Here is a 115,343-nt window from a genome sequence, read left to right as displayed (position 1 = left end):
GGCCAGGCCAGTCCACGCGCGGCAGCGAAGGCGGGCGTGGGCGGGCCCGAGATGGAGATGAGGTGGCCACCCGGCTTGAGGATCTGCAGCGAGCGCTCCAGTTCCTCCTTGCCCAGGCTGTTGAGCACCACATCGTAGTCGCGCAGTTGCGTGGCGAAATCCTGCTGCCTGTAGTCGATGACCACATCCGCACCCAGCGCCTTCACCCATGCCACGTTGGGCGTACTGGTGGTGGTGGCAACGAACGCGCCAAGGTGTTTGGCCAGCTGGATCGCCACGGTGCCGACGCCGCCAGAGCCGGCCTGGATGAAGACCTTCTGCCCAGGCTTCAGCTGGGCGGTTTCGACCAGGGCCTGCCACGCGGTCAGCGCGACCAGAGGTAGCGAGGCGGCCTCCACCATGGTGAGGTTATTGGGCTTGAGTGCCACGGCGGCGGCGTTGACGGCGATGAACTCGGCGAACGTCCCGATGCGGTCATCGTCGGGACGTGCGTACACCTCATCGCCCGGTTTGAACTGGGAAACGCCGGCGCCCACACGCTCCACCGTGCCGGCCAGGTCGTTGCCCAGGATCAGCGGCAGGCGATACGGCAGGATCACCTTGAATTCGCCACGCCGGATCTTGGGGTCCAGCGCGTTGACGCTGGCCGCGTGCACGCGGATGAGCACATCGCCGTCGCGCAGCGCTGGCGTTGGCACGTCATCGATGTGCCCCGTTTCGTTCTTGCCATACCGATCGATGAGGAAGGCTTTCATGGGCGATAGCGCTCCGCTGCCTGCGCCTGGCGGATGTCCGAGAGCAGGCCCTGGCGCGATGCCTCCAGCGTGTCCCAGCGTGCGGCCACGTGCAAGGGCGGAATGGTCACGGTCTCGCGGCGATCGAAGCCGACCAGGGCGGCATCCACCAGCTCGCCGACATCCATCACCTCCGGCAACGTGTTGATGTCGATGCCGGCACGCTCCCAGATCTCGGTGCGGGTGGCTGCGGGCAGCACGGCCTGCACGTAGACGCCCTTGGGCGACAGCTCCAGGCTGAGCCCCTGCGACAGGAACAGGACGAAGGCCTTGCTCGCACCGTAGACGGACATGCCGAACTCGGGGGCCAGGCCCACCACCGAGCCGATGTTGACGATTGCGCCTTCGCCGGCGTTGGCCAGCCGCGGGGCGATGGCTGCGGCCAGGCGCGTCAGGGCGGTGGTGTTGAGGGTGACCAGGTGTTCGATGCTGTCGGCCGATTGGTCGGTGAAGCCGCCGGACTGGGCCATGCCCGCATTGTTGATCAGGATGCCGATGCGGGCATCGTCGCGCAGGCGGGTTTCCACGGTGGCCAGATCGGCGCGCTGGGTGAGGTCGGCCGGCAGGACGTCCACAGCGACGCCGGTATCCTTTCGCAGGCGGGCGGCCAATGTTTCCAGGCGCGCCGTGTCGCGCGCGACCAGCACCAGGTCGTGGCCGCGGCGGGCGAAGCGTTCGGCGTAGACGGTGCCGATGCCGCTGGAGGCCCCGGTGATGAGGACGGTGGGAAGCAGGCTCATGGGGTGTCTCTTGGAATGGGGGGGCGAACGGGGATGTGCGGCAGGGAGCTGTCGGCGGGTTACTGCGCCGTGGTATCGGTCAACGCGGGATAGTCGGTGTAGCCCGCTGCGCCGCCGCCGTACAACGTGGCGGGGTTCAACGCGTTCAAGGGCGCGCCGGTCTTCAGGCGTTCAACCAGATCGGGATTGCTGATGAAGGCGCGGCCAAACGTGACGAGGTCCGCCTTGCCGTCGGCGAGGTGTGCGTTGGCCAGGTCCGCGTCGTAGCCGTTGTTGGCCAGATAGGTCCCCTTGAAACGGGCGCGCAGCCCATCGAAGTCGAAGGGCGCCACGTCACGCGGGCCGCCGGTCGCGCCCTCGACCACGTGCAGGTAGACGATGCCCAGCGCGCTGAGCTGGTCGACGATGTAGTCGTACTGCGGCTGCGGGTCGCTGACCGTGGCGATGGCATTGGCCGGCGAGACCGGGGAAATGCGCACGCCGGTGCGGTCCGCGCCGATCTCCGCGGCCACGGCGGCGGTGACCTCCAGCAGCAGGCGCGCGCGGTTCTCGATGGAGCCGCCGTAGGCATCGGTGCGCTGGTTGGCGCCGTCCTTGATGAACTGTTCGAGCAGGTAGCCGTTGGCACCGTGGATCTCCACGCCGTCAAAACCGGCGGCGATGGCATTGGCGGCGGCCTGGCGGAAGTCGTTGACGAGGGCGGGCAGCTCGTCGATCTCCAATGCGCGTGGTTCGGAGACGTCGACAAAGCCGTTGTGGACGAAGGTCTTGGTTTGCGCTCGGATGGCCGAGGCGGACACGGGCGCGGCGTTGCCCGGCTGCAGATCCACATGCGAGATGCGGCCCACGTGCCACAGCTGCACGAAGATGCGCCCGCCACGGGCATGCACGGCATCGGTGACCGCGCGCCAGCCGTCGATCTGGTCCCGGGTGTAGAGCCCCGGCGTGTCCTGGTAGCCCTGGGCCTGGGCCGAGATCTGGGTGGCCTCGGTGATGATCAGGCCGGCCGAGGCGCGCTGGGCGTAGTAGGTGGCCGCAAGCGGGCTCGGCACCAGGCCGGCACCGGCGCGGTTGCGCGTCAGTGGTGCCATCACGATGCGGTTGGCCAGGGTCAGTGGGCCGAGGGAGTAGGACTGGAAGAGCGGGGAGAGGGTCATGGTGGGTGCGGGGTCGTGATTGTCGAGAAGGGGAGGCCTGCCCGGCGGGGGGGGGGGGGGGCTGACCGTACGCCGCAAGGATGATGACCGTCATCTTAGATGTCAACGGTTTGATGATGGATGTCATCTATCGTGGTAAAGTACGCTCCACCAAGGCAAAGCGTGAAGAGAGACCGGGTCATGAAGGTCACCAAGGCACAGGCGCAGGCCAACCGGGCGCACATCGTCGACACCGCATCCACGCTCTTCCGGGAGCGGGGCTACGACGGCGTGGGCGTGGCAGATCTGATGGCGGCCGCCGGCTTCACCCACGGCGGCTTCTACAAGCACTTTGGGTCGAAGGCGGACCTGATGGCCGAGGCGGCGAGCTGCGGCCTGGCGAAATCGGCCGACGCCGCGGCCGGCACGGACCGGGAGGGCTTTGTGCGCTATTACCTCTCCCGCGAGCACCGGGACGCGCCAGGCCAGGGCTGCACCATGGCAGCGCTGTGCACCGACGCGGCGCGTCAGCCGGCGGCGGTCAAGGCCGCCTTTGCGGCCGGTATCGAGGCGCAGCTGGCGGCCGCTTCCACCCCGGAAGAGCAGGCCGACACCGCCACCGCCGAACAGGCGCGCGCGCGGCGGATCGCGTTGATGGCGCAGACCGTTGGGGCCATGGTGTTGTCCCGCTCCTGCCCGGACGATTCGGCGCTGGCGGACGAACTCCTGGATGTCTGCCGGGCGGATGTGCTGGCGCGGATGTCAGGGGCGTCCACGCCCTGACGCGGGCCGATGCGCCGTGCGGAGCGAGCAGCGCGTAGCAGGCAGGCCGGCAGATGATCGTGCCGGGCGAGATCGAACCCATGAGGTAATGCTTTCGTACACGCTCACACCGGTGCCTCACGTGGATCGTCGCATCAACGAAACTCTCCGCTCGATCCTTCGGCGGTGGCAGGGCATGGAACAGTTGCTCGGTGAGGCCTTTGGTGAATTTCCAGACTGAACCGATGCTTCAAGTATCTCTTCAGGGATGCATCAGCGAAGGCTTGGGCATTTATCAGCGCCTTGCCCCGCCTGATCCGGTCGCAATTATGCTGTCTCTCCTGGCTCGACATGGTGGCCTGCATCCGGTGCTGGAAGTAAGCTGCCCACACTCCCGTCAGCCGAGTGTGGGCTATGGATACTCTCAGCCAAGCGCGGTGCAGTGCCAACGCCCCTTTGAGCAGGCACTTTGTTGCTGGGGTTGGCCGCGTGCTTCGCGCCGTCGGACCCCCATCGCGACAACGTCGTGCGGGAAGTGACCGCCGCTGACCTTCAGCGCGAGCAGGACCATGCTGCTGCCATTTCTGACGCCGCACTCCCACGCGGTGCGGCACCGATGATGGCCTGGGACGGCTACGCGGCCTTGCAAGCAGGGCCCGACCACACGCCCGGGGAACTCCTCAAACAAAACCGGCGTGACGCGCCGAGTTGCGTGACGGTCGTGAGCTTTGCCATGGAGCGCAGCGATGCTTGAAAACCGCCCTGCAGTCAGCGAATTTTGACGCGGTCTTGGCGCCTGCTTTGGGTACTTTCCCGTCATTGTTCCAGAGGAGAAGGGCAATGGCCGCTACCGTAAAAACCCCATCAGGCCCCAAGGTCTTGAGGATCGAAGCGATGCCGCTGGACTTCGGCGAGGCCGCCGTCGTGATCGAACTGGACGCCGAGCCGCCCAAGCGCTGGTTCAAGGCACTTAAACGGGAGATGACCTATTCAGAAGGCTTGGAGACGGCGTCGGCGAAGTTCGACGGCTGCTTTGTTTACCTCGTGGGGCTGGACACGTCCCTCGGGAGCGCTGTTCGCTGTGCGAGCCGATTGCTTGCCTCGGTGCAGGAGGGCCTTGAAGAGAAGGACACCGCGTTCCCGGAGGCGCCCGATCGGGGCGCTGACGGCGCTCGTCAATCGGCGGTTTCCCTGCATACGCCGCTTCCGGCGAGACGGATTAATGACGCCCCGATGGAGATGAGCAGCAGCGTGTGATTGGGCGCGTGGCCGACCGCAGCGCATGCTCACGCCGGGAAGGACGACGCTGAGGCGTCATCCGAGCGGGACCAGAATGCGACGTCCAAGGGAAGCACAGGACGGTGAGAATGGACGTCGAGGCCGAGGCCAGGACGTCCGCGAGCGGCTACCGGATTGCGATGGCCAGCGCCCGGTCAAACACGGGCAAGCGTGGGTTGAGCTGGATGTCCGGTGCCAACGGTGGCTGCGCGGTACGCCTGGAAGGCTCGCCAATCGCCGAGAGCCGCGCGTTGCTGACGGCGTGATGCGAGCCGCACTGCCCGCAGCGGAACAGCGCGCCACCGGGAAGCTCCATCAGGGAGCCGAAGGTTGACGTGGTGGTCGTGCTGCAATGGCCGCAGGCGACGGTCAGCGCGAGGATCCGCTCTACCGAGCCGGAAGAGGCATAGCTCGCTTCAAAGGAGCGGATGACAAAGGATGCTGAGGTGGGCATCGTTGCTCCTGAACAGGGGGGGGTGATCAGAGCATCTCCGGAAACCCGTGACGGGATTGTCGTGACGGGCGGCAGCGTTGGTCCGTCAACGCTGCGGTGCCGTTTGGAGCTGACACCAGTGGCTGGCCGGGAGCGCCAAGACGGCGGATTCAACCCACTGGCACCGGCTTCACTGGCCGTCTATCGCATAAGCGGCGTGCACCAGGGCCAGGTGGCTCAGGCCCTGTGGTGTGTTGCCGAGCCCCTGTTCCTGCTGGGGATCCCACATCTCCGGCATCAGGCCCACGTCGTTCTGGACGCGGGCCAGCAGCGCACCGAACAAGCGATTGGCTTCTTCCTTCTCGCCCAGCAGGCCGTAGGCCTCCACCATCCAGAACGCGCAGCTGATGAACGTGCCTTCGCAGTCCTGCATGCCGCTGTAGCGCCACAGCAGATCGCCGCTGTCATCGGACAGTTCGCGCCGCATGGCCTCTCGCGTTGAGATGAAGCGCTCCCGACGCACGTCGCCCAGGCCGAAGCGCGAGGCCAGCATCAGGCTCGCATCCAGACGATCGCTGCCGGCGTGCATCACGTAGCTCTGCTTTGCCTCATCCCAGCAGTGCGCGTCCACCCAGTCGAGGATGCGGTCCTTCTCGCGCTGCCAGCGCGGCAGACGGGCGGTGGTGATGTGACCGGCCTCAGCCAGCTCACAGGCCCGCCGCAGCGCCATCCAGCATTCCACCTTGGACATTGTGTAGTGCTGCGCGTCGCCCAGTTCCCAGAAGCCGCTGTCCTTGCGCATCCAGTTGTCGGCGCATTCGTCGGCCAGTTCAAAGAGCAGGCGGGCGGTGGTGGGATCCAGGATGTGGCCTGCCTCGATCATCCGGCTGGCCATTTCCAGCACGTCACCGTAGGCGCAGGTCTGCAATTGCTCGGCGGCGGCGTTGCCCACGCGGACCGGTTGGCTGTTGCGGTAGCCCGGCACGTCGATGCAGCGCTCTTTTTCGACCCGTTCGCCGCGCAGCGTGTAGCAAGGCGCGAGCCCGGGGCGGTGGCGGCCGATCGTGGTCATCAGCCAGCTGAAGCCGGCCTTGGCATCGGGCAGGGCACCGACGCGCAGGAAAGCCTTGATGACGTATGCGGCATCCCGCACCCAGGCGTAGCGATAGTCCCAGTTCTTGTCGCCCCTGATGCGTTCCGGCAGGGAGGCGCTCACCGCGGCGGCGATGGCGCCGGTCGGCGCAAACCACAGGAATTTGAGTGCCAGGGCCGAGCGGATGACCTCGGCGTGGCGGCTGGCGTCGCAGTGAAGGTCGTCCACCCACTGGCGCCATTCCCGATCCGAGCGGTCGATACGGGTATCGATATCGGCCAAGGGCGGCACCGGGAGCACTTCGTCCTGGGAGGCCAGCAGCGCGATGATGTCCCGGTCGCCGGTGCGTAGCGTCAGGCTGCCGCGGAGTTCCCGGTCGTCACAGGTGTCGATCTCCACGCGTTCGGAGTAGCGCAGCATCGTCATGACCGGGCCGGCGTGATGCACGCAGCCGTTCGGGGTGTCGCTCATCCAGGGCGTGCAGGTTCCGGCGCGCGTGCCGGGCTGGTAGAGCAGGTCGAAGGTGACCTCTCCCTCCAGGCCCTCCAGGCGGCGGGCCAGCTCGGACCAGGGCAGCCGCCCGGCGGGGCCGCTGTTGAGCGACTCGGTCACGCGGGCCAGGCCGGTGGCGGTGCGGACGTCGGTCTCCAAGACATTGCTGTTGTCGCGGTAGCGCCGCTGCACCTGCTGGACGTCGCGGGCTTGCAATACGAAGCGACCGCCGGCCGGGGCATCGAGCAGGCGGTCGAGCAAGGGCGGTGCGTCCATGCAGGGGGCGCACCACCAGTCGATGCTGCCGTCAGGGGCGATGAGCGCGCTGGAGCGCCCATCGCCAATGGCAGCGTAAGCGTGGATGGGCGCGTACCCGTCCGCGTCGCGCGTGGCAGGCACGCGCGTGGACTTGCGGGAGCCTGGGGTCACGGCAGCAGCATGCCGCCGGTGGCGCCGATCACCTCACCGGTGATGTAGCTCGATTCCTGGGTGGCCAGCAGCACGTAGGCCGGGGCCATTTCCACCGGCTGGCCGGCGCGCTTGAGCGGGGTCTGCGAGCCGAATTCCGGGATGGCCTCGGGCGGCTGGCCGCCAGCAGGCTGCAGCGGGGTCCAGACCGGGCCCGGGGCGACCGCATTGACCCGGATGCCGCGCTCGGCCACCTGCTGGGCCAGCGCCTTGGTGAAATTCACGATGGCGGCCTTGGTGGGCGCGTAGTCCAGCAGGTTGGGCGAGGGCTGGTAGGCCTGGATGGACGCGGTGTTGATGATGGTGGCGCCCGCCGGCAGGTGCGGGAGGGCAGCCTTGCACACCCAGAACAACGCGTGCACGTTGGTGCGGAAGGTGGCGTCGAATTGCTCGGTGGTGAGGTCGTCGATCTTCTCCACGGCCACCTGCTTGCCGGCGATGTTGGCCAGCACGTCCAGCCCACCCAACGCGTTGACCGCCTGCGCCACGAGGTCGCGGCAGAACTGCTCGTCCTGGAGGTCCCCGGGGATGGCAACGGCCTTGCGGCCTTCGGCTTCAATCAGCGCCACCACGTCGGCGGCATCTTTTTCTTCCTCGGGCAGGTAGTTGAGCGCTACGTCGGCACCCTCGCGCGCGAAGGCAATTGCCACGGCGCGACCGATGCCGGAATCGGCACCGGTCACCAGCGCCTTGCGGCCCTTCATGCGGCCCAAGCCCACATAGCTCTTCTCGCCATGGTCGGCCGCCGGGTTGAGCGCATGAACGGTGCCGGGCGGGGTCTGTACCTGCGCCGGGTAGGTCGGCTGCGGGAACTGGGTCAGCGGGTTCTGCATGTCGTATTGGTTGCGGGACATCATTGGAATCCTTGGGGGGAGGAGGGGGATCGAGGCCTTACAGGGTGACCGCGCCGCCGGAAACGGTGAGCAGTGCGCCGGAGGTGTAGCTGGCGCTGTCGGCGGCGAGCATCACGTAGGCCGACGCGAGCTCGGCCGGTTGGCCGGGGCGACCGAAGGGCGTCTGGCTGCCGAACTGCTCGACTTCTTCCGCGGCCATGCCGGCGGGAATGAAGGGGGTCCAGATGGGGCCCGGCAACACCGCGTTGACCCGGATGCCCTTCTCGGCGAGCAGACCGGCCAGGCCGATGGTGAGATTGGCGACCGCGCCTTTGGTGGCGGAGTAGGGCAGGATGTTGGGGGTCGGCTTCTTCGAGTTGACCGAGGCGGTGTTGATCACCGAACCGCCGTCCTGCAGGTGCGGCACGCACAGGCGGGTCAGGTTGAACACGGCATGCACATTGGTATCGAACGTCTTTCGCCAGTCGTCCAGGGTGATGTCGTCGAAGGATTCGTAGTAGCGCTGATACGCGGCGTTGTTGACCAGGATGTCCAGGCCGCCAAGTTCGCGGGTGACCTGCTGGATGAGTGCTTCGGCCTGGGCGTCATCACTGATGTCGCAGGGGCACAGCACTGCTTTCTGGCCTGCTTCCTCGATCAGCGCCGCAATGCTGGCCGCGTCCTTCTCTTCACCCTTTAGGAATGCGATCGCCACATCCGCGCCTTCGCGGGCGTAAGCGATGGCCACTGCTGCACCAATGCCGCTGTCTCCGCCGGTGATCAGGGCTTTCTTGCCCTGCAACAGGCCGTGGCCTACGTAGCTTTTCTCACCGTGATCCGGGCGCGGATCGAGCTTGTCGGTTTTGCCAGGGAATGACTGCTGCTGGGGCTTGAACGGCGGTTTTGGATATTTGGGCACGGGCATCGGCTGAGCCTTCATGGGATCGAAGAAGCTCCAGTGTGCGGATGCACGAGTAAACGTCGCGGCCCAGTGGCGTCGATGGGATGTGCAGGGTCTGCACCCGACGGAATGCTCGGTCGGGGCTTGGCAGGGCGGGGTTGAGCCCGTTGCTCCGAGCGGTTACGTGCACGAGCATTGCCATCGTCACTGATGTCCAAGTGACCTGCACTGGAGGGAATTGAAAAGAAGTTCACTCCGGCCTTGGGTTCGGCCTTACTGTTTGCGGCCTCGGTGATCGGCGTCATTCTTTGTGGCGTCGTCTTTCCCAAGGCCTTGTCGGCCACCGCAGACGCGGTGATCAGTCCGTGGATGCTCAACGGGCTGCTGCTGCCGGGCATCGCCGCTGTCGTGAGTGCGCCCTTTGGCTGGAGAGGCTGTATCAACTGGCGTGCCAGTCGAAAACAGCCCTTGGGGATGCGACTGCGTATCGGCGCTCCAGGGGGGCGTTGCTTCGTCGAGCGCGGTGTACCCGAAGGGCACACCTGATGGGTCCTTCAGGTCGCGCTGGCCGCGTCGCCAGGGGACGCCCTGTATTCTTCACAATTGCCGCTCGGGAAGCGTTCCATGTATTCGGCAAAACGGGCGCCCGAGATCGCCTGCCGTGTTCCGCATTTGGGGCACGTGAGCGCCGCCCCTCCGCCGTCGAACGCTTCCAGGCTGGGTGGCGCGGTGGCCCTGAAGATGTGTCGGCACGTGCTGCACTGGACCCGGACGAACTCGATCTCAGGTAAGGCATGCTGAGCGGTTTTCGTTGGGCTGCAGCACACTTCAAAGAGGTAGAACAGGCCAGTGTCTGGCATGGGTGTGTCCTTGACGACTACGGGTCACGGTGGAGCGAAGGACCGTCTGCTCGGCGCATGGTCTCACAGGGCTGGATGCTGAATGCGCGCCGCCCCCGAGCGCGGCGCAAGGGGCGTCATTGCGCCGGTCCCCCGCCTGGCCGGGCAACGGGTTGTAAAATGGTCCACCGTGAACGCGTGGCCGAGGCTCATCGCAATGCCCTATACGAACAGCGACGCACTAGAGCGGCTGCGCGATCAGATCCCGTCCTTCCGGTGCATCGTCGGCTGCCACGACTGCTGTGGCCCGGTCACCGTGTCGAGCGAGGAGATGGCGCGCCTGCCGGTGAAAAGCGAGGCCGAGCACGACGCTGCGCTGGCCGAACTCAGTTGCCCCTACCTGGGCAAGCAGGGCTGCGAGATCTACGCCGAGCGCCCGCTGATCTGTCGCTTGTTCGGGACCACCCCGCGTCTGCGCTGCCCCAATGGCCAGCGGCCGGTCTATATGATCGATGAGGCGGTGGAGGAGGAGATCCATCATTATCTTCGCAGCACGCGGCAGGTGCTGCTGTAGCCTGGCGGGCTTGAAAAGAAGGGCGCCACGTGGCGCCCTTCTGCAGTTCAGTGATATTGACCTACTGCGGCTTGATATGGCCGAGCAGAGAACTCACCAGGCGTACTTCACCCCCAACAAACCGCCATAGCTGCGGTAGTCCTGTGCGCCACGCCCGGCGCTGATCTCGCCCCAGGCGGTCAGGCTGCGGCTGAGCTGCAGCTGCACGCCGGCCTTGGCCTCGTACACATCGCGCGGCGCCGCTCCTTCCAGGCGGATGTCATCCAGCCACACGGCGTTGGCGCCGCCATGGCTGCGCAGCCAGTTCACGGCTGCGAACGGCTGCACGCGGTTGATGCCCTCCAGCGTGGTGTGACCGAACAGGCGCACCCCGACGCGGGTGCGCACGCCAACGGCATTGGCCTCGCGCACGTCGGTGCCGTTGGCCTCCACGTGATGGCCGCCGTCCATGCGGTAGTCGCTCCAGATCACCTGTGCCTGCGGCTCCAGGTACATGGCGCTGGCGCTGCCGCGATGCACGTTGAAGGCATAGCCGGTTTCCACCGATGCGCTGGTGCTGCGGCTGTCGTAACGCTCGGCGCGCAGGGCGTCGCCCTGGGTGGTGTTGCGGAAGCGCGCGATCTGCGCCCAGCTGTCCACGTACAGGCCTCCGTCGTTGGCGGCATCGCGCAGCCAGCTGCCGTAGACACCGGCGGCACGGCCCTTGACCCGGCCTTCGGCGGTATAGCCGGTAACCTGCGAACGTACGCGCGCGGTCGCTTCGCCGGTGCCCACCATCACGCCGGCCACGCCGCGGTCGTCGCGGCCCCAGCGGGTGAGGTCGGCACCCACCTGCAGCAGGTGCTGGCGGCCCTGACGGGCGAGCTGGTCATCGATGCGGCCACGGGTGTGGTCGGAGGTCACGCGGGCCCAGACGCCGCCCATCGTGTCGCCGTTCTTCTGGCGCTCGGCCAGGTTCGGCTCGCCCACACGCTCGTGCATCGTGAGGTCGAACATGCCGACGGCAGCGGCCTGGTTCGCGAGGTAGACGCCGCCTTCCGGGCGCTCGACCGGCGTGGGCACTTCGGGGTCCAGGCAGGCCGGGTTCTGCGGGTTGGCCAGGCACTCGTCGATGGGAGCCACCGGCAACTGCGAGCGCAGGTACCAGTCGCCATCGGTCGGATCGGTGCGGCCGCCCTGGTGGAGGAAGTACTCGTAGGCACCGCCCACGGCACGGCCCTGCAGCTGGTATTTGCCGGCGGAGACGCCATCCACCTGGACCAGCTGGATGCCGTCGTGGGTGAGCGCGCCGCGACCGCCGATGTTGTTCACCGCGATGCGCGCGGTGCCAGAGGTGTCGCCACGCACGTGCAGCCGGTCGGTGGGCGAGGTGTCATCGCCCAGCGCGGTGTTCATCGCCAGCAAGGCGTTGTCTGCATGGAAGTCGCCGTCCACGGTGACGGTCTTGTACTGGCCGTCGGTATGGTCGAAGGCGACCGTGGCGTTGCTGATGGACAGGCTGCCGATCTGCGAATCACCGGTCACGTCCCAGCGGCTGCCGTTGGCCAGCGAGAGATCGCCCACGGCATCGGTGGCGCCCTTCCAGTAGCTGTCGTGGTCGAGAGAGAGGGTGGAGGTGCGGTCGAGGGAGCCGTTGCCGTCGCTGTCGATCGCACCATCGGAGAAGCGAATGTCTCCGAGGGCCACTACGTTGCGTTCGAAGGAAACGGTGTTGGCGCGGTCCGAGCGGAACTCGGCCAGACGACCGTTGCCGCCTTCGATGCGGGTGCCATTGCTGGCGCGCAGGGTGGCCGCATCCAAGCCGAGGCCCGCCGACGCGGCGGCGTTGAGCGTACCGCCTTGCAGATCGATGACGCCGCCGTTCAGCGCGCGCGCGGCGTAGGCGCCAGCGCCTTCGGTGGTGACGGTCGTGCCCGAGGCCTGCAGGGAAGCTCCATCGACGGCATCCAGTCCGTGCGATGCCACGCCGCGGGTCGCCACAGCGGTGCTGCTCAATGTAGCCGTGCTGCCGGACCCCGAAGCCACCACGCCGCGTGCGGCATTGCCCTCGGTGAGAATGTGGACGCCGTCCAGGATCAACGCGTTGTTGCCGCCGTATGCTGCGGCACCCTTGGAGTTCTCACCGGTGGTGTGCACGCTGCCGCCTCTCATGCGCAACAACGAGCCATCACCTTCGACATCGACCCCATCGCCCCAGTAACCTGTGGTGGCGACGTCGGTGTTCTGCAGGCTGATCTGGCCGCCGGACGAGGCGACCACGCCGGCCGCGCCAAACGGAAGCCCACTGGCGTCGGCGGTGCGGTTGCCCGCGGTTTCGATACGCGCGTTGCTGACATTGGCGGTGCTGCCGCCCGCGGCCCAGATGCCGCGACTGCGGTCGCCGGCGGTGGTGATGCGGCCGCCGTCGATGGTTGCACTGGCGGTGTCGCTCAGCAGTACCCCGTGGGAATTTTCGGTGGTTGTCTGAATATTGGACCCGGCGACGTTCACCCGGGTACCGGCATTTCGCGCGGTGATGCCATTGGAATCGTTGGCGGTGAGGCTGGAGCTGATGATGTTCAACTCTGCTCCCGCCAGCGCGGCGGCACCATGGGCCCGGTTGCCCCCGACGACGGTGCTGTTGCTCAAGGTCACCACGGCATCGGCGCCGCGCGCGAACGCGCCGATGGAGCCAAGGCCGGAGGTGTTGATGGACAGGTTGTCGGCGTTGATCGTGCCTCCGGTGGAATAAAGGCCGTAGGCTTCCTGGCCGGTCGTGCTGACTTGGCCGCCTGCGAGGGTGATACGGCTCTCGGCGCTGTCCACGACGACACCGTGGGAGTTCAGCCCGGTGGTGGCGACGTTGGTGGAGGTGGTGTCGATGCGGCCCGCGCTGGTGGCATACAGGCCGTACGACCTTGCGCCGATGGTGCTGATGGAGGTGTCACGCACATCCACATGTGCACCATTGTCGGCGGAGACGCCATGGCTGTTGAGCCGGTCCGCGCGACCCGAACGAATGGTGGTGCCTTCAATGACCGCGTGGCCGCCCAACGTGGCGACAACGCCGGAGGACAAGGAATTGATGGTGCTTTCGCGGAGGTTCAACCGCGCGCCGGAGCCGCCGGCGAAGGCGGCCGGGCCATTGCTGTTGACGGTCACGCCGACGGCGTTGATGGAGCCGCTCGCGCCGGCCGTGCTGCTGCCGGCGAGCAGACCGACCGAGCCGCCCATGTTGGTGATGACGGTGCCCTGGCCAGCGCTGTCGCGGCCCAGGTTGACCACGCCATGGTCGGTCGCACGTACGCCATCGGCGTAGATCGCCGCCGTACTGATGCGGCCGCCGTTGAAGGTGACTTCACTGCCGGCGCCGGTGGCCTGCACGCCGCGCCCGTTGTTGCCGGTGGAGCTGAAGGTGACGCCTTCGGCCACAATCTGGCCGCCAGACACGGCGTTCAGGCCAGGCGACACGTAGCCCGACGTGGAGATGGTGCTGTTGTTCAGTTCGATGCGACTGCCGACGCCATCGGCGATGGCGCCGGAGGCCTGCTCGCCGCTGGTGGTCAGGGTCATGTCCGAGGCGATGATCGTGCCGCCGTTGATGGCGCTGACGGCATGGCCGAGATAGCCGGGATCACCCACGACGGTGTCACTGGTTGCATCGACATGGATGCCGTCGGCAACGATCGGCAACGCGGTGGCGGCGTTTGTTGCCGTCATCGCAAGTACCGAAGCGATGGCTAAAGACAGGACCCGCTGTACGGAGACGTCAGACTTCATCGTGTGCAACCTCGTAGTGTCGGCATTGACATGCCAGGAAGGGCGAGGTCGCAACGGTAGGCAGGGGGTCAATCGGACAACATGCAATTAGTTGTAAATGCGGTGACGGTCACAAAAATATTCATTGGCGATTCACATCCGTTTTCAATTAGGCCGGGATTGATCTTCGGCGTATATCGATGCGATAGGCTCTTTATATGTTCACCTCGGCCCCGCGGGCGTCATGAAATTCCAAGGCTCAACGCTTCAGCCGCCTGTCGCCGCAGTGATCGTCTTCCCATGGAGCCTCCCGCGCTGGCGACTTACAGCGACGCCGGTTGAACGATGTAGCGTTCCCAGTAGCCGGCAAGCTGGGCCCTCTTGCGCTCGCCGAGTTCGCTGCCGAGGGCCTGCTGTATCCCGGCCGCCTCTGCGCCACGCCCGGTACGGTGCAGCTCCCGTGCCGTTTCGAGCAGGGCCCGTTGGCGCACGGTGAGGTTGCCGAAGGGATCGAAGTAGGAATCCAGGCGCGCGACGTCGGTCACCCCGGTCCAGGTGAAGCGCGCGTCGCCCGCGTCTGCGGCGATGGCGCGATAGCGGTCCACCGCCATGGCGGGGGTAATGCGTGCTTCGAGCAGGTCCAGGCGTGTTTCCATCAGCCGGGCCTCGGGCGAGTCCTGTTCCGCCTTGAGTGCCTGCACGGTGTCGCGGACGAACGCGCGATCGATGTTGCCAGTGGCGGATTGGACGCCCAGAAGGTTGAAGCTGGCGACCGCCACCCGATAGTCACGGCGCTCCTGCTGGCGCACCTGCGCCTCGGTGGGCTTGCCGAGGCTGGACGGCTGGACGATGCGCAGGTCGGCGGCATCGGCGAGGATCGCTTCGATATCGCGCTTGTGGAACTCCCCGACCACCACTACCACCGTGCCGCCAGGATGCGCCTTCGCTGCTGCGGTCACCCGCTGGGCCTGCAGGTAGGTGCGATAGAGATACAGCCTGCGCGGCAGATCATCGGTTGCGCGCTTGGCCGGGGTCGCGGCCCACTGCGCGATGCGCGCCACGTTGCTGGCGTCGTCGGCGTGGAAGATATCCCGGGTGAGATGGCTCGGGGACGGGAACGAAAGGAACTGCTGGAATCCGCTGGCCGGGCGCAGTTCCGGCGCTGCGCCCAGGTCCAGGCCGAACCCGAGCCGGGCGTCCTCCACCGGCGGCTCCCAGTCGATGGGGCACAGGTCGATCCCGTTGCGCCGGGCGAAGGGGACCACGAGGTCCTGGACCTCGTAGGTGAACTCGTAATAGTCGTTGCGCGCGAAAGCCTCGGGCGAGCGCTCGATGCAGATCGCGTCGGGCTTGGCATGCGCCAGGAAAGCGGCAAGCAGGGCCGGCCGATCATTGCGGGCCACGAGCTGGGCCGCGTGGTCCACGCCCAGTACGATGACGGTTGTCTTTCCGTCCACTGGCCTGGATGCAGCTCCAGCCGCGCCAGACATGAGCAGCAACGCCAAGGAGAAAAACAGACGCTTCACACGCGCTCCTTCAATTCCATGTGAGTTCCAATCTAGCGCGCACGAGGCGCTGGCTTCCTGTGCCATTGGTTGTAGTCACGTGGGCCACGTCGACAGGCAACGACGTGGCTACAGAAGCCAGAGTGCGGCGAGCAACGCCGGCGGCATCACCAGGATGCCCAGGCGCAGGAAGGTCAGCGCACTCACGTCTTCGCCTTCGCGACGAAGCGCCACCAGCCAGAGCATGGTGGCGAGCGAGCCGGTCACCGACAGGTTGGGGCCGAGGTCCACGCCGATCAGCAGGGCGGCGCGGGTCTGCGTCGGCAGGTCGGCCATCTGGCCCAGCGAGCCGGCGACCAGGCCGATCGGCAGGTTGTTGGCCAGGTTGCTCAGCACGGCGGCCGCGCCACCGGCCAGCCAGCTGGCTTCACCGGGCGAGGTGCGTGCAAAGGCTTCCAGTGCGTCGGCCGCGAGGCGAATCACTCCGGTCTGCGCCACCGCCTCGACCAGCACGAACAGCCCGGCAACCAACGGCAGCACGCCCCAGGAGACATGCCGCAGGATCGCCAGCGGGCTGCGGCGCTGGCGCAGACGGATGATGGCCAGGGTGGCGGCACCGGCGCAGAAGGTGGTCAGGCCCAGCGGCCCGTTCATCGCCGAGGTGACCAACAGCACGCTGCCGGTGACACCGACGCCGATCGCGCACAGGCGTCCGCCATCGGACAGGGGCCGTTGGTCGGCCACGGCCGCCAGTGGCGGGGCGATCTGGCGCCGATGCGCCAGGCGCAGCACCAGGTAGGTGACCCCGATGGCGGCCAGCGAGGGCAGGGTGAACTGCCGCAGCCATGCGGCCAGGGAGGGCATGTGATCGCCGAAGACCACCAGGTTGGCGGGATTGGAAATGGGCAGCACGAAGCTGGCGGCGTTGGCCACGAAGGCGCAGACGAACAGATACGGCAGCGGGTTGGCGCGGGCGGCCTTGCAGGCGGCATAGACCGCCGGCGTGAGCACCACGGCGGTGGCGTCGTTGGACAGGAAGACCGTGACCAGCGTGCCCACCAGGAACACCAGGTCGAACAGGCGTTGTCCCGAGCCCTTGGCGTGCTTCACCGCGTACGCGGCCAGCCAGTCGAACAGCCCTTCCTGCCGTGCCAGTTCGGCCAGCACCATCATGCCGATCAGGAAGAGGTAGACGTCGGCCCCTTCGGCCACGGCGGCGATGGCTGCGTTCCATGGCAGCAGGCCGGTGACGGTCAGCAGCGCGGCCGCGCCCAGTGCCCAGGCGTATTCGGGAACGCGCCACGGGCGAAAGATGACACCGCAGGTGGCGACGGCGGTGACCGTCCAGATGATCAGGGACGTGGTTGGAATGTGCATCAATGGCTCGGGAAACACTCAAAGGCTGGCGTTGGACGCCGGTGTCGCGGGTTCGGCGGTGGTATCGCTGGCCTGGGGCCGGGTCTCGGGCATGGCCATGGCCAGGACGAAGGCCAGGGCAGCGATGGCCGCCAGGGTCAGGAACGCGACATCATACCCAGCGAACTGCACGATCAACCCGGCCAACCCCGGACTGAGGGCGGCGCCCAGCCCGAATGCGGTGGACACCGCGCCCAGGGTGACGTTGAAGCGACCGGTGCCCTGGGTCAGGTCACTGACGATGACGGGGAGCAGGGCACCGAAGATGCCGGCACCAATGCCGTCGAGCAGCTGCACGCCCAGCAGCCAGGCGGGCGCGTCGGACAAGGGATAGAGCACGCCGCGGATCGGCAGGATGAGGAACGCTGCCAGCAGCAGCGGCCTGCGTCCCCAGGCGTCGGCCCGGTGTCCGACCAGCAGCGCGGCCGGCACCATGACCAGCTGTGCCGCCACGATGCAGGCGGCGGTGAGCGTGGTGGCCAGCGCCGGGCTGGTCTGGGACAGTTTCTGGCCCACCAGCGGAAGCATCGCCGCATTGGCCAGGTGGAACAGCGCACAGCAGGCCGCCAGGGTCATCAACGTTCGGTTGTGCAGCAGCCGCAGGACCGAGACGGGCGCTGGCGCGTCCTGGCGGGGGGAGGGCAACCCGCGCGCGCGCTCGTGGTCGATGGCCGCCGCCGGAATCATCAGCACCGCCGCGATGCTGGCCAGCGTCATCGCCGCCATCAGGTAGAACACCATGACCGGCCCGCCCACATACGCCAGCCCGCCGGCCAGCACCGCGGCAACCGCGTTGCCTGCATGATTGAAGGTTTCGTTACGCCCCATGCGCCGTGCGAATACCCGCGGGCCGCCGATCCCCAGCGATATGGCCGCGATGGCCGGGGCGAAGACCGTGCCGGCGACCGCGCTCACCGCCTGGGTGATGGCGACGAGGGTGAACGACGTGGTCCATGGCAGCACCAGACAGCTGACGGTGACCAGCATCGCGGCGATCACGATCGTTGCCCGCTTGGCGCTCACCCGGTCGATCAATGCCCCTGCGGGCGTCTGCGCGACCAGGGCGGTGAGCCCGGCCACGGTCATGACCGCGCCGATGCTGGCCGGTTCCCACTTGTGCACCGCCAGCAGGTAGATCGCCAGGTAGGGCCCCAGTCCGTCGCGCACATCGGCAAGGAAGACGTTGACCGCGTCGAGCGCGCGATCCGGCGCGCGGGACGACTGCAGGGCGGGCGGCGATGGATTCACGTGCGCAGGTTTGATCGCGGGGTCGGCACGTTATGCGCGCGCGTCCGTGACGGCTGTGTGGCGCGGGGGAGTGTGCTCGCTGGCGACCGTTGTTCAGCGTTTGTGCACCGGCTGGATGGTCGCCATGCCGCCCTGTGGGCGTGGCGCCGAGGCGCTGCACCCGGCAAACAGACCCAGCGCATTCTCCCGGCGATTTGCTGTTGCAGGTTGGGCGGAAGGTGGTGGTCTGTGCAGGTAACGTTCAACGCAGCTCCGCCCATGGCTGCCGATCTCACGCAGCACGATCAGCGCATCATTCTTCGTGGCAGCCGCGCGCGCACCGCGTTGCTGGTGCTGGCAAGGGATTGCGCGGGCACGTCAATGGCGAACCGGACGCACAGCGCCCCACCCGCCGCTGACAATGAAATCGAGCACGCCCACCACCAGCAGCGACGCACCTACCAACGGGAACAGCACCCCGCCAACGCACAGCAGCACGAACACGATGGCCACCGTTCGCCGTTGCCTGGGCAATGCAGGCACGCCCATGCTGCCGATCGGCCGCCGCTTCCACCACATCACCGCGCCGCTGATGCACAGCATGAGGATCGCGGCGCAGGCGGTGAGCAGGAACAGGCGATTGACCGTGCCGTATTCCTGCCCCAGGTGCACGTTGATCCCCCATTCCAGCCCACGCCCCAGCGCGCCGTAATCGGCGTAGCCCATGTCCAGCAGCACGCGGCCGCTGTACTGGTCCAGGTGCACCACGCGCTGGCCTGCGAGGTCCTCGGGGTAGACCGAGGCGGTATACACGCCCATCGGACCGCGCGGCAGCGCCACGCTGTAACCGGGTACCAGGCCGAGGCCGTTGAAGCGTTGCAGCGCCGCGTCGATGCCGATGCTGCCGGGTTGGGCGGAGAGATCGCCCAGTGCGCCTCCGCCGTGCCCCTCGTGCCCGGCGTGGCTATCGGCGGGAGCGTGTTGGGCGTGGGGCAGGGAGGACACCGGCAGTTGCGCCTGCTGCAGCGACCAGGTGGGCGTGCTGGCGTCGGCCAGCCGCTGATGCGACATCGGCACCTGCACGCGCACGCCGGCCGGATAGCCGTAGTCCTGCCCGTTGGCCCACGCGTTGACCTGCTTGCCCCACACCACCGACCAAGGCATGCCGGTGACCGCGAGGAACAGCAGCACCAGCCCTACCCAGACGCCGGTCACCGCATGCAGGTCGCGCCAGAACAGGCGCTGGCCCGGCCGCCCACGCACCGTGCTGACGCCGCCTTTCCGCCCGCGCGGCCACCACAGGTAGACACCGGTCAACACCAGCAGGATGGCCCAGCCGGCGGCGATCTCGATCAGCGCACGGGCATAGTCGCCGAGCAGGTCCAGACTGTGCAGGCGGCGTACGACGCCGGCGAACGTGCCCTTGTCCGGCAGGTGCCCGAGGATGCGCGCCGAGGCGGGGTCGACGTAGTAGACCTCGCGCCGCCCGTTGGCCTCCAGCACACCGATTTCCACGCTGCCATCGCGGCGCTCCGGGGTGGTGTAGCGGAACACTTCGCCACGGGTGAGGGCAGTGACGGCGGCGATCTGGGCGCTGGGACGTGTGCGGGCGTGCCGCGGGTCCTCCACGACCTTGAGGTCATGGTGGACCCAGCGGTCTATCGGCTTCTGGTAGAGGTAGACCGCACCGGTCAGCGCCAGCCAGGCAATGAACGGCAGCACGAACAGCCCGGCATAGAAGTGCCAGCGCCACACCGCGCGGTAGAAGCGCCAGCGATCGGGCGACGGCGGCGAGGTAGCGGTATCCATGTCAGAGCTCCCGGGTCCAGCTCAGGTAGAGCGCGCGGCCGTCCCCCGGCGAGTAGCCGGACGAACCGCTGTCATACCACGCGTAGACGTAGAACCGGTCGGTGGCGTTCTTCAGTTGCAGGGCCAGGCTGTTGCGCGCATCCAGGCGGTAGCTGGCGCTCAGGTTCAACAGCGCATAGCCGCCGTAACGGCCCAACGTGTTGGTGCGCTCCACGAAGTAGTCGCCCTGGCCGTTGCCCCAGGCACTGAAGGTCCAATCGGGGGTGGGCGTATATTCCACGCCGGCGGTGGCCAGCCAGTTCGGCACGTTCTCGATCTGCCGGCCACGGGTCTGCGGCGCGCCGGGGTCGGGTATCCGGATCACCGCTTTCTGTCGCGAGTACGACGCCCACGCGCGCCAGGCCGCGCTGGCCTGCCAGGTGAGCTGCGCGTCCCAGCCGCGGCGCAACGTTTTGCCGACGTTGCCGACCTCGTTGCTGCCTACGCTGCCGTTGACGCCGAGTATGGTGGCCACCTCGTCGGAGGCGTGTTGTTCCCAGTAGGCGAGGCGGGTCTGCAGGCCTTGCACGGGCGCCCACGTCAGCCCGGTCTCCCAGCCTTCGTTGATCGAGGCCGACAGATTGCCGGGCTGGGTGCGGTAGGCGCCATTGCCGCTGCCGATCTGGAAAGTGCGGCCCCAGTTGGCGTAGGCCGTGGTGTGGCTGCCCAGGGCATAGGAGATGCTCAGCTTGGGCTGCCTGATCAGGCCGTAGTCGTACACCGGGGCGCGCGTGCCTGCGGCAACTGCGCGGAAATCGCCGTCGATGTGGTCCACGCGGTAGGCTGGCACGATCTTGAGGGCATCGACGGGGCGGATCACCGCCTGCACGTAAGCGCCGCGGGTGTCCAGGTCGAAATCCCAGTCGCGCAGCGTCGCCTGGCGCTCGCGTGCCGCGGTGCGGTAGCGGCGCGCGGTGTTGTCCTGCCATTGCCCGTCCACGCCGGCATCGAGCACGACCTCGGCCAAGGCGGTGTTGGGGCGCCACGTGGTGGTGAGGATCAGCCCACGCTGGGTTTCATCGTTGAAGCGCTCCTGTTGCGCGCCGCCGGCGGTGAAGGTGACCCAGCGCTGGTTGCGGTAGCTGTTCTGGTAGGCCTTGGCGTTCCAGTGACCGGCGCTGCCAAGCGCGCCATCGGCATGCAGGGCGGTCTGGACGGTCTCGCGCTCACTGCGGTCATCGCGGGCGTAGGCCGGGGACTGGTTGGGATTCGCTTGCACCTCGGGGTAGCTGAGGTAGCCGGCTTCCAGCGCGGCGTTTTTGTAGTAGCGGCTGCTGAGGCCCGCGCGCCAGCGGTCCTCGGGATCGGTGTAGAACCACTTGCCGGCGAAACTGCGCTGGGTGCCATCGGCGTGGTCGCGCTCGCCGTCCGCGCCGCGCCAGCCGACGAAGTAGTTCTGCGACCAGGCCCCAGTCTCGAATCCTTTGGCGAGTTGCACGTCGCGGGTGCCAAAGCTGCCGACGGAGACGCTGAGTTGGCCGTCGTTGCCACCCTGGCGGGTGAGTACGTTCACGTCCCCGGCGATGGCGTGCAGGCCATAACGGGCGTCGTTGGTGCCGCGCACGATCTCCATCGCGCTGATATCCAGCGGGAATACGGCGTCGAGGTACGGCATGCCGCCGGCATTGTCGTTGCTCGGGATGCCGTCGATGAGCAGTTTGACCGCGTTGATGCGGCCTTCGCCGTTGAAGCCCCGGAAGGAGAAGCGGCCTGCATCGGTGCCCATTTTGAACTGGGTGACCTGCACGCCGGGCGCGTTCGTCAGCAGCTCCCAGCTGTGATCCACCTTCTGCTGCTGCAGCAGGTCGCCGCCGATGATGTCCACCGAGGTGAATACCGAGCGCGCCGACAGCTCGCGGTCGGCAGTGGAGCGGGCCTGGACGGTGCCCAGGGTGAGTACGGTGCCGTCCTGGGCAACGGCCCGCGATGGCAGCATGGCCGCGCACGCGAGTGCGGCCAGGATCGCCTGGGAAAGCAGGCGGGGAAGGGGAAGTGTGTTCATCGTGCACAGCGTCGAGATGCCGCGACCACCGGGTGATCGAGACAGGCAGAAGAGCCGGCGTGCGAGCCGGAGGCTGGAAAACACGTGCTGGATCCAGCACGCCGCACATGCCTCCATGCCAAAGCGGGATGTGCGGACGCAAGGGTCGGGTAGGCGCGTGCGCGAGTGCGCCCCGTGCCCGTTGCCGGATCAGCAGCCGAGGCCGACTGGCGGGCCGCGTGCTCCCAGCGTGCCCGTGGGAGGAGCGCGCCGGGCAAGCACCCGCCCGCCCAACGCGCGCAGAATCGGCGGCCACAGCGCAATCCAGAACAGGAGGGCGACCACCAGGCTGATCATCCGCGCCGCGATCAGGCAGTAGTCGCAGTCCACGCCCATGTCATGCTCGGCGTGGGGATCGGGGGACGCGGGCGTCGTCGCTGCCTTGGAGGTCGCAGCCTCTGCGTGGTAATCCATGCCATGCGCCGTGCCGTCATGCGCCATGCCGTGATGCATGGGGTGGGCAGCCGGGGTCACGGGACCGGACGACGCGTGATGCACCGCCATCGGGTGTGGGGTTTGCAACGCAGTTGGTACAGGATGCGCGAGTGCCCGGCTGATCAGCGGGGCGACCACCATCAGGAGCATGGCCAGGCATGCCCAGGCGTGAAGCCAGCGGTGGAGAACGGGTGCGCGCACCGCCCGGATTCTAGGCCATATCCGGCGCCCTACACGGGGACCAGGCCGGGTTTACGCCGGATTGCGACGGTTTGTCGCACCTGGATGGGGATGCTGTGCAGCGCGGGGCGATCCCGGCTCGGCGCGACAGCCACTGCTCCTTTGCCGAAGCGCAGGAGCAGCGCGCCTGCGTCAGCGACGGGCGTCGTCCTTGGCCTTGCCTACTTCACTCTGGACCTTGCCCACATTCTTCTGGACCTTGCCCTCAAGTTCCTGGCCCTTGTCGCCCGTGACCTTGCCGGCGACTTCCTTCACGGTGCCCTTGACCTGGTTCTTGACACCTTCGGTACGGTTCTTGTCCATGTGCAGTATCTCGCTATGTCGCCCTGAGTGGGCGTGGCCATGCTGCTTGCAGGGGGCGTGTGGCGTGAGTGAAATATCGGCGGATTGCGCAAATCCATCCCCAACGGTTCAGGGTTGCGCAGCGCGCGTGCATGTTTCCGGGTGCGGGCTTCGCGCGGGCTGCATCGCATCTGCACCCGCGCTCCACATCGCGGCACCTAGAGTGGCCTGCATCCCACCCTCCATGGCGCGCCCGCGTGAACCAGCAGACCTTCGTTTCCCATCCGCTCCCGCGGCGCGCGATGCCCGATAGCTGCCACTTCGATCTGCTGGATGTGAGCGCGCTGCAGGACCCCTGCAGCGGCCGCATCGTGCACCTGTATTCGATGGTGGCGCGCTGCCTGTCCTGCGAGGTGATCTTCAAGGCGCAGGAAGGGCAGGGTTTCGTGAGCACGTCGGTAGCGCGCGTGCTGCGCTGCCCCACCGGGTGCGGCCAGCAATCGCTGCGCGGAGCGGCGCTGCGCCAATGGCGCGCGCAACCGGCCTGACACGCAATGCGCCCTGGAAGATCCAGGGCGCGGGTGTCGCGTGTCACCTGCAGATCAGGCGGGCAGGTCCCATTTTGACTCGCTGGCGGGCACCTGCTTGTAGATGACGCCCGCGAAGTCCACGTGCAGCTCGGTCCATTCGCCCGCGTCACGCTGGGCCAGCAGCTCGAAGTGCTTCGGCTTGCGCTGCGGTGTGCCGCTGACCGTCCAGCCGGCCTTCTTCACCGCCGCCACGACGCTGCGAGCATCCGCAGGTGCATCGGGGTGAGCGTGCTTGGGCCCGTGATGCGGCTTCTTGTGTTCCACCTCGACAAAGCTCCCGCCTTTCCTGGCGATGCGGGCCACCTTGATTTCCGATGGGCGTTGCTCCCCTTCCAGGCGGACGGCCAGCCCCGGCGCGAGCGCGAAGGCCTCCGCGCCCTTCGGGCCGAGGTCTGCCAGGTAGGCGTGCTGGTCGCACATCACGGTGAACCGATGGGCGAAGACGTGCTCGATGACGCCGGCGATGGCGATCTTTTCATGGTGCGGCATGCATTTCTCCTGAGAGCGCCCAACCGCGGGCGCTCTCCATCAATGCGGGTCAGGGCCGGGGTTTCAAGCAGTGGCCGGTTGCCGTGCCTTGTTCATTCATCATCGAGGGTGGCCGGCCTAGCAGGCCGCCACGGCCTGCGCATGCGGCAGGCGGGCGTGGCGGCGCACGGCGACCGGCTCGATGGTGAACGCCGCCACCGCATGCCGCAGACCCGACGCCTGGACATTGAGTTCGGCGGCGGCCGCGGCGGCTTCTTCGACCAGGGCGGCATTCTGCTGCGTGGTCTCATCCATGCGGCCCACGACCGCGTTGACCTGCTCGATGCTGGTGGCCTGCTCGCGCGATGCGGCGGAGATCTCCTGCATGATGTCGGTCACCCGCTGGACGCTGGTCACCACCTCGCCCATGGTGGCACCCGCGGCGCGCACCTGCAGGGAGCCCTCGGCCACCCTGGCCGAGGAGTCGTCGATAAGTGCCTTGATCTCCCTGGCCGAACCGGCCGCGCGTTGCGCCAGGCTGCGCACTTCGGCAGCGACCACGGCAAAGCCACGCCCCTGGTCGCCGGCGCGCGCGGCTTCCACCGCGGCATTGAGGGCGAGGATGTTGGTCTGGAAGGCGATGCCGTCGATCACGGTGGTGATGTCGGCGATGCGGCGGGAGGCGGTTTCGATGCCGTCCATCGTGCTGACGACCTCGCCCACGATCTCCCCGCCACGACTGGCCACCACGGCGGCGTCGATGGCCAGGCGATTGGCCTGGTCTGCCGAGGCGGCATTCTGCCTGACGGTGGAGGTCAGCTCTTCCATCGACGCGGCGGTTTCTTCCAGGCTGGCGGCCTGCTGTTCCGTGCGTTTGGACAGGTCCTGGTTGCCGTTGGACAACTCGGTCGCCGCATCGGTAATGGACTCGGACGAGACATGGATGCGGCGGACGATATCAGCCAGATTGCCGGCCGTCCGGTTCGCATCGGCGCCCATGGCGGCAAAGACACCGCGGAAGTCGCCCTCCATGCGTGCCGCCAGGTTGCCCGATGCGACCGCGTTGAGGAACGTGGACAGTGCCGAGAGGTTCTGCTCGGCGGTGCCCATCAGGCCGTTGAGGTTCTCCACCATGGCGCGGAAGTCATACTCATAGGCCTCCGGTTCGCCGCGTGCCGAGAAGTTGCCCTCGGACGCGGCGTGGGTGAGCTGGCGGATGTCGCGGTTGATGGCAGACAGGTTGGCCTTCACCCGGTCCATGGTCTCGGTGATGATCGCCTTTTCGCCGGGCAGGCGTTCCATGTCGTCGGCCAGGTCGCCCACCGCGTAGCGGCCGATCAGGCGCACCAGCCGCATCTTGATGGCGATATGGGCGTCCACGATGTCGTTGGTGTCGCGCACCATCACGCCGAATTCGCCGGGATAGGCGCTGGCGTCCATGCGGTAGCTGATTTCGCCCCGTTCGTGCCGGGCCGTCATGTCGCCCAGTTCCGTGATGACGCGCCGGATGCGTTGGCGCATCTGCTCCATGGCCTCCAGCAGCTGGCCGGCTTCGTCGCCCCGACCGGAGCCCATCGGCGTGTCCAGATTGCCTTGGCTGACATCCCGGGCGGCCTGCAGGGCCGTGCGCAACGGGCCGACCACGCTGCGCGTCAGCGCGATGGCGATGACCGTTCCCAGCGCCAGTGCCAGCACCGTGGCGCCGATCATGAGCATGGCAAAGCCGCGCGCGGTGGCCGTCACCTGTTCCGCCGTGGCGGCGCTCTTGGCCTCCTGCCAGTCGATGAAGGCGTTGATCGAGGCCAACCACGCCACGAAGGCCGGTTTGGCCCGGGTGAGCATCAGCGCCTTGGCCCCCTCCACATCGCCCGCCTCGCGCCGCCTGCTGACGTCGGTCAGCAGGGGTAGGGTGGCGACCTCGTTGGCACGGATGGCGTCCAGCAGGCCGGCTTCCTTGCCGTCGGTGCTCGCCGCGATCATCGCCGACAGGGGCGTGGCGGCGGCCGCGTAATCGTGGGCGAGGCGGTCGATCTGGCGCGTGGCCTCGGTCCTGGCCCGCGGGTCGTCACTGAGCACGACGTCGCGCAGCGCGATCGCGCGATCATGCACGCTGCCCCTGAAATTGATCGCCAGGCGCTTCTTGACGGCGTTGACGTCGTTGATCGTGTGCAGGTCATTCTCGATGAGGTGCACCCGATGGATGCCGATGAGGGTCAACACGACCATCAGGCCGATGACGGCGGAGAAGCCGACGGTCATGCGCTGGCCGACGCGGAGTTTGCTGACAAGGTGCATGGTGGGGGTAGCCTGGGGAGAGGGCGGGGGATGGGATGTCGAGCGCTAAAGTTGCGCGGTGGACAACCGATATCGGCGGCAGCGCGGTGCGCTTAAAAGGCAGGCGGGCCTGCGTTTACGTAGCGATACAATTTGTGACGCGCGGGTGATGGGCATGCTCCAGCGCGGACAGCAGCGGCAGTCGCGCGCGGGCAAACAGGTCTGCAATCGCCGACGTGTCCGCAGGCATTGCCAGCAGATAGCCCTGGATCTGGTCCAGGCCGATGGCCGTCAGCACGTCGAGCTGTTCCTGATGCTCCACGCCTTCGGCCACGGTGAGGTAGCCGAGTTCGTGGGCGAGATGGTGGATCGCCGAGACTTTCGCCCTTGCGCGCGGATCCGTGCCGATGCCGTCGATCAGGGATTTATCCAGTTTCAAGGTGCGGATCGGCAGGTCGGACAGGTAGCTGAAATTGCTGTAGCCGCTGCCGAAGTCATCGACGGCGATCTTGACGCCTGCTTGGGTCATCGCCTGGATCTGCGCGACGGCAGGGGAGTCGGGGCCCAGCCACTCGCCCTCGGTGATCTCGAATTCGACCATCGCAACCGGAATGGCGCGACGCGACAGCTTCGCGCGGATGACCTCCCAGGCAGTGCCGCTGGTGAGATAGCTGCTGGGCAGGTTGATGGATAGGGGAACCTCCACGCCTTGTGTCCGCCACGCCTGCAGCTGGTCCAGCGCCGCATCCAGCACCCAGTCGGTGACCAGCGCCATGAGCGCAGTCTGTTCGAACACCGGGATGAACTCGAGCGGGCTGATGGGCCCGAGGACGGGATGGGTCCACCGGATCAGTGCCTCGGCGGACACGGGATTGCGCGAAGTGGCGTCGAAACGGGGCTGATACACCAGGTGGAATTCGCCGTTGGCGATGCCACGCTCGGCATCCGAGGCCAGGCGGTAGGCGCGGTGGACCGACTGATCGCGCGCTGCGGAGTACCAGCACAGCGTGCGGCCCGCGTCGAACGCATCGTACAGGCCCACCAGCAGTTTCCGCAGCAACTCGTGGCTGCCTTCGCCACTCTCGATGGGGCAGACGCCGGCATGGAAACGCGGTGACATGGGCACGGCGGCAGCCATCAGCGGACGCAGCATGCGACCCCGCAACTCCAGCACCAGGCTTTCGACCTGGCGCGTGCTGGACATGCTTACGATGAAGGCGAAGCGCGTCACCCCCACGTGGTAGACCGTGGCGATCCCGTCCAGCGCGGTGCGCAGGCGAACCCCGGCGCGCCGTATCAGCGCCTCCAAGGGCTGCAGTCCAAGCACCTGGCCGACCTGGCTGGCCCGGGGGATGTCGAGCACGTCCACGACCACGGCGTAGTGCGTGCCGGTGGCGCCGGAGGCAACGATGCCGGGGAAATCGGCATGCAGCTGGTGGCGACTGGGGAGGCCGCTGACCGGGTCCAGCCGGCCGGACAGGTTGCGCAGCTCCAACTGCCCCATCACCAGCTGTGCCAGGCTCGCCAGTTGCTCGCAGTCGCGCGGGAGGAACACGCGGGGCGTGGAGTCCATGATGCAGAGGGCGCCGATGGCCACCCCGTTCCTGGCCACCAGGGGTGCGCCCGCATAGAAGCGGAGGTGGGGAGCACCGACCACCAGCGGGTTGTCCTGGAAGCGGGGATCGGCCTTCAGGTCGGCGACCACGAACACGTCATTGGCGGTGATGGCGTGGGCGCAGATGGACGCGCGGATGCACGTTTTGGCCACCGGCAGCCCGATCCGGGACACGAAGCGCTGTTCCACATCGCCCAGCAGCGAGACGAAGGCAACAGGGGCGTCGAAGGTGTAACTGGCAAGGCGGGTGATGTGGTCCAGCGAGGGAAGTGCACCGACATCGGTCATCTGCATCGCGCCGAGAACGGCGCGTCTTTCATCTTCCTGGGTGACGGGGGGGCTCATCGCGTTTCGGCCATAGGGTGGAGTGCGATGGAGCGGCGAACGTGCGCTGCATCGCCGTCCGCTTTCTTCCCCATCGCCGCCTATGTACGAGCCCCGGGGCCATTTGGATTCACCCGACCGCGCAGTCGGCTGAATTAATCAACGCCGGGCGCGACATGCCTGCTGCGCCGCGCAGCGCGTGCCGGAAAGGTGACGCAATTCGTCAAGGTGTTGACGGTGCGGGGCGCACATCGACGTTATGCGGCGGATGACGGGCGCGCCGTCCTATCGCGCCGCCCTCCGTGGCTCACTGCCCCTGCGTAGCAAACCGCAACCGGTTGTGGTCCGGATCCACGACCATCATTTCGCGCCCGCCCCACGGCACGTCGGCCGGCGCGCGGAACACCGCGACGCCGGCTGCCACGAAGGCGCGATGCAGCGCATCCACGTCCGGCACGTGGAAATACACCGCGCCACCGGGTTCGCAGTCGCCGGCATGTTCGCTGAGGAACAACAGCTGCCCTTCGCGGCTGATCTGCACGAACAGTGGCATGCCTGGTTCGAAACGGTGTTCCCAGTCGATCGCAAAGCCCATGCGCTGGTAGAACGGCACGCTGACGGCGGCATCGGTCATGCGCAGTTGGGGGATGACGGTCTGTGGCATGGCGGTCTCGGCAGGCAGGGGGCAGGGCGTGGCTGATGGTAGCGCCGTGGGCGCGGCCTGGCTGTCTACCGGCGATGCCGCGGGCAAGCAGAGGGGGCCGGCTGCGGCAGCCGGCCCCCTCCGCTTTATGCAGTGGCTTGTGCCTGCTGGCCTGCGGCCTCGGCCACCGTGCGTGCCTTGTCGAACGCCGCGGCGGCCTTGGCAGGCGTGGCCAGGTGCTGGAAGCGGACCCGGCCTGGCTGGCCGCGCTTGCCCTTGCGGATGGCCAGCACGCAGGCATCGCGGTCCAGGCGCAGGGTGGTGACCTCGCGCTCGCTGGCGAGCTGCAGACGCACGACGTCCGCGTCGCCGCGTTGGCCGTGCCAGAGCAGGGCGATGTCGGCGACGTCGCGTTCCAGGGCATCCAGCAGGGTGTCCACCAGTGCGGTGCGCACCCCGCCATGGGCACTGTACTGGTAGCGCCTGTCCACGGCAGGATCGAGTGGGATCACCTGTTGGTCTTCATTTTCGGCGTCAGCCAGCAGCCACTGCGGCTGGCCATGGGCGTCCACCACCAGCGGCCGGTGGCCATCGACGGCGGCGCTGGCCAGAATCTCGGCCGGTGACAGCAGGCGGCGGCCATGGCCGGGGTAGTGCCAGCCGGTGCAGGCATGGTGCTGCCAGTACGCCACCAGCGCGGCGGGCAGGGGGTGGTGGCGGGAGGCGGCCAGCGCGTCGATGTCGGCCGCGCTGGCGGGGCCGTCGCGGCGCACGCCCAGGGCGGTACCCGCGGGCTGCAGCACGTGCGCGGCGAGGTAGCTGGCCACCACGTCCACGGTCTGCTCCAGTGATTCGGCCAGCGTGCCGGCGTGGACGGCGCGGACTTCCGCGAGCCAGTCCAGCACGGACAGATCCTGCGGCCGCTTGAAGTCGTCCTGGTATTCGATGGTGTAGGTGAAGCCACCCGCGCGGCGCGCGTCCACTTCCAGCGCGTTCACCGCGGCCAGCGCGGCATCGCCGAGCAGACGATTGCCGTCGGCGTCGGTCCAGGCCTGGTTGCGCAGGCGCAGGTAGGTGCCACCGGGCTTGCGCGGGTTGCGCAGGGTGCGCGACACCTCGCCATGGCCGGCGCGGTACCACGGGTCGCAGGCCACGAACGCTCTGGGCGGGTTGGCGGTGACCGTGGCAAACCACTGCGCCGCCTCGGCAGCGCTGGCAAAGCGCAGTGCCAGGTTGACCTGGCCGGCGGCATTGTTTTCGCCGTGGATGATGTTGATGGCGGCGCCCAGGCGGGTCCAGTCATAGAAGGTCTCGCCCTTCCAGCACATCCACCGTTCGGAGACCTCGGTCGCGTCGTGGAAGAACGCCGGGCCTTCGTCGCGCAACGTGTAGCCCTGTAGCTGGAAGGGCGGAGCGACGATGGCGTAACCGTCAAAGTAGTGCGTGTTGCCCAGGACGTCCTGGAACAGGGTGGCGCCGCTGGCAGGGTCGCGGCACCAGGCGAACGCGGCGGTGCCGCCCGCCAGTTGGCCCAGGGCCTGCAAGGTGATGCGGGTGTCCGGCGTGCCGTCGGCACGCGCCTGCTGGAGGCGCGCATGCAGGCTGGCCAGTTCGCGTTCGGCCTTGCCATCGAGCGCGTCCCGCAGCCTGGCCTGCAGATCGGCCGTGCTGAAGGGATCGAACGCGGCATCGGTGCGCGCACCGGGTTCCCGTGCGGGCCCGTCGATGGCGGTGGCGCGATGATGGAAGGCGCGTACCTGGGCCGGCTGCTGCTGGAGCAGCGCCAGCGAGCTACCCAGCAGCAGGAGGTACTTGAGCTGCGCGCGCGAGGCGCTGTCGTCCGGCAACGGCCAGTCCAGCACGAGCGCGGCCACGTCCAGGGCCGGCTGGGTGCGCTTGTCCCAGGTATGCACGCTGACGCAGTAGGTGGCGGCAGCGGCGATGTGGGGCGATTCGCGCAGGCGCTGCATGACCTGCGCATGCAGCGGCGGCGACCAGCAGCCGTGCAGTGCCCAGTAGACGCCTCGCACGTAGGCCTGTTCTTCCCAAAGCCGATCGATCAGGAAGCTGGCGGTATCGGGATCCTGCTTGCCGAGCTCGCCCAGGCTGTTGTACAGGCTGGCCAGCACGTCCTCGCTGGCCGGCTGGCCGGCGGCCATGGCCGCCGATTCCGCCTGCAGGGCCTTGCGCAGGGTGGGGGCGAGGTCGGGCGTGCCCAAGCCATCCAGAACGCGCGGCGACCAATGGTCGTCCTGCCGCGCCTGCACGCGCGCCAGGGCCCAGTGGAACAGGCGCTGGCGCTGGGCGGTGTCCAGCGCGGCCTGGAATGCCTGGATGGCCTGCCCGAGCCGGTCCACCAGTACGCTCTTCACCGGTGCCCGCGCGAGCAGCGCCATCAGCGGCTCGAACAGGCGGGCATCACCCCAGAGCGTCTGCATGCCCGCAAGAACGGCGTCGGCTCGGGCGTCGGCATCCATTTCGGCGCTGATGTCGCCCGCGGGTGGCTCCTCGCCGATCAGGGCGATGAGCATGGGCACCAGCCCGTCACCCGGATCGGTGATGCTCGCGCAGATGTCCGGCAGCAGACGCCGCTGCAGGCGCGGCGCCAGCTGCGGCAGGGCGCGCTGCAGCAGCGCGCCACGGCTGTGCAGGGGGCTGCCCAGCACGAAGCGGATGGCCCATTCGCGGTCTTCGTCGGTGTCGGCCAGCTCCGGACGCCGCGTCAGGCGGATGGCCATGGCTTCGCGGGTGGCCGGCGCGGCGGCCGCGACGCCCTCGGCAAAGCTGGGCGCATCCCAGATGGTGAGGAGGTCTTCTGCAAGGTGGCGCAGGTGTGCCCGTGCCTCGGCGGCGATCACCTCCGTGCCCAGCAGGGTCTGTGCGTGCTCGAGCATGTCCAGCACGCGCGTCATCAGGTCGTCCCACGCCAGCAACGGGGTGACCACCTGCAGCAGGGCATCGCCATCGCTGATCAGCGGCAGGATGGGATGCAGGGTTTTCACCGCGTCCAGCGGGGCGTGCGCGGTGGCGGCCATCAGGCGGGTGGCGCGGTCGGCCGCGGCACCGGCGGGCTGGCCGAGGTGGTTCTGCAGGTAGGCGCGCAGCGCCCACACCGCCGTCGCGTCCGCCTGGATGCGGTCGAGCGACTGCAGGGCCTGCGCGGCATCGAAGGCGTCGGGGTCGTTCTGCAGCGCGAGGGTGAGCTCGTCCACCAGCTCCATGCCGACGGTGTGCGGGGATACCCCCATGGCGCGCAGCCGTTGCTGCAGCGGTGCAGCCGTGTCGATCTGGGCGAGGATCAGCAGGCGCGCACGACGGTGGGCAAACCCGGGGACGACCGCGATGTCGGCGTCATCGGCCAGGTGCCCGAACACGGCGACAAAGGCCTGCAGCAGCGGCACCTCGGTCGGCCCGATGGCCGCCAGCACCTTGGCCAGGCGCGCGTCCTGCCCCAGCATGCTGGCGTGCAGCAGCCAGTAAAGGGCCAGGTGAGGGTCGCCGGCCAGGCGTGGCAGTTCCTTCCGGAAGCAGCGCTGGTCGTCGCCCTGCTCGGGGAACAGCGGGATGTAACAGGTGTACGCGTCGACGGCCAGAGTGTTGGGGCTGTGCAGGGCGTTGCCCTGGTGGTCGCGGGCGGGCAGCGCGAGGGCGTGCATCAGCCACTGGTAGCGTGCCAGCAGCGCGGGGCTGTCGCCGGCCCGGGCGTCGGGCGTGCAGGCGTATTCGGCCAGCAACGCGGCTTCGGAGTCTTCGCCCCTGGCCAGCCGGGCGCTGCAGGCCAGATAGTCCTCGAGGCTGGCAAAGCGCAGCTCCAGCTGCCGTGTTTCGTGATCCTGCCACCACACGCTGCCGTCGCCGCGCAGGTCCAGCAGGGTGTAGTTGTCGCCGCTGTCGTCGAGCACCACGAAGCCGGACAGGGTCTTGTCGATACCGCCGAAGTACAGCGGGTTGCGCGACAGGTGCGCGTGGACCAGGTCGTCGAGGTCGGCCTGGGCGACATCCGTATCGATCGCCGCGGCAATCGCGGCAGTAACGGGCAGCGCATAGAAGCGCGACAGGGAAGCGGTGTGTTGCATGGGACATCCATGTTGTTGAAGTGACCCGCGGCGCGACCGGCGCAGGATGACGGCGGCGTATTCCCCACGCTGCCGTCACATTCTAGGCGGAGCGCGACAGCGGCAGTCAATCCGGTTGGCCCTGCGCGGCCCGGCGGCTGGATGGCGAAGGCGACGAACATAGGGTGGCCGTCCGTGAAACCGGACGCGCGGAGGCGTGCGCCGAGTAGACGCACCGCGATCGCGGTATCTGCGTGACCGCAGAAAGGGGGGGCGGGCGCGTTGGTCGGGTCGATGGCACTGCCCCATGCCGGCGTCGGTGCATCGCTATCGGCGCGAATCCACCGCAATCACGGTCCGTTTGATGCGGATTGAGGGCGCTCGAAAAGAAAGTCTTAATGATTCATTGTGCGTCATCAGTGAGCTGCACCTAGGGCGAATGGATAAGCACATGCCGTTTGCGCATGTCGGTTCACGCAACTGTCGTGCCAGGTTCACGGCGCATTGATTGGGCGGGAGAGTAGATTCGAACCACGCCCCAAGTAGTGGCTGGGGTTTCCCCCCGTCTTCGCGGTTTTCTCCTGAATATTGCTTGCGCCGGACAGTCCGGTTCGAGGTGGAGGTTGCTGCGTCGTGTTTCTCTGCCATCGAGTCCCCCATGCCCACGCACCCGCTTCCCCTCGCGTCTTCTGCCAACCGTGCAGATGCTCTCCCACATCCTGATGGCATCCGCGTACGCCGGGCCCCGCCGTTGCTGCTGCAACGCGGGCTGGTGGGTCGTTCCAATGCTGCGCCGGACGCTGCACGCCGCGTGCTGTTCGTGGCCTCGGAGATGGCCGACTACGTGAAGGCGGGCGGTCTGGGCGACGTGGCGGCAGCATTGCCACGTGCGCTGCGCGACCGCGCCGACATGCGGGTGCTGATCCCGGGCTACAGCGAAGTACTCGCGCGCACCGGCCCGATCCAGGTGGTGGGGCAGACCGAGGCGCACGCCGCACTGCCGGCGTGCGTGATCGGCCACACCGTGCTCGAGGATGGCCTGCCGGTGTATGTGCTGATCTGCCCGGAGCTGTACGAACGCGACGGCAGCCCCTATGTGGACAATGCCGGAGAGCCGTGGGCGGACAACGCTGTGCGGTTCGCCACGCTGTCGCGCGCCGCGGCACTGATCGCCGCGGGTGAAGTGGGCATGGAGTGGCAGCCGGACCTGCTGCATCTCAACGACTGGCCATGTGCCTTGGCCGCTGCCTACGTGCGCTGGCTGGGCAGTGCGGCGTCGTGCCTGCTGACCATCCACAACCTGGCCTACCAAGGCCTGTTCCCCAGCGCGCTGGCGGCGGACCTGGGCATCGACGAGGCGCAATGCGAGGCGCTGGCGTTCCATGGGCAGCTGTCGTTCCTGCGCGGTGGCATCGTGCATGCCGACCAGGTGAACACGGTGAGCGTCAGCTACGCCGCGCAGATCACCGCGCCGGCCGAAGGCTGCGGACTGGACGGGCTGCTGTCGGGCCGCGCCGCGCTGGGCCACCTCAGCGGGATCGTCAATGGCATCGACGCCAGCTGGGACCCGAGCACGGACCGGCACTTGCCGGCGCACTTCGACGTGCGCAGTTTCGACGGGCGTGACCACAACGCGCGCCACGTGCGCCGCGCCTTCGGGTTGCCGGAGAGCCGTGGGCCGTTGTTTGCGGTGGTCTCGCGGCTGGTGCACCAGAAAGGCCTGGATCTCACCTGCGACGTCGCGCCGCAGATCGTGGCCGCCGGTGGGCAGCTGGTGATCATCGGCGGCGGCGAGCCGGCGATCGAGGAGCAGGTGCGCGCGCTGGCACGACGCTTCCCGGGCAGCGTGTCGGCGTATATCGGATTCGATGAAACCCTGGCGCGGCGGATGTTCGCCGGTGCCGATTTCCTGCTGATGCCGTCGCGGTTCGAGCCGTGCGGGCTCAGCCAGATGTATGCGCAGCGCTTTGGCTGCCTGCCCATCGCGCATGCGACCGGTGGGCTGATCGATACGGTGGACGACGGCGTCACCGGCTTCCTGTTCAACGGCCCGGACGCGGACATGCTGCGCCGCTGCGTGCAGCGCGCCTTCCGCACCTTCCGCCAGCCGCGCCTGATGGCCGCCATGCGTCGCGCGGCCATGCTCCGCCCCAGCGGTTGGGAGGTGGCAGGCACGCACTACATCGACCTGTACCAGCGCACCGCCGAGGCGCGCGCATGACGATGGGGTGCGAATTGCTGGTGCCCGCACCGCAGGGGCAGGACGGCGCTTCAGCTGCGCCGACCGCCGATGAGCCGATGTCCGCGGCGTTGGCTGCGCTGGCTGCTGGCGCCCCCGGCGACGCGTTCGCGCTGCTGGGGCCACACCAGGACGGCCACGGTCGCTGGCGGCTGCACGTATTGTTTCCCGGCGCGTTGGCCGTGCAGCGGCGCGACGCGAGCGGGCGCTGGCAGCCGATGGCGGCGCTGGGCGACGGCGTGTTCGTGTCCCCGTCCGAGGGCGCGGCGGTCGCGCTGCTGCGGGTGGACTGGGGCACGCATCAGCAGGAGATCGAGGACGTGTTCGGCTTCGGGACCCAGTTGGACGCGGCCCTGCTTGCCGGCATCCCCGCCGGGGATCCGCACAGCATCCGTACCGGCCTGGGCGCGCAGCTTGCGGTCGACCAGGGCGTGCAGGGCGTGCGCTTCTCGGTCTGGGCGCCGAATGCGCGCCGGGTCGCGGTGGTCGGTGAATTCAACGGCTGGGATGGCCGGCGCCATCCGATGCGATTGCGGGCCGAGGCCGGCGTCTGGGAAATCTTCGTGCCGCGCGTGGCGGCCGGGGCCCGCTACAAGTTCGAGATCATCGCCGCAGACGGCGCGCACCTGACGGACAAGGCCGACCCGATGGCGCGCCAGTGCGAGCCGCTGCCGGGCACCGCGTCGGTGGTGGGGTCCGATGCAGGCCATGCATGGCAGGACCAGGCGTGGATGCAGGCGCGCGCCGCCAATGCCGCCGGTGCGATCTCCATCTATGAACTGCATGCCGGCTCCTGGCGTCGCGGTGCCGATGGCGCGGTGCTGGACTGGGACCAGTTGGCCGATGCGCTCATTCCCTACGTGCTGCAGCTGGGCTTCAGCCACGTGGAACTGCTGCCGGTCAGCGAGCATCCGTTCGGTGGCTCGTGGGGCTACCAGCCGCTGGGGCTGTATGCGCCTACCGCGCGGCATGGCGATCCGGAAGGGTTCGCACGCTTCGTGGACCGCTGCCACCAGCAGGGCCTGGGCGTGATCGTGGATTGGGTGGGCGCGCATTTCCCCTCCGATGCGCACGGCATGCAGCGCTTCGACGGCACTGGCCTGTACGAACACGAAGACCCGCGCCAGGGCCTGCACCCGGACTGGGACACGCTGATCTACAACTACGGGCGCAGCGAGGTGTCCGGGTTCCTGATCGGCAGCGCGCTGGAGTGGATCGATCGTTTCCATATCGATGGCCTGCGCGTGGACGCAGTGGCGTCGATGCTCTACCGCGACTACAGCCGCGAGGACGGGCAGTGGATTCCGAACGCGCATGGCGGCCGCGAAAACCTGGAGGCCATCGATTTCCTGCGGGCACTCAACAGCGCCATTACGACCACCCATCCCGGCGTGGTGGTGATCGCCGAGGAGTCCACGGCGTGGCCCGGCGTGACCGCGCCGACCGCCGAGGGCGGGCTGGGCTTCTCCCACAAATGGAACATGGGCTGGATGCACGATACGTTGAGCTACCTGCAGCGCGACCCGATCCACCGCTCGCACCACCACAGCGAGATGACCTTCAGCGCGATGTATGCGTTCTCCGAGCAGTTCGTGCTGCCGCTCTCGCATGATGAAGTGGTGCACGGCAAGGGCTCGTTGCTTGGCAAGATGCCGGGGGACCGCTGGCAGCAGCTGGCCAACCTGCGCGCCTACTACGGCTTCATGTGGGCGCACCCGGGCAGCAAACTGCTGTTCATGGGCGGCGAGTTCGCCCAGGCCACCGAGTGGAACCACGACGGCGAACTGGACTGGGCACTGGCCGCGCAACCGGAGCATACCGGCGTAGCACGCGTGGTCGCCGACCTGAACCGGCTGCTGCGCGACATCCCCGCGCTGCGGCACGGCAATCGCAGCGAGGACGGCTTCGAGTGGAGCGTCGGCGATGACCACGTCAACAGCGTGCTTGCCTTCATCCGCCATGACGTGCACGGCAGTGGCGGGGCGTTGCTGGCGGTGAGCAACTTCACCCCGGTCGCGCGGCATGGCTATCGCGTGGGGGTGCCGCGCGCCGGCCGCTGGCGCGAGGTGTTCAACAGTGACAGCCGCTTCTACGGTGGCAGCGATGCGGGCAACCACGGGCAGGTCGACGCCCAGTCGATCGCCATGCATGGCCACGCGCAGTCGATCGAGCTCACGTTGCCACCACTGTCCACCCTCTACCTCCAGGTGGTTGAGTGACGCCTGCGCGGCGGCAACTTGGCGCATGGCGGCAGGAGGACGGCGGGTACTGCTTCCGGTTATGGGCACCGGCGGCGGACCGCGTGGAACTGTTGCTGGACGGCGAGATAGTGGCGATGGCCCCCGAGGATGATGGCTGCCATGCGGTGTCCTGCGCATGCGCACCGGGCACACGTTATCGCTTCCGCATCGATGGCACGCTGAGCGTGCCGGACCCGGCGTCGCGTTGGCAGCCGGAGGGACTGAAGGGCGCCAGCGCGGTCCCCGATGAAGACGCCTATGCCTGGCAGACGACCGGTGGCGCGGGGCGCCCCTGGGCCGAGGCGGTCCTGTATGAGGTGCACGTGGGCGCCGTGGGTGGGTATGCGGCGCTGCAGGCGCAGTTGCCGGCATTGGCCGCGATGGGCATCACCGCCCTGCAGTTGATGCCGTTGGCGACGTTCGCAGGTACCCGCAACTGGGGCTACGACGGTGTGCTGCCCTATGCACCGGCGTCGGTGTATGGCACCCCGGACGAGCTGAAGGAACTGGTGGATGCCGCCCATGCGCTGCGCATGATGGTGCTGCTGGACGTGGTGTTCAATCATTTCGGGCCGGAGGGCAACCACCTGGCCGCCTACGCACCGCAGTTCTTCCGCGAGGACGTGCGCACGCCATGGGGCGCGTCCATCGACTTCCGGCAGCCGTGGGTGCAGCGTTTCTTCATCGACAACGCGCTGATGTGGCTGCGCGAGTATCGCTTCGACGGCTTGCGCCTGGACGCGGTGCACGCGATCCATCCACAGACCTTCCTGGTGACACTGCGTGAGGCGATCCATGCCGACGGTCCCGCGCACGCGGTTGACCTGGTGGTGGAAAACGAGAACAACGCGGCCTCGCTGCTGGGTGAGGGCTATACCGCACAGTGGAATGACGATTTCCACAACGCCCTGCACGTGCTGTTGACCGGAGAAACCGAGAGCTACTACGCCGACTTCGCCGGCGAGCCGGCCGCGCGCCTGGCCCGGGTATTGGCGGAGGGGTTTGCCTGGCAGGGCGAGGTGAACCGGCATGGCAATCGCCGTGGCGAGCCCAGCGCGGGCTTGTCGCCGGACCATTTCGTGGTGTTCGCGCAGAACCACGACCAGATCGGCAACCGCGCGTTCGGTGACCGGCTGCAGGGCTCGGTGGCGCCCGCGCGGCTGCGCGTGGCGCATGCGTTGACCGCGCTCACGCCCATGGTGCCGCTGTTTTTCATGGGGGAGCCATGGGGCGCCAGCGAGCCCTTCCTGTTCTTCACCGACTTCGAGCCACCGTTGGACCAGGCGGTACGCGACGGGCGGCGCAAGGAGTTCAGCCAGCTCAAGGCGTTCGCCGATCCAGGCTCGCGCGACAAGATTCCCGATCCCAATGCGGTGGACACCTTCCTGGCGTCGCGCTGCCCGCTGCCGTCACCGGCAGCACTGGCGGGCAACCCGTGGCTGGAGGACTTCACGACCTTCCTGGCCCTGCGTCGGCGCTATCTCGTGGGCGGCGCGGGGCAGGCACGCAGTCTCGGTGGGACCGTGTTGGCCGAGCGGGCGATCGCCGCTGGCTGGGCATTGCCCGATGGCGAGTGGTGGCTGGCCTTCAACCTGGGTGAGACGCCGGTCGCCACGACCCTGCCAGCGGGAGAGACCGTACTGCAACTGGGCCACCTCGATGACCAGGGCCGTTTGGCGCCCGCATCGCTGGTCGCGTGCTGGGTGGCGCTATGACGACCGCGGCGGACGAACTGGCGGGCCTGGCCGCGGCCGTGGGCGTGATGGTCGACTGGCATGACATCCATGGTGTCGCGCGCCGGGTGGAGCCGGACACGCTGGTCGCGGTGCTGGATGCGCTGGAATGGCGCGCGGCGACCACCGCGCAACGGGCGGACAGCCTTCGGCGCTGCGCGGCCGAGCGCGCGCAGCCGCGTCTGCGCACGGCGCAGGCGGGTGCGCGCATCGTCGTCGGGTCGCCCGATGCGGGGCCCGGGCAATGGTGCGATGAAGCAGGCGACACCGAGCCGGCCCACCAGGACGTCGAGGGTGGCTGGCGCTGCCCGCAGCGGCCCGGCTACTGGACGCTGCGCGTCGGTGCACAGGCGCATGCCGTGGCGGTGGCGCCGGCGCGCTGTTTCGGCGTGGACGACGCCACGGGCGCGGCCACGCCGCGCCGGTGGGGCGCAAGCCTGCAGGTGTACGCGGGGCGCTCGCCGTCGGACGCCGGCATTGGCGACAGTGCCGGGACCGCCGCGTGGTGTCGCCGCGTCCGCGCGGCGGGCGGCGATGCACTGGCACTCAGCCCGCTGCATGCGGCCGGCCGGATCGAGCCGCTGTTCAGCCCCTACTCGCCGAGTGACCGGCGCTATCTGGAGCCGATCTACACCGCGCCGCCACCGTGGCTGCGGGAAGACGACGCTGCGTTGGACGCGCCGGCGTCAACGGCGGATGGGCTGATCGACTGGGCAGGCGCGGCCGCCTTCAAATGGGCGCGACTGGCGCGCTGGCACGCGGCCATGCACGCGGCGCCGGACGCCATCCGCGACGATCTTCACCGCCATCGACAGGCCGGCGGGGCGGACCTGGAGCGGTTTGCCATCTTCAACGCGGCGGTGCTGGGCCAGCCGGATCCGGCGCTGCAGACCTTTGCGCAGTGGCTGTCCACCCGCAGCTGGTCGCAGGTACAGCATCGCGCCCATGCCAGTGGCATGGCGTTGGGATTGATCGCCGACCTGGCCGTCGGCTTCGTACCGGACGGCGCCGAAGCGGCGGCGGCAGGCGATACCGCCTTGCGCGGGCTGGTCATCGGCGCGCCGCCGGACGCGTTCGCGCCCCACGGGCAGGTGTGGGGCGTGAGCAGCTACTCGCCCGATGGCCTGCGGCGCACCGGCTTCGCGCCGTTCATCGCGCTGCTGCGCGCGGTGATGCGTGATCGCGGCGGCGTGCGCATCGACCACATCCTCGGCCTGCAACGGCTATGGGTGGTGCCGCAGGGTGCGGGGTCGGATGCGGGTGCCTATCTGCGCTATCCGCTGGAGGACCTGCTCAACCTGTTGGCACTGGAGTCGTGGCGGCATCGCTGCATCGTGATCGGCGAAGACCTGGGCGTGGTGCCCGATGGCATCCGCCAGCGGCTCGCGGAGCGCGGCGTACTGGGCATGGACGTGCTGGCGTTCGCGCGTGCTGCCGATGGCGAGTTCCTGCCGCCCAACCTGTGGCGGACGATGGCGGTGGCCACGACCGGCACGCACGATCTGCCCACCCTGGTCGGCTGGCAGCGCGGCGAGGACATTGCGGTGCGCGCGCAACTCGGGCAGGAAGACCCCGCGGCCACCGCGCAGGCCATGGAGCGGCGCCGCCAGGAAGCAGCGCAGCTGGCCAGCGCAGTGGGCGCCGATACCCTGTGCCCGGAGGCGTTGCACGATGCAGCCCTCGCGTTCGTGGCGGCCGGTCCTGCACCGTTGGCGTTGCTGCCCGTGGAAGACGCACTGGGCCTGCGCGAGCAGGTCAATCTGCCCGGCACGGTGGCGGTGTATCCCAACTGGCGGCACCGCCTGCCGCTACCGTTGCCCAGGCGCACGTTGCACGCGGCACTGCGCCGCTTCGCAACGGCCCGCGGCGGGGAGCACTGAGCCATGGTCCCGTTCCGCGCCACCGCACGGGTGCAGTTGCATGCCGGGTTCACCTTCGATGACGCCCGTGCGCAGGTCGACTACTACGCCGCGCTGGGCGTCAGCCACCTGTACCTGTCGCCGATCACCCGCGCCGTGGAGGGGTCCACGCACGGCTACGACGTGATCGATCCAACCGTGGTCAGCCCGGCGCTGGGCGGCGAACCCGCGCTGCTCCGTTTGGCCGCGCAGGCGCGTGCCCACGGGATGGGCCTGATCGTGGACATCGTGCCCAACCACGTGGCGGCGCACCTGAGCAACCCGTACTGGGCCGACGTGCTGCTGCACGGCCGGGACAGCCGGTATGCGGCGTGGTTCGACATCGACTGGCAGGCACCGGGTCGCCACGGCAAGCTGTGGCTGCCGGTGTTGGACAGGCCGCTGGCGACGGCATTGGCCGAGGGCCAGCTGCAGGTGGAACGGGATGCCGCCGGGGATGCCTGGCTGGCGCTTGCCGGTAGCCGCTACCCGTTGGCCACCCAGGCCCTGCCCGATGCGGGGCCCGAGCCGTCCACGCAGGCCATGTCCGCCTTGCTCGCCGCGCAGGCCTATCGCCTGGCGTGGTGGCGCAGTGGCGATGCCCGGGTCAATTACCGGCGATTCTTCACCGTTACCGCGCTGGCGGCATTGCAGATGGAGCGCACCGAGGTTTTCGATGCCGTGCATGCGCTGCCGTTGCGGTTGGCCGCGGAGGGCGTCATCGATGGCGTCCGCGTCGACCACGTGGATGGCCTGCGCGACCCCGCCGCCTACCTGCGGCGGCTGCGCGGTGCACTCGACGTGGCCGGTGCCGGGCGACAGTTGCCGGCCGGTACGCTGGGGCTGTGGGTGGAGAAGATCCTCGGCCCAGACGAGCGGCTTCCCGCCGACTGGCCCTGCGATGGCAGCACCGGCTACGACTTCATGGACGAGGCCGGCGCGGTGCTGCATGACATCGGCGGCGGCCGGGTGCTGGACCAGCACTGGCGCCAACTGACGGCGGACCCGCGCAGCGTGGAGCAGGTCGAGCGGCAGGCGCGCGCCGAGGTGCTCGACAACGGGCTGCGCGCGGAGTTCGACGCGCTGGTCGCCCTGGCAGCGAGGGTGGCCGAGGAAGAGGGCGGGGCGGCCGCCGATTTCGGCAGCGCGCTGCTGGCGACCGCGATCGCGCGCCTGCTGGCGTACTTCCCGGTGTACCGCAGCTACCTCACCGCCGCCGCCGGGCCCGCAGACGAGGCGGTCTGGGCGCAGGCCGCCACCGCCGCGCGCGCCGGCGCCGATCCCGCGGTGGCCGGCGTCATCACCCACGTCATGGGGTGGATGTTGCAGGCCCCGTCGGCGGGTGGCCCGTCCGGGCTGCTGCGTCTGCGCCAACAGGTCCAGTTGCTCAGCGCACCGCTCAATGCCAAGGCCGTTGAGGATTGCAGCTTCTACCGGTATGCGGCGCAACTGTCGCGCAACGAGGTCGGGACCCATCCCGCGCGGCGCGGCCTGCTGCCGAAGGACTTCCACGCACGCGCAGCCGAGCGCGGCCGCGCCCACCCGCGCGCGCTGCTGGCCACCGCCACCCACGACCACAAGCGCGGCGAAGACGCGCGCATGCGACTGGCGGTGCTGTCTCACTGGCCGATGTGGTGGCGCACGATCACGCGCCGCCTCGACCGCCTGGCGCTGCCACTGGGCGGGTCGTCGCTCCATCCCGGCGATCGCCAGATGCTGTGGCAGACGCTGGTGGCGGCATGGCCGGCGCACGGTCGACAGGTGTCGGACGACCTGCTGCCGCGCCTGCTCGGCTGGCAGCGCAAGGCGCTGCGCGAGGGCGGGCTGCGCAGCAGTTGGCGCGATCCGGATGCAGCCTATGAAGCGGCTGCCGGGGAAGTGCTCCGCAATGTATGCGAGTCATCGGCCGGGCAGGCGCTGCGGCAGGCACTGCACGCGGCCGTGGTGCGGGTGGCGCCGGCGGGTGCCCGGCTGAGCCTGGCGCAGACCGCGCTGCGCCTGACCGTGCCGGGGGTTGCGGATCTTTATCAGGGCACCGAAGGCTGGGACCTGTCCCTGGTCGATCCGGACAACCGCCGGCCGGTGGACTACGCCGCGCGGCGGCGACTGCTGGACGATGCCCGGCCGTGGCCGCAACTGCTCATCGATTGGCATGACGGTGCGGTCAAGGCGCGGCTGCTGCACGCGCTGCTGCAGGTGCGCCGTCGCTGGCCGGCGCTGTTCGCCCACGGGGATTACCGCCCGCTGCGCACCACCGCGCCGGACCGCGTGCTGGCGCTCTGCCGTGAGCACGGCCAGCAGCGCGTGGTGCTGGTGGTGGCCATCGATACCACCGCAGGCCCGGCGCCGCGCGCTACTGCCGCGTTGCCGGCGCGGTTCTGGGGCGCGGCACGCGTCGAGATCCCGGTAGCGCGCTATCGCAACGTGCTCACCGGACTGCCTGTAGACATTCAGAACGCCTTTACTCCGCTGCGGGCGCTGTCTGCGGACAGCCCCGTGACCGTGTTGATCCACCCATGAAGCCCGGACCCATGCAAGAACAAGAACGACGCGAACGCATCGAAGAACTGGCCCGCCAGATCTGGGAGGCCGAAGGCCGCCCGGACGGGCAGGGCGTGCGCCATTGGCTGATGGCCGAGCGGTTGCTGCAGGCCGAACTGCAAGCCGCCGCCGGCAAGGAGGGCAGCCAATGAGCGCCCATCCCACTGTACCGGGCTCGCGCGTTCGCGCCGGCCGCCCGTTCCCGCTCGGCGCCACATGGGACGGCGTGGGCGTCAATTTCTCGCTGTACAGCCGCCACGCCACCAAGGTGGAGCTGTGCCTGTTCAACGAGCGCGGGCGCGAGGTGGAGCGGATCGTGCTGCCCGAGTACACCGACGAGATCTGGCACGGTTACCTGCCCGACGCCCGCCCCGGCCAGCGCTACGGCTACCGCGTGCATGGGCCTTATGCGCCGGACGCCGGCCATCGCTTCAACCCGAACAAACTGCTGCTGGACCCGTACGCCAGGCAGATCGTCGGCCAGTTGAAATGGGCGCCGGCCCTGTTCGGCTACAGCATCGGGCACCGCGACAAGGACCTGAGTTTCGACAAGCGCGACAGCGCGCCGTTCATGCCCAAGTGCGCGGTGGTCGATCCGGCCTTCACCTGGGGCCATGACCGTCCGCCGTGCGTGGCCTGGGAAGATACGGTGATCTACGAAGCGCATGTGCGTGGGCTCACGATGCGGCACCCGGACGTGGCCGAAGCGGCGCGCGGCACGTTCTCCGCGCTCAAGCACGATGGCGTGCTGGACCATCTCAGGCACCTCGGTGCCACCGCGCTGGAGCTGCTGCCCATTCATGCGCATGTCGACGACCAGCACCTGCTGGAGCGCGGGCTGCGCAACTACTGGGGCTACAACACGCTGGCCTTCTTCGCGCCGGACCCGCGCCTGCTGTCCACCAACGCCATCGCCGAGTTCAAGCAGATGGTGGCCGGTGTGCACGCGGCGGGCCTGGAAGTGATCCTGGACGTGGTCTACAACCACACTGCCGAAGGCAACGAGCTGGGGCCGACGTTGTCGTTCAAGGGCATCGACAACGCCAGCTACTACCGGCTCGCCGACGACCCGCGCTATTACATCAACGATACCGGCACCGGCAACACCTTCGACCTGACCAACGCCGGCGCGCTGCGCATGGTGATGGACTCGCTTCGCTACTGGGTGCAGGACATGCACGTGGACGGCTTCCGCTTCGACCTGGCCACCATCCTGGGCCGCGAGCGCTCCGGCTTCGATCCGTCCGGCAGTTTCCTCGATGCGGTGCGCCAGGACCCGGTGCTGAGCCAGGTGAAGCTGATCGCCGAGCCGTGGGACATCGGTCCGGGCGGCTACCAGTTGGGCCAGTTCGCGCCAGGCTGGGCCGAATGGAACGACAAGTTCCGTGACAACGTACGCGCGCTGTGGCGTGGCGATGGCGGCCAGTTGGCCGAGTTCGCCACGCGCATCATGGGCTCGGCCGACCTGTTCAACCACAAGGGCCGGCGACCGGCGGCATCGATCAATTTCGTCACCGCCCACGATGGGTTCACCCTCCACGACCTGGTCAGTTACAACGACAAGCACAACGAGGCCAACGGCGAAGACGGGCGCGACGGCAGCGACCACAACATCTCCTGGAACCATGGCGTGGAAGGCCCCACCGAGGACGCGGCGGTGCTGGCGCTGCGGGCGCGGCAGATGCGCAACCTGCTGGCCAGCCTGTTGTTCTCGCAGGGCACGCCGATGCTGCTGGCCGGCGACGAGTTCGGGCGCACCCAGCAGGGCAACAACAACGCCTACTGCCAGGACAACGAGCTGACCTGGCTGGACTGGGCGCAGGCGGGCTCGGCGGCCGGCGCGCAGCAGGCGGCGTTCGTGCGCAAGGCGCTGAAGCTGCGGCGCCGCTACCCGCAGTTGCGGCGCGGGCGTTTCCTCGAAGCGCGCGACGACGTGGCCGACACCGCGATCGAGTGGCTGCGCGCCGATGGCGGGCCGATGCACGAGGCGGACTGGAACGATCCGGAGGCGCGGGTGCTGATGTTGAAGCTGGGGGGCAACGACGCCCACAGCCACGAACCCGGTCCCGAGCACGAAACGCTGCTGCTGCTGTTCAATGCCGGGCACGGCGAGGTGCGCTTCGACGTGCCCGGGGTGCCGGAGCGGCCCTGGCGGGTATTGCTGACCAGTGTCGACAGCCCTGCGCCGGCGCTGGACGCACAGGGCGGGCTCACGCTGCCCGAACGCAGCATGGCCCTGCTTGCCAGCCGCCGCGCGCGCGCGCCTGCGGCTGCCTGACGGCACAGCCTGCGCCCGACAGTAGGGCGTGGCGGCCCACGCGGCCCCGCTTTCCCGCCGGCACCCGCGCCGGCGATGGGGGAGGGGCCGCGCAGGCCGGGCGGGCGAGATCGGCACGGCGACGCGATGGATTCGGGGGCGTTATTTCTGAACTAGTCAGGCACGTGCATGCGCCCTTCACATCTGGCGCTGCAACGTATGTCCTCAGCTACCTGAATTGATTTAAGCTCGCGTCCCGGCCCCCATTCATTGCCATGAAGGGAGGCACTTTCTCTCTCCATTTCTCATCAGGACCCTCCATGGCGGCTTTGCAGCAGCGCACGATCGATCTTATCCGCAGCCACCATGACCAGGTGGTGTCGCAATGGCTGCAGCATCTGGCGGCAGGGAGCCAGGCCCACGACGCCCGGTTGTCCGCGCGGGAACTGGACAGCCAGGCGCGCGAACTGTGGCGCCTGCTGCTGGACGCCCTGTCCGCCAACACCGGCAGCCTGGCCGGCCCGGAGTGGCAGGAGATCCGGCGCTTCCTTGAGACCCTGTCCCGCGACCGCGTGCTGAAGGGATTCAATTCGGCCGAGACCGCCAGCTTCCTGTTCTCGCTCAAGCGCCCCTTGTTCGAGCTGATCCAGCAGGGCTACGCCGACGATTCGGCGCAGCTGGCCGACCAGCTGTGGGCGATCTCCGAACTGCTCGACCTGCTCGGCCTGCACAGCGTGCAGGCGTTCCAGAAGACCCGCGAGGATGTGATCCAGCGCCAGCAGGAGGAAATGCTGGAGCTGTCCACCCCGGTGGTGAAGCTGTGGGAGGGCGTGCTGGCGCTGCCGATGATCGGCACGCTCGATTCGCAGCGCACGCAGGTGGTGATGGAGTCGCTGCTGCAGCGCATCGTCGACACCGGCTCGGAGATCGCCATCATCGACATCACCGGCGTGCCCACGGTGGACACCCTGGTGGCCCAGCACCTGCTGAAGACGGTCACCGCGATCCGCCTGATGGGCGCCGATGCGATCATCAGCGGTGTGCGCCCGCAGATTGCCCAGACCATCGTGCACCTCGGGCTGGACCTGCAGGGCATCGTGACCAAGGCCAACCTGGCCGACGCGCTTGCCCTGGCGCTCAAGCGCACCGGGCAGACGGTGGTGCGGGCAGAGCGCTGACATGGAACGGATCCCGATCCTGCAGATGGGCGATCTGCTGCTGGTGACCATCCAGGTGGACATGCATGACCAGCTTGCGCTGACCCTGCAGGACGACCTCAGCGAAAAGATCCGTCGCACCTCCGCCCGGGGCGTGTTGATCGACATCTCCGCGCTGGACATCGTGGACTCCTTCATCGGCCGCATGATCTCCACGATTTCCTCCATTGCCCGGATCATGGATGCCACCACCGTCGTGGTGGGCATGCAGCCGGCGGTGGCCATCACTCTGGTGGAGCTGGGCCTCACCCTGAGCGGCGTGCGCACTGCACTCAATGTCGAGCGCGGCATGCAGCTGTTGCAGCGTTCCGATGACCTGACGCCATGACCGCGGCCAGTGGGACCCTGCCGATCCGCATCGAGCAGGACGTGGTCCTGGCGCGCCAGACCGCGCGCCAGGTGGCCGTGGCCTGCAACCTGCGCCTGATCGACCAGACCAAGCTGGTCACCGCCGCCAGCGAGCTGGCACGCAACGCGGTGATCTACGGCGGCGGCGGCACGATGGAGTGGGAAATCCTCGAAAGCGGCCTGCGCAAGGGCGTGCGCCTGGTCTTTGCCGACCAGGGCCCGGGCATCCCGGATCTGGCACAGGCGCTTACCGATGGCTGGTCGTCCGGGTCGGGCATGGGGCTGGGGTTGTCCGGCTCGCGCCGGCTGGTGGATGAGTTCGACCTGGACAGCGCACCGGGCGCAGGTACGCGCATCACGATCACCAAATGGACCTGACCTTTGCCGGGCACCTGACGCGGGTCGTGGTGATCGAAGAGACCTCGCAGGTGGGGCAGGCACGGCGCGAGGCGCTGGCGCTTGCCGGGCAGGTCGGCTTCGACGAGACCGATGCCGCGCGCGTGGCGCTGGTGGCGACCGAGTTGGCCACCAACCTGGTCAAGCACGCGCGTGGCGGGCGCATGTACCTGTCCGTTGCCGCGGGTCGCGCCGGCCCGGGCGTGGAACTGTGCACGCTCGATGACGGCCCCGGCTTCTCGCTGGCGCAATGCCTGCCCGATGGCTATTCCACCGGCGGCACCCAGGGCAATGGCCTCGGTGCGATCCGCCGTCAGGCCACCTTGTTCGATGCCTGGTCCGACGCGAAGGGCGCGGTGATCGTGGCGCGGGTATATCCCGCGCGCCCTGGTGGCGCCTGCGACCTGCCCTACGGTGCGTTGCGTGTGCCGATGCGGCATGAGCTGGCGTGTGGGGATGCCTGGCACCTGCGCGTCCAGGGCAGCGCGGTAGCCGTCACGATGATCGATGGCCTCGGCCACGGGCTGCCCGCCGCGGATGCCGCGCAGGCCGGCGTCGCCGCGGCCGGCCAGGCCAGTGGCTTCGACGCGCCGACCCTGGTCGGCGCGCTGCATGCCGGCATGTCCGGCACCCGTGGCGGTGCGGCGGCCGTGGCCAGCCTGGACATGCACACCGGCAGCATCCAGTTCGCCGGGATCGGCAATATCGCCGCCTCGCTGTGTGAGCCCACCAGCTCGCGCGGCATGGCGTCCCACCCGGGCATCGTCGGCGTGCAGTACCGCAAAGCCCAGCCCTTCCAGTTTCACGCGCCGGCAGGCACGCTACTGGTCATGCACAGCGATGGATTGCAGGCGCGATGGAGCCTGCGTGACTACCCCGGCCTGTTCCACCGCCACCCGAGCCTGATCGTGGCGGTTTTGCAACGCGATTTCGACCGTGGCCGCGATGACGTCGGCATCGTCGCCCTGCGCCTTGGAGACCTGCATTGAGCACCCCCTCGGATGACCACGAGGTGCAGCGCCTGCGCCAGCAGGCCGATGCACTGCGCGCCGAACTGGAGGAAACCAACCAGGGCGTGCTGGCCTTGTATGCCGAGCTGGACCAGCAGGCCGAACAACTGCGCGAGGTCTCGGAGCTCAAGAGTCGTTTCCTGTCCTACATGAGCCATGAGTTCCGCACGCCGCTCGGTTCGATCCTGAGCATGACGCGACTGCTCGAAGACGGCATGGACGGCCCGCTGACCGATGAGCAGCGGCGTCAGGTGCGTTTCATCAGCACCTCCACCAGCGAGCTGCGCGAGATGGTGGACGACCTGCTGGACCTGGCCAAGATCGAGGCCGGGCGCATCACCATCTCGCCGGCGTGGTTCGACCTCATGGACCTGTTCTCGGCACTGCGCGGCATGTTCCGCCCGCTGGCCGAGGGCAACCACGTGGACCTGCTGTTCGACGACCCGCCGGCGCTGCCGATGCTCTACACCGACGACAAGAAGCTGGCGCAGATCCTGCGCAACTTCATCTCCAATGCGTTGAAGTTCACCCCGAACGGGCAGGTGGTCGTCTCGGCCTGCCTGGAAGGCGAGCAGTCGGTGCGCTTCAGCGTGCGCGATACCGGCATCGGCATCCCGGCCGAACTGCAATCCACCCTGTTCGAGGACTTCGTGCAGGTCGATACGCCGCTGCAGAAGCGGTTGCGCGGCACGGGCCTGGGCCTGTCGCTGTGCAAGCGCTTCGCCGAGCTGCTCGGCGGGCAGGTGGGGGTGGACAGCGTGGTGGGTGAGGGCTCGGTGTTCTACGTGGTGTTGCCGCTCAAGCTGGCGGCGGAGGCTTCGCATGCCGACGCCTGATCGCATCCTGGTCGTGGATGACAACGTGGCCACCCGCTACGCGGTGCGCCGGGTGCTGGAACACCACGGATTCCGCGTGGAGGAAGCCGGGACCGGTGGCGACGGGCTGGCGCGCCTGGCCGAGCAGGATTTCGGTGCGCTCGTGCTGGATGTGAACCTGCCCGACATGAGCGGTTTCGATGTGGTGCGCCAGTTGCGCGAGGATGCGCGGATGCGGCTGCTGCCGGTCGTGCATGTCTCGGCGGCGTCCATCGCCACCGGCGACCTGATCACCGGCCTGAACGCCGGCGCCGACGCCTACCTCATCCATCCGGTGGACCCGGATGTGCTGCTGGCCACCTTGCGCAGCCTGCTGCGCGCCCGGCGTTCGGAGGAGGCGCTGCGCGAGGCCGAGGCACGTTTCGGCGAGATCTTCCGCCAGATCAATGCGCCGATCGCCGTCATCGATGCCAGCCTGCAGTCGCAGGACGCCAACGCGGCCTTCGTGCGCCTGCTCGGCGTCGACGCGAGCCGGTCGGGCGCGCTGGAGGCCCTGCTGGCCGACCAGGCAGCGCCGTTGAGTGCGCTCAAGGTGGCGCTGGCCGAAGGCGAGCGGTGGCAGGGCACGTTCGCCCTGCGTGCCGATGCGGCAACGCGCATCACCGAGTGGCGGGTAACGCCCTACCGCGCCTCCGGGCAGGGCGTGGTGCTGATCGAGGACATCACCGAACACCATGCGCGCGAGTCCGAGCAGCGCCAGGAACTGGCCAGCGCGGCCTCGGAGCTCGCCTTCCAGATCGCCGAGCGGCAACGCACCGAGATCGAGCTGCTGCAGGCCCAGAAAATGGACTCGCTCGGCCAGCTCACCGGCGGCATCGCGCATGACTTCAACAACCTGCTGACCACGATCATCTCCGGTTTGGACATGATCGAGATCGCCGCCACCAGCGGGAAATGGGACAAGGCCTCGCGTTACGTCGAGATCGCCACCGGCTCCGCCCACCGCGCCGCGGCGCTGACCCAGCGCATGCTGGCGTTTGCCCGCAAGCAGCCGCTGGACCCGCAGACCTTCGACGTGGTCGCGCGGATCCGCTCGCTGGAGGACATGCTGCTGCGCTCGATCGGCGAGAACATCGAGCTGGAGCTGGAGCTCGGCCCGCAGCCGATGGTGGCGGTGGCAGACCCCAACCAGTTCGAGAACGTCATCCTCAACCTGGTCATCAATGCGCGCGATGCCCTGGACGGGCAGGGGCTGATCCGGATCCGGGCCGGCCGCACCCATATCGAGCGCGACCACGAGCTGGCGCCCGGGTACTACATCAGCGTGAAGGTGCTCGACAACGGCCGCGGCATCCCGTTGGAACTGCTCACCAAGGTCTTCGAGCCGTTCTTCACCACCAAGCCACAGGGCGAGGGCACGGGACTGGGCCTGTCGATGACGTACGGCTTCGCCCGTCAGTCCGGCGGCAGTGCCCGCATCGCCAGCGAGGCCGGCGAGGGCACCGAGATCGAACTGCTGCTGCCGGAAGGGGAGCTGGCCGCGACCACGCAGACGGCGCCCCCCACCCAGGTGCCGCGTGGCAGCGCCGAACGCATCCTGCTGGTGGACGATACCGACTCGGTCCGCGTGATGGTGCGCGAGATGCTGGTGGAAGCCGGCTACCAGGTGGTGGAGGCGATCAACGCGCAACAGGCCCTGCTGGAGCTGCATTCAACGCGCGAGGTGGACCTGCTGCTGTCCGATGTCGGGCTGCCGGGGATGAACGGCAGGGAGTTGGCCGATGCCGCCCGTGCGCTTCGCCCGCACCTGCCGGTGCTGTTCGTCACCGGGTATACCGAGAGCGCGGTGGTGCGCCACGAGTTCCTCGGTCCCGGCATGTCGCTGTTGCCCAAGCCCTTCAGCGTGAACGAACTGCTACGCAGCGTGCGCGAGATGTTCTGACCCCACGGGGGACAGCCGGCGCGCGTGCGCTGGCTGTCACTCCGCCTCGCCAAGTCGCGCGCGCCGCGCATGGAACACCTCCGGCGTCTGCGGCTTGATGAACAACGCGACCAGCTCCGGGTACTCGGCCTTGACCGCCTTCTCGATGCGGGTGATGCAGGCCTCGATCTGCGGGGTGGTGCGCGCGTCTTCGAACTCGGCGCTGAGCATGGCAACCACCTGGTCCGGCCCCATCTGCATGGTGGTCACGCCGTTGGCGTTGCGCAGGTCCGGGTCGGTGTTGGCCACGGCCAGGATGCGCTTGGCCACGCTCGGGTGCGCCGGCTCGCCGACCAGCAGCCCCTTGGTCTCACGGGCCAGCAGGAAGGCGGTGACCGCCAGCACCGCGGCAATGCACAGCGAGGCGACGCCATCCAGCACCGGCATGTCCAGCAGCTGCGCGGCGACCAGCCCCAGCAGCGCGAAGCCCAGGCCGAGCAGCGCCGCGCTGTCTTCCAGCAGCACGGTGAAGGTGGTCGGGTCCTTGCTGCGCCGGAAGGCTTCGAAGTAGCCCATCGCGCCCTTGGTGGCGCGGAATTCGCGCAGCGCGATCCACCACGACGCGCCCTCGAACACGATCGAGATGCCCAGCACCGAATAGCTGATCAGGTGGTTGGTGGCCGGCTCGGGGTGGCGGATGTGCTGGATGCCTTCATAGGCCGACACGCCGGCACCGGCGGCGAACACCAGCAGGGCCACGATGAAGCTCCAGAAGTACAGCTCGCGCCCATAGCCGAACGGATGCACGGTGTCCGGCTTCTTCTCGGCGCGGCGCAGGCCATACAGCAACAGCAGCTCATTGATGGTATCCACCAGCGAGTGGACGCCTTCGCTGAGCATCGCCGAACTGCCCGACAGGCCGGCGGCGACGAACTTGGCGATGGCGATGCACAGGTTGCCGGCAAGGGCGGCATAGATGACAAGACGGGAGCCGGAGGGCTTGGCCATTGGGGGTGGGGGGCGGGTGGGGGAGGCCCCCATGATCGGCAAGTGGCCGTCCCGGCGGCGTGCAGGGGGGCGTCGACGGCGCCGGTGGGCCGCGCCTGGCCCCGGCGCCGACATCTGGCTGCATCCAATCGGCCCTGTGGCGCGTACACCTGATGACCTCCTACACACGGCGTCATCCCCTGCAGATGTACCGTCACCCCGACCCGCCTCCCTTTTCCTTCCACGCCGCCCGCATCGTGTCCGTCTCCGCGCAGCCCACAACGACCCCTCCCGACTGGACGCAGGACATGGATGGCGTGGCGCGCCTGCGTGACCGTGACTGCTTCATCCGGATCTACGACCACTTCATGCCGCGCCTGTGCATTTACCTGCGCGGGCGGGGTGCCACCGATGGCACCGCCGAGGAACTGGCGCAGGAGAGCCTGTTGCGGCTGTGGCTGAACGCGGCCGACTTCGATGCCTCGCGCAGTGCGCTGGGTACCTGGCTGTACCGCATCGCCCGCAACCTGCACATCGACCGGTTCCGCAGCGAGCGCGGCTGGTTGCAGGCGCAGGAGGCGGTGGAGGCCGCCGCGGTGGATGACCCGCCCGAGCGCACCTCGGCCGAGCAGTTCGTGGACCACGCGCGGCTGCGGCAGCGGATCAACGAACTGCCGGCGATCCAGGCACGGCTGGTGCGGATGTCGCATTTCGAAGCGAAGAGCCACAGCGAGATCGCGCAGGCGCTGAGCCTGCCGCTGGGTACGGTCAAGTCGCACCTGCGCCGTGCCTTCCTGCAGTTGCAATCCACCGTGCGGAGCGCCCCGTGAACCCTCGCCACCACCTGCACGAATCGACGTTGATGAGCTACGCCGCCGGTGCGTTGCCGCCGGCACTGGGCGTGGTTGCCAGCGCGCACCTGGAGGGCTGCGCGCATTGCCGGCAGCTGCTGCGCGATGCCGAGGCGATCGGCGCGGCGCTGCTGGACCAGACCCAGCCCGAGCCCGCCAGTGCGCGCCAGGCGGCCATGCGCGAGGCGATGCTGGCGCAGCTTGAGGCCGAGGAAGCGCGGGATACGCCGGTGCGCCCGCTGCGCCCGCTGGCGACGCCGGTGGCCGGCGACACGGCCGCGTCGTCGCATCCGGACCCGCTGCCGGTGTCCCTGCATCCGTATTTCGGGCCCTCGCTGCGCACGCTGCGCTGGCGCTGGATCGCGCCGGGCGTGCACTGCATCCGCGCGGCCAGCATGCCCTCGCTGATCATGCTGCGCATCGCGCCGGGCAAGTGCCTGCCGATGCACAGCCACGGCCAGAGCGAGCTCACCCAGATCCTGCGCGGCGCCTACAATGATGCGCTCGGCACCTTTGCCCCGGGCGACATGGCCGACCTGGACGAAGACGTCGAGCACCAGCCGGTCACCGCGCCAGGCGTGCCATGCATCTGCGTCTCGGCGCTGGATGCGCCGCTGCGCTTCAGCGGCTGGCTGGCGCGAAGCATGCAGCGTTTCGTGAAACTCTAGCGTTCTGGCCTGTCGAGGAACCGCATCATGAGCACTCCCTCCCGCCTGCAGGTCCTGATCACCGGTGCCAGCGGCCTGGTCGGGCAGGGCGTGTTGCGCGCCTGCCTGGCCTCACCGCATGTGCAGGGCGTGACCGCACTGGTCCGCCACGCCGGCGGGCTGCCCGACGGCGTGCGCGCGATCGTCCTGTCGGATTTCACCCGCGCCGATGCGTTGGGCGAGCAGCTCGCCGGTTTCCAGGCGTGCTTCTACTGCGCGGGGGCGCCGCCGATCGGCACGCCGGAAGCGGAGTATCGCGCGGTCACGTTGACGGCCACCCTGGCCGTGGCCCGGGCGTGGGCGTCGGCCAATCCCACCGGGCGATTCCTCTACGTCTCGGGCGCGCACGCCGATCCGGACAGCCGGTTCATGCCGCTGCGGATCAAGGGGGAAACCGAGGCCGCGCTGACGGCGCTGCCGATTCGCACCGTGATGCTGCGCCCGGGCGGCGTGCGTCCAGTCGCCGGGACCGGCACGCGGCACCCCCTGCTCAAGCCGCTGTACCTGTTCGGTGGGCCGGTGATGACGCTGGCCGCGCGGGCTGCGCCTGCGCTGGTGACCAGCAATGCGGCGGTCGGACGGGCCATGATCGAACTGGCCCGCATGCCGTCGCCACCGGCGGTGGTCGAGTGCGCCCGGATCAACCAACTGGCGGCCGACGCCGGCGGTTGACGGGGGTTCATCCCCGCGACGAGGGAAACACGGCCTCGTCACCGCGCCGGGCACACCGTGGATGGCGCGATGATTCCATCGCGTTGGAGCACGCAATGTCGGACATGAAGCGCACGCCCACCTAGGATCAGAAGGCCAACGCCAGCACCCACAGTGCAGGCCAGAAGCAACAGCAGCAGGACGCTGGACGCAAGGACGCGCCAGGCAAGGATGCCAAGGCCAAGGATGCCGGCTCACACAAGCAGCACAAGTGAGCGCATCGGTCATGCACATGGAAGGGCCGCACGCTGCGGCCCTTTTTTACGCCTAGTCGGCGGCCTTGCCGAACGGCGGCCCGCTCCGCCCGCGGCGCACGGCATCGTCGACGCGGGTCACCAGCTCGTCGATGTTGAACGGCTTGCCGACGAACGGCGTGCCCTGATGTTGCTTGGGCACCATCTGGAAATAGACCGCCGAGGCGAACAGGAAAGGCGTGCCGAGTGCGGCCAGCCGGTCGGCCACGGGGAACACCGGGCCATCGCGCAACTCGATATCCAGCACGGCGGCATCGAAGTGCTGGTAGGACAACGTGCTCAGCGCATCGGTAACGGAGTCGGCGGCGACCACGTCGTAGCCGGCCTCGGTGAGCACTTCAACGAACAGTTTGGACAGCTGGATCTCATCTTCCACTACCAGGATGAGGCTGCGTGCGGGGGGAGAATTCGGACGGCCGTTCATGAGGTTTGAAAGGTTCGGGCAGATGATCCTGTTCCTTTTCGTGTCAACGCGACGCCAACTGCGCTTTCGCTTTCGTTGACATCGGCACGCGTCACTGCGTGCCGTCGTCTTCTTCCAGGGCATCGTCATCCCAGGCGCTGGCCGCGTCCGCAGGCGCATCGGCGTCGGGATCCACCGGCTCCAGCAACGTGTAGTCGTCGCGGTCCGGATCACGGAACGCGCGGCTTACCGGATACGCCTCCAGCGCTGGCGTGCGCGCCTGTGCGCGCAGGTCGGCGGGAGCCTGCAGTGCGCCGGCCAGCCATGCCATGGCGACGCTGCCGTCGATGAACACCGGGCCATCGGGCGTGAGCGGGGCCGGTATGGCGGTGTTCGGGGCGGTCAGCACGGTGAAGCTGTCGATCTGGTCGCCGTCCGGATGCTCCCAGTGCTCCCAGAGCCCGGCGGCCAGCAGCGCCAACCCGTCCGTGCGCTGCACGAACAGGGGCCACGGCGGCTTGCGTTGCCTGTCCCACTTGTAATAACCGCTCATCGCGATCACGCACGGCCGCTGCTGCCAGGCCTGGGCGAAGATGCGGCTCCTGGCGGCGCGATCCAGCCGTGCGGTGACCGTGGTGTAGGGCGTGGTCGGCTCTTTCGACCAGCGCGGCACCAGGCCCCAGCGCATGTCGGCGGGCACGATGCTGCCATCGCCGTCGCGCGCGATCACGGTGGCCACGCCGTTCTTGCCGATGTTGTAGCGGTCCGGTGCATCGGCCAGCGCGTTGGCCAGCGATACGGGCAGGCCGCCGGGCAGGGAGGCGGCATCGGCAATGGCTTGGGCGAAGCGGCGCATGCGGGCAGGGTACGGCCGCCGTTGTGAGCCGCCAGTCAGTGTGACGCGCCGACGACGCCCGCCAGCGTCTAATCAGGTCCTGGCCGCCTGGAGCCCGGGGATGCCGCGCAGGAAAACACTGAAACTTGCCACCTACAACGTCAACGGCATCGGCAACCGGTTGCCGCAGCTGCTGGCATGGCTGGCCAAAGAAACCCCGGACGTGGTCGCGCTGCAGGAGCTCAAAGCGGTGGACCAGGCGTTCCCGGTGGCCGAACTGGAGGCGGCCGGCTACGGCGCGCTCTGGCTGGGCGAGCGCCGCTGGAACGGCGTGGCGTTGCTGGGCAGGGGCGTCACTCCGGTGCAGAGCCGGCGGCGCCTGCCGGGCGAGCCGGCCGACACGCAGAGCCGCTACATCGAGGCCGCCATCCACGGCATCGTGGTGGCCGGCATCTACCTGCCCAACGGCAACCCGCAGCCCGGGCCGAAGTTCGACTACAAGCTGCGCTGGATGCAGCGCCTGCACGCGCACGCCAGGACGCTGGTGGACCTGCCGCACCCGGTGGCGATCCTGGGCGACTTCAACGTCATCCCCACCGACGAGGACGTGTACGACCCCCGCGCCTGGCGCAAGGATGCGTTGCTCCAGCCGGAAACGCGCGCGGCCTTCGAGCGGCTGCTGGTGCAGGGCTGGACCGACGCACTGCGCCACTGCCATCCGGACGAACGCATCTATACGTTCTGGGATTATTTCCGCCAGCATGCCGAGCGTGATCGCGGGCTGCGCATCGATCATCTGCTGCTCAACGCGCCTCTGACCGCCGGTCTGCAGGAGGCCGGGGTAGACCGCTGGGTGCGGCTGCAGGACAAGGCCAGCGACCACGCCCCCACGTGGGCGGTGGTGGTGGCGCCTTGAAGCCGCACCCGCGCAGGTAGGTAGAGTAGGCATCATGTCCGACCCGGTTCCTCCCGCCATCGCTGCCTTGGACGCGTTCGCGCCCGCCACCCGCGCCTGGTTCGCCGCCGCCTTCGATGCTCCCACGCCGGTGCAGGCGCATGCATGGGCGGCCATCGGCGCCGGTGCGCATACGCTGGTGATCGCCCCGACCGGATCGGGCAAGACGCTGGCCGCCTTCCTGCATGCCATCGACCAACTATTCCGCGAGCGCGAACGGCAGCCGCCCGCTGCCGCTGCGCCCATCGGCACGCGGGTGCTGTACATCTCACCGATCAAAGCACTCGGTGCCGACGTGCATCGCAACCTGCAGGTTCCCCTGCAGGGCGTCAACGCCGCGCGCGAGCGACGCGGCGACCCGGCGCTGAACCTCTCGGTCGGCATCCGGAGCGGGGATACCCCGGCCGCCGAACGCGCCCGGCTGGTGCGGCGGCCGCCGGACATCCTGATCACCACGCCGGAATCGCTGTTCCTGATGCTCACCTCGCAGGCACGCGAGACGCTGCGCGGCGTACACAGCGTGATCGTCGATGAAATCCACGCGGTGGCCGGCACCAAGCGCGGCAGCCACCTGGCGCTGAGCTTGGAGCGCCTGGACGCCTTGCTGGCGCAGCCGGCGCAGCGGATCGGGCTGTCGGCCACGGTGCGGCCGGTGGAACAGGTGGCCGCCTTCCTCGGTGGCGATCGCCCCGTCACCGTGGTCAATCCGCCCTCGGCGCGCCAGTTGGACGTGCGGATCGTGGTACCCGTGGAGGACATGGCCGACATTCCCGCGCGCGCCGGCGACGAACCCGGCCGGGTAGGCTCGATCTGGCCCCACGTGGAAAGCAGCATCCTGGACCAGGTCCTGCAGCGGCGCTCCACCATCGTGTTCGCCAACTCGCGTGGCGTGGCCGAGAAACTCACCGCGCGCCTCAACGAGGTGTACGCAGAGCGCCTGGCACGCGATCCTGCGTTGCACGCCGCGCCGGCATCGGCGGCGGAGAGTGCCGACCCCGCATCGCACTACGGATCCTTCAACGGCGGCACCAGCGGGCGCACCGCCGGCGCACCGGCGCTGATCGCGCGTTCGCACCATGGCTCGGTCTCCAAGGAGCAGCGCCGCGACATCGAGCAGGCCTTGAAGTCCGGCGAACTGCGCTGCGTGGTGGCCACCTCCAGCCTGGAACTGGGCATCGACATGGGCCTGGTCGACCTGGTCATCCAGGTCGCCGCGCCGCCCTCGGTGGCCAGCGCGCTGCAGCGGGTGGGGCGCGCCAGCCACCAGGTCGGCGGCATTTCCACCGGCCTGGTCTACCCACGCACACGGCGCGACCTGATCGACGCGACGGTCGCCATCGAAGGCATGCTGGCCGGCCGCATCGAGGCGGTGGACCCGCCCCGCAATCCGCTGGACGTGCTGGCCCAGCAGACCGTCGCCGCGGCGGCGATGGACACGCTGGACGTGGACGCCTGGTATGCCCGCGTGCGCCGTGCCGCGCCGTACCGCACGCTGCCGCGCAGCGCGTTCGATGCCACCCTGGACATGCTCGCCGGGCGCTATCCCTCCGATGACTTCGCTGGCTTCCGCCCGCGCCTGGTCTGGAACCGGCACACCGGTGAACTGAGCGCGCGCCCTGGCGCCAAGCAGTTGGCGGTCACCAGCGGCGGCACCATCCCCGACCGCGGCATGTTCAGCGTGATGCTGCCCGAAGGCGAAGAGCGTGCCGGCTCGCGCCGCGTCGGCGAACTGGACGAGGAAATGGTGCACGAGTCGCGGGTCAATGATGTGATCACCCTCGGCGCGACCTCCTGGCGCATCGAGCAGATCACCCATGACCAGGTGGTGGTCACCCCGGCGCCCGGGCGCTCGGCGCGGCTGCCGTTCTGGCGCGGCGAAGGCGTGGGCCGGCCGGCGGAACTGGGCGCGGCGGTAGGCGCGTTCCTTGCCGCCCTGGACGCAGCCGCCGATGGAGGCGACGGCGGCATTCCGCCGTCGCTGGACGCGCGGCTGCAGGCCAGTGGCCTGGCCGGCAATGCCATCCGCAACATGCTGGGGCTGGTCGAGGAACAACGGCAGTCCACCGGCACGCTGCCCACCGACCGCCGGCTGGTGGTGGAGCGGTGCCGCGACGAATCCGGCGACTGGCGGGTGATGCTGCATTCGCCCTATGGTCGCCGCGTCCACGATCCCTGGGCATTGGCGCTGGCCGGCCGTATCCGCGAGCGCTGGGGCGTGGACCCGACGGTGGTGGCCAGCGACGACGGCATCCTCCTGCGCGTCCCCGATGCCACCGGCCGCCTGCCGGGTGCGGCGCTGTTCCTGTTCGAGCCGGAACGGCTGCGCGACGAGGTGACCCGGGCGGTCGGCGGCTCGGCCCTGTTCGCCGCGCGTTTCCGCGAGTGTGCGGCGCGCGCGCTGCTGCTGCCGCGGCGCAGTCCGGGCCGACGCTCGCCACTGTGGCAACAGCGCCTGCGCGCCGGCGAACTGCTGGCCATCGCGCAACGCTATCCGGATTTCCCGATCCTCCTCGAGGCCGCGCGCGAGTGCCTGCAGGACGTCTACGACCTCGACGCCCTGGCCGCGCTGATGCAGCGGCTGGCCGAAGGCGGCATCGAGATCGTCGAGGTCACCACCGAGGTGCCGTCGCCGTTCGCGGCGAACCTGCTGTTCGGCTACGTCGCCGAGTTCATGTATGGCACCGACGTGCCGCTCGCCGAACGCCGTGCGTCGGTGCTGTCGCTCGACAGCGGCCTGTTGGCGGACCTGCTGGGGCAGGTCGACCTGGGCGAACTGCTGGACCCCGCCGTGGTGGAGCAGGTCGGCAATCTCCTGCAACAGCGTGCGCCGGAACGCCGCGCCAAAGGCAAGGAAGGCGTGGCAGACCTGCTGCGCGTGCTCGGGCCGCTGTCGGTCACGGCGGTGGCCGAGCGCCTCGCCGACGCCACGCCCGATGCCCTCCAACACCTGCAGGCGCTCGAGCGCGAGCACCGGGCGATCCAGGTGCCCGTGGCCGGCAGCATGCGCTGGGCGGCTGTCGAAGACGCCGCGCGCCTGCGCGATGCGCTGGGCGTGATGCTCCCGGCCGAGGTGCCAGCCGTGTTCCGGCAGCCCTCCGCCGATCCATTGGGTGAGCTGCTCGCGCGTTATGCGCGCACCCACCGCCCGTTCACCAGCGCCGAGGCGGCCGCTGCATTCGGGCTCGGCGTGGCGGTGGCCGACGCGGCGCTGGAGCGGCTTGCCACGCAGGGCAGCGTCCTCAAGGGCAGTTTCGGCGTCGTCTGTCGCCAGCAGGATGCGGCCACGTCGCCTGCCGGGCTGTCACCGTTGGCCACCCATGAGTGGGTGGGCGAGGACGTCCTGCGTCGGCTGCGCATGCGCTCGCTGCAGGCGGCCCGCGACGCTACCCGGCCAGTGCCGCCCGAGGCGTATGCGTTGTTGCTGTTGGAGCGGCACGGGCTGGTGGCGGATGCAACGCCGCCCGCACGCGGTGCGACCGCGTCCACCACGGGTGCGCTGGACGGCATCGACGGCGTGACCCGTGTGGTTGAGCTGCTGGCCGGCGTGCCGGCGCCTGTCTCTGTATGGGAAAGCCAGATCCTGCCGGCGCGCGTGCACGACTACGTGCCGGCGCTGCTCGACGCGTTGCTTGCCACCGGCGCCGTGGTCTGGTCTGGCCATGGCCGGCTGGGCGAGGACGATGGGCTGGTCTCCCTGCACCTGCAGGAGTTCGCGTTCGAGTCCTTGCCACCGCTGCCGCTGTCGGCGGAACACTCGCCGCTGCAAGAGGCGATCCTGCAGTTGCTGGCCGATGGCGGGGCCTACTTCGCCTGGCAGCTTGCCGCCGCGGTGCAGGCGCGCTGGCCTGGCGCCGCCGGGGGGCAGGCGGGCGCGGAGGTCAGTCCCGATGCGCTGCACACCGCGCTGTGGGACCTCGCCTGGCGCGGCTACCTCACCACCGACATCTGGAATCCGCTGCGTGAGCTGGCCGGACTGCGGCCGCCGCGTCCGCGGGCACTGAGGACCTCGCGACGAAGCAGCCGGGTGCGCGGCATCCCGATGCACGATCCCGCGGTTGCGCCCCACGGCGCCGCGCCGCGCGTGGTCGCGTTCACCGCCGCCACGCTGGCCGGGCGCTGGTCGTTGCTGCATCGGCAGGCCACCAGCGACACGCTGCGCGCGGTGGCCCTGGCCGACGCGCTGTTGGACCGCCACGCCATCGTCACCCGCGGCGCGGCCGTCGCCGAAGGCATCGCAGGCGGCTTCCCCGCCTTGCAGCAGGTGTATCGCGGCATGGAGGATGCCGGCCGCGTGCTGCGCGGCCGGTTCGTGGCGACGCTCGGCGGCGCGCAGTTCGCCGAGCGGACCACGGTGGACCGGCTGCGCGGGATCGCCGAGGCGTCGGGCACCGGGCGCTCCAGCGTCGCCGTCGCGCTGTCCGTGGTCGATCCGGCCAACCCGTTCGGCGGCGTGTTGCCCTGGCCACCGCATACCGCCTCCCTGCGGCCGCTGCGGCGCGCCGGCGCGCTGGTGGTCATCGTCGGCGGTCGCCTGCAGATGTACCTGGCGCAGGGCGGCCGGCATCTCCTGACGTGGCTCGACGCCGACGCCGACGCCACCCTGCTAGACGCGGCGGCCCAAGCGCTGGCCGCAGCGCTCGGGCGCACGCGGCGCGCCCGTTTCACCCTGGAGCTGATCGACGACGCGCCGGTCGCACGCAGCGCACTGATCGATGCGCTGCGCGCGGCGGGCTTCCGCAGCGATCCCAAGGGCCTGCGCTGGGACGGATGATCGCGCGGCGTTGGCCTGGGCGTTGCCGGTGCCGCGGGCCCAGGCAGCGGCGCGCGTCCACACACCGTCCTGCCTGCTCAGGCGACCACGGCCAGTTGGCCCGGCGAACCCGGTCGCAGCGCCAGCTTGTGGGTCACGTTGGTGATGCTGCGTCGGGGGTCGGTGGGGTGCGGCCGGGTGGACGTGTGGCTGTTGCCCTGCCGCCACAGCCCGAACATCACGATCTCCGCGCCCACCGGGAAGCGCTGCAGCCACGCGGCATCATCGTGACCCACGCTGACCTCGTAGAACTCCCGGCGATCCATCACCCCGGTCTTCTGGTATTTCGGCGCGCAGTTCAGATAGGTAGCGCCAGCGCCCGTGCCCGGAGGCGGCGAGCGGTGTGATCGCACCGTGCCGAGCAGGGCCATGGGCACCTCGTTGCTGGCCGCATCCAGCCGTGCCCAGGCCTCGTCGTAGCGCGCCGGGTCATGGAAGAACGCGTCCCAGGCCAGCTTCTTCTTGCCCAGCCGCAGCACCACGCGGTCGGCCAGCAGTGCGTCGTTGCCACACATCGCGCGCAGCACCAACAGCGTGGACAGGAGGCGCATCTGCTGCTCCGGCAGCGCGCCGCCGCCCCGTTTCAGGCCCTGGTGCAGCGCGAGCAGGCGCAGTTCGTGGCGGCCATCGTCCAGCCGCTGCACGAATGCCGGGTCGCTGGCCGCAGCGGCATCGAGCACTTCGGCCAGGTGCCCGGCCACGTTGTAACGGCACCCCGTTACGTGCGCCGCGCCCTTGTCCAGGGCGAAGTAACCGGGCATCGGGGCCGGGTACGCCGGATCCGTCTTCGGGCGCGGCCGCGCCGGCACGAAGATCAGCGGTGCGGCGCAGCCGGTGCTGTCGCAGAACAGCGCCGGCAGGGTCTGGGCGGCGTCGTGGCGCTGCTGCAGGCCGTCGACGCCGTGCACGGTGCCGTGCGAGCCGATCGCCCTGCGCATCTTGATGTCACCGCTCATCTCTAACCACTGCAGTACCGGGGCGCCACATGGTAGCCCCATCGGTGCCCATCGCCGCGTGGGCGGCTGCGGGCCGATGGGCGCGCCCCAGGCTCCGCTCGCTCCGTCGCCCCCGGGACACTGGCATCCCCGGCGTTGCTCGGGCAAGAATGGGCCATCACGGGACGTAACGGAGTACCTCCATGTACGCACGACGAATCGGGCTGGCGATGGCCCTGGGGTGCCTGGCGGCCGGCACCGCTGGCCAGGTCCACGCCCAGGTGTACCGGTGCACCGGCAGCAACGGCGAGACTGTCTATGCGCAGAACCCCTGCGGCGCCGGCGCGAAAGAGGTCAACGTGCGCTCCAACCGCGGCGCGACGCGCTCGTCCGCCGAGGTCGCCACGCGTACGGCGGTGTTCCGCTCCACCGACCTGTCCGATGCGTCCATCGCCGAACGCAACTGCGTGGCCTCGGCGCGGGCGAGCATCTTCGGCCCGGTGGACAGCCGCATCGCCGGCTACCAGCGCCAGGTGGGCGAGCTCAACCAGCAACTGGCCGCGCCGCGCGACAACCTGGCCAATGCCACCTATGAGTCCGGAGTGCGTACCCAGCTGGCCAGCCTGCAGCAGTCGATCAGCATGGAGCGCCAGACCGCCGAAAGCAGCCTCACCCAGGCCCGCGAACGGTGCGCCGACCAGCGTCGGGACCGCGAGGCGGCCATCGAGCGCAAGTATGCGGCCGATGCCGCGCAGCCCGAGGCCGGTGCGCCGGCCGCCGTCACGCGCTGAGGTATTGCCCGGCCAGCGCCGCGCGGGACCTTCCGGTCAGGGCTGCGTCACCGTCGACTGCACCAGGATCGCGCCCAGCACCTCGTCGTCGGAGAAGCCGCAATGGCCTTCGCCGGCACGGGCCAGCACCGTCGGCAGCGGATCGGCGCCCGCCTTGGCCGCCAGGGCGGGATAGACCGGTTCGAAGCGCGGGTTGATGGTCGGATCGTCGCGGTTGTACTGGATCACCAGCGGCCGCGACAGCGCGCCGGTCAGCCCCAGTTCGCGCCGCAGCGTCGCCTGCGCGGCGGGGTCGGCATCCAGCCGGCGCACCTCGGCATTGAATGCCGCGTCATCGCCGAATCCTGCATACACCGTGTCGCGGTTGCCGACCGGCATGCCGCCGCTGCGCTTGACCAGGTCGTGCAGCACCAGGGCATGCAGGCTGATCGTGCCGGGCAACTGCTCGGCGGTGACCTGCAGCCGCGTGGCCAGCCGTGCCGCCACCGTTGGCTGGGCCTGCAGCGCGCCGGCGATGGCCGGGTACAGGTCGGCCTGCGGGATCGAGGCAGCGGCCGGCGAGGCCAGCCCCGCCGCGGGCAGCCCGCGTGCGCGCGGGAAGAAATGATCGAAGGCGAGCAGGGTGGTCAGCGTCTCGCTGGCCAGCACCTCGCCGGGGAGGTTGGCCCCGCACAGCGAGGCGCCGCCCGCGTAGTGCTGCGGATAACGCTCCAGCGTGGCGATGGCCACCGCGCCGCCCATCGAGAACCCCAGCACCCAGGTCCGGCGCGTGGTCGGCTGGGTGGCGATGAAATGCGCGCGCAGGCGTTCGGTGTCGGCGATCGCATCGGCCACGGCCCAGCCTTGGCTGGCATAGCCGCTTTGGGCCACCGCGAAACCCGCCTTGAGCAGGGTGGCGGTCGACGGGTTGGCCGGCCAATCGGCAGGGCGTGGTGTGCCTGCCGGCTCGAAGCCATGCGCGAGCATCACCACCTCGCCGTTCCAGTGCGCCGGCAGATCGATGCGCCACGGCGCCCCCTGCAGCACGCCGTTTTCCGTGCGCGCCGTAGCGGCCGCGTTGCTTGCCACCGGCGCATCGTGGGCGGCGGCGCTGGCCGCCAGTGCGCCCAGGCCCAGGCAACATGCGAAGGTGAGGGCGGCGTGGCGGCGCATGGCGGGTGGGCTCGTGGCCTCAGTGCTGCAGGGTGAGCGGCTTCACCTCGGCCTTTTCCAGCAGGCGCTTGGTGAAGTAGCTGTCCTTGTAATACTTGATCTTGGCGCACAGCACCGGGTGCGGCAGGCCTTCGTACAGCACGATTTCCTTGTCCGGCCCCATCGCCTTGAGCTCCTGCGGGAGCATCAGCGCGCGCCGCTCCAGGACCTCGTTGTCCGACACGGAGCTGGACGGCCCATGCGAGCGCGTGCGCGAACGGCGCTGGACCGTCGTATAGCCCAGCATCTCGGAATAGTCGTTCGCATCCTGCTGTTCGCGCGGCGCGTAGATGATCTGCAGCGCGTGGTTGGTGATGATCGTGCGCGACAGTTCCTTGCCATACACCGCATCCAGCTGCGCCATCGACTGGATGATCGGCAGCAGGCGGATGTTGTAGCCGGCCATGTACGAGACCGCCTTGGAGATGATGTCCACGCGGCCGATCGAGGTGAATTCGTCCATCAGCAGCAGGCACTGGTGCTTGAGCGCCTTGTCGTTCTGGGGCAGCGTCTTGGTGTTGACGTTGATCAGCTGGCTGAAGAACAGGTTCACGATCAGGCGGCTCTCGGCCAGCTTGTTCGGCTGGATGCCCACGTAGATGGTCATGCGCTTGCGGCGCACGTCGTCAAGGCGGAAATCATCGCCACTGGTGGCCGCGTCCAGCACCGGGTTCAACCACGGGTTGAGCGGCTCGCGGAACGAACCGATGATCGAGGCGAAGGTCACGTCCGCCTGCGACAGCAGGCCGGCGAAGGCGGTGCGCGCCTGCGCGCTGAGGAACGGCGCCTCGGCCATCTTCTGCAGGTACGGCTTGAGCTCGGTGCCGTCGCCGGAGGACAGGCGCAGCACCTGGCCCAGGGTCGGCTTGGGCGAGCCGGGCAGGGACTCGGCCTGCTCGAACAGATACAGGGTGAAGGCAAGGAAGGCGTTGCGGGCCTGGCCGGTCCAGAACTTGTCCTTGTCATCGCCATCGGGGTACAGCATCGCGCCGATCGCCTGCAGGTCGGACACGCGGAACGCGGGGTCGTTGGACACGTAGGTCAGCGCGTTCCAGCGATGCGAGCGGCGGTCTTCGGCAAACGGGTTGAACAGGTAGATCTCATGCCCGATCGACTGGCGCCAGCCGGAGGTCAGGTCGAAGTTCTCCTGCTTGATGTCCAGCACCACCGCCGATTCGCGGTAGTCCAGCAGGTTGGGGATGACCACGCCCACGCCCTTGCCCGAGCGCGTCGGCGCGGCCAGGATGACGAACTGCTGCCCGGTAAGGCGCAGCAGCTTGCCGTTCATCTGGCCCAGCACGATGCCGTCGTCCTTCTGCTTGAAGAAGCCCTTGCTGGCCAGGTCCATCATCCCGGCGAAGCGCGCCTTGCCGTGGATGTTGCTGTGGCTGCGCAGCTTGAACATCATCACCGTGACGGCCAGCCAGCCGGCGAACATCAGCACGGCCGAGATGGCGCCAGCGGCCTTGATGCGCCCCGCGTAGGGCATCACCTGGGGGTGGTTGAGGTTCTTGACGTACTGGTAGTACGTGCCGAACTTGGTCGCGCCGGTATCCAGCCCGAGGAACAGCAGGGTGAGCAGACCAGAAAGGTAGAGTGCCGCGATGGCCAGGATCACCGCCAGCACGGCGGAGATCAGGATACGGGGATTGTTCAAGGCGATTCCTTCGACTCGGACGTGCGTGCGTTTGCAGAGGGGGGCAATGATGCCACGCCGCCGGGTTGCCCGCGCGGCGTGGGGGGGGCCGCGTTACTTCGCCTTCGGGGCCGGGGCGGCGCCGCTGCCATCGACCAGGAGGTAGTCGCTGTTCTTGCTCCAGCGGCGCTGGTCATCGGCCAGCTTCACGCACGGCGTCCCGTCGCAGGAGGTGATGGACACCTGCTGCAGGGCTTCGAGCACCTGTGCGTCCACCTGCGCCCGTTGCGCACGCTGCACGTTGTTCCATGCGGTGTAGGCGGTGGCGCCGATGATCGCGGCCGAGGCCAGTGCGATCGCGATCAGTGATTTCCAGGCCAGGGCGCGCATCCGCGATGCGGCGGACAGGTGCTCGCGCTGCAGCTGGTCGGCCAGCTGGCGCAGGCGATCCCCGGATTCGGCGATGGCTTCCACCGCCGCCGGGATTTCCTGCGAGAGCGCTTCGCGCACCGCACTTCGCGCGCTGTGCGCCAACTCCGCGCGTCCAGCGGCAACGCCCTGCCCAACGTCGGCGGCCGCCTGCCGCAGCTCGGCGGCGGCGTGCTTCTGGTCGGCAATCGCCTTGTCACATTGCTGTGTCAGGTGTCCCGCAAGCAATGCGGAATTGGTGACGAACTCTTCCATCCGTGTCTGATCCACTACGCACCTGTCGAAATCAGGGGGGCCATCTAGGCGGGAGACGCATGTTGCCAGATTGGAATGACGCGCGGCGACTCTGATGCGTGTCACACATTGTAAGAATTATCTGACAGTGTTCAGTGCTTGTTCGTAAATCGTTCGCATGGCATATTGCCATTTCGATCAACGCTGTGACTCGTCCGCGTGAAATATTCTTCACAAGAAGAATCCTTCACATCCCGGTCGTGTTCGCCTCGTATGATTTCGTGTGAAGGTCTGGTGCAGCTTCACGGGGAATGAAGCGATTGCCACGTTGTGTAGCAGTCGATGGTGTAGTCGGAAAAGGAATTTCCAGATGATTGATGTCAAACGGGGAAAGAAGAGCGGGCCGCGGCCTGCCAAGGTTCTTCCGGGGTGTGGGAGCCCCTTGCCGTCGCTTGCACGCGGCAAACATCGCACTGAAATCCAGTAGTGGTACGTACTGCTTGCTCCCCCCGGGGGGAGTGTCGGGCAGCGATCTGCTGCATACAAAAACTATGTCTACGGTGACTTCGTGAACTGCAGTAAGCCGAATAGAAATGTGATGGCCGTCGCATTACTCTCTCTGACCGCCGTCCTGGCAGGGTGCGCTACGCCGCCGGCGTCCGAGCCGCGTGGCAAGTGGATGCCGGTCAATCGGATGTCCGAAACGACGATCGCCATTCCCTTGAACCAGTCCTACATCTACCAGGCCGCGCCGATCGACAAGACCCTCAAGGGCCTGGTCACGCGCTGGGCCAAGGATTCGGGGCTGACCCTGTCCTACCAGCACCCCAACGACTACACGCTGTACGGCCCGGTCGCCAAGATCCGCACCTCCAGTGCGGGCGAAGCGGCGGCGGCGTTGTCGGCGGCCTATGCCCCGCAGGGCGTGCTGGTCACGGTCGACAACGCACGCATCACCGTCAGCGTCGCTGGTGCGTCCGCCGCAGCGGGGGCTTCGGCCGCCGATGCCTCTGACCAGTAGTCGAGGCGCCCCGCATGTTCGGTAAAAAGAAAACCACCTCGCCCGAAATCGACCGGGCCGTCTCCCAGGGCGTGAACTTCGAGATCACCCTGGCCGAGCGCGCGCGTCGCAGCGAGCGGCGGGCCTGGATGGTCGCCTGGGCGGCCATCCTGATGTCGCTGCTGCTGGCCGGCGGCTACTTCCTGTTCCTGCCGTTGAAGGAAAAGGTCCCGTACCTGGTCATGGCCGATCCCTACACCGGCACCGCGTCGGTGGCACGCCTCACCGGCAACTTCGCCGACCGCGAGGTCACCGCCGAAGAAGCGATCAACAAGAGCAACGTGGCGCAGTTCATCCTGGCGCGCGAGTCCTACGATTCGGGCCTGATCGGCCAGCGCAACTGGCGCACCACGCTGTCCATGGCCGGCCCGGCGGTCGCGCCGGCGTACATGGCGCTGCACGCCGAGAGCAATCCGGAACGCCCGTTCCGGCTGTACGGCGCGTCGCGCGCGGTCAATGTCCGCATCCTCAGCATCGTGCTGATCGGCGGCGGGGAAGGGCGCGTGCCTACCGGCGCCACGGTCCGCTTCCAGCGCACGGTGTATGACAAGAGCAACGGGCGTACCCAGCCGCTGGACAGCAAGATCGCCACGATGGAATACACCTACGACAAGACCATGCGCCTGAGCGACGAAGACCGCCTGGCCAATCCGCTGGGGTTCCGCGTCACCAACTACCGCGTGGACAACGACTTCGCGCCCACGCCGACCGCACCGTCTGCGGCGGTGTTCCGTCCCGATGGCGCGGCTGCCGCCCCGATGCAGGCCGACCCGGCTGCTGCCGCGCAGGTGGCTTATCCCGGCGCCGTGCCGGCACCCGGCAGCGTGCCCGGTGCGGTGCCTGGCGCAGTGCCCGGCGCGGCACCCGGCGTGATGCCGGCGCAGGATCCCAATACCGGCGCATTGCCACCGATGCCAGCCGAACAGATGAACGCACAGAGTCAACAAGGGGGAGTTGTACGATGAGTAGCCCGATGCAGGCGTTCCTGCGCGGCGGCCTGGCTCTGCTGATGATGGCGGGCCTGGCACTGCCAGCCTCGGCCAAGGTCGTGGAAGAGTACGAATACGGCGCCGACAAGGTGTACACCATCCGCACCGGCCTGGGCATCACCACCCAGATCGAGCTGAGTCCGCATGAAGAAATCCTGGACTACAGCAGCGGCTTCGGCGGCGGCTGGGAAATCAGCCGGCGCGAGAACGTGTTCTACCTCAAGCCCAAGAATGTGGACGTGGACACCAATCTGATGGTGCGTACCGCGGCCCATTCCTACATCTTCGAACTGAAGGTGGTCGCCACCAACTGGCGCGCCCTGGAAGACGCCAAGTCCTCCGGCGTGCAGTACAAGGTCCGCTTCACCTACCCGGCCGACACCCTGTTCGCCGCGCAGGAGGAGAAGAAGGAAGACGAAGCCGTCTCCGAGCTGAGCACCGACGTGGTGCCCGGGCGCGACTACTACTACAACTACGATTACACCTACCGCAAGCGTCAGCCGACCTGGCTGGTGCCGGCCTCGGTGTATGACGATCGTCGCTTCACCTACCTTCGCATGGGCGACCGTTCGCGCTTCCCCAGCGGCAATTTCCCCGCGGTATTTGCGCGTGACAGCAAGACGGGCGAGGAGTTCATCGTCAACTCGACCATCGAAGGGGACACCATCGTGGTGCACGGCACCTACGCCTATCTCGTCGTGCGGCACGGCGACAATGCAATCGCCCTGCGCAGGAGGCCGGAGCTGTGAATCAGATTCCTCCCAACGAGCATGACCACGAGCCCGTACCGGCTGGCGCCCCGGCGCCCGCGCCGGCGGACTACTCCAACCCGTATACCCGCCGCAGCCAGGGCGCCGAGCCGGACCTGGACGGTGAGTCGTCGCCGTACCTGCGCGCCGACGACGTCCAGCGCCTGAACCGCAAGGCGCTCGCCTTCCTGGCGGCGATCGTGCTGGCGCTGGGTGCGCTGGCCATCTGGATCTTCTCCGGCGGCCTCTCCTCCGACAAGGAAGAGGTCAAGAAGGCGCCCAGCGCGCAGGTTGTCATTCCTGCCGCGCCGCGCGACCTGCCGGAACTGCCGCCGGAACAGCCGGTCGCCCAGGCCCCGCAGATGGTCGAGCAGCTGCCGCCGTTGCCGGTGGTCGATGACAGGCCCGAGCCGATGCTGATGGGCGACAACGGCGGTCCGCGCCAGCCCGAGCCGATGTCGCTGCTGGAGCGTCGCATGCTGGACGCCGGTGCGGCCCAGGCCGCCGCGCAGGGCGAGGGTGAGGCACAGCCGCCGTACCCGATGATGCCCGGCATGCCCGGTGCCCAGGCCGCGCCGCCGCCGCGTCGTGCCGCCGACGGCCCGACCAGCGCACAGCCGCTGTACAAGCCGAGCACGCTGCTGCTGCGCGGTACGTACATCCGCTGCGTGCTGCAGTCCCGCGTGATCTCGGACTTCCCGGGCTACACCTCGTGCGTGGTCACCGAGCCGGTCTACTCGTTCGATGGCAAGCGCCTGCTGCTGCCGCGCGGTTCCAAGATCCAGGGCTCCTACGGCGGGGACGACACCATCGGTGACCGCGTGGCGATCGTGTGGGATCGCATCACCACGCCCACCGGCCTGGACGTCAACATGAAGAGCCCGGGCGTGGACAACCTCGGCTCGGCCGGCAATCCGGGTTACTACAACGCGCATTGGGGCCAGCGTATCGCCTCGTCGCTGCTGATCAGCATCCTGGCGGATGCCTTCAAGTACGCCGCCGCGGAGAATGGTCCGGAGAGCTCGACCGTCGTCAACGGTGCCGTCGTGCAGAACCCGTATGAAAGCGCCACCGCACGCACCATGGAGCGCATGGCCAACGTCGCCATGGAACGCAACATGGCCCGTCCGGCCACGGTGACCATCAATCAGGGCACGATCGTGAACGTCTACGTCTCCCGCGACGTCGACTTCTCGGCCGTGATCCGCTGAGCGAAGACACTGTAATGAGCAGCGAAACGGCCACCGTCGCCAAGGTCTCCAACGATTTCCTGGATTATCAGTACCATATCCTGGGAATCGGCGAGCACATGCAGTCGTCCGACGTGACCGAAATCTGTATCAATCGGCCGGGTGAGCTGTACCTGGAAACCCGCGACGGTTGGCACCGCGCCGATGCCCCCACGCTCACCTATGAGCGTGCGCGGCAGTTCTGCACCACGGTGGTCAACGAGAGCAACACCGGCCAGCGCATCACCGATGCCGACCCGATGGTCTCGTTGACCTTCCCGACCGGGCAGCGTGCGCAGTTCGTGATCCCGCCCGCCTGCGATTCGGGGCGGGTCTCGATCACCATCCGTATGCCGGCACGGTTCGGCAAGTCGCTTGAGCAATACGAGGAAGACGGCTTCTTCAGCGAGATCCTCGAGCAGGCGCCCACGTTGAGCGACCACGACCGCGAGCTGGTCGAACTGCGTGCCCAGCGCGACTACGCCACCTTCTTCAAGAAGGCCGTCCAGTACCACAAGAACATCGTGGTCTCCGGTGCCACCGGCAGCGGCAAGACCACCTTCATGAAGTCGCTGGTCAACCACATCTCCCACCAGGAGCGCCTGGTGACCATCGAGGATGCGCGCGAGCTGTTCCTGGCGCAGCCCAACGTGGTCCACCTGCTGTATTCCAAGGGCGGGCAGAGCTCAAGCAACATCACCGCCAAGTCGTGCATGGAAGCATGCCTGCGCATGAAGCCGGACCGCATCATCCTGGCCGAGTTGCGCGGCGATGAGTCGTTCTACTTCATCCGCAACTGCGCATCCGGCCACCCCGGCTCGATCACCAGTTGCCACGCCGGCAGCACCTCGCAGACCTGGGACCAGCTCGCGCTGATGGTAAAGGCCTCCAACGAAGGCTCGGGCCTGGAGTTCGAGGTCATCAAGCGCCTGCTGAAGCTCACCATCGACGTGGTGGTGCACATCAAGGCGCATGCCGGCCGCCGTTTCATTACCGGGATCGATTTCGATCCCACCCGAGGGCTCGCGGAATGACCGGTATCGCTACCAGCGTCATCCGCGGACGCTCGCCTGCGTTGCGTGCCCGGGTTGCGCGCACCACTGGAAGGAGGGGCTCCTGATGTTGCCAGGTCTTGAGTTGGCGGCATGCACCGAACTGGCCGTGCCGGCAGAGGTCATGCACCACGTCGTCCGCGTGGAATCGTCCTTCAATCCCTATGCCATCGGCGTCGTCGGTGGCCGGCTGGCGCGCCAGCCCAAAAACCTCGGCGAAGCTCTGTCCACGACCAAGATGCTGGAACGCGAGGGCTACAACTTCTCGCTGGGGCTGGCCCAGGTCAACCGCTACAACCTGCAGAAGCAGGGGCTGGACAGCTATGAGAAGGCCTTCAGCATGTGCCCGAACCTGCAGGCGGGCTCGCGCATCCTGGCCGAGTGCTACAGCCGTTCCAAGCAGGACTGGGGCAAGGCCTTCAGCTGCTACTACTCCGGCAACTTCACCACCGGCTATCGGCACGGCTACGTGGACAAGGTCATGACCTCCTGGCGCGGCTCGGTCGCCGCCGCCGGCGGTGCCATCCCGGTCATCCGCAATCGCGGCGGCAGCGCGCCGGTCACCCGGATCCAGGTGCCGGTGGAGCCGGCGGCCAGCCGCGTGTTGCGCCGGATCGAGGAAGCCGCGCTGAGCGGGGCCGGGATCGCGCCGGCCACCCGCAGCAGCGGGTACTCGGCGGCGGCCGGCCAGGTTTATCCCTCGTCCCAGGCCAGTTCGGTCTATCCGACCTCCACCGCCAACGGCGTCTATCCGACCTCCAACGCGCAGTCCGTGTACCCGGCCACGGCCGTGCCCGCGCGGCGTGCCGCAGGGCAGGGCGGCACCGGCCCCGAGGCCGCGCTCCAGGCCATTCTGGCCGGCGCACAGGGTTCCGAAGACGCGCCGGTCCTGCTCCAACCCAGTGGTGCGCCCCCGGTTTCACAACCGGCCGGTGCGCCGCCCGCTACGCTGCCCTCGGGGGCGGCGGGGCGACGCTCACCGATTTCGAACCAGACACCGGCCGCGGGAGTCCCTGAAAGGGATGCCGCGTTGGTGTTCTAGGTCGATTTCGACTCCGGCCGATGCCCGGCCTTGTAGTAAAGCGCAGTTCTCTCCTTCCACAACCACGGGGATTCAACCCATGAAGATCGAAGCCAAGCGTCACCTCTCCACCATCGCCCGCCGGGTCTCCTCGGCCACCGCTGCAGCCACCCTGTTCGCGCTGCCGCTGATCGCCATGGCACAGGACGGCAGCGGTGCGACCGGCAGCGTCACCAAGTTCTTCGCAAACGTCAACGGCATCCTCAACGTCGCCTCGATCGCGGTCGTGACCATCGCGGTGATCTTCGCCGGCTACCAGATCGCCTTCGCCCACAAGCGCATCGCCGACGTGGCACCGGTCCTGATCGGCGGCTTCCTGATCGGCGCCGCCGCCCAGATCGCCAAGATGCTGCTGCCGGCCGATGTGACCTCCACCGCCATGGTCATCGCGGAATCCCTGCTGAAGTATGCGTAAGAACGCGCTATTTCGCGGTTGCACACGCCCGGCCATGTTCATGGGGGTGCCGTATCTCCCCTTTGCCATGGCAGCGGGCGCGTGCATTCTTTGCACGTTCTACTTCAACATGTTTTTCCTGCTGCTGCTGCCGGTGATCATCATGGTCATGCGGCAGATGGCCCGTCGGGACGAAATGATCTTCCGCCTGCTGGGGCTGCGGCTGCAGTTCCGCTTCAGGGCCAGGAACATCAAGCACCATAACGGCATGTGGGTGTTCACACCCAACAGCTACCGCAAGTCGCTCGAAGAATCCTCCACGGACTAGTCCAATGCTGGCGCCAGATACCCCGATCGCCGATTTCATCCCGCTGTCTTCGCACGTGTCACCGCAGGTCGTGAAAACGACGGGCGGCGACTACCTCATCATCTGGCGCCTGGACGGGTTGCCGTTTGTCGGGCGAGAAGAGTGGGAGCTGGAGCACCGGCACAACACCTTCAACCGGATGTTGCAGACGCTGCGTGCGCCGGATTTCGTGAACGTCGCGTTCTGGGTGCACGACATCCGTCGACGCGGTCGGGTGGAGCTGCGCAGTTCGTACGAGCATGTGTTCAACCAGCAGCTGTCGGATGAGTACTTCCAGCGGCTCTCGTCTGAAAAGATCATGCAGAACGAGCTGTACCTGACCATGCTCTACCGGCCGATCGTGTCCGGCAAGCGGTTCGTGGAGAAATCCGCGGATGTCTCGCGGCTGCAGTCCGAAGAGGACCAGGCCGTGGGCAAGATCATGGAGCTGGCCGGCAACGTGGAAGCGGTGCTGAAGGACTATGCACCGGTCCAGTTGGGCATGTACGAGGAAAAGAACGGCGTGGTGTTCTCGGAGGTGCTGAGCTTCCTCGGCTACCTGCTGAACCGGGTCGAAGAGCCGGTGCCCGTCCTGCGGGCACCGGTCTACGACTACCTGCCGGTCTCGCGCCACATGTTCTCGGCGCGCTCGGGCGATTTCGTGATCAACACCCCGAGCGGCAAGAACCACTACGGCGCCATCCTCAACATCAAGGAATACACGGATGCCACCTATCCGGGCATCCTGAACAACCTGAAGTACCTGGATTTCGAGTACGTCATCACCCATTCCTTCAGCCCGATGGGCCGCCAGGATGCGCTCAAGATCCTCGAGCGCACCAAGGGCATGATGATTTCCTCCGGAGACAAGGCAGTCAGCCAGATCTCCGAAATGGATTACGCCATGGACCAGGTGGCGTCCGGCAACTTCGTGCTGGGCGAGTACCACTTCATCCTGACGCTGTACGCCGACGACCAGAAGTCGCTGTCGGTCAACCTGGCAACGGCCCGCGCCGAGCTGTCCAACGCCGGTTTCGTCTCGGCCAAGGAAGACCTCGCGGTCTGTTCCTCGTTCTACTCGCAGCTGCCGGGCAACTGGAAGTACCGCACGCGCGTGGCCAACGTAAGTTCGCTGAACTTCCTGGGCCTGTCGCCGCTGCACAACTTCGCCACCGGCAAGCGCGACAACAACCCGTGGGGCCAGTGCCTGACCGTGCTGCAGACCACCAACGGGCAGCCGTACTACTTCAATTTCCATGCCACCCACCCGGCCGAGAATTCGCTGGGTGAGAAGGCGATCGGCAACACGATGGTGATCGGCAAGTCCGGTACCGGTAAGACCGCGTTGATCAACTTCCTGCTCAGCCAGGTGCAGAAGTACGATCCGTCGCCGACCATCTTCTTCTTCGACAAGGACCGCGGCGCCGAGATCTTCGTGCGCGCCTGCGGCGGCAACTACCTGGCGCTGGACAACGGCGAGCCTACCGGCTTCAACCCGTTCCAGTGCGAGAACACCGACGCCAACGTGCAGTTCCTCGGCGACCTGGTCAAGGAGCTGGCCGGCAAGGTCACCTATTCGGCACGCGAAGAAGAGGACATCTTCCGCGCGGTGGAAAGCATGCTGGACATGCCGATGCAGTATCGGACCATGACCAACTTCCAGAAGAGCCTGCCCAACATGGGCGACGACGGCCTGTATGCGCGCATGCGCAAGTGGACCGCCGGCAACACGCTGGGCTGGGTCTTCGACAACCCGGTCGACATCATCGACCTGGAAAAGGCCAACATCATCGGCTTCGATTACACCAATGTGATCGACAACGTCGAAGTGCGCGTGCCGGTCATCAACTACCTCCTGCACCGGCTGGAGGAGCTGATCGACGGTCGCCCGCTGATCTACGTGATGGACGAATTCTGGAAGATCCTCGACGGCGGTGGCGCGCTGAAGGACTTCGCCAAGAACAAGCAGAAGACGATCCGTAAGCAGAACGGCCTGGGCATCTTCGCCACCCAGAGCCCGGAAGATGCGCTGGCCAGCGACATCTCCGCGGCGCTGATCGAACAGACCGCCACATTGATCCTGCTGCCCAACCCCAATGCGTCCCGCGAGGAGTACATGGAGGGGTTGAAGCTGACCGAGGCCGAGTTCGAGGTGGTCGTCAAGCTCGACGAACGCTCGCGCAGCTTCCTGGTCAAGCAGGGCCACGGCTCCACCGTCTGCCAGCTCAACCTGCGCGGCATGGACGACGCCCTGGCGGTCATCTCGGCCAGCACGGACAACATTGAAATCATGGATCGCATCGTGCGCGAGCAGGCCGAGCGACTCGAAATCGACCGATCGGAATTGACCCCGGACCAATGGCTTGAAGCCTTCTATGCAAACCGCAAGGGCTCCGGCCGTGGTGGCAAGACAGGCGGGGAAACTTCTGAACGCAGGCGGGCGGTTACGCGCTGATATACGGCGCGCACTGGCTGTATAACCCAGATAGAGACTAGTGGAGGTGGAAAATGGCATCCCAGGGAAACCGTAATCTTGGTACCGCAAGCAGCTTCGACCAGGCCTGGACCCGCACGTTCGGCGCCGGCCCCGTGCTGCCGAAGGCGAACCGTTGGCTGGTGCTGTCGTTCGCGATTGCTTCTTTGCTTGGCGCAGGTGTCGCCATGGCGGCGTGGGAGGTGAATGACTCCAAGACGCAGGCCAAATTGGACAGCAAGCTCGGCAGCAACGGCACCGTGACCGGACAGCTAAACGACGTCAATACGAAGCTGAGAGTAAGCAAGCGCCAGAACGACGACACGCCTACGATGGTGGCCGAGCCGACTGGCGATGAAAAGCTGGACAAGATCAAGCCCGGCGCAACGGTGATGTCGATGGAGAATCTCTGCGTCAAGGGTGCCGACACCCAACTTGCTACGCACCAGTTGGAGCTGTGCCAGGAGATGGCCAAGACGGAACTGGCGAAGTATCGATTCTCCATGCGCATGTTCGAGCGCTCCAAGGAGAATTACGATCGCCTGAAGAGCATCCAGAACCGTCGCCGACAGTTGTCGGACAACGACTACGCCAACCTGCAGTACAACACCAACGAGTTGTTGGCACTCACCGCGTTGATGGATAACGACCGGGATCGCTACCAGACCTACATGGCCGCCTACGATGCACGGGTTCTGCATATCCAGAATACCCAGGTTGCGTTGACGCGCAACGCGCTCAAGGGCGGCGGTGGCGGTGGCGGCCTGTCTGGTCTGCTCGGCGGCGTACCGTCGCTCTAAAGGATTGGGGAAAATTCTATGCTGCTCTTCGCTATCCCATTCAACCCCTCTGGCTTCGTCCAATGGGCATTCTTCGCCAAGCTGTTCGATCTGGTAAACAAGGAGATGGTGTCGTTCCAGGGCGATATGCTGGGCAGGGCCCAGGGTTGGGTCGGCGGCGTCGCGCTGACCCTGCTGACCTTGTGGGTATTGATGCAGGGATTCATGATCATTACCGGACGCAGTCGTGAATCGCTGATGTCCCTGGTGGTGGGTTCGCTGCGTGCGTTCCTGATCGTCATCGCGGCCACCTCGATGTCCTTCGCTGGCGTTGGATTGACCAAGTTCCTGACCGACACCCTGCCGCAGGAAATTCACCAGGTAGTGACGGGCAAAGATGACAACGTCGAGGATGCGATCGACGAAAACCTGAAGATCATGGGGTTCATCTTCACGCTTATGGATGCCCTCCCGACCATCAAGGACGTGGAGAATACGGGCAAGCAGGCCAACACTTCCGCCCTGATCGGCGTGGGTATCGCTGGCCCCTCGGTGATCGGTGGCGCGATGCTGCTGCTGTACAAGATCGCACTGGTGCTGTTCGTTGGCTTTGCACCGATCTTCATCCTGAGTCTGCTTTTCGAACAGACCAAGGATCTGTTCAAGCGCTGGTTGCTCTACGGGATTGGCACCATGTTCTCTATGGCGGTGCTTTCCTTCATGGTGTCGGTAGCCACCAAGGTTGTTGCGATTTCTGCGGCAGCGATGATTGCCTCGTACTATGCCGCAGCCAACCCAGGCTCCGTAGTCGGTGGCGTAATGGGCGCCTTCGGCTTCGGCCAGGGCATCAGTTCCGCTGCCCTGCAGCAGGGCGGGGTGGGGTTGTTGATGTCGGTGCTCATGGTCATGTCCCCGCCGATGGCCGCGATGTTCTTCAACGGCACGCTTGGTTCATTCGCTGCTAATTCGAGCTTCGGTAACGTTGGGCGCAACAGTAGTGGTCAGCAGTCGGACTTCACGCAGGGTGTCAGCCGCACAGGTAAGAAGCAAGATCAAGACGGCGGTGGAGCGTGATTACTCAGCTGCACTGCACTTGGTTTTTCGCACTCTTAACGGACAGGTGAGGGTCAAATGAAGCTAAAAATCGCCCGCACATTCATGCTTTTGGTTGTACTGGTTCCAATAGTGGCATCAGCACAACAGCCTGGGTCTGTCGAGTACAACACCGTGTACCTCCCTGGTCACGGTGTTGGGGATACTATTCAAAACCAGCCTGTCCGTTGGGGGGCTATCGCTTTCGGCGCTGGCCGCGAGCTTGGCTTTACGGTAAACGCCCGGACGAAAAAAGCGGCGGAGGCTGGTGCGGTTCAAGAATGCAAGGCGAATGGGGGGAAGAATTGCAGAATCCTTAAGGCTTTTTTCAACGGCTGCGCTGTGATTGCTGCTACTCCGACGAAGCTTAGATGGGTTGTCAACGATGTTGATTCAGAGTCCATCGAATCACTTAGAAATTCGGCGATGAGCGCTTGCGGTGCTGAGTGTAAGATTGTGCGCGAAGGTTGCGCGGTGGAGCGCTAGGCTTGGAGTCGGCTCTCTACATCTCGCGGGATTCTCAGCTGCTTCAGGCGAGGTCTGGCGAATGGGCCCTCCACGATGAACGGCTCCCGCCCGAAGAGGCTTATTGATCATCCAGACTAGCTGGGAAGGCGCTGTATCGTGGCGATCAAGTTCGCCAACGTCGACGCCGGGTTGGCGACCAGTAGCGCTTTCCATGCCGTCGCTAGCGCGCCGCCTGTCCCGTAGGCCTGCTTCGAATGTGTCCGTGTATTGGTGGCGGCCTCCTGGTAGGTCAGCGTGAATCGAGCACGTAGCAAAAGTTGCAATGTCATGTAAAGGAAGCGTCATGAAATTCGGACTCAGGCATGTGTTCTCCGCATCTCTTTTGGTGATTGGCTTTGGAGGTGCCGGATCCGCACAACAGCCGGGCTCCGTGCAATACAACACACAGGTACTGCCCGCGAACGGGATTGTCGCTCGTAATGCCTTGCCGGACCGGTGGGGGGCTATTGCGATCGCAATGGATAAAAGTAAACGCTTTGGCTGGAAAGACGACGCGACCAGCAGGGAGGACGCCGAGGCCGGAGCGATCGAGTCGTGCATGGCGACAGGGGGGAGCAAATGTGAGGTGATTGGTAGCTTTGCCAACTCTTGCGCAGCCCTTGCGTTCGGTGCCGACATGTACGGAGTGTCGTATACCGGGTATACGCGGCGAAGTCTCGCCTACACGAAAAAGGACGCTGTAAAACTATGTGGTTTGGAGGATTGCAAGATTGTTCGCTCTGGCTGCACGGTTCCAAACTGATGGCATTGCAGAGTGCTGATTTCAGTTCTTGACCGCTACGTCCCTTGAGCGCTTGACTCGGCCAGAGCCTGCGACAAGTTGATGGCAAGGTGCGGCAGCCTGAAGGCGGGGTAGCGCGCGGAGGCGGCAGCGAAACCTTCCCGTGCGTCGTGAGCGGTCGCATCAGCCCAATTCGAGGGGGTCCAGTGAAGATTGCAGTAGGGTGTGCTTTCCTGGCAGTGCTTTTCGGGCAAATCGCTCCGGCAAACGCCCAGCAGGCAGGTACCGTTGAATACAACACGGTCTACCTTCCAGCACACGGTGTCGGGGACACTCAGCGCCCCAACCCTGGGAATCGTTGGGGTGCAGTAGCCACTGGTAGAGGCGCAGTGCTTGGCTTTATGGTGGGTGCCAAGTCGGAAAGTGAGGCCAAGAGAGCAGCAATCGGTGACTGCGTCGCCGCCGGTGGCAAGGAGTGCTTGGTGGAAGAGACCTTCGTCAATTCCTGCGCCGTCGTTACGATGAATTCCAGCCAGTTCTCCTGGTCTACGGCCGATCCGGCGAAGCATTCGGCGGAATGGCTCAGGACGCGAGCACTTGGCAAGTGCGGAACTGACGACTGCAGGATCATTCGCGAGGGATGCGCCAGTCCCGTGCGCTAATCGCAGTGGCGAGCGGCATTGCGTTCTTGGCGCAGCCGACATCGGCGTATGAGCGATCTACGCCTTTCACTGGAGGACGTTAGGGCCGCTCCTCCGGTCCCAGTGCTCCACATCATCAGGCTTGCTCCGTGCGCGATGCTGCTGTTGCTGGTAGTTGCACTTCTCCCTTGCCGAAAATTCCGAGTGGGCAGTGAGAGGCCGCTTGTGCGCTGCTCAGTCACTGCCCGTTGTACCGATGAGCTTCAGCTTCATTTCGGGTAGCTTCCTCGCCCTACCACATTGGATTGGTGCCCATGGATGCGTCTAATGAGGCGACTTGGCATTTTAACGAAGGCTAATGAGCATGAAGTTGATAAGCAGTCTGTCCGCGTGTTGTCTGTTGGCTACTGCGGTAAGTTCCGTATCTGCACAGCAGCCAGGCTCTGTGCAATACAACACCCAGGTTCTGCCCGCGAACGGAATTGTCGCCCGTAATGCCTCGCCAGATCGGTGGGGGGCTATTGCTATCGCCACGGATAAGAGCGATCACTTGGGCTGGAAAGACGATGGGACCAGCAGGGATCAAGCCGAAGCGAGCGCTCTCGAGTTGTGCAGGTCGGCAGGGGCGACCAAATGCAAAGTGGTAGGTAGTTTTGCCAACTCCTGCGCCGCGCTTGCGTTGGGTCCCGATAGGTACGGAGTGTCGTTTACTGCTGACACGCGGCGAAGCGTTCCTTATACGAAAAAGGAGGCTGTAAGGAAATGTGGCGTGGCAGATTGCAGGATTGTGCGTTCCGGATGCACGATCCCCAACTGAGGCTGACGTATGTTTCGGGCTTCATTTGTCGATTTCGAATTTCTTAGTCTTGGATGCTAGGCTGGCTTGGCTTTGGAGATCCAGAGCCAACTGGGCGATGTGAGGTTCTCGCGCCGTATCTCGCGTCGCAGGGCTTGGCTCGGGCACAGTCAGCACCGATCGCGTGAAAGAACGCATTAAGCGGAAGCACGGGCGCCGGAGTAAAGTCCGATGTGTTCATTCGGTGGCCACTCGCGGGCCTCGCGCTCACTATCCGGTGTGCCGATAGACTCTACCTTCTCATCCGGTAGATGGGTCTTCTGCTTCTTCCAAGGCATTAGATTCGCTGCGGTGTAGAATGACAGGGCGGCCTGTTGATGTCGGTGCTGATAGCCATGTCCGCGTCAATGGCGGTGATGTCTTCCGCCGGCCGTGGGTTGAATTGGGGGTAAATCGATCTTCTGAGGCCGGTGTCTTTACAGAATTGTTCGTTTGTCGGGCTTCACACGTAGCGCACGTTACGGCTGGTGGTGACGATCGCAAGGTAATAGTGAATAAATAGGCGGTGTGGTTCTTATCTCGCCGCGCCTGCAGAGTGCGGCATTGCTCGGAGAATCATTGGGTGAAGAGTTTCAAGCGCGTGTCGATGTTTCTCTTGCTGATGTGCGCGACGGCCTTCGTTGCTGCGCAGCAGCCTGGTTCGGTTGAGTACAACACCGTTTTCCTCCCAGGTCACGGTGTCGGCGACACGACACGGGCAAACTCGGTCGATCGTTGGGGGGCGCTCGCGTCCGGGGATGGAAAGGTGCTTGGCTTTGTCATCGGCACCAGAGAGGAGGCAGAAGCAAAGAAGCTGGCGTTGGCCGACTGCGTTGCCAGTGGCGGGAAGAACTGCAAGGTAGTGACGACGTTTGTTAATGAATGCGTTGCGGTTGCGGCCAAGCCAGGAAAGGCGAACTGGGCCAGTGATGATGCCGGGCCCCAGGTTCTCGATTCGGTCAAGTCGCAAGTTATGAAGATGTGTGGAGATGACTGCAAGATCGTCCGTCAAGGGTGTGCGGAAGCATAAGTTCCGATGCGTGCAGCAGGGCGGGGCTGTTGATGTAGGTACTGATGGCCATGTCCATGCCGATGGCGGCGATGCTCTTCACACAGTTGGGGCGAGGCAGTCTACCGCTCCAGTTCATTCTGCTTATTGTGGGAACGGAATCCAATGAGCCCAAAGGCTGTATGTATTTTCGTCGCCTTTTGCATTTTAAGTCAGATCCTCAATTCTGCATCTGCGCAGCAGCCAGGCTCGGTGCAGTACAACACTCAGGTGCTTCCCGCCAATGGGATCGTCGATCGCCGCCCAGCACCGGAGCGGTGGGGGGCAGTTGTAATCGCAAAGGGCAAGGGTGACGGCTTCGGCTGGACAGACAATGCGACTACACCAGAGGAGGCCGAGGCCGCCGCACTCGAGATGAGGATTGACGTCCGCGAATTCGGTTGGCCATGTGGTCTGTGATTTGAAGGAGGCTCAATGAGCGCGAAGCTGATTAATATTATCTCCACCTGTTCTTTGTTGGTTCTGTCCGTAAATGCCGGATTTGCACAGCAACCAGGATCCGTGCAGTACAACACGCAGGTTTTGCCTGCAAATGGAATTGTCTCTCGAAATGCCTTGCCAGACAGGTGGGGCGCTATTGCGATAGCAACGGATCAGAGTGACCACCTGGGCTGGAAGGACGACGCGACCAGTAAGGAAGAGGCTGAGGCCGCTGCTCTAGAGTTGTGCAGGTTGGCAGGTGCCACCAAATGTAAAGTGGTGGGTAGCTTTGCCAACTCTTGCGCTGCCCTCGCGATCGGCACTGACAGGTACGGAGTGTCGTACACTGGGGTCACGCGCAGAAGTGTCGCCTATACGAAAAAGGACGCTATAAAGCACTGTGGCTTCGAGGATTGCAAGATTGTTCGCTCTGGCTGCACGGTCCCAAACTGATGGCCTACAGGCTGCTGATTCGATTTTATGATGGCTGCGTACCTTGATTGCTTGACTCGGAAGAGCGCAACGGCGGCGATGTTCTTCAACGGCTCACTGGGCTCATTTGCGGCTAATTCCAGCCTCAATAACTTGGGCCGTAACAGCAGTGGTTGGCAGTCTGACCTCAAGCCGGATTTCTCGCTCCGAAAATCTGTCTTCGTCCAACAGCACGTCTCAGTATGGGTCCAGGTACCAGGGCCGGTCGATTGTAGCTCGGGCCGACCGTTGGCTCCGGTCGGCTGGTGAGACCGCGGCGTCGAGTGTAGACGTCCGATAGTAAAATTCTCAGGGCGAATGGCGCCTTGTTCCCCTCAATGGCGGGACCAGCTACCTGGATGAAGTCGAGGACGATGCAAATGAAGATCAAACCAATCCTGCTTGTGGTCGGCTTGGTGTTCATCGCGGCAAACGACTCTGTCGCCCAGCAACCTCAGCCGGGCTCGACCGCATATAACAGCGTTTATTTACCTGCCCACGGCGTGGGTGACACCAAGCGACCGTCTGATATCAAGCGCTGGGGAGCGGCAGCGATAGGGAAGGGCGATGCGTTTGGCTGGGTTTTGGGCGTCGATTCCGCAGAAGCTGCTCAGTCGGCAGCGCTTGCACAATGCCGTTCGAATGAGGGCGCGATTGGTTGTCGTGTGGAACACGTCTTCTTCAACGTTTGTGCGGCCCTTGCGCTAAGTCCTAGCCGCTACGCAGTTTCCAGTTCGAATCCAGAGGAGACGAGCCTTGCAGGGGTGAAAGAGCGCGTGCTCCGTCAATGTGGCAGTGAGTGCAAGATCGTTCGAGAAGGTTGTTCGATGCCAAGCCGGTAAGGGTGATGTACAGCCTGCAGGAGGATTTGGGCGATTGACGTTGAGCCCTTGCTGGGCCCTTGCCAGTGAGTGGGCAGCCCGGCACCGTCGCACACAGCGGCGTCTCTCTGCTCGAAGTTTGATTCGCGGGAGCAAGGCCGCGGCCGACGTCTGTAACTGCGTCGCGGTGTACTACAGATCACCCAGTATGCATTCGCCTCTACGCGTCGTCAGCCAGGATCAGTTTCAACCTCGGCATATCCCTGGAATTCGGCGCCCTAATTCGAGGGCTTGATCACAGATCCACAGGCGAACGTAGGGTAAAGATTCTCAGTTCGAAAGTTTGGTCCGCCCAAGCCTGCTTCGAACGCGTCCGAAGAAGAAGGCCATAGGACGGTGGTGCTCTGGATTGCAGGATTGCTCATTTTGGCTGCCCGGCCTCCAATAGAGACCCAGTCGGTTCCCGGAGCCCGTTGATCGATTTTTGATTTGTCGATCTTGATGGGCTTGGCGCCCTGACTTCAGGTGTTGCAGACTTCTTGTGCGATACTCAGTCCCTGCTCGTTGTACCAAGAAGCTTCAGCGTTCGTCTGTAGCTCGCTCGTACTGCAGGACTGGATTGTCGCCGTGGACGCGTCTGTTGACGCGGTCGGATATTCGAAGGAAGGCTAATGAGCATGAAGTCGATGAAAACTCTATTCGCATGTTGTCTGTTGGCTATGTTCGTGAATTGCGCAAGCGCACAACAGCCAGGCTCCGTTCAATACAACACGCAGGTTCTTCCTGCGAATGGAATCGTCGCCCGAAACGTGCTGCCAGACCGTTGGGCCGGAATTGCGATCGCAAACGATAAAAGCGATCGCTTGGGCTGGATAGACAATGCTGCAACTAAAGAGGATGCCGTGGCCGGGGCGTTGGAGTCGTGCAGGGCGGTGGGAGGAGGTGGGTGCGAGGTAATAGGAACGTTTGCCAATTCTTGCGCAGCCCTTGCATTTGGCGCCGGTAAATACGCGGTCTCCTTCACAAACGAGACAAGGCGGAGCGTTGCTTATACGAAAAAGGACGCTTTAAGAAAGTGTGGTCAGGCGGATTGTAGAATTGTACGTGCTGGCTGCACAGTTCCCAATTGATTGCCTTGCAGGCGAGGGTTCCGGGCTTGGTTGCTGTGCGCTTGGGGTTTCCTTATCAGGTTTATGAAGGGTTTCATCACCTTGATTAGGCGCTTTGACCGGTGCGCCATATAGCCATTCGGAGCTCCTTTCGGTGGCTGGTTTTGCGGGTTCCGCATCCGCGCAGCAGCCGGGCTCCGTGCAAGACACCATCGAGGTTCTGCACGCAGAGAAAAATTGCCGCTCGGAGAGCCTTACCGGACCGGTGGGTGGCTATCGCGATCGCCATGGATAAGAACGACGGCTTAGGCTGGAAAGTTGATGCGACCAGCAAGGGGAGGGTGAGGGCGTTGCTCTCGAGTTGTGCAGGTCGGTAGATGGGAGTGAATGTGAGGTAATCGGTAGCGTGTGTCGGATCTTAAGCGGGATTTGGTTGGGCACAGGCCCAGCCAAGAGTTTATGGCCGCAAGAATTTCGAGCGACGAATTTGAAGAGGCGACAAAAGCCAGCGCTGTGTGTTCTGGAGGGGTAGATGAACGCTCTAAGGATGCTCTTGGCTGTCAGCGTTATCGTGACGTCGGTTCCGCTGGCATCCGCGCGGCAGCTTGGCACGATGGAGTACAACACCGTTTTCTTCCTACTAATGGCTTGGGCGACACTAAGCATTCTGGACCGAGCGTAGGATAGTTCGTGAGTGCTGCACCGAGCCGTCGCACTGAGCTGGACTGCTTGTCAGGGTGTCCTCGCTTGATTCACTGGCACTACGAAGGGCCGAGGTCGGCTATCTCCGTGCAGCGATTCCATGTTTCGTATCAAGGTGAGGCTCTTCCCTAGACCAAGGAAACATGCTTTTCCGAGTGCGGTGAGGCACACTGCAGAATCATTCGTGAGGCGTGTTCGCTGCCGGGGCGCTGAGTTCAGTCGCGGTCGGGATGCGCGGATGCGATAAGATGCGGGAAGGAAGGCTGATAACAAGGTCCAGCCTTTGGGTGGGACGTTCGCTTGAATGTTCCGCTTGACGAGCAGACTTCTTCTATTTGAGAGAAGCTGATGAGATCGGTCCTGTTCAGTGGTGCGGCGCTTCTGTTGTTCGGTGCCATTCAGGCTCCTGCTGGCGCACAGCAGCCTGGCTCAGTCGAATACAACACTGTGTATTTGCCTGGCCATGGTGCAGGGGACGTGGTGGCTACCTCTGCGTTGGATAGATGGGGAGCAATTGCTACCGGGAAGGGCGACGCGCTCGGATTTGTTGTAGGTGCGCGCTCTGAAAAGGAGGCAAGGGCTAACGCGATCAAGGAATGCTCCTCTGGCGGCGCGGAGAGCTGTGAGGTGGAGGACGTCTTCATTAATGTGTGCATCGCCGTTGCCAGCAGTCCGAGCGCGAACTATTGGTCTAGTGGGTCACCAAACCGAAACACTGCTAAAGCACTGAGGGAACGGGCGCTGAAAGGCTGCGGAGAGAAAGACTGTAGGATCATCCGTGAGGGCTGTGCTTACGAGTTCTGACTAAGAGACCGAGTGGGTGTTCGTCCATCTAATAGCTTTGCACCGACTTTCAGGCCGGTGATCGGGCGGCATTGGCGATCCTCGCGTGATCTCTTTCGCCGCCATTGCACATGGTCGTCAGCCAGGTGCCGTTGAATACAGCGCCTTCTTCCTTCCCGCACTCGGATGGGGCGGTGTGTGGCGCGCCCGGCCGATCAACCGGTGCGGCGTGGTCGCGACCGGCAAGCGAGCAACACATGGGATCGCTGTCGGTCTTGGCTCGAATCGGCGGCAGAGGCGGCGGCCATCGAGGACTGCGTGAAGGATGGGACGGAAGGGGGCGAGTCCTCCGTTACCTTTGTCAGTGCATATGGGGTCGTGGCGACCAGCTCCTGGACGTAGGCCCGGGCCAAGCAGATCCGGCGAAACAATCGGCAGAAACCTTGCGCGCAAGAGCGTTAAGAAGGTGAGGCTACGCTGGGTGCGCGATATCTCCTACGGGTACACGGAGCCGGTTGAGCGCTGTACGGACTCAAGAAGCCTTGGTGGCTCACCGCGCAGCGGTCGCAGTACACTGTCAACGGGACTGCTATCCACTCTGCACTCAAGGACGCTGCATATGAAATGGAATGTCGCACTTCTTTTCGCGGGTATCGTGCTGTTTCCCTCCGCTGACGTCTTTGCCCAGCAGCCCGGCTCGGTCCAGTACAACACGGTGACGCTGCCGGCGATGATGGCGGCCCAGCGCTCCGGGCGCCTGGCGCCTCCGTCCGACCGCTGGGGGGCCATTGCCATCGGCGAAGGCCAGGCCTACGGCTGGATGGACAAGGCCGGTAGCGAGGACGAGGCCAAAGCCGCGGCGTTGACCGATTGTCGGGCCAAGGGCGGCGGTGACTGCGTCGTAGAGACGGTGTTCGCCAATGCCTGCGCGGTGCTCGCCGCCGGCAGTGCCGGACATACCATCGCCAGCGCACCGCCGGCCGAGCGCACGCTGGACAAGACCACCAAGCGCGCCCTGCGTCGTTGCGGCCCCGACTGCAAGGTCGTCCGCGAGGGCTGCGCACTGCCCGGCGGTTGATCCCGGTCGCCGGTGGGCGAGCCCGGGCGGCCTTCGCCCGGCCCCGGCGGGGCGTTTTCCAGGGGCTTGGCCTCGCCCGTTCCCTTGGGGTAAGCTGGGCCCTCAACACGAAGGCGGGGCCATGCCCCGATACACTTTCGAATTGACCGCCCTGTAAAAGACTCAAGGATTGAGTCCGGTTGACGTCAAACGGCCCTTCGGCCGTCACTCACCTCTGGAGCCAATGATGGCTGTTACATGCGTGGTTGGGGATTTTCTCGATATTACTGAAAGGCCGGCGCCGGATTGGCCTGGCCTCGATTTGCTGCGCCCATCACATTTTCATATGCCCGCAACGCGGGATCATCGGCGCTGCACGGCGCCGTTTGGGGACGGTCGTGCGTTCCCGTCGCCCAGCATGACGCAGCCTCATCCGTGGCATTACGCCTACGGTGGGTCGCACGAGCGCGTGCTGTCATCACAAGGTCATCACGCCTCGCCATGAGTATGCCGATCATCGAGAAATCGTCACGATCGTCGCGCCTGCGGCTGCACCAGTTCGCCGTGGCATGTGCCTTGATCGTTCCCATCGCCGCCTGTTCCGGGCAAAACAACACGGTCGCTCCCATGAATGCATCGCTGCAGACTTCCCCCGACGCTCCGCCGTTGCGTACGCTCAATCCGGCCCCTCGGCGCGCCTTCGAGGTGCGGGTGGTGCTGGACGGGGCGCCGGGTCCGTTCACGCGTGTCAGCGCGGTGGCCCAGTACGACGTCAGCAACGAGGCCGAGTGCGGCAAGAAGGACGAGCTGGCCGGGGTCTTCCTCAGCATCACCAGCAACGAAACCGTCAGCCTGACGCGCGTATCCGATACCGAATATGCCGGCACGGTATATGCCGACGGCATCGTCGATGAGGACTATTACGGACGAGGCGTCTGTCATTGGGAGCTGACCGAGGCGCGCGTTGTGCTGCAGGCCGGCAAGGATGAGGCCGATACGCGCTTCGTCGCCGATCTGCCGGCCGCCGCGATCCTGGGCCAGGGCAGCCGCACCAAGCATTTCTGGACGGGCTATTACCCGCGTGCGGAGATGCCGGGGTTCCGTGAGTTCGGCAACACCGACCTGAAGACCGCGCAGGGCCGACAGGCCGCGGATCAGCGCGATGCCTTCTTCAGCATCACCGTGACGGCCAAGGAGACCACCAAATGACGGTTCCCTCCCAGGAGTATGCGGGGCTGGCGGCGCATTCCTACCAGGATCTGAAGGTCGGGCAGCGCGGTCCGAACGACGAAGAGAAGGTTGTCATCGATGGCACGCAATACCGTGTCGTCGAGCATGCCAATAATCCCAACACCGGTTACCAGGGCACGATCTACCAGAAGGTGGACTCCGGTGAAATCGTGGTGGCGCACCGCGGCACCGAGGAAGTCTGGAAAGACGGCATCGTGGCCGACGGTTCGATGGTGCTCTCGCGAACCAACCCGCAGGCCGACGATGCGATCGCATTGACCGGCCGTGCGCTGCACTATGCGCGCACCTACAGCAGCGTCAATCCGCCGGAAGTGACCGTGACCGGTCATTCGCTGGGTGGCACGCTGGCCCAGGTGAGTGCGCACCACTACGACCTGCGCGGTGAAACCTTCAATGCGTACGGCGCGGGCAGCCTGGACCGACGCATTCCCGAGGGCCCCAACGATCGCATGGTGAATCATGTGATGGCCGCCGACGTGGTGAGCGCCGCCAGTGGCCACTACGGTGAGGTCCGCACCTACGCGACCGAGAAGGAAATCTCGGTGCTGCGCCAGTCGGGTTATCACGACAACCGGTTCGTGGATTTCCTCACGCCCGACCTGCCGGTCGTGGCGGCCGCGCGGTCGATGGGGTCGCACAGCATGCACAACTTCCTGCCGGTGGATGGCGACGGCAAGCCGGACAAGTCCGTGCTGCAGGACCCGGCCGCGCAGGCACGCGCCGAAGATCACAAGGACGCCATCGACAACTACCGCGGCGATGTGGAGCGGTTGCGCAGGGTGGTGACCATCGGCGCACGCGGGCCGATAGGCGCGATCGAGGATGTGGTCGACCACGTGCGCGGGCCGGTCAAGGCCGGTGAGCCGGCGCGCCAGCAGCAGGAGCGGGAGGCGCAGGCCACTGGCCGGCCCCTGTCCGAGCGGGCGCCCGACGCCGCGACCCCGACGCGCGAAGGAGGCGGGGCGGGGCAGGATAATGTGTCGCGGTTGCTGGATGCCGCCCGGGGCGGCAACGCCGAGGACCTGCGTGCGGCCACGGCCAGCCTGCAGAACTCCGAGGCCGGCCAGGCCTGGCAGCAGCGCGTGGACGCCCAGGTGCAGGCGGCGACCCAGCGAGACGCGGCCCAGCACGCTCCGCCACCGTCGCAGGACGCGGCCCGCTTCGCCTGAGGCGCGGGACCACCCATGCGGCACGTATCGATGGAGGATGCATGAGACAGGCAAAATTGGCGTTGTTGGCGATGGTCATTGGTATGCTTGCCGGCTGCGGCCAGCAGGATGGCGACGCGGCGACACGCACGTCAGGGACGGCTGTCGGAGCACAGCCCGCCGTGGAACAGCAAAAGGACCCAGGTATGACCGCGCTCAAACCGCCTTCTCCCGATAGCATTCTGTATGTCATCTACCAGCGCGACGGCGATGGTGCGTTCACGTACGAAGTGGATGGCGGCGTCATCGTGAGTTACTGGTATGGCTATGCTTTCGATTTGAAGGGCAAGCATTACTTCACCGGGTTCGCCACCCGTACCGAAGGCACCGAGGGGCCGGAGGCGGAGGGCGGGCTGATGGAGCCGGGCCACGTAGCGATCGCGCAGGCGACCTTCGTGCAGGGCGGCGATGCCGCCAAGCCGGTGTGGTCGCAGCTGGATACCGACGGTTACGTGGGCGAGTTCGGGGCCAACGACCAGGGCGACCCGGTCGATACCACGCGCAAGGCGCAGTCGCACGCCACCGACGACGGCCGGCTGGTGCTTGCGGTGCCGACGCGCCGGTTTGCCGACGGCGTGGCCACGGCCTCCTTTGCCCTGTTCCTGTTCGACCCGGCCAACGTGGACGACCTGTCGTTCCGCCGCTGGGGCTACCTGGGCAGCATCGCGGCCGGCAGCGACAATTCGGCCGCCTGCGACGATGGGAAGGTCATGCCGTGTGCCGTCAGCACCGGCGAGCTGACCTTCGGCGCGCCGGGCGCGTCCGGGCTGCCCGCCCTGAAGGTGGGGCTGGCCGGCAAGGCGATCTCGGGCCCCGGCACGCTGCGTGACCTTGGGCCGGCCGATGCCCTGACCTATACTTTTAACGCGAAGGCGGGGCGTTACCAGCCCTGATAAACTTTCGAGTTGACCGCTCTGTAAATGACTCATGGATCGAGTCCGGTTGACGTCCTGCGGCCCACGGCCGCACTTCATCTGAGGAGCCAATGATGGCCAGCACGAATGACAGAGGCGAGATTCTCGACGTAATCGAGCGTCAGGCAGAGCGCAGTGGTATTCCGCGGGAAGACTTCCTGCGGTTTGCGTATATCGAAACCGGCGGCAACTTCAACGCCACGGCGCACAACACCGGCAGCGGGGCGAAGGGCCTGTTCCAGTTCGTGCCCAGCACGGCGGCCGAGTTCGGCCTGACCGGGCGTGAGTTCGATCCCGCCGCCAATACCGAGGCGGCCGCGGCCCTGTACGCGCGCAACCGGACCCAGATCGTGGACCGCCAGGCCCAGACCGGGCATTCCTTCCTGTCCGGCGCCGAGCAGCCCAACGGCCTGGACATGTACCTGGCCCACCAGCAGGGCGGCGGTGGCTATGCGTCTATCCAGCGTGCGATCGCCACCGGCGAGTTTTCCCGTGACGATACCCGGGCCAATATCCTGGGCAATATCAGCTCGCGTGATTTCGAGCGCGTGACCGGCCAGCCGTTCGCGGGCGTCCGCGACATGAACGACCGCGACCTGGCCACCTCCTTCACCCAGTACTGGAATGCCAAGTACGCCGCGATCGAGATTGCCGACCGCGGCATCACCGCCTCGGCGGTGGCGCCCGCCGCGCGTGCCGCGGCAGTGGCCGCGCCGCTGGCCGATGGCGTGCTGCAACGTGGCGAGCGTGGCGAGGAGGTGCGGGCACTGCAGGAATCGCTCAACCAGATGGGCTTCCGTGACGCCCAGGGCAATGCGCTGGAAACCGGCAGCGGCATCTATGGCCAGCACACCGCCGAAGCGGTGCGCAGCTTCCAGGCCGCCAATGCGCTGGATCCCAGTGGCAAGGCCGATGCGGCCACCCGCGAGGCACTGGCGGCGCAGCAGGCGCGGCCGGAGAACGAGCGCAACCGGCCGGCCGAACCGGAGCGGGCGGCGGGTATCGCCTGGCCGGCGCCGGGCAATGAGCGCATCAACGAGGCCGACAAGCCGCGCGAAGGCCGGGGCGAGTTCGGCACGGCGCGCAGTGGCGGGCGCACCCACGGTGGCATCGACATCCAGGGGGACGTCGGCGATCCGATTGCCGCCTTCGCCGGTGGCAAGGTCACGGCGACGCCCAACAACGGCGCGGCCGGCAATACCGTGCGGATCCAGCACGACGATGGTTCGATGACCAAGTACTTCCACCTGGATCAGATCTCGGTGCGCAATGGCGACCGCGTCGAGGCGGGGCAGCAGATCGCCACGATGGGGCGCAGCGGCAACACGCCGGCCAAGGGCGACACCCACCTGCATTTCGAGCTGTGGCGCGACGGTCGCAAGGTCGACCCGCTGCCCGAACTGCGCGGCAGCGAGCGGGGCGCGGCCCACGAAGGCGGCGCGCGACCGGCGGCCAGTGCGACGCAGATCCTGCGTGTCGGCGCCCAGGGGGCCGGGGTGACGGCGCTGCAGGAGCAGCTCAACGCCTTGGGCTACAAGGATGCCGCAGGCAATGCCCTGGCCAATGATGGGCATTTCGGCCCGGCCACGCGCGATGCCCTGCTGGGCCTGCAGCGGGCGCAGGGGATCAAGGCCGACGGTATCGCCGGGCCGCAGACCTGGGGCAAACTATCCGAACTGTCGCGCGAGGCGGGCAAGGCCGGGGAGGCCCCGTCGGCGCCCGACAAGGCACGGGAGGAGGGCGGTTCGTCCAGCTTTGTCGAGCGGATGTTCGCGGCCGTACGCAATCCTGAAAGTGGCTCGGTGCAGAAGGTCATCGATGAGTTCGCCTCGACGATGAAGAACCCGCAGTGGGACAAGCCGGCGCCGCCGATGGAACAGGCGCCCCCGACCGAGCCGTCCAAGGGCTCCTCGGACCCGCAGCGCTGAGCCAGTCATCACCCCTGCCGGGCGCGGGTTCGGCAGGGGTGCGGTACGTCGGTGGGGGCCGAAACGGCGTGTGTGTGTAGACAGTGGTAACGCAATTGGCTTTATCATCCAACCAGGCGTTCAGCCGTAATTAGAGACCAGTGCGCAATGGCGCGCTGTAGAGAGGGAACTTCATGAAGATTATCTTCAAGATCGGTCTGGTCGTCTTGGTGCTGCTGAGCTTCAGGCTCGATGCGCAGCAGGGCTATTACGGGAAACTGACCTATCGTTACAACGATCCTTTCCTGTTCTGCACCAAGGGGCAGGACAGGAAGATGAACCCGACGCCGTGCTGGATTCCGATGCCGCCCTATACCGGCGCCTTCATGATGATGCCGTACTGCCGGCCGCCGAATCCGAAGGGCAAGGATTGGAGTCAGGATGACACCAAGTCCTACCAGGAGTACCTGAGGACCTGTCCTCAGGCGATCTCCTCCGGGCGCTGGAAGGGTCCGGGTCAAGCCGAGACGTCCCCCTTCCAGCACTGAGGGGGATTCAAGCCCGTGCCGTGGTGCGTGTAGGCATCAGCCGGGGCACTTTCCCTGGCTTGTACTCGCAGCGCGGGTAACTCGAGCAGGACTCGAACGCCCCGTACCTGCCCGTGCGGGGCACGATCACACCGACCCCGCAGGCGGGGCAGGGCGTGTCGCTGACGGCGTGCCCGTCCAGCGACGTTATCGTGACCGCACCGGCCTGGACCAGTTCGGCCAGGAACGGCGAGCGCCGTCCGCGTACGCTGAACATGGCCACCGAGCGCCGCGCGCGGGTAAGCGCTACATAGAACAGTCGACGCTCTTCGCCGAGGGGATAGGCATCGCCATGCGGCATCGCCAGTGACAGCACCGGGTCATCGGCACGCGTACTGGGGAAGCTGCGGTCGAGCATGCCGGGCAGGATGACGTAGTCGGCCTCGGCGCCCTTGGCGCGGTGTGCGGTGAGGAAGGTCACCTCCATGCAGTGGCCATGCCGCGCCTTCCAGTCGGTGGGCACGTAGGCACGGTCGGCGTTGTAGCGGCCCAGCACGAACACCCGCAGCCTGCCGTCGCGCCCCGGTGCCGCTGCGCCGCTATCCAACTGCTGCTGCAACTGCGTCAGATACTGCGCCACCGCATCGCGCAGCTGGTCGCGCGAGCCCACTTGGAAGGCGCGCAGTGCCGCGCCCTGTTGCGGCGCGCGCGATTGCACGCGCTTGCGGATCTGCGCGGGGTTGCGCGACACGAACGCGCTGGAAACATCGCACAGCGCCTGCGGGCAGCGGAAGGTCTGCTCCAGCTTCAGTACCTGGCCGTGGCCGAAGTAGTCGGCAAAGCCGGTCATCACCGAGACATCGGCGCCGGCAAAGCGGTTGATCGACTGCCAGTCATCGCCCACCGCGAACAGGTAACGACCCTGGGCCTGGACCAGGGCCCGGCACAGGCGCGCCCGCGCCCGCGAGGCATCCTGGAATTCATCGGCCATGACCAGCGTGTAGGGCGGTACGTAGCGCCCCTGCTCGACGTGCTCGGCGGCCTGGTTGAGCATGTCCTCGAAATCGATCGCACGCTCGGCCGCCAGCGCGTCGTCCCAAGCCTGCAGGATCGGCGCCGCCAGCTGCAGGAACAACCGATGGCGGTGCTTGAACCGATCCTCGGGCAGGGCCTGCAGGCGCGCGGCCATGTCCTCGGTAGAGAGCGCATTGCTCTTGGCGTGGCTGATGAAGGTGCGCACCAGGGCGATCAGTTCGGCATCGGGCATCGGCCGCGCACCGCCTTCGGGCAGTTCGCGGTCCGGGTTGGGGTCCAGCACGATGCCGTGCGCCGAGAGCGCCTCGCCCAGGATGTCGAACAGGGCGCCGCTGCGCAGCTGCCGGGCGCAGGTGTGGAGCAGGCCGGCGGCGTGCCGTGGCGGCTGGCCGGCTCCCGACGCGGGCTCCTCCTCGCCGCTGGCGAGGTGCACGTGCTGCAGACCGGTCTCCGGGTAGCGGAACATCGCGGGCGGCTGGCTATAGGTGTCGGTGGACGGGTCCAGATGTTCCGGGCGCTCGTAGCTGTACGCCACGCCGCTGTAGAACAGCCAGTCGGCGATCACGCAGGTGTCGATGTCGGGGACCCGCTCGCCGTTGAGCGTGTGCACGTAGTGCCTGCCGTCGGCTTCCCAGCCATCGGCCGGGGTGGGCTCACCCGCGGTCGGCAGATCACGCCCGAACACCAGCCGGAACATGTCCCACTGGGTGCGGAAGGCATGCGAGCGGTCCTTGAGGACGTCGATCAGCTCGGCCAGCCTGTGGAAGCCCAGGCTGGCATCGACTGCCCAGTCCGGCACGTCCGGCAGGCGCCCCGTGGCCTTGCCGATGATCTGCCGGCCGAGCGCGTGGAAGGTCCTGGCCTGCACCTGCACGCCCTGCATGCCGAGCCGCTGCAGCGCTGCGTCGGTGCGCTGTTGCAGTTCGGTGGCCGCCTCGCGGTTGAACGCGAGCAGGACGATGTGGTCGGGCGCGACCAGGCCGCGGTCGATCGCATAGGCAGCCTTGGCCACCATCGTGGACGTCTTGCCCGAGCCGGCGGCGGCCACGACCTGCACGCGGTTGTCGAAGCAGAGCACCGCGTGCCGTTGTTCGTCGGTGAGCGGTTGCCGCTCGACGCGGTCGAGCAGGTCGCGGCTGTGCAGCATTTCGCGCTGCAGGTGGGCGGCGTTGCGTGCGTCCCACAGGGCCGTCCAGTCCTGCGCATGGCGGAGCAGCTCGGTTTCGATCCGCGAGGCCTTCCCCGGCAGCTGGGCACGCAGGTCCGGGTCGTCGAACACCGCCCACAGCGCATCCTCGTCCAGTGGCAGCGTCGGGCGCTGCTGCAACAGTGCGCGTTGCTGCTCGGAGGTGAACCAGTGCCCTTCGGCGTCGGCCTGGTCGAGCGCGGCGTCGGCCTGCGCCAGCCAGGCGCGTATCGCCAGGAGCGCGGCCTCGGCATCGAGCAGGCGTTGATCCTGCGCCCGGGCCTGCTCGAGCTCCCCCAGCGCCTGGCGAAGGCTGCGGGCCTGCCGGTTGGGCAGCCCGTCCAGGCGCACTGCATCGGGTTGGCCGGGAAACAGCACCAGGCCGGTCCACACCAGGCCGCGCCGCACCTGCAGCGACGGCGGGGCGGTGATCGGCACGGGTAGCACGCGATCGTCGATGTGCAGCTCGATCTGCGCCCCCACCCGTCGCAGTTGCCAGTACGGCGTACGCGCGAAGCGGCGGCCCCAGTGCGAAGGGGTCCAGTGGTGCGTCATCGGGAGTTTCCAGGCGGCGGTCGACGCTGCTGGGCAGCGCGATGGTGGGTCAGCCGGCCATGATAGGAAAAACCCGACGCGTTGGCTGCCTCAGGATTCGCAGGCGGCCGGTCGAGTCCGCGCCTGCCGGCCCACCAGCACCGCCACGCCCCACAGCAGCAGGCCGCCCAGCGCGGTGGCCGCACCGACGTAACCGGTGGTGGCCGGGCTGAAGCCGGCGCCGATCGCCATGCCGCCCAGCCACGGCCCCAGCGCGTTGGCGGTGTTGAAGGCAGCGTGGTTGGACGCCGCCGCCAGGGTCTGCGCTTCGCCGGCCACGTCCATCAGGCGGGTCTGCAACACGGCCGCCAGCGCACCCATGGTGCCGACGGCGATGATCATCGGGAACAGGCTCCACACCGACTGCGCCGCCAGCGGGTAGGCCAGCAGCACCACGATGGACCACACCAGCACCACGGCGGCGGCACGGAAGTGGAAGCGATCCACCAGCCAACCGCCGGCGACGTTGCCGATGATCGCGCCGATGCCGAAGATGCCCACGGCCAGTGGCATCCAGGATTCAGCGAGGCCGGTCACCTGGACCAGGGTCGGGGCCAGGTAGGTGAACACGCAGAACATGCCGGCGAAGCCGACCGAGCCGATCGCCAGCGCCAGCCACACCTGGGGGCGGTTGAAGGCACGCAGTTCGCGCATCGGCGAGGTGCGCACCTCGTCCGGATCCGGCAACAGGTAGCGGGCGATCATCGCCACGGTGGCGATGGCCAGCACGCTGACCAGGGCGAACGCGGTACGCCAGCTGAGCTGCTGGCCCAGCCACGTGGTGAGGGGGTTGCCGACCAGGATCGCCACCGACAGGCCGAGCAGGACCTTGGACATGGCCGCGCCACGCTGCGCAGGCGGGCTGATCGCCGCGGCCACCAGCATCGCCACGCCAAAGTAGGCGCCGTGCGGCAGGCCGGCGACGAAGCGGGCCAGCAGCATGGTGCTGTAGTTGGGGGCCAGCGCACTGGCCAGGTTGCCCACTGCGTAGAAGCCCATCAGCGCCAGGAGCAGGCTGCGGCGCGCGTATCCGGCGCCGGCGAAGGCCAGCACCGGTGCGCCGACGACCACGCCGATCGCATAGGCGCTGATCAGGTGGCCAACCTGGGTTTCGCTGATCGACAGGCCGCGGCTGATTTCCAGCATCAGCCCCATGCTGGCGAACTCGCTCGTGCCGATGGCAAAACCGCCCAGCGACAGGGCCAGCAGGATGAAGGTGCGCTCGCGCGAAGACAGGCGCGAAGCCAAGGGGGCGTGGGAGGGGCTCATGCGACGACGTTGGATCAGGGAACGGGGCATTGTACTGTTGCGGCGCAGCAAAACGGCGTATCCAGCGGCTGACGACGTAGGACGCTGTGGTGCGCCGCGCCCGCGTGGGCGCGCGATCACCTGCTGTCTCACGCATTGGTGCGACATTGGTCGCCATCCGGCATGACGCGACAGGCACGCGCCGCCGCGCCACGCCGTCACGCCACCCAGGACCATGATGTACACAGGCACCGGTTTTCCCGGCGTCATCGGCGTCGACCTGCCGGGCCTGCGGGACGGGCCAGCAACGGGGCGGGTGATCGTGAGCGCATTGCTGGACGCCGTTCCGACCGAGGCGTGGATGCGGGTGTTGGACCGGCTGGCCTGGCCCTCGCTACGCCTTGACCATGGAGTGGAGCACTTACGCCTGGTCGGGCAGGGCATTCACTTCGTGGGAGACATCCGCAACGCCCGCGAGTTGTCGGCAGCGGTGCGCGCGCTGTTCGACCGGGTCACGGCCGAGGTCCTGGCGTCGCGCATCGCGGCACTGGAGAACCCGGACGATGAGGCATGGGCCGGCGGACCGGAGGCTGCGCTGCACGCATCGCGCGACCCGCGGCTGGCCGATGTCGCCGCGTTGCTGGCATTGCCGGCGGTCCCGGCATTGCTGGGCATGGCCAGCCGGATGACAGGAATGGGGTTGGTGGCGGTGGCGCGGGTGACTGCCGAGCGCTGGACGGCCTGTGCGGTGCACGACCTGCTCGGGTTCGGGCTGGCGCCGTGCCAGGACCTGGTGCTGGAAACCACCCTCTGCGACGAAATCCGCCAGCACCAGCAGACCGTGCAGTTCGACCAGGCCAGCCTGCATCCGGTGTTCTCCAGCCACCCGACACCGGCCCTGTACGGGTTCGAAAGCTACCTCGGTGCCGATGTTCCGCCGTGATGGCAGCCTGTTTGGCACGATGTGCGCGCTGGACCCGCAGCCGTCGCAGCTGGATGCGGTCGGCGTGCGCTGTTTCGAGGTGCTGGCCGCCTGGGTGGGGGCGCAGCTGGAACTGGACGAACGCCAGGCTCCCGGCGAAGACCGGTCGCCGCAGACCATCCGTGCCGCCCTCGATGCGGTGGCCGAACAGGCCGCGCGCATCGCCGCCGAGGCGGCACCGTCATCGGCGCTGCAGCAGACCGCGCAGCGGATTCGTGCATTGAGCATCCTGCCCGGTTGAGCCGCCCGCTTCAGGGATAGCGGCGAGCCATCAGCACCGGTGGCGGGGCAGGCGTGTCGGGCAACGCCGGGCGCGGCCCGTGCGCAAGCAGTTCGTTGGTCTTTTTCTGCTCGGCGAGGAGGTCGCGCAGCAGGTCCTTGATGCCAAAGATCACGAACGGGACAACCAGCCACACCAGGCCGATCACGGCTGCCAGCACGGCCCACACCACACTCACCATCGTCATCACGTTGCGTCCTGCAGTCGATGCGGGCACTCGCCCGCGGTGCCCGGCAGGGTAGCGATGATCGAGGTCAGTGGCTACCGTCAACCCGCGCAAATCGCGGGCGCATCACACCGTCCACGTTCACCTGCTCACAGAACATGGCGTAGGGGCGCACCCACACGCCGACGTCGCTGTCCAAGGGGCGATAGAGCACCAGCGGCTCGAGGGTCTCGCTGTGTCGGACGACCCCGAGCACTTCATAGTTGCCGCCCTTGAAATGCCGGTACTGACCGGTGGCGATGACCGGAAGCGGGGACAGCCCGTGCATGGGTCAGAGCGCCGGGGCCGGGGCCTGCAGCAGCGCCACCAGCTGGCGCAGCCGATACGGCTTGGGCAGGAACTCCACGTGCGCCGGCAGCGGCGGCAGCTGCGAGCGCGCGTAGCCGGACGCCAGGATCATCCGTGCCTGCGGCAGGGCTTCGGCGACGTGGGCGCTGAGTTCCACCCCGCTCATCCCGTTGGGCATGCTGATATCGCTGAACACCACGTCGAAGCCACCCGGTTCGCGCAGCAGCTGCACCGCGGTCGGGCCGTCATCGGCGGTATGGATCTCGATACCGAAATCCTGCAGCGCCTGGCCAATGAGTTCACGCAGATCCTGCTGGTCTTCGACCATCAATACGCGGAGGGGCTCAGGCATGTTCGACTTCCTCTATGGCGGGTAACAACAAACGGACAGTGGTGCCGCGCCCCGGCGCGGTCTGTACATCGACAAAGCCATCGCACTGCGAGACGAAGCCGAACACCTGGCTCAGGCCCAGACCGCTGCCCTTGCCGATTTCCTTGGTGGTGAAAAAGGGCTCGCTGGCACGCTCGGCAACGTCCGGCGGCATGCCGGCGCCTTCGTCGGTCACCGTGATGGCGACATAGCGACGGAGGGTGGGCTGGGCCGCGTCCGGGGCGAGGCGCTGTTCGAGACAGGCGGTGATGGTCACCGTGCCGCCTTGCGGCATCGCCTCGCAGCTGTTGAGCACCAGGTTGAGCACGGCGCTGTGCAACTGTACGCCATCGGTGGCGATCGGCGGTAGCTCCGGCGGCAGTTCCACCCGCATCCGCACAGTCTGCGGGCAGACCCGCTGCAGCGAGGGCAGCGCTTCGTCCAGCAGCTGCGGCACGCTGACCGGCTCGCGCACCAGGGTCTGGTCGGCGGAGAAGGCCAACAGCTGGCGGGTGAGCAACGAGCCGCGGTCGGCGGCGGCCTGCGCCAGCTCGATCAGGTCCAGCGTGCGCGCATCGGCGCCCGGGCGCAGGGCGATCAGGTCCAGGGCATTGCCCACGGTGGTAAGCAGGTTGTTGAATTCATGCGCCAGGCCCCGGGTCAGCCGGCCCACGCCCTCGAAACGCTGCAGGTGCTGGCGCGCACGCTGGGCGTCCTGCAGCAGGCATTGGGCCTGGTAGCGTTCGGTGATGTCCTGGGTGACCTTGACGAAACCGAGCAGCGCGCCGTGTTCGCGTACCGCCTCGATCACCACGCTGGCCCGGAAGCGCTCGCCGTTGCGGCGCACGCGCCAGCCTTCGCCGACCAGCCGGCCCTGGTCGCGCGCGCGGTCCAGGGTCTGCTGCGGCAGGCCCTGGCGCTGTTCTTCGGGGCTGTAGAAGATCGAGACGTGCTGGCCGATGACTTCCTCGGCCGTGTAGCCGTTGACCCGCTCGCCGCCGCGGTTCCAGCTGCAGATGCGGCCGTCCGGGTCGAGCAGGTAGATCGCATGGTCGGAGACATGGTCCATCAACAGCTTCAACTGCCGGCTTTCATCGACAAGCGGCGCCACGCTGGATACGACCTCGGCCACGACGGTAATGCACTCCCCTATAAGGGGCCGAACCGTAGGGGCGATGGTGTGAAGAACGTGTAAAGAGGGGCGAAAGGGGCTGACCAATGGCGGGTAACACTGCTTTTTGGGTTCAGGTACCATCGGCCCCCTTTTGAGCTGGAATTCCGCATGAATGCTGCGCCGACCGCTCGCGACCGCTGGATATGGGCCGTCTCTGCCGCCCTGATGGCGCTCACGCTGTGCCTGGAGATGGTGGTCCCGCTGGGCTATGCGGTGTGGCTGACGTATTTCATGGCGGTCGGGGTCACCCTGTTCCAGCGACGCCTGGCGGTACCGATGCTGGTGGCGCTGGGCTCGTGCGTGCTGCTGATGGTGGGCTACAACGTGGCCCCGTCCAGCACCAATTCGGCGTTCTCCTTCGTCAACCGCAGCATCGGCGGGGTGTCCTTCATCCTGATGGCGCTGACGGTGATGAAGGCGATCCAGTCGCGCCGCGTGGCGGCCGACGCGCTGTGGCTTCAGGAGGGCGAAAACGCGGTCACGGTGAGCCTGCGTGGCGACCCGGAGCCGCAGGTGCTGGCCGACGCGGCGATGCGTGCGTTATGTGCCCAGCTCGGGGCCGAAGTGGGTGCGCTGTACCGGCTGCAGGGCGATCGCCTGGTGCTGGTGGGCGGGGCCGCGCTGCCGGCCCAGCTGTCCGAGACCTTGCCTGCCGCCGCCGGCCAGTGGGGTGAGGTACTGCGCGCAGGCATGCCGCGCCGGCTGGAGGATGACCAGTCGCCGCTGGACATCGATACGCCGCTGGGCCGCAGCGTGGTGCGCCAGCGCCTGCTGGGCCCGATCACGGCCGATGGGGTGGTGATGGGCGTGGTCGAACTCGGGCGTGCCGGGGTGTCGCCGGCGCGCGCGCTGGAGCTGGACCTGCTGCTGCAGTGCGCCGAACCGATCGGCGTGGCGATGCGCGCGGCGCTTATGCGTGCCCAACTGGTGGAGTTGCTGGAGGAAACCCAGCGCCAGAGCGAGGAGCTGCAGACCCAGCAGGAAGAGCTGCGCGTGGCCAACGAGGAACTGGAGGAACAGAGCCGCAGCCTGCTGCACTCCCAGGCCAACCTGGAACAGCAGCAGGCCGAGCTGGAACAGATCAATGTCCAGCTTGAAGAGCGCACCCACGAACTGGAAGCGCGGCAGCAGGCGCTGCTGCTGGCGCAGGCGCAACTGGTGCAGAACAGCAACGAGCTGGAAGCCAGCTCGCGCTACAAGTCCGAATTCCTGGCCAACATGTCGCACGAGCTGCGCACCCCGCTCAACAGCGCGCTGATCCTGGCCAAGCTGCTGGCCGACAACAAGGACGGGACCCTTACCGCCGAGCAGGTCAAGTACGCCCAGGCCATCCATTCGTCCAACAACGACCTGCTGGCGCTGATCAACGACATCCTGGACCTGTCGCGGATCGAGGCGGGCCACGTCGAGCTGGTGGAAGAGGACCTGGCCGTGGCGAGCGTGCTGCAGCGCCTGAAGGACACCTTCGAACCGATGGCCGCGCAGAAGGGCCTGCAGCTGGAGATCGGTCGCGAGGCCGACGCGCCGGCGCACCTGGTCGCCGACAGCCAGCGCCTGCAGCAGATCCTCAAGAACCTGTTGGCCAATGCGGTCAAGTTCACCGAGCACGGCAGCGTGTCGCTCAAGGTGCGCAGCGCCGGGGCAGGGCGGGTGCAGTTCGTGGTCAGCGATACCGGCATCGGCATCGCCGAGGAACAGACCGCGGTGATCTTCGAGGCCTTCCGCCAGGCCGATGGCAGTACGCGCCGGCGGTACGGCGGCACGGGCCTGGGCCTGTCGATCTCGCGCGACCTGGCCCTGCGCATGGGCGGCGGCATCAGCGTCTCCAGCGAGCCGGGGCGCGGCAGCTGCTTCATCCTCGAGCTGCCGCTGCTGGCCCATGGCGGCGCCGCACCGCCGCCCAGCCCCGCGCCGGACGTGCGCCCGGCCCCCTTGGCGCCGGCGGTGCCCTTCAACGGCGGCCGCGCGCATGGCCAGGCACCAGTTGCGGCGGTCGCGGCGCCTGCCCTGCAGCGGGTGGCCGACGACCGCGGCCAGCGCAGCCGCGCCGGCCGGATGATCCTGGTGGTGGAGGACGACGTTTCGTTTGCCGAGGCATTGGTGGCGATGGCGCACGAGCTGGACTTCGACTGCGTGGTCGCCGGGACTGCCGAGGAGGCGCTGGCCCTGGCCGTCGAACTGCGCCCGAACGGCATCCTGCTCGACATCGGCCTGCCCGACGTGTCCGGGCTGAGCGTGCTGGAACGGCTCAAGCGCGATCCGGCCACGCGCCATATCCCGGTGCACGTGGTGTCCGGGCTGGAGCGCTCGCAGGTGGCCATGGAACTGGGCGCGATCGGTTACGTGATCAAGCCGGCTACGCGTGAGCGCCTGGTCGGGGCCATCCAGCAACTGGAGGCCACCAGCCAGCGCGACGTGCGCCGCCTGTTGATCGTCGAGGACGACAGCGAGCTGCGCACCAACCTGCAGTTGCTGTTGGGCCGCGACCAGCTCGAAATCACCGGCGTGGGCACCATCGCCGAGGCGATGGACGCGCTGGCCGGGTCCACCTTCGACTGCATGGTCACCGACCTGACCCTGCCCGACGGCACCGGTTACGACCTGCTCGAACGCATGGCCGGCAACGACGCCGTGGCGTTCCCGCCGGTCATCGTCTACACCGGGCGCGCGCTGACCCGCGACGAAGAACAGCGCCTGCGCCGCTATTCCAAGAGCATCATCATCAAGGGCGCGCGCTCGCCCGAGCGCCTGCTCGACGAGGTGACCCTGTTCCTGCACAGCGTGGAGGCGTCCCTGCCCAGCGACCAGCAGCGCCTGCTGCGCGAAGCGCGCCGCCGCGATGCGGTGCTGGATGGGCGCACGGTGCTGCTGGCCGAGGACGACGTGCGCAACATCTTCGCCCTGTCCAGCGTGCTCGAGCCGCTGGGGGTCACCCTGGAGATCGCGCGCAACGGCCGCGAGGCGCTGGACAAGCTGCGCCCGGAGATCGACCTGGTGCTGATGGACATCATGATGCCGGAGATGGACGGGCTGACCGCCATGCGCGAGATCCGCGCCGACAACCGCTGGCGCGACCTGCCGATCATCGCGTTGACGGCCAAGGCCATGCCCGACGACCGCGAACACTGCCTGCAGGCCGGTGCCAACGACTACATCGCCAAGCCCATCGACGTGGACAAGCTGGTCTCGCTGTGCCGTGTGTGGTGCTCGCGTCGATGAACGACACCGAGCTTTACGACCTGGAACTGCGCCTGCTGCTGGAGGCGGTGTACCAGCGTTACCACTACGATTTCCGTGATTACGCGATGGCCTCGCTGCGGCGGCGCATGCGCCACGCCATGGCGCGCTTCGACTGCGCCACCATGGGCGAGCTGCAGCACCGGCTGCTGCACGAGCCGGACACCTTCGCCCAGGCCATGCAGTATTTCACCGTGCAGGTCTCGGAGATGTTCCGTGACCCGGGCTATTTCAAGGTGCTGCGCGAGCACGCCATGCCGGTGCTGCGCACCTATCCGTCGATCAAGCTGTGGATCGCCGGGTGCAGTACCGGTGAGGAGGTGTGGTCGCTGGCGATCGTGCTGCAGGAGGAGGGCCTGCTGGACCGCGCCATCATCTATGCCACCGACATCAACCCGGAGGCATTGCAGGCGGCCGAATCCGGCGCGTTCGCGCTGGACCGCATGGCGCAGTTCAGCCGCAACTACATTGCCGCAGGCGGCACCGGCTCGTTGTCGGACTACTACAGCAGCGGCTACGGCAGCGTGGTGTTCGATCGCCGCCTGAAACGCAATATCGTCTTCGCCGACCACAGCCTGGCCACCGATACGGTGTTCTCCGAGGTCCACCTGGTGTCCTGCCGCAACGTGCTGATCTACTTCCAGCGCGCCCTGCAGGACCGCGCCATCGGCCTGTTCCACGAGGCCCTGGTGCACCGGGGGTTCCTCGGCCTGGGTAGCAAAGAATCGCTGCAGTTCGGCGACCATGCGAGCGCCTTCGAAGCCTGCGCACGCGAACAGCGCCTCTACCGGAAGGTCGCTTGATGGATACCGCGCCGGATCGCCGTCGATTCGAGCTGATCGTGATCGGCGCATCGGCCGGTGGGGTCAGTGCCCTGCAGGCGCTGCTGGCAGCCGTGCCGCCCGGGCTGGCCATGCCGATCCTGGTGGTGCTGCACCTGCCGCGCGACCGTCCCAGCCGCATCGCCGACCTGCTCGACCTGCGCTGCCCGCTGCCGGTGCGCGAAGCCGAGGACAAGCAGCCGCTGCAGGATGGCACGGTCACCTTCGCGCCACCGGATTACCACCTGCTGGTCGAGGACCGGCATACCCTCGCATTGTCCATCGACCCCCCGGTGCTGTATTCGCGCCCGGCGATCGACCCGCTGTTTGAAAGCGCAGCCGAGGTGTTCGGCGCCGGCGTGCTGGCGATCCTGCTCACCGGCGCCAGCAGCGATGGCAGCGAAGGGGTCGCCGCGATCCGGCAGGCCGGCGGGCAGGCCTGGATCCAGTCGCCCGACGATGCCTATTCCTCCTTGATGCCCGCCTCCGCCCTGGCCTACGCCGGTGCCGATGCGGTGCTTCCGCTTTCCTCCCTGTGCGTGCACATGAAAGGCCTTGAACGATGAACCTGATCGACCCTGCCGGGGCGACCGCCGACGAGTGCGTGAACCTGCTGATCGTCGACGACGTGCCGCAGAACCTGGTGGCGATGGAGGCGCTGCTGCGCCGTGACGGGCTGAACATCCTGTGCGCCGCGTCCGGCGCCGAGGCCCTGGAGCTGCTGCTGCAACACGAAGTGGCGTTGGCGCTGCTGGACGTGCACATGCCCGAGATCGACGGCTTCTCGCTGGCCGAGCTGATGCGCGGCTCGCAGCGCAGCCGCGACGTGCCGATCATCTTCCTGACCGCCTCGCCGAACGACCCGGTGCGCGCGTTCAAGGGCTATGAGAGCGGCGCGGTGGATTTCCTGCACAAGCCGATCGAGCCGCAGGTGATTACCAGCAAGGTCAACGTCTTCATCGAGCTGTACCAGCAGAAGCAATTGTTGAAGACGCGCAACCAGGCCCTGGAGCGCGCGCTCAACCTCAACGAAACCATGATGGCGGTGCTCACCCACGACCTGCGCACGCCGCTGGCCTCGATCCTGCTGTGCGCCGACAAACTTGCCCTGGATCTGCCGGCCGACCCGGCCGTGCAGCGCACCCTCGGCCATCTTGAAAGCAGCGCCCAGCGCATGGCGCGGATGGTGGAACAGTTGCTGGACTTCTCCAAGATCCGCACCGGCGGACTGCGCCTGCATCACGACGACTGCGACGTAGGCGAGGTCGCCGCCACGGTGGTGGCCGAGATCGCGCGGGCGCATCCGCAGGCGCGGATCGAGCTGCAGATGGACGGCGACACCTGCCTGCAGGGCGACCCGGACCGGTTGGCCCAGCTGCTGTCCAACCTGGTCGGCAATGCGGTACTGCACGGGGGCGATGCGCCGGTGCATGTGCAGTTGCGCGGTGTCGCCAATGGGCCCTTGCACCTGGCCGTACGCAACGCCGGCAGGATCCCCGATGAACTGCTGCCACGGCTGTTCGAGCCGTTCAAGGCCAGTTTCCATGACAGCCGTGGACTGGGCCTTGGGTTGTTCATCGCCAGCGAGTTCGCCCGTGCCCACGGCGGCACGCTGGTGGCGCGCAACCTCGACGGCGAGGTGGTGCTGGAAACCGCGCTGCAGCGTCGGGTGCGCTGAGCGCCGATGCCCGGCCGGCCGACGCGGGGCCGGGCCCGGGGGCGTTGACGGCTGGCGGGGTGCGTTAAACTGGCGCCCTTGCGGCCCTCGCCATCGCCGGCCGCCCGCTGGAGTTCCAATGCCTTCATCCGTGCGCAAGACCCCCCCGCTGATCGATGCCCAGGTCCACGTGGAGGGGTTCGTGCAGGTGCGCGAAGCGCGCCGCTCGGAACTGGTGGAAGACTACGTGGAGCTGATCGCCGACCTGATCGCCGACGGCCGCGAGGCCCGCCAGGTGGATATCGCCACCCGCCTCGGGGTGGCGCAGCCGACCGTGGCCAAGGCGCTCAAGCGCCTGGTGAAGGAGGGCTGGGCGGTGCAGCGGCCATATCGGGGGGTGTTCCTGACTCCGGCCGGGGAGGCGCTGGCGGTGGAAATGCGCGCCCGCCACCAGACCGTGGAGCGCTTCCTGCTGGCGCTGGGCGTGGACGCCGACTCGGCGCGTCGCGACGCCGAGGGCATCGAGCACCATGTGAGCGAGGCCACCCTGGCCGCGTTCGAGGCGTTCGTCCGCAAGGCCGACGGCCATGGTTGAGTCTGTAGCCAGCCCGCCGCCGCTGGGCGTGCCGGTCCACGACCGGGACGAGCACTGGATGCGGCATGCGCTGGCGCTGGCCGAGCGCGCCGAGCGCGAGTTCAACGAGATCCCGGTGGGTGCCCTGCTGGTGGGGGCCGACGGTCAGGTGCTGGGCGAGGGCTGGAACCTCAACATCGCCGACCACGATCCCAGCGCGCATGCCGAGATCGTGGCGATGCGCCAGGCGGGCAGGGCCGTCGGCAACCATCGGCTGCTCGGCAGCACCCTGTACGTGACCCTGGAGCCCTGCGCGATGTGCGCCATGGCCGTCGTGCATGCCCGCGTGGCGCGCGTGGTCTACGCGGCCAGCGATCCCAAGACCGGTGCCTGCGGCAGCGTGTTCGACCTGCTGGGCGATCCGCGCCACAACCATCGCGTGGAGATCCATGGCGGGGTATTGGCCAAGGATGCCAGCACGCGGCTGACCAATTATTTCCGCGCCAAGCGCGGCAAGCCGCCGCTGCTGCTGGAATAGCACCGTCGCAACGGCCGGGTGACGTCGGGGCGGTATCATGTCGACCCTGCTCATCCCGGTCGGCGCCCGCGGCGCCGTCCCTTGCACAAGGCGTAGACATGGCTGACAACGGCGCAGAAGGCGAACGACTGATCTGGATCGACCTGGAAATGACCGGTCTGGATACCGACAACGACGCGATCATCGAGATCGCCACCGTGGTCACCGATGCGCAGTTGAACGTGCTCGCCGAAGGCCCCGAGTTCGCCATCCACCATCCGGTCGAACGCCTGGAGGCGATGGACGAGTGGAATCGCACCCAGCATCGCCGTTCCGGCCTGTGGCAGCGCGTGGTCGAGAGCACGGTGACGCTGGGCCAGGCCGAGGCGCAGACGGTGAACTTCCTGGCGCAGTGGATCAAGGCCGGCGCCTCGCCGATGTGCGGCAACTCGATCTGCCAGGACCGCCGCTTCCTGCACCGCGAGATGCCGCGCCTGGAGAAGTACTTCCACTACCGCAACCTGGACGTGTCCACGGTGAAGGAACTGGCCAGGCGCTGGGCACCCGGCGTGGCCGCCGGGGTGGGCAAGACCGCCAGCCACACCGCGCTGAGCGACGTGCACGATTCCATCGAGGAGCTGCGCCACTATCGCCAGTTCATGGGCGCGCTGTCGGGGCTGCCGGGCTGACCGACCACGCGCCGGCCGCCGGCGGGCACGCACACGCCGTTCAACCGCCCGGCGCTATGATCCGGGCCATGAACGCCATCTCCCGCAGCACGCCACCCCCGCTGGAAACGCAGATCCTGCCGACCTCGCAGGACTGGGCCGACCTGCAGCGCGCCGTCGCGCTGCTGGAGTCGCCCACGCTCACCGCCAAGATGGCCAACCTGATCGGTTCGCCGCTGGAGTTCGCGGTGAAGAAGTTGCCCGCCGTGGTGTCCAGGCGCATCCACGGCGCGGTCGAGGCGGCGCTGTTCAAGTCCGCGCAGGCGGCGCTGTGGAGCATGGACAACACCCCCGGCAAGGCGGCCTCCACGCGCTGGCACAAGCTGGCTGCGGCGACCAGCGGCGCGGTGGGTGGGGCATTCGGGTTCACCTCGCTGTTCATCGAGCTGCCGGTCTCGACCACGATCATGATGCGCTCGGTGGCCGACGTCGCCCGCAGCGAGGGCTTCGACCTGCGTGAGCTGAGCACCCGGCATGCCTGTCTGGAAGTGTTCGCGCTGGGCGGCAATGCCGGCAGCGACGACGCCAGCGAAACCGGGTACTACATCACCCGTGGCTTCACCGCCGAGGTGATGCGGCACCTGTCGGCCGAGCTGGCCGGTCGCGCCGCTGGCGGGGGCGGGGTGATGATCGGGCTGACGCCGAAGGAAGCCGGCAAGTGGCTGGCCAAGATCGTGGAGAAGGTGGCCGCGCGGTTTGGCGTGGTGGTCACCGAGAAGTTCGCCGCGCAGGCGGTGCCGATCATCGGCGCGGTCACCGGGGCCACGCTCAATACGATGTTCACCGACTACTACCAGGACATGGCGCGGGGCCACTTCATCGTGCGCCGGCTGGAGCGCAGCTACGGCTATGAAACGGTGCGTGCGGCGTACACGATGCTGGCCGACCAGCGCGGCTGAGCGCTACCGGCGGCGTGCAGCGGCTTGTAGCGGCATGCAGCCGCGAGGCCGGGGGATCGTTGCGCTGGCGTCACAACTGTTTTGCCACGCCGACGCTGTTGCGTCGCCACGTGCGCCCCCATCCTTCGGGCAGACCTGTTCCGAAGGATATCTTCCATGTTGTTCACCCCCTACCGCATGGGCGCGCTGACGCTGCCCAACCGTATCGTGATGCCGCCGATGACCCGCTCGCGCGCGGCCGACGGCAATGTCGCCACGCCCCTGATGGCCGAGTACTACGCACAGCGCGCGTCCGCGGGCCTGATCGTCAGCGAAGGCACCCAGATCAGCCAGCAGGGCCAGGGCTATGCCTGGACGCCCGGCATCCACGACGAGGCGCAGATCGCCGGCTGGCGCGGCGTCACCGATGCGGTGCATGCCGCCGGCGGGCGTATCGTGGCCCAGCTCTGGCACGTAGGGCGCGTCTCGCACACCGCATTGCAGCCGGGCGGCGCGGCGCCGGTGTCCTCGTCGGCGCTGCTGGCCGAGGGGGTCAAGGTATTCGTCGATCCGCAGGGCAGGGGCCCGCAGGGCGGCGTCGGCGACATGGTGCAGCACTCCATGCCGCGCGCGCTGGCGATCGATGAAATTCCCGGCATCGTGAATGACTACGCCCAAGCCGCCCGCAACGCGATCGATGCCGGCTTCGACGGCATTGAGCTGCACGGCGCCAACGGCTACCTGATCAACCAGTTCATCGACTCGCAGGCCAACCAGCGCACCGACGGCTATGGTGGGTCGCTGCAGAACCGGCTGCGCTTCCTGCGCGAGGTGGTGGAGGCGGTGGCAGCGGCGATCGGTGCCGAGCGCGTGGGCGTGCGTCTGGCGCCGTTGACCACGCTGCAGGGCGCGGTGGATGACACGCCCCAGGCCACCTACCTGGCCGCCGCGCACGTGCTCGACAGCATCGGCGTCGGCTATCTGCACATCGCCGAAGCCGACTGGGAGGATGCCCCGGTGATGCCGGTGGCGTTCAAGGAGGCCCTGCGCATGGTCTACCGCGGCACGCTGATCTACGCCGGCAAGTACACCGTCGAACGCGCCGAGGAAGCGCTCACCAAAGGCTGGGCCGACCTGATCGCCTTCGGCCGCCCGTTCATCGCCAACCCGGACCTGCCGGCACGGTTGCAGCACGGCCTGGCGCTGAACGCGCCGGACAAGGCCACCTTCTTCGGTGGCGGCGCCGAAGGATTCACCGATTACCCGGTCGCCGAAACCGCCGACGCCTGACGGTCACTCGCAAGACCGACAATCAAGCAACGCAGCGCGCGTAGAGCTGACCGTTGGTCAGCTGTCCTCCGCCCCGACGTCGCGGTATCGGAAGGATCCGCCGCGTTGCGTACGGCAGCAGACCAACGGTCCACGGTGCGGCAGCCGACCAACGGTCGGCTCTACGGGTGCTGCGTTCGTCGCGATATCGGAAGGATCCGACGTAGAGCTGACCGTTGGTCAGCTGCTCTCCGACCAGACGTCGCGGTATCGGAAGGATCCGCCGCGCCGCGTGGGGCAGCCGTCCAACGGTGTAAGGTGCGGCAGCCGACCAACGGTCGGCTCTACGGGTGCTGCGTTCGCCGCGATATCGGAAGGATCCGCCGTAGAGCTGACCGTTGGTCAGCTGCTCTCCGATCCGACGTCGCGGTATCGGAAGTATCTGCCGCGTTGCGTGGGGCAGCCGACCAACGGTCCACGGTGCCGCAGCCGACCAACGGTCTACGGTGCCGCAGCCGACCAAAGGTCGGCTCTACGGGTGCTGCGTTCGCCGCGATATCGGAAGGATCCGCCGTAGAGCTGACCGTTGGTCAGCTGCTCTTCGATCCGACGTCGCGGCATCGGAAGGATCCGCCGCACTGCGTGCGGCAGCCGACCAACGGTCGGCTCTACGGGTGCTGCGTTCGTCGCGATATCGGAAGGATCCGACGTAGAGCTGACCGTTGGTCAGCTGCCCTCCGACCCGACGTCGCGGTATCGGAAGGATCCGCCGCGTCGGGTGGGGCAGCCGACCAACGGTCTACGGTGGCGCAGCCGACCAACGGTCGGCTCTACGGGGTGCTGCGTTCGTCGCGGTATCGGAAGGATCCGACGTAGAGCTGACCGTTGGTCAGCTGCTCTTCGATCCGACATCGCGGTATCGGAAGGATCCACCGCGTTGCGTGGGGCAGCCGACTAACACGCAGCCGACCAACGGTCGGCTCTACGGGGACGGGGCGTTGCGGGTGGTAGGTCGTCGATGGGCCATCGACACCACGCGAATGGATAGTGGCCGATTGCATGTGCCAAGCCGGCACGGACCGGGTTGGCGAGGATGTAGGCCGCCTGATGGCGCAGGTCTTCGTCGTTTCGCAGCGTGTGGTCAAAGTAGCCCGCCTGCCAGAGAGGCCCGCTGCGGTTCAATTGCCGATTCACGAGCAGGCTGCTGCGCGACTTGAACCGCTGCATGCAGCCACCGAGGGAGCCGTGTCGGAGCTGCATCAGCCAATGCACATGGTCCGGCATCACCACCCAGGCGAAGTTGCGGACCAACTGTTCCTGCGCCAGCGCCTGCATTACCTGCGCCACGTGCTGTGCCAGACAAGGCTGCCGAAAGTGAGGGACACGGGAATGGACGACGCTGGTCAGTGCATAGATGTTGCCGACGCTGGAGTGGCGGCCATGATGGAGGCGTGGGCTGGACATGCCATCAGGATGTGGCTGGCCTGACGCGGAAAAAATCAGGCTATGTCCATACGCGGTGTGGGGATGTGGGGTGGGGCAGCCGACCAACGGTCGGCTCTACGGGCTTGCAGCCGACCAACGGTCGGCTCTACGGTTTTGCAGCCGACCAACGGTCGGCTCTACGGTTTTGCAGCCGACCAACGGTCGGCTCTACGCCCAAAAACAAAACCCCGCTTGCGCGGGGTTTTGTTCGTCAACCTGCCAGCCGTATCAGCTGTTGGCCTTCAGCTTGGCCAGGCGCAGCCAGGTGTCGACCACGGTGTCCGGGTTCAGCGACACCGACTCGATGCCTTCCTGCATCAACCATTCGGCCAGGTCCGGGTGATCGGACGGGCCCTGGCCGCAGATACCCACGTACTTGCCCTTGGCGCGTGCGGACTTGATCGCCATCGACAGCAGCTTCTTCACCGCCGGGTTCCGCTCGTCGAACAGGTGCGCGACGATCGAGGAATCGCGGTCCAGGCCCAGGGTGAGCTGGGTCAGGTCGTTGGAACCGATCGAGAAGCCGTCGAAGATCTCCAGGAACTCATCGGCGAGCAGTGCGTTGGACGGCACTTCGCACATCATGATGATCTTCAGGCCGTTCTCGCCCTGCTTCAGGCCGTTCTGCTCCAGCACCTCGACGACCTTGCGGCCCTCTTCCAGGGTGCGCACGAACGGGATCATGACCCACAGGTTGTCCAGGCCCATCTCGTTGCGCACGCGCAGCACGGCTTTGCATTCCAGTGCGAAGGCGGCCGAGAAGCTCGGGTCGACGTAGCGGCTGGCGCCGCGGAAGCCGATCATCGGGTTCTCTTCGTGCGGCTCGTAGCTGCTGCCGCCGATCAGGTTGGCGTACTCGTTGGACTTGAAGTCCGACAGGCGCACGATCACCGGGTTCGGGGCGACCGACGCGGTCAGGGTGGCGATGCCCTCGGCCAGCCGGCCGACGTAGAAGCTGACCGGATCGGCGTAACCGGCGATCTTCTCGTCGATCTTCTTCTTGGTCGCCGCGTCCTGCCGGTCGTACTCGAGCAGGGCGTTGGGGTGGATGCCGATGTGGCTGGCGATGATCATTTCCAGGCGGGCCAGGCCGATGCCGGCGTTCGGCAACTGGCCGAAGTCGAAGGCACGTTCCGGATTGGCCACGTTCATCATGATCTTCAGCGGCGCCGGCGGCATGTTGCCCAGGTCCGTGGTGGTGCGCTCGAACTCGAGAATGCCGTCGTAGATGAAGCCGGTGTCGCCCTCGGCGCAGCTCACGGTCACCTGCTGGCCATCCTCGATCAGCTGGGTGGCGTTGCCCGAGCCCACCACGGCCGGCACGCCCAGCTCGCGGGCGATGATCGCCGCGTGGCAGGTGCGGCCACCGCGGTTGGTCACGATCGCCGAGGCGCGCTTCATCACCGGCTCCCAATCCGGATCGGTCATGTCGGCGATCAGCACGTCGCCGGGCTGCACGCGGGCCATGTCCTCGAGCGACTTGACCACGCGCGCGGTGCCGGCACCGATCTTGGCGCCCACGGCGCGACCTTCGGCCAGCACCTTGCCGTCCTTCTGGCTCAGCGCGAAACGTTCGATCTGGGTGGCATGGCCACGCGACTTCACCGTTTCCGGACGGGCCTGCACGATGAACAGCTTGCCGCTCACGCCATCCTTGGCCCACTCGATGTCCATCGGGCGGCCGTAATGCTTTTCGATCACCAGCGCCTGCTTGGACAGTTCCTGCACGTCCTCGTCGCTGATGGAGAACACGTTGCGCTGCTCGGCCGGGGTGTCCTCGATGCGCACGCGCTCGCCGGGCACGTCCGAGTACACCATGCGGATCGCCTTGCTGCCCAGCGAACGGCGCAGGATCGCCGGCTTGCCGGCGTTCAGGGTGGGCTTGTAGACGTAGAACTCGTCCGGGTTGACCGCACCCTGCACGACCATTTCGCCCAGGCCGAACGAGGAGGTGACAAACACCACGTCGCGGAAGCCGGACTCGGTGTCCAGGGTGAACAGCACGCCGGAGGAGCCCACGCCGGAGCGCACCATCAGCTGGACGCCCGAGGACAGGAACACGTCCTCGTGCTTGAAGCCATGGTGGACGCGGTAGGCGATGGCGCGGTCGTTGTACAGCGAGGCGAACACTTCCTTGACCTTGAGCACGACATCGTCGGCGCCGGTCACGTTGAGGAAGGTTTCCTGCTGGCCGGCGAAGGACGCATCGGGCAGGTCTTCGGCGGTGGCCGAGGAGCGTACCGCCACGGCCACGTCGCCGCCGCCATTCTCGTCGCACAGCTGCTGGTAGGCGTTGCGGATGTCCTGGTCCAGCTGCGGCTGCAGCGGGGCGTCGATGACCCAGCCGCGGATCTCCTTGCCGGCAGCGGTCAGCGCGGCGACATCCTCCACGTCCAGCGTGGCCAGCTTGTCGAAAATACGCTTGGAAAGATCGTTGTGCGCGATGAAGTCCTTGAAGGCTTCAGCGGTGGTTGCGTACCCGCCGGGGACAGACACCCCCAGACCGGCAAGATTGCCGATCATTTCGCCAAGCGACGAATTCTTGCCGCCTACGCGGGCCAGATCGGCCAGGCGCAGTTCGTGCAACCACAGGATGTTCTCGTTCAAGCGCGATGCTCCGTTTGGCCATCGCCCGAGGCGGGCTGGATGGCCACGTCCGTAGGAAGAAGCCGATATGATGCCGGGCAGACCGCCGTCGGCACAAGCTTGTATCGACGGCCTTTTTAAGCTTCAGAGGGGGTAAAAGGCGCATGTCGACGATCCGTCCGGTGTTCTACGTGTCCGATGGAACCGGTATCACCGCTGAAACCATTGGGCATAGCCTCCTGACCCAGTTCTCCGGGTTCAGCTTCATTACCGACCGGATGTCGTTCATCGATGATCCGGAAAAGGCGCGCGAAGCCTGTGAACGGATCCGTGCAGCCGGGGAGCGCTACCAGGTCCGGCCGATCGTGGTCAGTTCCTGCGTGGACAGCGGCCTGAGCGTGATCCTGGCCGAAAGCGGTGGGCTGATGCTGGACGTATTCGCCCCCTTCATCGAGCCGCTGGAGCGCGAACTGGCCGTCAACCGGCACTCCCGGGTGGGCCAGGCGCACGGCATGGTCGACTTCGAGACCTACCACCGGCGCATCAACGCGATGAACTTCGCGCTGACCCACGATGACGGCATCGCCATCAACTACGACGATGCCGACGTGA

At 67.1% G+C, this 115,343-nt stretch carries 95 protein-coding genes (2 of these 95 running past the window's edge); 60 read left to right on the top strand and 35 right to left on the bottom strand.

Annotated elements, in window-relative coordinates; all coding sequences use genetic code 11:
* The 3 genes in view from M2421_RS02835 to M2421_RS02825 are tightly spaced (at most 59 nt apart) and all read right to left on the bottom strand, a layout consistent with a single transcriptional unit that may run on beyond the window.
* Window positions 1-755: the 5' portion of an NADP-dependent oxidoreductase gene (locus M2421_RS02835; RefSeq protein ID WP_259203095.1), read on the bottom strand. 244 nt of this gene lie to the left of the window's left edge; the window shows 755 of its 999 coding nt (coding positions 1-755); the start codon lies at window positions 753-755; its stop codon lies off the left edge, out of view.
* The gene (locus tag M2421_RS02830) at window positions 752-1,534 is read right to left on the bottom strand and encodes an SDR family oxidoreductase (RefSeq protein WP_259203094.1); all 783 of its coding nucleotides are present in this window, start codon (window positions 1,532-1,534) and stop codon (window positions 752-754) included. The genes M2421_RS02835 and M2421_RS02830 overlap by 4 nt, the downstream gene beginning before the upstream one ends.
* A gap of 59 nt (window positions 1,535-1,593) precedes the next feature.
* Complete coding sequence (locus tag M2421_RS02825) at window positions 1,594-2,691, bottom strand: alkene reductase (RefSeq protein ID WP_259203093.1); 1,098 nt, start codon at window positions 2,689-2,691, stop codon at window positions 1,594-1,596.
* Between the two features lie 180 nt (window positions 2,692-2,871).
* On the opposite strand from M2421_RS02825, the gene M2421_RS02820 reads away from it, so the two are divergent.
* From M2421_RS02820 to M2421_RS02810, 3 genes are all read left to right on the top strand, one after another.
* Entirely contained in the window at window positions 2,872-3,453 is a 582-nt protein-coding gene (locus M2421_RS02820; protein ID WP_259203090.1) for a TetR/AcrR family transcriptional regulator, read from the top strand.
* A 448-nt stretch (window positions 3,454-3,901) separates the two neighbouring features.
* On the top strand, window positions 3,902-4,186 hold the full coding sequence (locus M2421_RS02815) for a hypothetical protein (RefSeq protein WP_259203088.1): 285 nt from the start codon (window positions 3,902-3,904) through the stop codon (window positions 4,184-4,186).
* A gap of 86 nt (window positions 4,187-4,272) precedes the next feature.
* On the top strand, window positions 4,273-4,689 hold the full coding sequence (locus tag M2421_RS02810) for a hypothetical protein (protein ID WP_259203086.1): 417 nt from the start codon (window positions 4,273-4,275) through the stop codon (window positions 4,687-4,689).
* Window positions 4,690-4,837: 148 nt separating this feature from the next.
* Here the strand turns inward: M2421_RS02810 and M2421_RS02805 are convergent, their stop codons facing one another.
* From M2421_RS02805 to M2421_RS02790, 4 genes are all read right to left on the bottom strand, one after another.
* Window positions 4,838-5,164 carry a hypothetical protein gene (locus M2421_RS02805; protein ID WP_259203083.1) on the bottom strand — a complete coding sequence of 109 codons (327 nt, stop codon included), beginning with the start codon at window positions 5,162-5,164 and terminating at the stop codon, window positions 4,838-4,840.
* Window positions 5,165-5,333: 169 nt separating this feature from the next.
* A complete protein-coding gene (locus M2421_RS02800; protein ID WP_259203082.1) occupies window positions 5,334-7,157 on the bottom strand; it encodes a glycoside hydrolase family 15 protein in 1,824 nt (607 codons plus the stop codon).
* Window positions 7,154-8,050 carry an SDR family oxidoreductase gene (locus M2421_RS02795; RefSeq protein WP_259203080.1) on the bottom strand — a complete coding sequence of 299 codons (897 nt, stop codon included), beginning with the start codon at window positions 8,048-8,050 and terminating at the stop codon, window positions 7,154-7,156. Before M2421_RS02795 ends, M2421_RS02800 begins: the two co-directional genes overlap by 4 nt.
* 37 nt (window positions 8,051-8,087) lie before the next feature.
* Window positions 8,088-8,954 (bottom strand): SDR family oxidoreductase, encoded by an 867-nt coding sequence (locus M2421_RS02790; RefSeq protein WP_259203540.1) that lies wholly within the window; start codon window positions 8,952-8,954, stop codon window positions 8,088-8,090.
* A gap of 237 nt (window positions 8,955-9,191) precedes the next feature.
* On the opposite strand from M2421_RS02790, the gene M2421_RS02785 reads away from it, so the two are divergent.
* Both M2421_RS02785 and M2421_RS02780 read left to right on the top strand, forming a co-directional pair.
* The gene (locus M2421_RS02785) at window positions 9,192-9,476 is read left to right on the top strand and encodes a hypothetical protein (protein WP_259203079.1); all 285 of its coding nucleotides are present in this window, start codon (window positions 9,192-9,194) and stop codon (window positions 9,474-9,476) included.
* Between the two features lie 510 nt (window positions 9,477-9,986).
* A complete protein-coding gene (locus M2421_RS02780) occupies window positions 9,987-10,343 on the top strand; it encodes a YkgJ family cysteine cluster protein (RefSeq protein ID WP_310439318.1) in 357 nt (118 codons plus the stop codon).
* A 93-nt stretch (window positions 10,344-10,436) separates the two neighbouring features.
* On the opposite strand, the gene M2421_RS02775 is transcribed toward M2421_RS02780, so the two are convergent.
* The 8 genes from M2421_RS02775 to M2421_RS02740 all read right to left on the bottom strand — a co-directional run bounded on the left by M2421_RS02775 (window position 10,437) and on the right by M2421_RS02740 (window position 23,096).
* Window positions 10,437-14,042: an autotransporter outer membrane beta-barrel domain-containing protein gene (locus tag M2421_RS02775; RefSeq protein ID WP_259203077.1), complete on the bottom strand. Its 3,606-nt coding sequence runs from the start codon at window positions 14,040-14,042 to the stop codon at window positions 10,437-10,439.
* A 362-nt stretch (window positions 14,043-14,404) separates the two neighbouring features.
* Window positions 14,405-15,586, bottom strand: a complete 1,182-nt coding sequence (locus M2421_RS02770) for a hypothetical protein (RefSeq protein ID WP_259203076.1) — start codon at window positions 15,584-15,586, stop codon at window positions 14,405-14,407.
* A 129-nt stretch (window positions 15,587-15,715) separates the two neighbouring features.
* A complete protein-coding gene (locus M2421_RS02765; RefSeq protein WP_259203074.1) occupies window positions 15,716-16,963 on the bottom strand; it encodes an arsenic transporter in 1,248 nt (415 codons plus the stop codon).
* A gap of 18 nt (window positions 16,964-16,981) precedes the next feature.
* Window positions 16,982-18,250 (bottom strand): MFS transporter, encoded by a 1,269-nt coding sequence (locus tag M2421_RS02760; RefSeq protein ID WP_259203073.1) that lies wholly within the window; start codon window positions 18,248-18,250, stop codon window positions 16,982-16,984.
* 357 nt (window positions 18,251-18,607) lie between these two features.
* The gene (locus tag M2421_RS02755; RefSeq protein WP_259203070.1) at window positions 18,608-20,038 is read right to left on the bottom strand and encodes a PepSY domain-containing protein; all 1,431 of its coding nucleotides are present in this window, start codon (window positions 20,036-20,038) and stop codon (window positions 18,608-18,610) included.
* Between the two features lies 1 nt (window position 20,039).
* Entirely contained in the window at window positions 20,040-22,013 is a 1,974-nt protein-coding gene (locus tag M2421_RS02750; RefSeq protein ID WP_259203539.1) for a TonB-dependent receptor, read from the bottom strand.
* Between the two features lie 255 nt (window positions 22,014-22,268).
* On the bottom strand, window positions 22,269-22,703 hold the full coding sequence (locus tag M2421_RS02745; protein WP_259203068.1) for a DUF2946 family protein: 435 nt from the start codon (window positions 22,701-22,703) through the stop codon (window positions 22,269-22,271).
* A 222-nt stretch (window positions 22,704-22,925) separates the two neighbouring features.
* Window positions 22,926-23,096 (bottom strand): CsbD family protein, encoded by a 171-nt coding sequence (locus M2421_RS02740; protein ID WP_259203067.1) that lies wholly within the window; start codon window positions 23,094-23,096, stop codon window positions 22,926-22,928.
* 281 nt (window positions 23,097-23,377) lie between these two features.
* Here M2421_RS02740 and M2421_RS02735 point away from each other — a divergent pair, with 281 nt between their 5' ends.
* Complete coding sequence (locus M2421_RS02735; protein ID WP_259203538.1) at window positions 23,378-23,623, top strand: hypothetical protein; 246 nt, start codon at window positions 23,378-23,380, stop codon at window positions 23,621-23,623.
* A 54-nt stretch (window positions 23,624-23,677) separates the two neighbouring features.
* On the opposite strand, the gene M2421_RS02730 is transcribed toward M2421_RS02735, so the two are convergent.
* The 5 genes from M2421_RS02730 to M2421_RS02710 form a co-directional block, all read right to left on the bottom strand.
* Window positions 23,678-24,154, bottom strand: coding sequence for a hypothetical protein (locus tag M2421_RS02730; RefSeq protein WP_259203066.1), 477 nt, complete (start codon window positions 24,152-24,154; stop codon window positions 23,678-23,680).
* A gap of 117 nt (window positions 24,155-24,271) precedes the next feature.
* Entirely contained in the window at window positions 24,272-26,428 is a 2,157-nt protein-coding gene (locus M2421_RS02725; RefSeq protein WP_259203065.1) for a methyl-accepting chemotaxis protein, read from the bottom strand.
* Window positions 26,429-26,543: 115 nt separating this feature from the next.
* Window positions 26,544-28,367 (bottom strand): sensor domain-containing phosphodiesterase, encoded by a 1,824-nt coding sequence (locus tag M2421_RS02720; RefSeq protein ID WP_259203064.1) that lies wholly within the window; start codon window positions 28,365-28,367, stop codon window positions 26,544-26,546.
* Window positions 28,368-28,653: 286 nt separating this feature from the next.
* A complete protein-coding gene (locus M2421_RS02715) occupies window positions 28,654-29,010 on the bottom strand; it encodes a VOC family protein (RefSeq protein WP_259203063.1) in 357 nt (118 codons plus the stop codon).
* 125 nt (window positions 29,011-29,135) lie between these two features.
* Complete coding sequence (locus M2421_RS02710) at window positions 29,136-33,065, bottom strand: SMI1/KNR4 family protein (protein WP_259203062.1); 3,930 nt, start codon at window positions 33,063-33,065, stop codon at window positions 29,136-29,138.
* A gap of 637 nt (window positions 33,066-33,702) precedes the next feature.
* Between M2421_RS02710 and glgA the strand changes: the two genes are divergently transcribed.
* The 13 genes from glgA to M2421_RS02645 all read left to right on the top strand — a co-directional run bounded on the left by glgA (window position 33,703) and on the right by M2421_RS02645 (window position 51,680).
* Window positions 33,703-35,265 carry a glycogen synthase GlgA gene (glgA, locus tag M2421_RS02705; protein ID WP_259203061.1) on the top strand — a complete coding sequence of 521 codons (1,563 nt, stop codon included), beginning with the start codon at window positions 33,703-33,705 and terminating at the stop codon, window positions 35,263-35,265.
* A gap of 77 nt (window positions 35,266-35,342) precedes the next feature.
* Entirely contained in the window at window positions 35,343-37,502 is a 2,160-nt protein-coding gene (glgB, locus tag M2421_RS02700; RefSeq protein ID WP_259203537.1) for a 1,4-alpha-glucan branching protein GlgB, read from the top strand.
* Entirely contained in the window at window positions 37,499-39,238 is a 1,740-nt protein-coding gene (gene treZ / locus M2421_RS02695) for a malto-oligosyltrehalose trehalohydrolase (protein WP_259203060.1), read from the top strand. Before glgB ends, treZ begins: the two co-directional genes overlap by 4 nt.
* Window positions 39,235-41,136 carry a 4-alpha-glucanotransferase gene (gene malQ, locus M2421_RS02690; protein ID WP_259203059.1) on the top strand — a complete coding sequence of 634 codons (1,902 nt, stop codon included), beginning with the start codon at window positions 39,235-39,237 and terminating at the stop codon, window positions 41,134-41,136. Before treZ ends, malQ begins: the two co-directional genes overlap by 4 nt.
* Before the next feature lie 3 nt (window positions 41,137-41,139).
* A complete protein-coding gene (gene treY / locus M2421_RS02685; protein WP_259203057.1) occupies window positions 41,140-43,674 on the top strand; it encodes a malto-oligosyltrehalose synthase in 2,535 nt (844 codons plus the stop codon).
* 11 nt (window positions 43,675-43,685) lie between these two features.
* Window positions 43,686-43,847 carry a DUF2934 domain-containing protein gene (locus tag M2421_RS02680; protein WP_259203055.1) on the top strand — a complete coding sequence of 54 codons (162 nt, stop codon included), beginning with the start codon at window positions 43,686-43,688 and terminating at the stop codon, window positions 43,845-43,847.
* Entirely contained in the window at window positions 43,844-45,973 is a 2,130-nt protein-coding gene (gene glgX, locus M2421_RS02675) for a glycogen debranching protein GlgX (protein ID WP_259203054.1), read from the top strand. The genes M2421_RS02680 and glgX overlap by 4 nt, the downstream gene beginning before the upstream one ends.
* Window positions 45,974-46,272: 299 nt before the next feature.
* Window positions 46,273-47,130: an STAS domain-containing protein gene (locus M2421_RS02670; RefSeq protein ID WP_259203053.1), complete on the top strand. Its 858-nt coding sequence runs from the start codon at window positions 46,273-46,275 to the stop codon at window positions 47,128-47,130.
* Window position 47,131: 1 nt separating this feature from the next.
* Window positions 47,132-47,497, top strand: coding sequence for an STAS domain-containing protein (locus tag M2421_RS02665; RefSeq protein WP_259203052.1), 366 nt, complete (start codon window positions 47,132-47,134; stop codon window positions 47,495-47,497).
* A complete protein-coding gene (locus tag M2421_RS02660) occupies window positions 47,494-47,895 on the top strand; it encodes an anti-sigma regulatory factor (RefSeq protein ID WP_259203051.1) in 402 nt (133 codons plus the stop codon). Before M2421_RS02665 ends, M2421_RS02660 begins: the two co-directional genes overlap by 4 nt.
* The gene (locus tag M2421_RS02655) at window positions 47,886-48,902 is read left to right on the top strand and encodes an ATP-binding protein (RefSeq protein ID WP_259203050.1); all 1,017 of its coding nucleotides are present in this window, start codon (window positions 47,886-47,888) and stop codon (window positions 48,900-48,902) included. Before M2421_RS02660 ends, M2421_RS02655 begins: the two co-directional genes overlap by 10 nt.
* Window positions 48,899-49,759 carry a HAMP domain-containing sensor histidine kinase gene (locus M2421_RS02650; RefSeq protein ID WP_259203049.1) on the top strand — a complete coding sequence of 287 codons (861 nt, stop codon included), beginning with the start codon at window positions 48,899-48,901 and terminating at the stop codon, window positions 49,757-49,759. Before M2421_RS02655 ends, M2421_RS02650 begins: the two co-directional genes overlap by 4 nt.
* Entirely contained in the window at window positions 49,746-51,680 is a 1,935-nt protein-coding gene (locus M2421_RS02645; RefSeq protein ID WP_259203048.1) for a response regulator, read from the top strand. Before M2421_RS02650 ends, M2421_RS02645 begins: the two co-directional genes overlap by 14 nt.
* A 36-nt stretch (window positions 51,681-51,716) precedes the next feature.
* On the opposite strand, the gene M2421_RS02640 is transcribed toward M2421_RS02645, so the two are convergent.
* Window positions 51,717-52,667, bottom strand: a complete 951-nt coding sequence (locus M2421_RS02640) for a cation diffusion facilitator family transporter (protein ID WP_259203047.1) — start codon at window positions 52,665-52,667, stop codon at window positions 51,717-51,719.
* Between the two features lie 185 nt (window positions 52,668-52,852).
* On the opposite strand from M2421_RS02640, the gene M2421_RS02635 reads away from it, so the two are divergent.
* The 3 genes from M2421_RS02635 to M2421_RS02625 are packed head-to-tail and all read left to right on the top strand — an operon-like array spanning window position 52,853 to window position 54,876.
* Complete coding sequence (locus M2421_RS02635) at window positions 52,853-53,476, top strand: sigma-70 family RNA polymerase sigma factor (protein ID WP_310439316.1); 624 nt, start codon at window positions 52,853-52,855, stop codon at window positions 53,474-53,476.
* On the top strand, window positions 53,473-54,165 hold the full coding sequence (locus M2421_RS02630; protein ID WP_259203043.1) for a ChrR family anti-sigma-E factor: 693 nt from the start codon (window positions 53,473-53,475) through the stop codon (window positions 54,163-54,165). The genes M2421_RS02635 and M2421_RS02630 overlap by 4 nt, the downstream gene beginning before the upstream one ends.
* 27 nt (window positions 54,166-54,192) lie before the next feature.
* Entirely contained in the window at window positions 54,193-54,876 is a 684-nt protein-coding gene (locus tag M2421_RS02625; RefSeq protein ID WP_259203042.1) for an NAD(P)H-binding protein, read from the top strand.
* 306 nt (window positions 54,877-55,182) lie between these two features.
* Here the strand turns inward: M2421_RS02625 and M2421_RS02620 are convergent, their stop codons facing one another.
* A complete protein-coding gene (locus M2421_RS02620; protein ID WP_259203040.1) occupies window positions 55,183-55,593 on the bottom strand; it encodes a response regulator in 411 nt (136 codons plus the stop codon).
* A 91-nt stretch (window positions 55,594-55,684) separates the two neighbouring features.
* Window positions 55,685-56,428, bottom strand: a complete 744-nt coding sequence (locus tag M2421_RS02615; RefSeq protein ID WP_259203037.1) for an SOS response-associated peptidase — start codon at window positions 56,426-56,428, stop codon at window positions 55,685-55,687.
* Window positions 56,429-56,528: 100 nt separating this feature from the next.
* On the opposite strand from M2421_RS02615, the gene xth reads away from it, so the two are divergent.
* A complete protein-coding gene (gene xth / locus M2421_RS02610) occupies window positions 56,529-57,323 on the top strand; it encodes an exodeoxyribonuclease III (protein WP_259203036.1) in 795 nt (264 codons plus the stop codon).
* A 34-nt stretch (window positions 57,324-57,357) separates the two neighbouring features.
* On the top strand, window positions 57,358-62,133 hold the full coding sequence (locus M2421_RS02605) for an ATP-dependent helicase (protein ID WP_259203035.1): 4,776 nt from the start codon (window positions 57,358-57,360) through the stop codon (window positions 62,131-62,133).
* Between the two features lie 77 nt (window positions 62,134-62,210).
* Here M2421_RS02605 and M2421_RS02600 read toward each other — a convergent pair whose 3' ends face one another.
* Complete coding sequence (locus M2421_RS02600; RefSeq protein ID WP_259203034.1) at window positions 62,211-63,128, bottom strand: hypothetical protein; 918 nt, start codon at window positions 63,126-63,128, stop codon at window positions 62,211-62,213.
* Between the two features lie 182 nt (window positions 63,129-63,310).
* Between M2421_RS02600 and M2421_RS02595 the strand changes: the two genes are divergently transcribed.
* Window positions 63,311-63,898: a DUF4124 domain-containing protein gene (locus M2421_RS02595; RefSeq protein WP_259203032.1), complete on the top strand. Its 588-nt coding sequence runs from the start codon at window positions 63,311-63,313 to the stop codon at window positions 63,896-63,898.
* Between the two features lie 36 nt (window positions 63,899-63,934).
* Here M2421_RS02595 and M2421_RS02590 read toward each other — a convergent pair whose 3' ends face one another.
* From M2421_RS02590 to M2421_RS02580, 3 genes are all read right to left on the bottom strand, one after another.
* Window positions 63,935-65,050 carry a lysophospholipase gene (locus M2421_RS02590; protein ID WP_259203031.1) on the bottom strand — a complete coding sequence of 372 codons (1,116 nt, stop codon included), beginning with the start codon at window positions 65,048-65,050 and terminating at the stop codon, window positions 63,935-63,937.
* 19 nt (window positions 65,051-65,069) lie between these two features.
* Window positions 65,070-66,731 (bottom strand): type IV secretory system conjugative DNA transfer family protein, encoded by a 1,662-nt coding sequence (locus tag M2421_RS02585; protein ID WP_259203536.1) that lies wholly within the window; start codon window positions 66,729-66,731, stop codon window positions 65,070-65,072.
* A 108-nt stretch (window positions 66,732-66,839) separates the two neighbouring features.
* The gene (locus tag M2421_RS02580) at window positions 66,840-67,409 is read right to left on the bottom strand and encodes a hypothetical protein (RefSeq protein WP_259203030.1); all 570 of its coding nucleotides are present in this window, start codon (window positions 67,407-67,409) and stop codon (window positions 66,840-66,842) included.
* A gap of 673 nt (window positions 67,410-68,082) precedes the next feature.
* Between M2421_RS02580 and M2421_RS02575 the strand changes: the two genes are divergently transcribed.
* The 23 genes from M2421_RS02575 (at window position 68,083) to M2421_RS02465 (ending at window position 93,617) form a co-directional block, all read left to right on the top strand.
* Window positions 68,083-68,409, top strand: coding sequence for a hypothetical protein (locus tag M2421_RS02575; RefSeq protein WP_259203029.1), 327 nt, complete (start codon window positions 68,083-68,085; stop codon window positions 68,407-68,409).
* 14 nt (window positions 68,410-68,423) lie between these two features.
* Window positions 68,424-69,413 carry a VirB8/TrbF family protein gene (locus tag M2421_RS02570; protein WP_259203028.1) on the top strand — a complete coding sequence of 330 codons (990 nt, stop codon included), beginning with the start codon at window positions 68,424-68,426 and terminating at the stop codon, window positions 69,411-69,413.
* A gap of 8 nt (window positions 69,414-69,421) precedes the next feature.
* Window positions 69,422-70,186, top strand: coding sequence for a TrbG/VirB9 family P-type conjugative transfer protein (locus M2421_RS02565; RefSeq protein WP_259203535.1), 765 nt, complete (start codon window positions 69,422-69,424; stop codon window positions 70,184-70,186).
* On the top strand, window positions 70,183-71,397 hold the full coding sequence (locus M2421_RS02560; protein ID WP_259203026.1) for a TrbI/VirB10 family protein: 1,215 nt from the start codon (window positions 70,183-70,185) through the stop codon (window positions 71,395-71,397). Before M2421_RS02565 ends, M2421_RS02560 begins: the two co-directional genes overlap by 4 nt.
* Window positions 71,398-71,411: 14 nt before the next feature.
* Window positions 71,412-72,449 carry a P-type DNA transfer ATPase VirB11 gene (gene virB11 / locus M2421_RS02555; protein ID WP_259203025.1) on the top strand — a complete coding sequence of 346 codons (1,038 nt, stop codon included), beginning with the start codon at window positions 71,412-71,414 and terminating at the stop codon, window positions 72,447-72,449.
* 85 nt (window positions 72,450-72,534) lie between these two features.
* Window positions 72,535-73,509: a transglycosylase SLT domain-containing protein gene (locus M2421_RS20980; RefSeq protein WP_310439200.1), complete on the top strand. Its 975-nt coding sequence runs from the start codon at window positions 72,535-72,537 to the stop codon at window positions 73,507-73,509.
* A 79-nt stretch (window positions 73,510-73,588) separates the two neighbouring features.
* On the top strand, window positions 73,589-73,963 hold the full coding sequence (locus M2421_RS02545) for a TrbC/VirB2 family protein (protein ID WP_259203024.1): 375 nt from the start codon (window positions 73,589-73,591) through the stop codon (window positions 73,961-73,963).
* Window positions 73,956-74,270 carry a VirB3 family type IV secretion system protein gene (locus M2421_RS02540; RefSeq protein ID WP_259203023.1) on the top strand — a complete coding sequence of 105 codons (315 nt, stop codon included), beginning with the start codon at window positions 73,956-73,958 and terminating at the stop codon, window positions 74,268-74,270. Before M2421_RS02545 ends, M2421_RS02540 begins: the two co-directional genes overlap by 8 nt.
* Window positions 74,271-74,274: 4 nt before the next feature.
* Window positions 74,275-76,743 carry a VirB4 family type IV secretion/conjugal transfer ATPase gene (locus tag M2421_RS02535; protein WP_259203022.1) on the top strand — a complete coding sequence of 823 codons (2,469 nt, stop codon included), beginning with the start codon at window positions 74,275-74,277 and terminating at the stop codon, window positions 76,741-76,743.
* A gap of 53 nt (window positions 76,744-76,796) precedes the next feature.
* Window positions 76,797-77,561, top strand: coding sequence for a hypothetical protein (locus M2421_RS02530; protein WP_259203021.1), 765 nt, complete (start codon window positions 76,797-76,799; stop codon window positions 77,559-77,561).
* A gap of 18 nt (window positions 77,562-77,579) precedes the next feature.
* Window positions 77,580-78,614, top strand: a complete 1,035-nt coding sequence (locus tag M2421_RS02525) for a type IV secretion system protein (protein ID WP_259203018.1) — start codon at window positions 77,580-77,582, stop codon at window positions 78,612-78,614.
* Between the two features lie 57 nt (window positions 78,615-78,671).
* Window positions 78,672-79,118, top strand: coding sequence for a DUF4189 domain-containing protein (locus tag M2421_RS02520; RefSeq protein WP_259203017.1), 447 nt, complete (start codon window positions 78,672-78,674; stop codon window positions 79,116-79,118).
* 325 nt (window positions 79,119-79,443) lie between these two features.
* Window positions 79,444-79,902 (top strand): DUF4189 domain-containing protein, encoded by a 459-nt coding sequence (locus M2421_RS02515; protein ID WP_259203016.1) that lies wholly within the window; start codon window positions 79,444-79,446, stop codon window positions 79,900-79,902.
* 2,038 nt (window positions 79,903-81,940) lie between these two features.
* Window positions 81,941-82,387, top strand: a complete 447-nt coding sequence (locus M2421_RS02510) for a DUF4189 domain-containing protein (RefSeq protein ID WP_259203015.1) — start codon at window positions 81,941-81,943, stop codon at window positions 82,385-82,387.
* A gap of 144 nt (window positions 82,388-82,531) precedes the next feature.
* On the top strand, window positions 82,532-82,825 hold the full coding sequence (locus M2421_RS02505) for a hypothetical protein (protein ID WP_259203014.1): 294 nt from the start codon (window positions 82,532-82,534) through the stop codon (window positions 82,823-82,825).
* A gap of 15 nt (window positions 82,826-82,840) precedes the next feature.
* On the top strand, window positions 82,841-83,299 hold the full coding sequence (locus M2421_RS02500; protein WP_259203013.1) for a DUF4189 domain-containing protein: 459 nt from the start codon (window positions 82,841-82,843) through the stop codon (window positions 83,297-83,299).
* A gap of 398 nt (window positions 83,300-83,697) precedes the next feature.
* Complete coding sequence (locus tag M2421_RS02495; RefSeq protein ID WP_259203012.1) at window positions 83,698-84,159, top strand: DUF4189 domain-containing protein; 462 nt, start codon at window positions 83,698-83,700, stop codon at window positions 84,157-84,159.
* A 3,192-nt stretch (window positions 84,160-87,351) separates the two neighbouring features.
* A complete protein-coding gene (locus M2421_RS02490) occupies window positions 87,352-87,810 on the top strand; it encodes a DUF4189 domain-containing protein (RefSeq protein WP_259203011.1) in 459 nt (152 codons plus the stop codon).
* Between the two features lie 480 nt (window positions 87,811-88,290).
* Window positions 88,291-88,998 (top strand): hypothetical protein, encoded by a 708-nt coding sequence (locus M2421_RS02485; RefSeq protein ID WP_259203010.1) that lies wholly within the window; start codon window positions 88,291-88,293, stop codon window positions 88,996-88,998.
* Complete coding sequence (locus tag M2421_RS02480) at window positions 88,995-90,209, top strand: lipase (RefSeq protein WP_259203008.1); 1,215 nt, start codon at window positions 88,995-88,997, stop codon at window positions 90,207-90,209. The genes M2421_RS02485 and M2421_RS02480 overlap by 4 nt, the downstream gene beginning before the upstream one ends.
* Window positions 90,210-90,394: 185 nt before the next feature.
* The gene (locus tag M2421_RS02475) at window positions 90,395-91,141 is read left to right on the top strand and encodes a hypothetical protein (protein ID WP_259203007.1); all 747 of its coding nucleotides are present in this window, start codon (window positions 90,395-90,397) and stop codon (window positions 91,139-91,141) included.
* A 95-nt stretch (window positions 91,142-91,236) separates the two neighbouring features.
* Window positions 91,237-93,090, top strand: a complete 1,854-nt coding sequence (locus M2421_RS02470) for a peptidoglycan-binding protein (RefSeq protein WP_259203006.1) — start codon at window positions 91,237-91,239, stop codon at window positions 93,088-93,090.
* Between the two features lie 173 nt (window positions 93,091-93,263).
* Window positions 93,264-93,617 carry a hypothetical protein gene (locus M2421_RS02465; protein ID WP_259203005.1) on the top strand — a complete coding sequence of 118 codons (354 nt, stop codon included), beginning with the start codon at window positions 93,264-93,266 and terminating at the stop codon, window positions 93,615-93,617.
* Window positions 93,618-93,624: 7 nt separating this feature from the next.
* On the opposite strand, the gene M2421_RS02460 is transcribed toward M2421_RS02465, so the two are convergent.
* Together M2421_RS02460 and M2421_RS02455 are read right to left on the bottom strand one after the other, a co-directional pair.
* Complete coding sequence (locus M2421_RS02460) at window positions 93,625-96,372, bottom strand: UvrD-helicase domain-containing protein (RefSeq protein WP_259203004.1); 2,748 nt, start codon at window positions 96,370-96,372, stop codon at window positions 93,625-93,627.
* A 90-nt stretch (window positions 96,373-96,462) separates the two neighbouring features.
* Window positions 96,463-97,680 carry an MFS transporter gene (locus tag M2421_RS02455; RefSeq protein WP_259203003.1) on the bottom strand — a complete coding sequence of 406 codons (1,218 nt, stop codon included), beginning with the start codon at window positions 97,678-97,680 and terminating at the stop codon, window positions 96,463-96,465.
* A gap of 217 nt (window positions 97,681-97,897) precedes the next feature.
* On the opposite strand from M2421_RS02455, the gene M2421_RS02450 reads away from it, so the two are divergent.
* Window positions 97,898-98,602 carry a hypothetical protein gene (locus M2421_RS02450; RefSeq protein WP_259203002.1) on the top strand — a complete coding sequence of 235 codons (705 nt, stop codon included), beginning with the start codon at window positions 97,898-97,900 and terminating at the stop codon, window positions 98,600-98,602.
* On the top strand, window positions 98,589-98,882 hold the full coding sequence (locus M2421_RS02445) for a hypothetical protein (protein WP_259203001.1): 294 nt from the start codon (window positions 98,589-98,591) through the stop codon (window positions 98,880-98,882). Before M2421_RS02450 ends, M2421_RS02445 begins: the two co-directional genes overlap by 14 nt.
* Window positions 98,883-98,892: 10 nt before the next feature.
* On the opposite strand, the gene M2421_RS02440 is transcribed toward M2421_RS02445, so the two are convergent.
* From M2421_RS02440 to M2421_RS02425, 4 genes are all read right to left on the bottom strand, one after another.
* Window positions 98,893-99,108 (bottom strand): hypothetical protein, encoded by a 216-nt coding sequence (locus M2421_RS02440; protein ID WP_259203534.1) that lies wholly within the window; start codon window positions 99,106-99,108, stop codon window positions 98,893-98,895.
* 67 nt (window positions 99,109-99,175) lie between these two features.
* Entirely contained in the window at window positions 99,176-99,415 is a 240-nt protein-coding gene (locus M2421_RS02435; protein WP_259203000.1) for a DUF1653 domain-containing protein, read from the bottom strand.
* Between the two features lie 3 nt (window positions 99,416-99,418).
* Window positions 99,419-99,787 (bottom strand): response regulator, encoded by a 369-nt coding sequence (locus tag M2421_RS02430; protein ID WP_259202999.1) that lies wholly within the window; start codon window positions 99,785-99,787, stop codon window positions 99,419-99,421.
* Window positions 99,780-100,937, bottom strand: coding sequence for a PAS domain S-box protein (locus M2421_RS02425; RefSeq protein WP_259202998.1), 1,158 nt, complete (start codon window positions 100,935-100,937; stop codon window positions 99,780-99,782). Before M2421_RS02425 ends, M2421_RS02430 begins: the two co-directional genes overlap by 8 nt.
* Window positions 100,938-101,087: 150 nt before the next feature.
* Here M2421_RS02425 and M2421_RS02420 point away from each other — a divergent pair, with 150 nt between their 5' ends.
* From M2421_RS02420 to M2421_RS02380, 9 genes are all read left to right on the top strand, one after another.
* The gene (locus tag M2421_RS02420) at window positions 101,088-104,198 is read left to right on the top strand and encodes a response regulator (protein ID WP_259202997.1); all 3,111 of its coding nucleotides are present in this window, start codon (window positions 101,088-101,090) and stop codon (window positions 104,196-104,198) included.
* Window positions 104,171-105,019 (top strand): CheR family methyltransferase, encoded by an 849-nt coding sequence (locus M2421_RS02415; protein WP_259202996.1) that lies wholly within the window; start codon window positions 104,171-104,173, stop codon window positions 105,017-105,019. The genes M2421_RS02420 and M2421_RS02415 overlap by 28 nt, the downstream gene beginning before the upstream one ends.
* Window positions 105,019-105,603 carry a chemotaxis protein CheB gene (locus M2421_RS02410; protein WP_259202995.1) on the top strand — a complete coding sequence of 195 codons (585 nt, stop codon included), beginning with the start codon at window positions 105,019-105,021 and terminating at the stop codon, window positions 105,601-105,603. The genes M2421_RS02415 and M2421_RS02410 overlap by 1 nt, the downstream gene beginning before the upstream one ends.
* Window positions 105,600-106,715, top strand: coding sequence for a hybrid sensor histidine kinase/response regulator (locus M2421_RS02405; protein WP_259202994.1), 1,116 nt, complete (start codon window positions 105,600-105,602; stop codon window positions 106,713-106,715). The genes M2421_RS02410 and M2421_RS02405 overlap by 4 nt, the downstream gene beginning before the upstream one ends.
* 118 nt (window positions 106,716-106,833) lie before the next feature.
* The gene (gene mntR, locus M2421_RS02400) at window positions 106,834-107,289 is read left to right on the top strand and encodes a manganese-binding transcriptional regulator MntR (RefSeq protein WP_259202993.1); all 456 of its coding nucleotides are present in this window, start codon (window positions 106,834-106,836) and stop codon (window positions 107,287-107,289) included.
* Complete coding sequence (gene tadA / locus M2421_RS02395) at window positions 107,282-107,806, top strand: tRNA adenosine(34) deaminase TadA (RefSeq protein WP_259202992.1); 525 nt, start codon at window positions 107,282-107,284, stop codon at window positions 107,804-107,806. Before mntR ends, tadA begins: the two co-directional genes overlap by 8 nt.
* A gap of 98 nt (window positions 107,807-107,904) precedes the next feature.
* Window positions 107,905-108,474, top strand: coding sequence for an oligoribonuclease (gene orn, locus M2421_RS02390; protein WP_259202991.1), 570 nt, complete (start codon window positions 107,905-107,907; stop codon window positions 108,472-108,474).
* 68 nt (window positions 108,475-108,542) lie between these two features.
* A complete protein-coding gene (locus M2421_RS02385; RefSeq protein ID WP_259202990.1) occupies window positions 108,543-109,412 on the top strand; it encodes an EcsC family protein in 870 nt (289 codons plus the stop codon).
* Between the two features lie 156 nt (window positions 109,413-109,568).
* The gene (locus M2421_RS02380) at window positions 109,569-110,681 is read left to right on the top strand and encodes an alkene reductase (RefSeq protein WP_259202989.1); all 1,113 of its coding nucleotides are present in this window, start codon (window positions 109,569-109,571) and stop codon (window positions 110,679-110,681) included.
* A gap of 933 nt (window positions 110,682-111,614) precedes the next feature.
* On the opposite strand, the gene M2421_RS02375 is transcribed toward M2421_RS02380, so the two are convergent.
* Both M2421_RS02375 and ppsA read right to left on the bottom strand, forming a co-directional pair.
* On the bottom strand, window positions 111,615-112,124 hold the full coding sequence (locus M2421_RS02375; protein WP_259202988.1) for a transposase: 510 nt from the start codon (window positions 112,122-112,124) through the stop codon (window positions 111,615-111,617).
* Between the two features lie 249 nt (window positions 112,125-112,373).
* Window positions 112,374-114,752, bottom strand: a complete 2,379-nt coding sequence (ppsA, locus tag M2421_RS02370; RefSeq protein ID WP_259202986.1) for a phosphoenolpyruvate synthase — start codon at window positions 114,750-114,752, stop codon at window positions 112,374-112,376.
* Window positions 114,753-114,895: 143 nt separating this feature from the next.
* Between ppsA and M2421_RS02365 the strand changes: the two genes are divergently transcribed.
* Window positions 114,896-115,343 carry the 5' portion of a pyruvate, water dikinase regulatory protein gene (locus M2421_RS02365; RefSeq protein ID WP_259202984.1) on the top strand. The gene runs 374 nt beyond the window's last position, so 448 of the gene's 822 nt are visible here — the first part of the coding sequence; it begins with the start codon at window positions 114,896-114,898; its stop codon lies off the right edge, out of view.

It is taken from the genome of Stenotrophomonas sp. BIGb0135, assembly GCF_024810105.1.
Taxonomy (GTDB): domain Bacteria; phylum Pseudomonadota; class Gammaproteobacteria; order Xanthomonadales; family Xanthomonadaceae; genus Stenotrophomonas; species Stenotrophomonas maltophilia_AB.
This window is presented reverse-complemented; position numbering and strand designations above follow the sequence as displayed.

Excerpts from the sequence above, each read along its gene's own strand:
- M2421_RS02830 (WP_259203094.1), bottom strand. The coding sequence starts at position 1,534 with ATGAGCCTGCTTCCCACCGTCCTCATCACCGGGGCCTCCAGCGGCATC.
- M2421_RS02825 (WP_259203093.1), bottom strand. The coding sequence starts at position 2,691 with ATGACCCTCTCCCCGCTCTTCCAGTCCTACTCCCTCGGCCCACTGACC.
- M2421_RS02820 (WP_259203090.1), top strand. The coding sequence starts at position 2,872 with ATGAAGGTCACCAAGGCACAGGCGCAGGCCAACCGGGCGCACATCGTC.
- M2421_RS02810 (WP_259203086.1), top strand. The coding sequence starts at position 4,273 with ATGGCCGCTACCGTAAAAACCCCATCAGGCCCCAAGGTCTTGAGGATC.
- M2421_RS02805 (WP_259203083.1), bottom strand. The coding sequence starts at position 5,164 with ATGCCCACCTCAGCATCCTTTGTCATCCGCTCCTTTGAAGCGAGCTAT.
- M2421_RS02795 (WP_259203080.1), bottom strand. The coding sequence starts at position 8,050 with ATGTCCCGCAACCAATACGACATGCAGAACCCGCTGACCCAGTTCCCG.
- M2421_RS02790 (WP_259203540.1), bottom strand. The coding sequence starts at position 8,954 with ATGCCCGTGCCCAAATATCCAAAACCGCCGTTCAAGCCCCAGCAGCAG.
- M2421_RS02780 (WP_310439318.1), top strand. The coding sequence starts at position 9,987 with ATGCCCTATACGAACAGCGACGCACTAGAGCGGCTGCGCGATCAGATC.
- M2421_RS02775 (WP_259203077.1), bottom strand. The coding sequence starts at position 14,042 with ATGACGGCAACAAACGCCGCCACCGCGTTGCCGATCGTTGCCGACGGC.
- M2421_RS02765 (WP_259203074.1), bottom strand. The coding sequence starts at position 16,963 with ATGCACATTCCAACCACGTCCCTGATCATCTGGACGGTCACCGCCGTC.
- M2421_RS02755 (WP_259203070.1), bottom strand. The coding sequence starts at position 20,038 with ATGGATACCGCTACCTCGCCGCCGTCGCCCGATCGCTGGCGCTTCTAC.
- M2421_RS02750 (WP_259203539.1), bottom strand. The coding sequence starts at position 22,013 with ATGCTGCCATCGCGGGCCGTTGCCCAGGACGGCACCGTACTCACCCTG.
- M2421_RS02745 (WP_259203068.1), bottom strand. The coding sequence starts at position 22,703 with ATGCTCCTGATGGTGGTCGCCCCGCTGATCAGCCGGGCACTCGCGCAT.
- M2421_RS02740 (WP_259203067.1), bottom strand. The coding sequence starts at position 23,096 with ATGGACAAGAACCGTACCGAAGGTGTCAAGAACCAGGTCAAGGGCACC.
- M2421_RS02735 (WP_259203538.1), top strand. The coding sequence starts at position 23,378 with ATGCCCGATAGCTGCCACTTCGATCTGCTGGATGTGAGCGCGCTGCAG.
- M2421_RS02730 (WP_259203066.1), bottom strand. The coding sequence starts at position 24,154 with ATGCCGCACCATGAAAAGATCGCCATCGCCGGCGTCATCGAGCACGTC.
- M2421_RS02725 (WP_259203065.1), bottom strand. The coding sequence starts at position 26,428 with ATGCACCTTGTCAGCAAACTCCGCGTCGGCCAGCGCATGACCGTCGGC.
- M2421_RS02720 (WP_259203064.1), bottom strand. The coding sequence starts at position 28,367 with ATGAGCCCCCCCGTCACCCAGGAAGATGAAAGACGCGCCGTTCTCGGC.
- M2421_RS02715 (WP_259203063.1), bottom strand. The coding sequence starts at position 29,010 with ATGCCACAGACCGTCATCCCCCAACTGCGCATGACCGATGCCGCCGTC.
- M2421_RS02710 (WP_259203062.1), bottom strand. The coding sequence starts at position 33,065 with ATGCAACACACCGCTTCCCTGTCGCGCTTCTATGCGCTGCCCGTTACT.
- glgA (WP_259203061.1), top strand. The coding sequence starts at position 33,703 with ATGCCCACGCACCCGCTTCCCCTCGCGTCTTCTGCCAACCGTGCAGAT.
- glgB (WP_259203537.1), top strand. The coding sequence starts at position 35,343 with ATGTCCGCGGCGTTGGCTGCGCTGGCTGCTGGCGCCCCCGGCGACGCG.
- malQ (WP_259203059.1), top strand. The coding sequence starts at position 39,235 with ATGACGACCGCGGCGGACGAACTGGCGGGCCTGGCCGCGGCCGTGGGC.
- treY (WP_259203057.1), top strand. The coding sequence starts at position 41,140 with ATGGTCCCGTTCCGCGCCACCGCACGGGTGCAGTTGCATGCCGGGTTC.
- M2421_RS02680 (WP_259203055.1), top strand. The coding sequence starts at position 43,686 with ATGCAAGAACAAGAACGACGCGAACGCATCGAAGAACTGGCCCGCCAG.
- glgX (WP_259203054.1), top strand. The coding sequence starts at position 43,844 with ATGAGCGCCCATCCCACTGTACCGGGCTCGCGCGTTCGCGCCGGCCGC.
- M2421_RS02670 (WP_259203053.1), top strand. The coding sequence starts at position 46,273 with ATGGCGGCTTTGCAGCAGCGCACGATCGATCTTATCCGCAGCCACCAT.
- M2421_RS02665 (WP_259203052.1), top strand. The coding sequence starts at position 47,132 with ATGGAACGGATCCCGATCCTGCAGATGGGCGATCTGCTGCTGGTGACC.
- M2421_RS02660 (WP_259203051.1), top strand. The coding sequence starts at position 47,494 with ATGACCGCGGCCAGTGGGACCCTGCCGATCCGCATCGAGCAGGACGTG.
- M2421_RS02655 (WP_259203050.1), top strand. The coding sequence starts at position 47,886 with ATGGACCTGACCTTTGCCGGGCACCTGACGCGGGTCGTGGTGATCGAA.
- M2421_RS02645 (WP_259203048.1), top strand. The coding sequence starts at position 49,746 with ATGCCGACGCCTGATCGCATCCTGGTCGTGGATGACAACGTGGCCACC.
- M2421_RS02640 (WP_259203047.1), bottom strand. The coding sequence starts at position 52,667 with ATGGCCAAGCCCTCCGGCTCCCGTCTTGTCATCTATGCCGCCCTTGCC.
- M2421_RS02635 (WP_310439316.1), top strand. The coding sequence starts at position 52,853 with ATGTACCGTCACCCCGACCCGCCTCCCTTTTCCTTCCACGCCGCCCGC.
- M2421_RS02625 (WP_259203042.1), top strand. The coding sequence starts at position 54,193 with ATGAGCACTCCCTCCCGCCTGCAGGTCCTGATCACCGGTGCCAGCGGC.
- M2421_RS02620 (WP_259203040.1), bottom strand. The coding sequence starts at position 55,593 with ATGAACGGCCGTCCGAATTCTCCCCCCGCACGCAGCCTCATCCTGGTA.
- M2421_RS02615 (WP_259203037.1), bottom strand. The coding sequence starts at position 56,428 with ATGCGCCGCTTCGCCCAAGCCATTGCCGATGCCGCCTCCCTGCCCGGC.
- xth (WP_259203036.1), top strand. The coding sequence starts at position 56,529 with ATGCCGCGCAGGAAAACACTGAAACTTGCCACCTACAACGTCAACGGC.
- M2421_RS02605 (WP_259203035.1), top strand. The coding sequence starts at position 57,358 with ATGTCCGACCCGGTTCCTCCCGCCATCGCTGCCTTGGACGCGTTCGCG.
- M2421_RS02600 (WP_259203034.1), bottom strand. The coding sequence starts at position 63,128 with ATGAGCGGTGACATCAAGATGCGCAGGGCGATCGGCTCGCACGGCACC.
- M2421_RS02595 (WP_259203032.1), top strand. The coding sequence starts at position 63,311 with ATGTACGCACGACGAATCGGGCTGGCGATGGCCCTGGGGTGCCTGGCG.
- M2421_RS02590 (WP_259203031.1), bottom strand. The coding sequence starts at position 65,050 with ATGCGCCGCCACGCCGCCCTCACCTTCGCATGTTGCCTGGGCCTGGGC.
- M2421_RS02580 (WP_259203030.1), bottom strand. The coding sequence starts at position 67,409 with ATGGAAGAGTTCGTCACCAATTCCGCATTGCTTGCGGGACACCTGACA.
- M2421_RS02575 (WP_259203029.1), top strand. The coding sequence starts at position 68,083 with ATGTCCGAAACGACGATCGCCATTCCCTTGAACCAGTCCTACATCTAC.
- M2421_RS02570 (WP_259203028.1), top strand. The coding sequence starts at position 68,424 with ATGTTCGGTAAAAAGAAAACCACCTCGCCCGAAATCGACCGGGCCGTC.
- M2421_RS02565 (WP_259203535.1), top strand. The coding sequence starts at position 69,422 with ATGCAGGCGTTCCTGCGCGGCGGCCTGGCTCTGCTGATGATGGCGGGC.
- virB11 (WP_259203025.1), top strand. The coding sequence starts at position 71,412 with ATGAGCAGCGAAACGGCCACCGTCGCCAAGGTCTCCAACGATTTCCTG.
- M2421_RS20980 (WP_310439200.1), top strand. The coding sequence starts at position 72,535 with ATGTTGCCAGGTCTTGAGTTGGCGGCATGCACCGAACTGGCCGTGCCG.
- M2421_RS02545 (WP_259203024.1), top strand. The coding sequence starts at position 73,589 with ATGAAGATCGAAGCCAAGCGTCACCTCTCCACCATCGCCCGCCGGGTC.
- M2421_RS02540 (WP_259203023.1), top strand. The coding sequence starts at position 73,956 with ATGCGTAAGAACGCGCTATTTCGCGGTTGCACACGCCCGGCCATGTTC.
- M2421_RS02535 (WP_259203022.1), top strand. The coding sequence starts at position 74,275 with ATGCTGGCGCCAGATACCCCGATCGCCGATTTCATCCCGCTGTCTTCG.
- M2421_RS02530 (WP_259203021.1), top strand. The coding sequence starts at position 76,797 with ATGGCATCCCAGGGAAACCGTAATCTTGGTACCGCAAGCAGCTTCGAC.
- M2421_RS02525 (WP_259203018.1), top strand. The coding sequence starts at position 77,580 with ATGCTGCTCTTCGCTATCCCATTCAACCCCTCTGGCTTCGTCCAATGG.
- M2421_RS02520 (WP_259203017.1), top strand. The coding sequence starts at position 78,672 with ATGAAGCTAAAAATCGCCCGCACATTCATGCTTTTGGTTGTACTGGTT.
- M2421_RS02515 (WP_259203016.1), top strand. The coding sequence starts at position 79,444 with ATGAAATTCGGACTCAGGCATGTGTTCTCCGCATCTCTTTTGGTGATT.
- M2421_RS02505 (WP_259203014.1), top strand. The coding sequence starts at position 82,532 with ATGAGCCCAAAGGCTGTATGTATTTTCGTCGCCTTTTGCATTTTAAGT.
- M2421_RS02500 (WP_259203013.1), top strand. The coding sequence starts at position 82,841 with ATGAGCGCGAAGCTGATTAATATTATCTCCACCTGTTCTTTGTTGGTT.
- M2421_RS02495 (WP_259203012.1), top strand. The coding sequence starts at position 83,698 with ATGAAGATCAAACCAATCCTGCTTGTGGTCGGCTTGGTGTTCATCGCG.
- M2421_RS02490 (WP_259203011.1), top strand. The coding sequence starts at position 87,352 with ATGAAATGGAATGTCGCACTTCTTTTCGCGGGTATCGTGCTGTTTCCC.
- M2421_RS02485 (WP_259203010.1), top strand. The coding sequence starts at position 88,291 with ATGAGTATGCCGATCATCGAGAAATCGTCACGATCGTCGCGCCTGCGG.
- M2421_RS02480 (WP_259203008.1), top strand. The coding sequence starts at position 88,995 with ATGACGGTTCCCTCCCAGGAGTATGCGGGGCTGGCGGCGCATTCCTAC.
- M2421_RS02475 (WP_259203007.1), top strand. The coding sequence starts at position 90,395 with ATGACCGCGCTCAAACCGCCTTCTCCCGATAGCATTCTGTATGTCATC.
- M2421_RS02470 (WP_259203006.1), top strand. The coding sequence starts at position 91,237 with ATGGCCAGCACGAATGACAGAGGCGAGATTCTCGACGTAATCGAGCGT.
- M2421_RS02465 (WP_259203005.1), top strand. The coding sequence starts at position 93,264 with ATGAAGATTATCTTCAAGATCGGTCTGGTCGTCTTGGTGCTGCTGAGC.
- M2421_RS02460 (WP_259203004.1), bottom strand. The coding sequence starts at position 96,372 with ATGACGCACCACTGGACCCCTTCGCACTGGGGCCGCCGCTTCGCGCGT.
- M2421_RS02455 (WP_259203003.1), bottom strand. The coding sequence starts at position 97,680 with ATGAGCCCCTCCCACGCCCCCTTGGCTTCGCGCCTGTCTTCGCGCGAG.
- M2421_RS02450 (WP_259203002.1), top strand. The coding sequence starts at position 97,898 with ATGTACACAGGCACCGGTTTTCCCGGCGTCATCGGCGTCGACCTGCCG.
- M2421_RS02445 (WP_259203001.1), top strand. The coding sequence starts at position 98,589 with ATGTTCCGCCGTGATGGCAGCCTGTTTGGCACGATGTGCGCGCTGGAC.
- M2421_RS02440 (WP_259203534.1), bottom strand. The coding sequence starts at position 99,108 with ATGACGATGGTGAGTGTGGTGTGGGCCGTGCTGGCAGCCGTGATCGGC.
- M2421_RS02435 (WP_259203000.1), bottom strand. The coding sequence starts at position 99,415 with ATGCACGGGCTGTCCCCGCTTCCGGTCATCGCCACCGGTCAGTACCGG.
- M2421_RS02430 (WP_259202999.1), bottom strand. The coding sequence starts at position 99,787 with ATGCCTGAGCCCCTCCGCGTATTGATGGTCGAAGACCAGCAGGATCTG.
- M2421_RS02420 (WP_259202997.1), top strand. The coding sequence starts at position 101,088 with ATGAATGCTGCGCCGACCGCTCGCGACCGCTGGATATGGGCCGTCTCT.
- M2421_RS02410 (WP_259202995.1), top strand. The coding sequence starts at position 105,019 with ATGGATACCGCGCCGGATCGCCGTCGATTCGAGCTGATCGTGATCGGC.
- M2421_RS02405 (WP_259202994.1), top strand. The coding sequence starts at position 105,600 with ATGAACCTGATCGACCCTGCCGGGGCGACCGCCGACGAGTGCGTGAAC.
- mntR (WP_259202993.1), top strand. The coding sequence starts at position 106,834 with ATGCCTTCATCCGTGCGCAAGACCCCCCCGCTGATCGATGCCCAGGTC.
- tadA (WP_259202992.1), top strand. The coding sequence starts at position 107,282 with ATGGTTGAGTCTGTAGCCAGCCCGCCGCCGCTGGGCGTGCCGGTCCAC.
- orn (WP_259202991.1), top strand. The coding sequence starts at position 107,905 with ATGGCTGACAACGGCGCAGAAGGCGAACGACTGATCTGGATCGACCTG.
- M2421_RS02385 (WP_259202990.1), top strand. The coding sequence starts at position 108,543 with ATGAACGCCATCTCCCGCAGCACGCCACCCCCGCTGGAAACGCAGATC.
- M2421_RS02380 (WP_259202989.1), top strand. The coding sequence starts at position 109,569 with ATGTTGTTCACCCCCTACCGCATGGGCGCGCTGACGCTGCCCAACCGT.
- M2421_RS02375 (WP_259202988.1), bottom strand. The coding sequence starts at position 112,124 with ATGTCCAGCCCACGCCTCCATCATGGCCGCCACTCCAGCGTCGGCAAC.